This window comes from Vibrio sp. TMPB1044 (assembly GCF_030442075.1).
GTDB lineage: Bacteria > Pseudomonadota > Gammaproteobacteria > Enterobacterales > Vibrionaceae > Vibrio > Vibrio satsumensis.
In genome coordinates, this window is sequence record NZ_JAUJED010000011.1 from 1 (window position 1) to 115343 (window position 115343).

Consider the following 115343-nt stretch of genomic DNA (forward strand, 5'->3'; position numbering starts at 1 on the left):
ACACCCTGGAGGGGTTCCCGAGTGGCCAAAGGGAGCAGACTGTAAATCTGCCGGCACTGCCTTCGATGGTTCGAATCCGTCTCCCTCCACCATATTCTCCTTAATTGGAAAATCGAAAAGCCAACTCATTGAGTTGGCTTTTTTCGTTTCTGTGTATAATATTTCACTGTACCCGTTACCTTTCTCGCTCAACGCTCTGATAATCTATCATCCAAATTAAGAAACTTATCTCAACAACTGAATTAAAACCAAATATGCAGCTACAAACCCTAGGAAAAGGTCGCTTCGAAACTGAGTGGACCGAAGACAAGCAACTAATCGAACAAACCATTCGTGATTGTATTTGTACGAGCAGAATATTTCAGGAAAATGAGAAGTTATTAACTCAAGGAGAGCATGTAGAGAACCTATACCTTGTCGATTCAGGAAGGGTTTCTATGGGGATGACGGCTCGAAACGGTAAAACATTTTTGCTAGGTACCCTCGAGTGTGAGCAACAAGTTTTCGGAGAGATGGAGTTCTTTACCGGATACCGCTGCCAGATGGATATTATGCCAATCGAGCCTGTCAGCGTATCTATCATTGATGCACAAAAACTAAAGAAATATTTGTTAGAGCAACCTAAGCTCTCTCTTTATTTCGCCAGTGCTATCGCTATTGACTATCAAGACACCGTCGAGATCCTAACAAGGCGTCTTCTGTATCCGATCACTTACAATGTTGCCTACGACATTTATCATCAATATTTGAATGACTTACCCGTCGATGGCTTTCAAAAAAACTACCTTGAAGCAGAACGTTTTGCTACAACTGATAGAGTCTACCGCCGCGCAGTGAAAGAGCTTGAGAGCAAAGGTTTTATAGCGAAAGAAAAGAAAGGCTTAAGGATTCTTGATCTAGAAGGGCTTAGAAAGTTTGCGGAACAATAAAGGCCTGCGCAAATGCAGACCTTTTCGGGGTCACTTAAACCGATAACTATTTATGCAGTTTGAGTTTGATTGGCTTGCTTTGTACTTTGTAGATGCAATAAGCATCACCAACACAACAGCATAGATAGCAGGGATGGCATACATAACCGTTTGTAAGCCAACAATACTTTCCATCATAGAGCTAATCGCAGGGCTAAACATTGCACCAGCACTGCCACTAACCAATATATAAGAAACATTCTTACTTGATGCATTGCGAACAAATGACACACCATAAGCAATGAAAGCATTATAAAGTGCGGCGCAAGCAAACCCGTAACCATAAGTCAGGTAAGAGAGCCATTCTAGTTTGTTTGTCGTTACAATGACGCTCGTTATCACCATTGCCAGCGTAATAATCGTCAATAAGAAATACTGAATCTTCATGCGCGACACAATGACAGTCGAAACTAAAGCACCAACCAACGCTGCTGACCAATACTGAGTAATAATGTTACCCGCTTGTTCAAATGGAATATCAAACTTCTCTTTCACAAACATTGGAGCCCAAGTTAAGAAAGTATAAAGGGCAAGCATTCCTAAGAATAATCCGATACCACCACTGATAATGCCAAAGTTCCATTCAGACTTTGATTCAGTTTGTGTTGCGCCTTCACCACCACACTGGCTGAAGTTAGTCAGCAAAGCGATAAACATTGTTGCCAAAGCAACTACGCCAACACTCAAGTAACTGATGCTCCAATTCATAGCATTAGTAAGTGCGTAAGTGGTAATCAGAGGGAACACAACACCTGCAATGTTAAATGTCGCGTCTTGTACTACTAACATTGTGCTCTGAATTTTGTCTTTCCATAGTGAAACGACAATAGTACCAGCGATACACAGACCAACACCGCCACAAAAACCAATGATAGTCATGCATAGCATCACGATAGATAACGAAGGTGCTATGTAAAGGCCTAATGAGGACAGCGCGATAATGCCGTAGCACAGTACCGTCATGCGTTTAATACCGACTTTTTCAATTAAGAAGAAAGCCGCAATAGTTCCGGCAAGTGCTCCGCCATTTAATAAAGAAAATATTGATGCTACTTCATTTACATTCGCGTTAAATGCATTGGCTATTGGCTCGACCAACATACCAAATTGTGTCGCAAAGCCCGCCATAACAAAATTAGCGAGGAAACTGATAGCAGTGAGTGTCATTTTATTTTTCATTGTTCACTCCAAGGGCTCGTAGGTTAGATGTTTTAATTTGGGAGAGCTTAACGTTAAGCCCTCCACACAGGCTTAAGCTTTGATTGCCGTTTCTAAAGCAATTTCAATCATGTTGTTGAATGAAAGCTGACGCTCTTCTGCTGTCGTCTCCTCACCCGTGATACAATGATCAGACACCGTCAGGATCGCTAATGACTCAATACCAAATTGTTGTGCTAGCCCGTATAAGCCTGCAACTTCCATATCGATACCAAGCACTCCAAAACGCTCCAAGGCAGGGATAAGGTCTTCATCAGGATCGTAATAAAGGTCGCCAGTGAACACGTTGCCAACTTTTACGTCTATATTCTTCTCTTTTGCTGAAAGGTAAGCATTATGTAAAAGCTCAAACGTTGCCGATGTCGCCATGTGATAGCCACTGCTGCGCTTGGCATTAGTTGGAGAGTCTGTACCGGCGGCTTGTGCCAAAATCACATCACGCATCATCACATTTTTCTGCGTTGCCCCAACACTACCGATACGAATAATGCGCTTCACACCAAAGTCATTAATCAGTTCATGGCCGTAGAGAACCATTGATGGTACACCCATGCCATGCCCCATAACTGAGATACGCTGCCCTTTGTAATAGCCAGTGTATCCAAACATGTTGCGAATATCGGTCACGAGCTTTGCGTCTTCTAAGTAGGTTTCAGCAATGTATTTCGCTCGTAGTGGATCACCCGGCATAATTACCGTAGATGCGAAATCCTCAGCAGTGCCAGCAATATGTGCAGTCATAATGTTTCCTTATTTGTTTTGTTGGAGCAATCATAAGGAGCAATGGCACAAAGCATTGAGGACAAATGTCCGCTTTCAAAGTACTGCCTCTCAAATTTGAATCATCTCTAGCAAAACCATGGAACTCATTGTTCTAAGGGCCCGGACATTACTTACTGGCTATCCTAAAAACACAAAAAGCCCCTGCAGATTTCTCTGTAGGGGCTTTCAATTATTAGGTGTTATTCCGATTAACTACATCATATTGATGTTTAACTAAATCGTGGAATTAACCTTGAATACCAACAATTAACCATGGTGCATTTTGGGTCGTTAGATCACGCTCTAAATGCCAGATATCAGTAATGTCTTCTTCTATACCTTCAGCTGAATCACGGTAGCGACCACTAAACTGAAGGCTTAGCTGTGCTTTGCTACCGTCGTGGTCTGCACGAACGATTTCAGCATCAACGTACATTACGTCTGTGTGCTGATCACCATCTAGCTTGTTACGCTCAGCTTTCAGATCTTCAAATAGGCTTGGAGATACGTATTCTTCAATCGTGTTTAGCTCGTTGTGGTTCCATGCACCTTGCAGTGTACGGTAGTGCTCACGAGAGCCATTGATGAATGCCGCTTGATCAAAGCCCGGTGGGTAGTTATGTGGAACATCGCTTTGCGCACCAAAACCGAAACCACCAGCACCATTTTGTGAATGAGGTTGTGATTGAGGCTGTGCTTGCTCGAAGTTATGAACATTTGGCTGTTGCTTAGACTGTTCAAACTTATTCTGACCCATGCCGCCGAATGCCGGCTGTTGGCCACGTGTATTCTGCTGATTCATAGAGCCCTGCTTCGCGCCTAACATTCCACGTAGGAACTTAAACGCTAGGAACGCAATCAGACCCATGATCAGAATATCCATAAACTGGATACCTTCAAATGCGCCACCAAAGAATGCAGCTAAAAGACCACCAGCAAGTAAACCACCTAGCAAACCGCCCATAAGGCCTTTTTTGCTTGAGTTAGCTGCTGTGTTCTTACCCGTTTGATCTTGTCGGATCGAATTCGTGTTTTGTTGTTTTGGTGCTGGAGCCGTTTTAAAGCTTTTGCCAAATGACTTACCACCACCAAACTTTTTCGCTTCCGCGATTGGCGTCACCGCGACTGTTACCAACAGGATCGCGACTAGTGAGAAAAATCGTTTCATTATTATCCTTTATAGGGTTCTTTATCTTTCGACACCTTAATCATACTCGTTAACAAAGAACAATGAAATATTCACGGCGTTTACACATGTATCATAATATTGCGGCTATTAATTGATTACTAAACTAGCGAAGGGATTGACGGCACTCAGGGGCAGCATTAAAATATTGAACGATGTTCATTTAATAGAAACTACTCATGGCAAGACGAAACGATCATACTCGAGAACAATTAGTGCAACTAACCTTAAAGACGGTGACCGACTTCTTAGAAGAGCACTCCTATCACGAGTTAAGTTTACGAAAAATTGCCAATATGATTGGTTATGTACCAAGCACCTTGGTGAATGTATTTGGTAACTACAACTTACTACTTTTGCACGTTGTAGCTCAAACATTAGATGAACTGACGTCAGAGTCCGCTGCAGCGGTTGAACAATCGAGCAACCCCCAACAAGCTCTATTCAACCTTGCATACTGCTACCACGATTTTGCACAAAAACACCCTCACCGTTGGCAGCTTATCTTTGAGCACAACATGAACGGTGAAAACCTTCCTGAATGGCAATCAAACCGCATCGATAGAATGACAGGCATGCTAGAGCAGCTGCTAGTAGCGATTGGCCCTGAACATACTAAAAGCGAAGTCGTTAAAGCCAGCCGTGTATTATGGTCTGGAGTACATGGAATTACTCTACTTAGCGTTGATGATAAGTTTTTCGCCGCTGAGCCAATTGATGGTAAAGAGTTGATCAATAACCTAGTCTCAAACTACTTAACCAACTGGTAATCATCCAAGGAAAGACAATGAACAACAGCAGCCAATCTTCGCTGTTAATGCAAAAAAGGTTCCTACCCTACTTTATTACTCAATTTCTAGGAGCCTTTAATGACAACATATTCAAAAATGTCCTGTTACTGTTTGTTGCTTTCGCTAGCGTAGACACGCTGCCTATTTCCAGTAATTTATTCATAAATTTGGCCGCTGGCCTTTTTATTCTGCCCTTCTTCCTATTTTCTGCTTTGGCCGGAGTCTTGGCCGATAAATACGAAAAATCTTGGTTCATTCGCAAAGTTAAACTCCTTGAAGTGGTGATCATGTCACTGGGGGCGATCGGCTTCATCTACGAAAGTTACGGAATACTGCTACTGCTTCTGTTTCTAATGGGAACACAAAGTGCCTTCTTTGGCCCAGTTAAGTTCGCCCTGCTTCCACAACAACTAGAAACGAAAGAACTGGTATCTGGCAATGCGCTCGTCGAGACAGGTACATTCTTAGCGATCCTGATTGGAACTCTAGGTGCCGGTATTATTGCGTCTGAAGAAGAGGCGAAGCTCATTGCTGCGGTGTGTATTGTTTCGTTCGCTGTGCTTGGCTATCTATCGAGCTGCTTTATCCCACAAGCGCCAAGCAATGCACCAGACCTTACAGTGAAGTGGCAACCTATAAAGCTCACCCGCGCAACACTGGCGATTGCCAAAAAAGACCGCCCAACCTTTCAAGCTCTGATGTCGATCAGCTGGTTTTGGTTCCTTGGTGCGGCTTACCTAACTCAGTTTCCAAACTTCACCAAACTGCACCTAAACGGCACAGAAAGCTCAGTCGCATTTTTACTGGCACTGTTCTCGGTAGGCATTGCGATTGGCTCTTTGGCTTGCGATAAGTTGTCTAATCATCGAATTGAAATTGGTATCGTGCCAATGGGCAGCTTAGGTATCTCGATCTTTGGCCTTTTAATGGCGATATCCATTCCAGAGTCTTTGCCTAACTTTAACTCTTTCCATCAGTTCGTGATGTATTCAGAGCTGTGGCCGCTGTTTGCTTATCTTCTACTACTGGGGATCTCTGGCGGTATCTTTATTGTTCCTTTGTATTCACTGATGCAATTACGTGCAAAACCAAATGAGCGTGCCCAAGTGATTGCAGGGCTCAATATTTACAATTCACTGTTCATGGTGGGAAGCGCAGTTTTAGGTATTGTTTGCCTTAGTGTTCTAGAGCTTTCAATTCCACAGCTGTTTGTGTTGCTCGCGTTGGGAAACACTTTGGTTATGCTGTACCTGTTTCACCAGGTGCCTATATACGCTTTCCGTTTCTTTACATGGGTAGTCACTCACACCATGTATCGAGTGAAGCATAAGAACTTACATCACCTGCCAGAAAAAGGTGGCGCATTGATTATCTGCAACCATGTGAGTTATATGGATGCATTATTGCTGAGCGCCGTTTGCCCTCGCTTGATCCGCTTTGTGATGGAAGAAGATTACACCAAGTTGCCGCCTATTCGACGTTTCTTGAAAAGAGCTGGGGTGATTCCAATCTCCGCAACCAACCGTAGCTCTATTCGAAATGCTTTTAAAGAAGTAGAACGCGCCCTGCATGAAGGCCACATCGTGTGTATTTTTCCAGAAGGAAAGCTAACCTCTGATGGCGAAGTGGCTGAGTTCATGCGTGGTATGGAGCTGATCATCAAACGTTCTCCTGTCCCTGTGATTCCAATGGCTCTCAAAGGATTATGGGGCAGTTACTTTAGCCGTTACAAAGGCCGTGCCTGCAAAGGGTTACCCACTCGCTTCTGGACTAAACTAGAGATAGAAGCTGGCGAGCCTATTTCACCTAAAGAAGCCTCTTGTGAAACTCTTCGACAGTCGGTGTCCAATCTTCGCGGCACCTTACGCTAAATAACCTTTACCGTATTCATATCAACTGAACAAGCGTTAAGTTTTCCTTAACGTTTGTTCAATTCATTTAGACTTACTTATCATTTTATTGAACGTATAGTGGTCTCATTACAATAACGTCACTACAAAACAAGACTCTAAATACAATGAACCTAAAAAAGTCCGTTCCGTTTTATCTTGCTGCACTATTTTGCTTAACGCCCTGGGTCAGTTCCCCGACAGCCCTCGTTATCGGTTTCCTACTGGCTAGTTTAGGTTTAGTTCCTGAACACTTGGAAGTCGGTAAACTCACCAAGAAGTTACTGGCCTACTCGATTGTTGGCTTGGGGTTTGGCATTCAGTTTGAAAAAGCACTAGCGGTAACAGGCGATGGTATTGGACTCATTGTAACGACGATTATTGGTACATTAGTCATTGGTTGGTTCTTGGCTAAACGAATGGGGCTAGACCGCACAACAGGCTACCTTATATCTTCTGGTACCGCGATTTGTGGTGGTAGTGCGATAGCAGCTGTGGCACCCGCGATCAAAGCAGACGATGAACAGATTGGCTTGGCGTTAGCCACTGTATTTGTGTTGAACTCGGTAGCTCTATTCTTGTTCCCGATGATTGGCCATGCGCTTGAATTAAGCCAACAGACTTTCGGTACCTGGGCAGCAATCGCGATTCATGATACTTCTTCAGTTGTTGGTGCAGCATCAGCTTATGGTGAGGAAGCACTGACTACCGCGACAACATTGAAGCTCGCTCGTGCACTTTGGATCATTCCAATTGCTTTGGTTAGCGCTATGATCTTCAAAAGCGATCAAAAGAAGATTACCGTTCCCTACTTCATTTTCTTCTACTGTGCGGCTATCGCGGTAAGTGACTTATTGCCACAGTTTGAGATGGTGTATCAAGGGATCTTTGACGTGTCTAAGCGTGCGTTGGTTGTGTGTCTGTTCTTGATTGGCTGCGGCATCTCAGTAGAGAAACTGAAAGCGGCTGGGCCGAAGCCATTGATGTTTGGTATTTCGATGTGGGTGATGATTTCTACAGGTTCGTTAGCTTGGTTGACCCTCGCATAACTTCTAGGGAGTTAAATCTCTAACAACATCACGAAGCACAAAAAAAAGGTAAAGCTCATATGGCCTTTGCCTTTATCATTTGTCATCTATATTGACCAAACTACTATTCAAACAGGGGCTTATCACTCTTATTGCTCTCTCTTTTCATTAAAACAAGTACCACAACCAACACAAATGCGGTGAGTTCAGCCAACGAGCGAGTCAACCCTGACGAAGTGACCGCTTGGCCTATCTGCAGTAAAACCGCAATGATGAGGGCAATTTTCATAATAAGACCTTATTCTATAATCCGTTATTTGTATGGCTTATTATGATGGATGGTTATAAAGATAATAAATTCTGTTTTGAACTATCTAATTGCTAAATTAACTAACCTAGCGTAACTGCCCCTCTAACCACTTAATAAAGGTTCTTACCTTAGGACGTTTTTCCGTGCCTAACGGGCAGATTAAGTCATACCCTTTGTCAGTATCCATACTCGGATAAGGCGTTATGAGCTCACCAGTCTCAATGTACTGCTTAACAAAATGATAGCGCCCCATCGCGACACCGATATTGCTGAGGGCACTTCTTACGCCCATATCCCGGTGGCTCACGCAGTAAAATTGCTCAAACAAGTTCACATCCAAGCCATGGTGTTTAATCCAACGCTGCCATACATCTGATCCTAGTGCATGAATGAAATTAATCCGGTGCAGCGATTCTAAGCCATCATCAAAGATGTCGTGCTCAGCCGCGTAACTCGGTGTACACACCGGAATATACTTTTCACCAAACAGGCGCTGTCGATGCATGTCTTTGAGATCTTCAGCACCATAGTAAATGGCGACATCGAGATGATTTTGATGAAAATCCTGCTCTTCTTGCGAGAAGATGTTGAGATTAAACTTTGGGTATCGCTGTTTAAAATCAGCCAATCTTGGCAGTAACCAACTGTTGGCAAATGCAGGACTAGTACCGATATTGATCTGTCCATACAAGTCTGTGTTGGTAATGTCTTCGATCTCACCAAAAATAGAGCTTAACGACTTGGATAACGTTCGTTGAAAACGCTGGCCTTCTTCAGTCAGTTCCAGTTTACGAGTCCCTCGCACAAACAAGTTAAATCCGAGTTCACCTTCTAACACTTTGATTCGATGGCTAACGGCTCCCTGAGTCAGATGCAACTTTTTCGCCGCTAGCGTAAAGCTCATTTTCTCTGCAGCAACATTAAAAGTATGAAGATTTCTAAGTAAAGATTGATGGTTAGCCATACGAACTCATGCATTAAAAATTTTAATTCATACTACTACCCGTTTCGTTTGTTTGCATTAAGAAATAAGTTTTTAATAGCCGAAGTTACTTAAAACCCTGCCTCGTTCAATCTTTGACTCCATACATTGACGAGCAGAAACATTAAAAAAATTAATTACAAACTTAGGGGCACATATGAATATACTCGGGTATATGCAAAAAGTAGGTAAGGCATTAATGGTTCCCGTAGCCACACTGCCAGCTGCAGCAATCCTTATGGGGATCGGCTATTGGCTGGATCCTGTTGGCTGGGGTTCAGAAAGCATCTTAGCCGCATTCTTGATCAAATCTGGTGGTGCGATCATCGACAACATGGCGGTTCTGTTCGCGGTGGGTGTCGCATTTGGTTTGAGCCGAGATAAAAACGGCTCAGCCGCATTGTCTGGTTTTGTGATGTTCCTCGTCGTCACCACGCTACTTGCTCCAGGCTCTGTCGCTCAATTAATGGATGTTGAACTAAGTGAAGTGCCAGCAGCATTTGGCAAAATCAGCAACCAATTTGTGGGTATCATAGTAGGTATCATCTCAGCTGAGATCTACAACCGCTACTCAACCGTTGAACTTCCTCAGGCTTTGGCGTTTTTCAGTGGTAAGCGTTTGGTTCCTATCCTGACTTCAATCGCAGGTATGGCTCTCTCTTTTGCTCTACTATACATCTGGCCAGCTGTTTATGACGCTCTGATCGTTCTAGGTATAAAGCTAGAAAGCATGGGCGCAGTTGGTGCCGGTCTGTTTGGTTTCTTCAACCGTTTGTTCCTATCAGTTGGTATGCACCACGCACTGTACCCAGTGTTCTGGTTCGACGTTGTTGGTATTAACGACATTCCAAACTTCTTGGGCGGCGCGCAATCTATTGCTAACGGCACAGGTATCCCTGGTAAAACAGGCATGTACCAAGCGGGCTTCTTCCCTATCATGATGTTTGGCCTACCAGCAGCAGCATTGGCGATGTACCACTGTTCTGATGCGAAAAATAAGAACCAAGTATTCGCTATCATGCTTGCGGCGGCTATGGCTTCATTCTTCACAGGTATCACAGAGCCGCTTGAGTTCAGCTTCATGTTCCTTGCTCCGGTACTTTTCCTACTACACGCTGTGTTAACAGGTTTGTCGCTTTACATTGCGGCAAGCATGGAGTGGATGGCAGGCTTCGGATTCTCTGCTGGCTTCGTTGACCTAGTACTATCAAGCCAAAACCCACTAGCGGTTAACTGGTACATGCTACTGGTTCAAGGTGTAGTGTTCTTCGCACTTTATTACTGCATTTTCCGCTTCGCTATCATCAAGTTCAACCTACGCACTCCGGGTCGTGGTGAGGAAATGGAAGCAGAAAGCGAGACTGCATCTCCTGAAGCATTAGTTAACCTAACCAACAACTACATTGAAGCGATTGGTGGTGCTGACAATATCCTTGAAGTCGATAACTGTATTACTCGCCTACGCCTAACAGTAAAAGACTCATCAATCGCCGACAGTGACAAACTGAAGAAACTGGGAGCGGCAGGTGTGGTTCCGGTGGGTAAAGGTGGACTGCAAGTTATCATTGGCTTAGGAAAAGTGGATAAGGTCGCAGAACAAATGAAGAAGGCACTCGCTTAACACGGCACCTTTGATGACAAGATAAAACAATAAGAATTTGTGATGGCTTCACCACCATCACAACCCCCTGAAGCGCAATTACGACTAGTCACCGTGTATTGCGCTTCGTTTTATTTAGGGCGAACCTCTTGTAACCACTGTGCTAATCCCGCTCTCGATACCTTGATGCCTAGTTGTTCTTGCTCTGGCATGCGGTAGTACTCGATCGGGCATTTAAACCGCTCTAGGCTTCCTTGTAGTTGCTCTGCAAACCACTCTCTGGTTGGCATTTCATCACAGTCAACAATCGCAACGGGTCTAAAGCCAAATTCACTGTCTTCAACGGGTATGATAAAGGCTTGCTTAACCTCAGGCAGTTGACTGAGTGATCGCTCAATTTCTTCACAGTGAATATTCTCACCGCCAGAAATAAACTGATTGTCGGCTCTGCCAATAATCGACACTTGCTCTCCATTCCATTGACCAAGATCTTTACTATCAAACCAGCCATCATCATCCACCAATGGAGTTAAAGTGCCTTGATAGTAGTAACCAGAAGCGAGGGTATTGCCTCCAATATAGATACGTTGGTTTTCAATTTTCAATTGACGATGATTCAGCACAAAACCGGCAGTGCTGCTCGCATCAACAGGCTTTGCCGTCACCGTTGAGGCCGCTTCTGTCATGCCGTAGCCAAGCCATGTTTCGATACCCATTTGTTGAGCCTCAAGCCCTAGCGCTTCTGGAATATGGCTCCCACCTAACAGCACATGAGTTAAAGTAAGTGCTTGCTTACCCTTTAATAACCTATGCAGTTGCGTAGCAACTAACGAAGCATGGCTACAACCTTCAATGTCTGATTCAAGCTTACCAGAACCTATTTTTATACAGCCACCAGCAACGAGCCAACGATGAACAACTGCCAGACCAGATACATGGTACATAGGTAAACTCAGCAGCCACGTATCACTGCCTTTAAATTGGAAAACATCCAATAACCCGGCAGCAGAACATAGGTGCTGCTCAAGTGTATGAGCCACCGCTTTCGGGTTTCCGGTAGAGCCCGAAGTAAATACGATACTCGCGAGGTTTTGAGGATTGAAATAAGAAAGTTCTGACGTTGCTGCTGGTTTGTCATCAACATTCAAGTCACTCAAGCAAGGCAATGTAAGTAACTGAGTGTTTGGTTCAGCAATGTCTGATTGATTTAAACCACTACTTTCTAACAACCATAGATAACGCCTAGCCGACGGCCTATAAAGCGATTCAAGCTTTTGTACTAAGCGAAGTGATGGCTGAGGCATAGTGAACGCGCAAAGCACGCCTAGGTTCAGTGCCGCTAGATAAACGGGGAGTACTTCTGCTTGGCTCTTACCAACAATGGTCAACACGTCGCCTTCCAAGAGGCCTTGTTCTGATAGCTGTTGTTGGTAATCACTCACTAACGCCACAACTTGCAGCCAAGTATAAGCGCAGTTGGGAGTAACGAATGCTGTTTGATGTGGGTTCTGCTGCGCCCACTGTACCCAAAGCGGGTGATGATTAGATTGTGGGCGCATCATAAGATAACCAAGTTATAGGTTGAAAACGGTCTAAGCCAATCGAACGATCAGCCTAAGAAGACCAAATCAGTTGCTGCTGTTCAAGAGTAGCAACAGGAAGCTGGCAACCCGGCCATGAAACTTCTAACTGTTGCTGATACAAACCAATCGTATCAAGTCCCGGTACTTCATTAGGCAAGTACTGCTGTGCTAATCGCGCAATCTGAGTTAAGCCAAGGCTAGACTCAATACTTGAGCTTAGAACCGGCTTAATACCAAGCTGCTCCGCACGCTCAATGATTGCAACACAACGCTCTACTGAACCAATCAAGGTTGGCTTGATCACCACAGCCTTAACACCCGTTAAGTCGCTTAAATCAAATTCAGGGTTACGCACCGCTTCTTGCAGAGTTTCGTCCCAAGCAATCGCCACACCGTGGTCAATAGCAAAAGCTAAGCTGTCTTCTGGCTTTTGGCAAGGTTCTTCAATAAAGCTAATACGCTGACGCAGTGACGGCGAAATGTACTTAATGAACTGCTTCGCTTTTTCTGGCTTCCACGCACGGTTGGCATCAAGCCTTAGAGTCAAATCCGGAATCGATTCAAGAAATAAACTAACAAGCATGCCATCACGAATCGCTTCATACAGGCCGACTTTCACTTTCGCGACTTTCTCACCTTCCATCTCATTCAGCACCGGAATCAGTTCATCTGGATCTCCGGTACACAAAGGTGCCGCTTGGTAGTTACCTTCTGTGTTGAGTTCGCCTCGTAATTCCATCATCGCCATCGAAAAACCGAAGGCAACAGAAGGATATAGCTCATTAAAAGGCGTTTGAGGGTTGTTGTGACTCCAAAGCTCTAATTCATGTTGGAGCTGAATACCGGCTTGTTCGGCATCTTCTTGACTGAAGCCCGGCAGAGGTGCAACTTCGCCAAAACCAGTTTTACCGTCACACTCAAGTTGGATGATATAGCCAACACGTTCGTTCAATTTATTATCACGAAGAACCACTCCACTATCCATAGGTAATTGATAACGGTAGAGTTTAGCGTGACGCTGAGAATTCACTGAGTTCATAAAGTTTCCTAAAAAACGAGGAACATCAAAACAAAACGAGCCGCTATTAGCGACTCATTTTTAAGAGGAGAAAGACTATGGATTACGCGGGAACTTGTCGAAGTCCGGTCGACGTTTTTCGTTAAATGCGTTGCGGCCTTCTTGGCCTTCCTCTGTCATGTAGAACATCATGGTTGCGTTACCAGCCAACTCTTGTAGACCAGCTTGGCCGTCACAGTCTGCGTTCAGTGCAGCTTTCAGGCAACGCAGTGCCATTGGGCTATGTTGAAGAACTTCACGACACCAACGAACGGTTTCTTTTTCTAGGTCAGCGACAGGAACAACGGTGTTCACTAGGCCCATATCCAATGCTTCTTGAGCATCGTAGAAACGACATAGGAACCAGATTTCGCGCGCTTTCTTCTGGCCAACAATGCGAGCCATGTAAGAAGCACCCCAACCGCCATCGAATGAACCCACTTTAGGACCCGTCTGACCGAACTGGGCGTTTTCAGCTGCAATAGTAAGGTCTGCCATCATGTGAAGTACATGACCGCCGCCTACTGCCCAACCCGAGACCGCTGCGATAACTGGTTTTGGACAAGTACGAATTTGACGTTGGAAATCAAGTACGTTCAGGTGGTGTGTACCTAAGTCATCTTGATAGCCGCCGTAGTCACCACGAATACTTTGGTCACCACCAGAACAGAATGCCTTCTCACCAAGACCCGTCAAAATGATCACGCCTACTTTCTCGTCGTAACGAGCATCAGCCAGTGCATTAATCATCTCTTTTACGGTTTGTGGACGAAACGCATTGTGGACTTCAGGACGCGCAATCGTGATTTTCGCAATACCATCGTCAGACTTGTGGTACTGAATATCTTCATATTGACTGCTTTCATCGCTCCAGTTAACTGCCGCGTAAAGTTCTTCTTCTGTGATGCCTACTGTTTTAGCCATGGTGATTCCCATTGTTCTATTAGAGACCACGACTAACGAGTAGTCGTGACGGTGTTGCTCTGCTTTTGATAGTGCTTGATACGAGAGAACCGCTCAGTCAGATTAACGACGACTGGCGATACATTGGATTATCAGGTTAGAAAACAGCTCGGGTTGCTCAAAATGAACATTATGACCCGCGTAATCCACCTGACTATATTCAAAGCCACTATTCTCAGCTAGCTCCATGAATTTACGATCTTTTTTTCCACATACATAATGCAATAAATGCTCATGAGATTTCAATGTGGCACGTAAATCCGGTTGCTTAGCTAACGAAGTAGATAACAACATATTTGCTACGGATACACCAAGGTTACCACTACGCTTTATGACCAAAGTTTGTCTTTGCTCATGATTTAGTGAAGAAAAGACGCTTTGTTGATACCAATCGTCTAAAACATCTTCAATCGACTGCTGTGCAAAGCGAACAGCCCACTGCGTATCATGTACTAACCTTTGTGCTCTTTCTTCATCACATTCCAAGCCAAAGTTGCCACCTTCAATGATGACTTTCTCTAGATTGAGCGTCTCAAAGCAAGGGCTTGTCACCCCATACATTGCAAGCCTTCCGCCCATAGAGTACCCAATCACTACGATAGGGTAATCGGCAGGAAGATCGTTGAGCGCCAGTTGAGATGTGATGCACTGGACAATTTTCTTGCAGCAATGATCAAACCCTACTGGATCGATAAAGCGACTTTGTCCATGTCCGGGTAAATCTATGCAAAGGAGAGGAAAGTCCTCGAGGAATGGATGACATGCACTCCAATCATCCCCGCTTCCGAGTAAACCATGTAAAAAAACAAGCAAAGGTTTGTCAGAAGAATCTTGTACAGCTGGGTAATAATTGGAGTAAAGCATGTAAAGTCCTTAGGCTAATGCCTCGGTGAGCATTGAGCTGAATTGTCTCAGCAAAGTAGACGCTTGTTCGGGAGGTGTCTTAACTTCCACGATCAAGGTACCCTGACCCTGTTCGAAATGTTGTTCGATAATGGTTTGGTAGCCATTCAAGGTTTCTGGCGCAGCGTATCCAAGCTGGAATTGCGCAGCAGCGTATTCAAAACTGAAACCATGAGGCATTTGATAAAGTGACTGTTTCTGTTGCTCAGGTACCGGCAACAAATCAAAGATCGCACCACCATCATTGTTAGTCACAACAATAACCATCGGCGTTAAATTATGAGTCAGCAAAGCCAGTGAGTTGAGGTCGTAAAGCAGAGAAGTATCACCAATCAACATCAACAGAGGGTTCTGGTTAACTTTCACTACACCCGCAGCCGTTGCCACCAAGCCATCAATGCCCGATGCACCACGATTACTATAAACTTGATTCGCAGATATTGACGACAGCATATCCACCAGCCTTACCATCAAGCTGTTTCCCACAAACAACTCTCTGTCTTTAAGTCTAGACGACAAGTCAACTGCAACACTCAACTCTGTCAGTTGATCATTATTGGATATTTGTGCGAGTGCGAGTTGCTGAACGGTATTTGCAACCTTGATTAATGGCGTCGCCCAACCCGAATATTTGCCTAACAAAGTTGGCAGGTGTTGATCGGTGATCCATAACTCGATATTAGCAACAATATGAGTTTGCGGCAGATGGTTTTGGTTTATACGGTGCGCATCAGGTGAAACGACAACATATTGAGTGCTATCGAACAAAGCCGCTTGTGACTTAACCCATTGGTTTAATCGCTTAGAAACGATACGCTCGCCAAACTGAAGAATAAAATCACACTGGCTAAGCTTCGCTTTGGCTGCATCACTTTGCATCCATAAATCATAGTGTTGCCAATCACTGTTAACTCCTGATTGAGGGTCACAGAAGATAGGCCAGCCCAGAGCAGAAGCAAACTGCTTGGCTTTGGTTGCGGCTTCGTAGTCGATAGAGCCAATAACCACCGCACCTTTACGCGCTAGATAATCGCCCGGCGCTAATGGCTGTACAGTCAAATGATTGGGTAAACAAGTATTAGAATACGGGCTTGTTGACGAGATCCACCTTGCCACACTGTTAGTGTAATCAGCATACATGTCAGCACTGTTCTTTGAATAGAGCGGCTCTGGAAACGGGCAATTAATATGAATCGCACCGCCAACATTGCGTTGTTTCGCAAGCGCGCTATCAACCGATGTTAGGAGCCAATTCAAAGAAACCTGTGTGGTTGGGCTTGGTAGATTTAAAGCACTTGCAACATGGGAAGAAAAGATACCCTGTTGTTGAATCGCTTGATTAGCGCCGCAATCCACTAAATCGATTGGTCGATCAGAAGTCAGTAGGATCAGTTTCTCTCGTGTCAAACCAGATTCAGCCGTCGCAGGAAGCAAATTCGCAACAGCGGTTCCTGATGTCACAATCACCGCAACGGGTTTATCACTTGCTTTTGCTAAGCCTAAAGCTAAAAATCCAAGACCACGCTCATCAAAGTGCGTGTGTAAGGTTAACTTGGGGTTGGCTTCAGCTTCGAGAGTTAACGGCGTTGAGCGAGATCCCGGTGCAACACAAACATGTTCAACACCACTGCGGGCTAACTCTTCTAGTAACGTGTGACACCAAACTCTATTTAATACGGCTTGGTCGTGAATCATGACGCCACACCCAGTGGTGGGTGATCAGAAATTAGGCTGAGTAAAGTAGACATCTTCTTGTTCAATTCTTGCCACTCATGTTCGGCAACCGATCCCGGCACGATCCCCGCGCCAGCAAACAGCTGTACTTGATCATTTACAATCAAGGCGCTTCGAATCGCTACGCAGAATTCAGCTCGCTGATGGCTGATATAGCCCACAGAACCTGCATACCAACCTCGGGCAAACGGTTCGTGTTCAAGAATAAAATCCATCGCTTCTTTACGCGGCAAACCCGCTACAGCAGCAGTTGGCTGTAATGCAGCAAGTAACTGCACACCATTAACACCATTATTAAGCTGAGCATGGATATTGCGCTTCAAATGCTGCACCTTACGCAAGCGCACTAGACGGGCATCCTTTTCAACATGGACCGTTTGAGAATGAGGAGTGAGACGCTCAATGATGTCGTCGACCACATACTGGTTCTCGTTGAGGTTTTTGCTGTCTTGTGAAAGCCAGTTTGCTAGCTCCATATCTTCGGTCGCGTTCTCGCCACGACCAATGGTCCCAGCCAGTGCTTCTGTATCGAGCTCAGTGCCATGTCGGCTATATAAGCGCTCAGGCGTCGAACCAATAAAGCTGTGTTTTGAATCCAGTACCAACATAAAGTGGAAGCTGTGGTGATTTTGCAGATAACTCGCTTTAAGTAGTTGAGCCGCACATATAGGCGCATCAAGTTGCAGCGTGGTTTTACGCGCTAAAACCACTTTCTTATATTCTTCGTCACTGATGCCTTTGAGTACCTTCTCGACCAAACCGCCCCACTGTTCTCTTTCTGGAACGTGGTTAATCTGTTCAATATGAGCAGACAAGGGAGCCAGTATCGCCGCTTCCACAGAAAGCTTATTCAGAGCATTAATAGAAGAAACGCGATCAGGGGACAAGTTAACTGCCAGCGACCAAGTATTGTCAAAGCGGATCAATTCAACCTGAGGAAGGAAGAAAAACGACTCCATGCAACGACGGTTCTTTGCGGTGTGCCCGTCAAACGAGCGTCCACCCCAGATTCGTTGGTCTTCACCAAGAATCGCGTAAGCGGGTGCAGGATCTGAAAACGTATGTAACTGTCCGAGCGCAACCACCTCTTCACGAGTGTCGCGTGACTGCCAGTAGAACTTAGGAAAGAGCGGTTGAGCATGAAGCCATTCAATAAATGCAAACGATGGTTTTTGCGTTAGAACTTCAACACAACGAACTTCACTTGCTTGGGCATTTTGTACTCGCTCAATCAAAGCGGAGATAGTTTGTTGGAAATGTGACAAATCGACCTCGTTCACATCTAAATTATTATTATATTAGTTTGATACTTTATGGGCAGTACCCACTTAGATCAAGAATGTACTATATCTTTTCAACATTCCTGTGATTTTAAGCGATCCCGCCCCTTTATTCATCTTAGCCAATAACCAACAAAGCTATTAATTAAAATTTAGAAAAGAGTGACAACAAAAAGGCTAAACGTGACACTGAAATGCGACATTCATCAGATTTTTATTCTATCAAACGCCATTTTGCGGTACTTTAATAAAGTATTTAAATTAATTTCAGGAAATCGGCAATGCAAAATATCGGGATGTCGTCAAAACTCAACAGCGTATGCTACGAAATCAGGGGGCCTGTACTCAAACATGCTAAGCGCATGGAAGAAGAAGGGCATAAAATACTGAAGCTTAATATTGGTAACCCCGCCCCATTTGGTTTTGACGCCCCTGATGAAATCCTTGTTGACGTAATCCGTAACCTACCGACATCTCAAGGTTACTGCGACTCAAAAGGCATCTATTCAGCCCGTAAAGCGGTTGTTCAGCACTACCAGAAAAAAGGCCTACGTAATCTTGATGTAGAAGACGTTTACATTGGTAACGGCGCATCAGAGCTTATCGTTATGTCTATGCAGGCGCTACTGGATAATGGTGATGAAATCTTAGTTCCCGCTCCGGACTACCCACTATGGACAGCGTCTGTTGCGCTTTCTGGTGGAACACCGGTTCACTACATGTGTGATGAAGATGCTGATTGGTATCCAGATCTAGATGACATGCGTGCGAAGATCTCACCAAAGACGCGCGGCATCGTTCTTATCAACCCGAACAACCCAACGGGCGCGGTATACAGCCGTGATTTCCTGCTGCAAGTGGTTGAGATTGCTCGTGAGCACGGTTTGATCATCTTCGCCGATGAAATCTACGACAAAGTACTGTACGACGGTGCGGTACACACTTCAGTGGCAACGCTTGCTGAAGACGTACTAATGGTCACGTTCAACGGCCTATCTAAAGCTTATCGCGTATGTGGTTTCCGTGGTGGTTGGATGTTCTTAACAGGCCCTAAACACCTAGCAAAAGGCTACGTTGAAGGGCTAGAAATGCTGGCCTCAATGCGTTTGTGCGCCAACGTTCCGATGCAACACGCTATCCAAACCGCACTCGGTGGCTATCAGAGTATCAATGAGCTGATTCTTCCAGGCGGTCGACTGCTTGAGCAGCGTGACCGTGCATGGGAACTAATCAACAAGATCCCTGGCGTTTCTTGTGTGAAACCGAAAGGCGCAATGTACCTGTTCCCTAAGATCGACACCAAGATGTATAACATCAAAGACGACCAAAAATTTGTGCTCGATTTCCTTAAGCAAGAGAAGGTGCTGTTGGTTCAAGGTACGGGCTTCAACTGGCCGAAACCGGATCACTTCCGCATCGTGACTTTGCCACACATTGAAGACCTTGAAGTGGCGATTGGTCGCCTAGAGCGCTTCTTGCAAACTTACAACCAAGACGATCTCGTCGACGCTAAATAAACACAACGAGAGATGGCTACAATTTGCTGTTTTAAAAGACTTTAACTTGTATTCATTCACTTCTATGCTTAAAAGGCTCCTATTTAGGAGCCTTTTTTGTATCCGCTTTCTCGTGCAATTTGTGGCAAACACAAGGTACGAGTGGAGTATTGTTTAGAAAGGACGATTATGAAACAGAGCCATTTCTTTGCCCATCTCGCACGTATGAAGCTAATTCAACGCTGGCCTCTGATGCGATCTGTCTCAAGCGAGAACATCTCAGAACATAGCCTACAGGTTGCTTTCGTGGCCCATGCCTTGGCACTTATCAAAAACAAGAAGTTTGATGGCCAGCTCAACCCTGAACACATTGCTCTGCTCGGCATGTACCACGATACCAGTGAGGTACTGACTGGAGATCTGCCTACCCCCGTCAAATACTACAACCCAGACATCGCCCAAGAGTATAAGAAGATAGAAGCCGCCGCAGAGCAGAGACTGCTTTCGATGCTGCCAGATGAGTTCCGAGATGACTTCGCCCCATTTTTAATATCTGGAACAGCGAGTAAAGAAGAGCAAAGCATCGTCAAGCAGGCCGACACCATCTGTGCTTACCTGAAATGCTTGGAAGAGCTCAGTGCGGGCAATCATGAATACGAGCAAGCCAAGCGCCGACTGGAAGAGACACTCGAACAACGCAAAAGCCCAGAAATGGACTACTTTCTCACCACATTTGCGCCAAGCTTTGAATTATCACTAGACGAGATAAGCTAGCTGGGTATAAGTTGTTTTTAATTAGCTAAATAAAATCAATTTGATAGGTGCTATTTTGAATTCTCTACTCGAACCACCCTTTGTACTCGAACAAGAATGGCAGCATCGAAATGACGATGAACATAAAATAAGACGTGATGATCACCGTAGCCCATATCAACGTGACCGTGCGCGCGTGCTTCACTCTGCTGCTTTTCGTCGCTTACAAGCGAAAACCCAGATTCATGGCACCATGGTGAATGACTTTCATCGAACACGCCTTACTCACTCTCTTGAGGCCGCTCAGCTTGGCACAGGTATCGTTGCTCAACTGAAGAAAAAGCAACCCGAGTTTCGAGACCTATTACCCTCAGACAGTTTGATTGATTCACTGTGTTTGGCTCACGACATAGGTCATCCGCCATACGGACATGGCGGCGAAGTCGCACTCAACTACATGATGCGCGGCCACGGTGGCTTTGAAGGCAACGCTCAAACGTTTCGTATTGTCACACAGCTAGAGCCTTACACTGAACATCACGGAATGAACCTATCTCGACGCACTTTGTTAGGTCTGATTAAGTACCCTTCTCTGCTTAGTGAGGTTCAAGCTAAATTGCAGTCTGAGCCCGTTAAGCATCAGCGACAACTCCGAGCCAAAGATTGGATGCCAGCAAAAGGCATCTACGATCATGATGAAGAACTGTTTAACTGGGTACTGGAGCCGCTTTCAAGCAGCGACCAACAGCTTCTAAAACAGAAAAGAAAAACGCATACCGAGCCACTTGAACACAATAAGACCAAATATAAGTCGCTTGATTGTTCGATCATGGAGCTTGCTGATGACATCGCGTATGGCGTGCACGATTTAGAAGATGCGATTGTGCTTGGGTCTGTGACCAAAGCTCAGTGGGTCGAATCGGCTTACCCTCAATTGAAAGAGATGGCCGACCCTTGGATTTGTGAACATCTAGATTCAATTACAGAGATGCTGTTCTCTGGTGAACAGTATCGTCGAAAAGATGCGATTGGTGGAATCGTCAACGCACTGTTGACCAGTATCTCTATCAAGCGAGTAGATGCTAGCTTTGAGAGTGTGCTGTTGGCTTACAATGCGGTGCTTGAACCTAGCATGGACGGCACGCTCGATAAATTGAAACACTTTGTCAGCGAGTTCGTGATTCAAGTGCCTCAGGTTCAAGTCATCGAATACAAAGGCCAGCAGATCATCATGGATATGTTTGAAGCATTCAGTGCGGATCCTGAACGCTTGTTGCCACTGCCAATCAAGAAGCAATGGCTACAGCATCAAGATGAATCAAGAAAGATGCGCGTGATAGCGGATTACATTTCATCAATGACCGACGACCTTGCTCAGAAGATGCACCAACAGCTGTTTTCAGCACATACCGAGTTCTAGACTTACTCGCGGTACTTAGACTCAGCGAACTTAGACAAGTATTAGTGAGATTACGCTAAGTAGTTTCTCTCAAATACGCCCGGCGGCATTTGATTGATTTGAAACTGAATCATTTGGTCAAATGCCGTAAGCAACGGGCTAAAGTCGCCATCACGCTCTAACAAGCTAAGCAAATGATAGCCAGCTTCAACTGTTGAAAGGCTGTTTTCACTGGGTGCTTTGCGAATTCGATAATTACCCTTGAGATCTTTTGGTAAGTGGACCGTGTTCAACGCATGCAAGTTACTCGACACTTGCCACATCTTGAATGCTTTCTTCCACGTCCCATCCAATAAAATCACACGTAGCTTCTTGCTTGGGTATGTTGCCGACTCAACAGACACAGAGTTTTCACTTGGGTATAAAATCACATGTTGGTACTGTTCATCGGCCAGCAATGCGTTGAGTTGTTCATTGTCTGAAAAGTCTTCACCGACAAACGTCACGCTATTACTTAAAGATAACGAGAGAATACGTGCAGTTCCCATCGGACGATGCTCTTCTGATGGGTGCTGAAGAATGATAAGCTCAACATTCGATTCGAGTGGTGTAATCCACTGACAAATACAAGCTTTCAAAGCCTTGCTGCATTGGGGGCAATAACGAGACATGGATTTAATGTGTACCCTGTTTTAATTTTCACTTCACTTTTATGCGTCTTATTCCAACTTGAGCCAATACAAGCTTGGGTCGTTTGGGATAGCAATGCGATTGCCGAGGGGCAATGGTGGCGAATCCTAACAGGAAACTTTTCACATACCAACTACTCACACCTTCTGATGAATCTAGCAGGCTTGTGGATCATCAGCTATCTGTTTCAACCGAGTAAAAAACAGCTTGTTGCTGCTTTGCTTGTGATTAGTTTAGCGACTGGCGTCGCTCTGTTATTTTCGAGTATTCAGATCTATGTTGGCCTATCTGGCACTTTGCATGGGTTGTTTGGCTTATTCGCGCTCAAAGAGGCTTTAAACGGCAGGAAATCTAGTTGGCTATTAGTATTGGGATTAGTCACTAAAGTCGCTTGGGAGCAGCTGATTGGCCCTTCTAGTACGACTGGTGAACTGATTAACGCTCGTGTCGCGATTGAAGCCCACCTAGCAGGTGCACTGGCCGGGGGCTTCATAGCTATCGTTTTATACCTAACCAATAAAGAAACGGATCAAAGTTGAATTCTTTCGCGGTTCTTTTTAACTGTCGCTTCACCTATCCCTTTCACACTCGCCAAGTCATCAGCAGTTGTAAACGCACCGTTCTGCTCTCTATAGTCGACAATCTCTTGGGCTTTTTTGTCACCCACACCAACCAGTAGTGCTGATAGCTCCTCTGCTGTCGCTGTGTTGATGTTAACCGTAATCTCAATGCCATCGTAAAGCTCAGCCTTGGTTGGGCTATCTGCAAACACGGCAGGGCTTAAAAGCATCAGAAATGAAAGAAGTAATGTTGAGTATATCGTGCGCATAAATCGGTTCCTTTGTTCAAAAAAGGTAACTTATGCATTTGCCGCGCTAGATAACACAATCACCAGACAAAAATAAAGCGGGTCACCTAAGTGACCCGCTTTGTTATACATCTTGTTTTCATCAGTTCGTTTGTTAGCTCACAAATCTGATTTATCGAATAAAACTAATTTGCAAAAACAACAACCATCGCATGTTGACTCTCGGTAGTCAGTCACCAAACAGGCTTAACTGCCGAGCTAAGCTAACTCAAGCTAACCTGAGCTTACTGACCTTGACCCACTACGTAATATTCAACGTCTGCGTTTTTACGAAGTACGTTTAGTACGTTAGTTAGATCTTGTTGGTTGCCAACTCGCTCCAATTGTGCACCAATTTGAGTGCTGTAAGCTGGGTTAATTTCAGCCGTTACTTTAGAAAGCTCAACAACAACGATGTTACCGTCTTGGTCTTTAGATTGACCGAACACAGCTTGGCCTGCTTCTGGTTTCGCTAGAGCGAATACAGATGCTGCTAATGGAGAGTTACGGTCAATCGTTTCAAGCTCTGTGAACTCAAGGTTGTTGTCCGCTAGCACTGCTTCGTTACCAGCTTTAAGGTCGTTAACTAGAGAAACACCTAGCTCAACAGCTTGCTCTTCTGCTTTTACAGCAGATAGTGCAGCCACAACTTGATCTTTAACTTCTTCAAGAGGAAGAACTGTCTCGTCGCGAGTCTCTTCTACACGAACAACAATCACGTGCTCAGGAGCCACTTCGATGACTTCAGAGTTTAGACCGTCTTCTTTCACTTCAGGGCTCAAGATAGCTTGCATAACTGCAGGCGTCATCAGAACTTCTGGAGCGTCAATTTGAGAGATGAAATCTGTTGTTGTGATCTTCGCATTGATAGCTTCTGCAGAATCATCTAGAGAATCTGGGAATTCAAACGCTACTTTTTCTAGCTCAGTTTGTTGCTCGTAGAACTGGTCTACAGCGTGCTGGTCTAGAAGCTCTTGCTTAATCTCTGCCGCTACTTCAGTGTAAGGCTGAGCTTGAGACGCTTTTAGTTCGTCTAGCTTGATGATGTGGTAGCCGAAATCAGATTTAACTAGGCCAGTCGTGTCACCAATATTCTCAAGAGCGAAAGCCGCGTCTTCGAATGCTGGGTCCATCACATCGCGCTCAATCCAACCTAGGTCACCGCCAACGTCTGCACTACCGAAGTCGTCAGATTTCTCTTCCGCTAGCGTAGTAAAATCAGCGCCTGCATTTAGCTCGTCTAGGATTGACTGAGCTTTCGCTTCGTCATCGCCTTGAACTAGGATGTGGCTAACTTTACGTTGCTCTTCAGTTGAGTATTTGTCTAGGTGCTCTTGGTAGTATTTCTGTGCTTCTTCATCGCTTACTTCAAGCTGAGACTTAAGCGCTTCAGCAGAAAGCTCAATGTAAGACACCTTAGCTTGCTCTGGACGAGTATAAGCCGCAGGGTTCTCTTGGTAGTACTGTTCGATTTGCTCGTCAGTTAACTCGATGCCTTTTGCTAGGTCAGCAACAGACAGTGTCACCGTGCGAATGTCACGAGTTTGTGCGATAAGCTTGCTCTGAGTATCGATTTCGCCTTGAAGAACGAATTCACTGCCTTGAAGTGCAGTCACAAGCTGGTTGCGCATTAGGTCACGACGCATGTATTCAGCGAAGCTCTCTGCGCTAAAACCTGCACGACGTAGTGCCGATTGGTAAACTTCTTGGTCGAATTGACCAGCTGTTTGGAACTGAGGCATTTCTAGAATCATGGTACGGATTTGAGAATCACTGATTCGTAGGCCTAAAGACTCAGCTTGCTGCTCAAGCAGTACATCGTTGATCATGCGATCAAGTACTGATTTACGGAAAGACTCTACGTATGCAGGGTCTGCAAGCATTTGAGCGAAGTAATCGCCAAGTTGAGACTGCATGCGATTACGTTCGTTTTGGTAAGCCTGTTCGAACTCACCACGAGCAATTTCTGTGTTGCCAACTTTAGCTGCTGCGTTGTTACCGCCACCGGTGATGTAGCTGCCTACACCTGCGAATACGAATGACAGGATAATCAACCCAAGGATAATTTTTACCGCGATGCTATTCACGCCTTCGCGTAATCGATCCATCATAATTTAAGTGCTCTCCGGATATGAAGCATTGGCTTCAAAATAAAAATCTATTCACGCGATATTATCAGAAAAAGAAATGCGCATCAGTAGGATGCGCATAATTTAAATAAGTTCAATGTGCTTTGTACACATACTGTTTAAGAATGAAACATCATTTTTCAAACAGTAAACGCATTTTACAGCCTTCCCCTCGCAAAACCGAGGTTTCAGCCGTAGAAATTAGTTACATGCGTCTTTAAGTGCTTTACCCGCCTTGAAGCCAGGTACTTTAGCTTCTGCGATTTGGATCTCTTCACCAGTTTTTGGGTTACGACCTGTACGAGCAGCACGAGTACGAACACTGAAAGTACCAAAGCCAACAAGTGCAACTTGGTCGCCTGATTGTAGCGTTGTGCCAACTGCTTCGATGAATGCGTCTAGAGCGCGGCCAGCTGAAGCTTTAGAGATGTCTGCGTTTTCTGCGATTGATTCTACTAGTTGTGTTTTATTCACTGTTTTTCCCCTATGTGTCATCTGTGACTACTTCTTGATGACTGTACGTTCCATTTTGGTTTTAATTTAGCCGCAAGCCTTATTGCAAAAGGGCTGCCGCTTTGATCAATAACTTAGCGTCCAAAAAAAACGCTGACAAGCCTTTTCGGGCCTATCAGCGTAATTCTTTACTTATTTTTGCTATGCATCACTATTTTTTCACATCAAACTCGACCCCTGACGGATCTCGTTCTAGCGCTACTTTGAGTACTTCATCAATCCACTGAACCGGGATCACCTTCAAGTCAGCGATTACGTTGTCTGGAATCTCTTCCAAATCACGCTCGTTGTCTTTAGGAATAAGTACAGTTTTGATACCGCCACGGTGTGCTGCAAGCAGTTTTTCTTTCAAACCACCGATAGGTAAAACTTCACCACGAAGGGTAATTTCACCTGTCATACCGACCTCTGCTTTAACAGGGTTACCCGTCAAGCTAGACACTAATGCAGTACACATTGCGATACCCGCACTCGGGCCATCTTTCGGTGTAGCCCCTTCCGGTACGTGAACGTGAATATCGCGCTTTTCGTAGAAATCTGAGTTAATACCCAGTTTTTCTGCACGAGAACGAACCACGGTCATTGCCGCTTGAATCGATTCTTTCATCACATCGCCAAGTGAACCGGTTTGCGTTAGCTTACCTTTACCCGGCATTGCTTCAGTTTCGATAGTCAGTAGATCACCACCAACTTGAGTCCAAGCTAAACCAGTCACTTGACCAATACGGTTACTTTCATCCGCTTTACCGAAGTCATGACGTTGAACGCCTAAGTACTCTTTCAGGTTATCAATATTAACCGTTACAGACTTAAGGTCGCTGTCTAGCAAGATGTTCTTCACTGCTTTACGACAGATCTTAGAGATTTCACGCTCTAGGCTACGTACACCCGCTTCACGCGTGTAGTAACGAATGATGCCGATGATTGCAGAGTCTTCAATCTCAATTTCGTGAGGCTTAAGACCGTTGCGTTGAACTTGCTTGTCCAATAGGTGGCTCTTAGCGATGTTCAGCTTTTCATCTTCTGTGTAACCAGACAGGCGAATCACTTCCATACGGTCCAATAGTGGGCCAGGAATGTCCATCGAGTTAGATGTTGCAACAAACATCACATCAGATAGATCGTAATCGACTTCTAGATAGTGATCGTTAAATGCATTGTTCTGCTCAGGGTCGAGTACTTCTAGAAGTGCTGAAGATGGGTCGCCACGCATATCAGAAGACATCTTATCGATTTCATCTAATAGAAACAGTGGGTTCTTAACGCCAACTTTAGACATCTTCTGGATTAATTTACCCGGAAGTGAACCGATGTACGTACGACGGTGACCACGAATTTCAGCTTCATCACGAACGCCGCCTAGCGCCATACGTGTGTACTTACGACCCGTTGCCGCAGCAATCGAACGACCTAGCGAGGTTTTACCTACACCAGGAGGACCAACAAGACAAAGGATCGGGCCTTTTAGCTTGTTGATACGGTTTTGTACTGCCAAGTATTCAAGAATACGTTCTTTAACACGCTCTAAGCCGTAGTGATCTTCGTTTAAGATCTCTTCCGCTTTCGCTAGATTCTTTTTAACTTTTGAACGCTTAGCCCAAGGAACGCCCACCATCCAATCAATGTAGCTACGTACTACTGTTGCTTCAGCAGACATTGGCGACATCATTTTCAGTTTTTGCAGTTCTTGCTCGGTTTTTTCACGAGCTTCTTGAGGCATTTTTGACTCTTCGATCTTCTTCTTCAGAGTCTCGAATTCATCAGGTGCATCGTCCATCTCGCCAAGTTCTTTCTGAATCGCTTTCATTTGCTCATTCAGGTAGTACTCTCGCTGAGATTTTTCCATCTGCTTCTTAACGCGGCCACGGATGCGTTTTTCAACTTGCAGGATGTCAATTTCTGACTCCATTTGGCCCATCAAGAACTCCAGACGTTCAGTCACATCTAAGATTTCTAGAACGTGCTGCTTGTCTACCAGCTTAAGTGGCATGTGCGCAGCAATAGTATCAGCTAGGCGAGCCGCCTCATCAATACCGTTAAGAGATGTTAGAACCTCTGGTGGAATTTTTTTGTTTAGCTTAATAAAGCCTTCGAATTGATTAATCGCACTGCGAACAACCACTTCTTGTTCTTTTTCGTCAAGTTCTGAGGTAACAACGTATTCGGCATCCGCTAAGAAGAACTCACTTTCTTTGAATTGGTGAATTTTTGCACGCTGCTGACCTTCAACAAGTACTTTGACAGTACCATCAGGGAGCTTTAGTAACTGAAGAATGGTAGCGACTGTACCTACGTTAAATAGATCGTCGATTGAAGGCTCATCAGTGTCCGCTTCTTTCTGCGCTACAAGTAGTACTTGTTTGTTAGCTTCCATTGCCGATTCAAGGCATGTAATCGATTTTTCACGACCAACAAACAATGGAATAACCATGTGTGGGTAAACCACTACATCACGTAGAGGTAGCACGGGGATTTCGATACGCTCGGAACGTTCCAAGTTCATATATTTCTCTCTTCCGCTTTAACTTATAAAGCAGTATATGGGGCTTAAACGACTGGATTCAATGGAAGAATAAAAAAAAGGAGGTAATTGCTTACCTCCTTTTTCAATTTGAGCGACTTGTCTAAAAAAGACCTACTCTGCAACAGCTGCTTGGTTATCTGAGTTGCTGTAAATCAATAGTGGTTCTGACTCACCATTAATTACCGACTCATCAATCACAACCTTGCTTACATCAGTTGAAGATGGCAGTTCATACATAGTTTCTAGCAGAACACCCTCCAAAATAGAGCGTAGACCACGAGCACCGGTTTTACGATTCATTGCTTTCTTAGCAATTGCGCGTAGGGCGTCTTCACGGAATTCTAACTCTGTATCCTCAAGCTCAAATAATGCTGCGTACTGTTTTGTCAGTGCATTCTTTGGCTCACAAAGGATTTGGATTAGCGCTTCTTCATCAAGCTCTGTCAGTGTTGTTGTAACAGGTAGACGACCAATGAATTCTGGAATCAGGCCGTACTTCACTAGATCTTCAGGTTCTACTTGAGTGAACAATTCACCGATAGTTTTGGTTTCATCTTTTGAACGCACTTCTGCGCCGAAGCCGATACCTGAACCAGTTTCTACACGTTGCTCAATCACTTTATCTAGGCCGGCAAACGCACCACCACAGATAAATAGGATCTTAGATGTATCCACTTGCAAGAACTCTTGCTGCGGATGCTTACGACCACCTTGAGGTGGAACTGAAGCCACTGTACCTTCAACAAGTTTTAGTAGAGCTTGCTGTACACCTTCACCAGACACGTCACGCGTGATTGATGGGTTTTCAGCTTTACGAGAAATCTTGTCGATTTCATCGATGTAAACAATGCCACGTTCCGCTTTCGCTACGTCGTAATCACATTTCTGAAGCAACTTCTGGATGATGTTTTCAACATCTTCGCCCACGTAACCCGCTTCGGTTAGTGTTGTTGCGTCTGCCATTGTGAATGGAACGTCTAGGAAACGAGCCAGTGTTTCAGCCAATAGTGTTTTACCACTACCAGTAGGACCGATAAGAAGAATGTTACTCTTACCTAGCTCTACGCCTTCAGCTGTCGTATCACCATTACGTAAACGCTTGTAGTGGTTATAAACTGCAACTGCTAGCACTTTCTTCGCGTATTCTTGACCGATTACATAGTCGTCAAGATGCTCACGAATCTCACGCGGCGTTGGCAGCGATTCCGATTCTTTCTTAGGAAGAACATCTTTAATTTCTTCACGAATAATGTCGTTACAAAGATCGACACATTCATCACAAATGTAAACAGAAGGACCTGCGATTAACTTGCGAACTTCGTGTTGGCTTTTGCCACAGAAAGAGCAGTAAAGCAGTTTACCGCTACCACCCTCTTTGCTTTTATCTGTCATTCGCTAACCTCTTAGCCTTTACTCTCTATGCTTGAGTGTATATCAATTTGAATCACTTTGCGTTAAACAATTGCCCTGCAATTATTGACCGCGGTGATTAAGAACTGAATCCACCAAGCCGTATTCTACTGCTTGATCAGCAGACATGAAATTGTCACGATCTGTATCACGCTCAACAACTTCTAGAGGCTGACCCGTGTGCTCTGCCAATAGTTTGTTTAGCTTTTGCTTGATCGTTAGGATCTCTTGCGCATGAATTTGAATATCAGACGCTTGGCCTTGGAAGCCGCCAAGTGGCTGGTGAATCATTACACGTGAGTTTGGAAGCACGTGACGCTTACCTGGAGTACCACCCGCTAGTAAGAATGCACCCATAGAGCAAGCTTGACCCATACATACTGTGCTCACGTTTGGCTTGATGAACTGCATTGTGTCGTAGATAGACATGCCTGCTGTTACGCTACCGCCAGGTGAGTTGATGTAAAGATAGATATCTTTGTCTGGGTTTTCTGATTCCAAGAAAAGCAGTTGAGCCACGACAAGATTTGCCATGTGGTCTTCCACTTGACCTGTTAAGAAAATGATACGTTCTTTTAATAGACGAGAATAAATATCGTAAGAACGTTCACCACGGGAAGTCTGTTCAACCACCATAGGAACTAGTGCGTCCATAATCGATGGCATTGTGTTTTTTTCTTGGTAGCTCATATTCTTATGTCCCTAAAATAAATGGCCCGAATGATTAAATCATACGGACCATTGTTAGCAGAATTGTTGACCGTACGTCAACCTTCTACGTCAGATATTACTATATTAAGCAGGTTGCTGATTCATTAGCTCGTTGAAGCTAACTTCTTTATCAGAAACTTGAGCTTTAGCGATGATTGCATCAATAGCTTGCTCTTCTAGAGCAACATTGCGCATGTTGTTCATCATTTGCTCGTTTTGCTCGTAGTAAGCAATAACTTCTGTTGGATCTTCGTATGCTGTAGCCATCTCTTCGATGATAGCTTTAACTTTCTCATCGTCAGCTTTTAGCTCTTCAGTCTTGATTACTTCACCAAGAAGAAGACCTACAACTACGCGACGTTTAGCTTGCTCTTCGAACAGCTCACGTGGAAGTTGGTCAGCAGCTTCAGTGTTGCCACCGAAACGTTGAGCAGCTTGTTGACGTAGAACACCGATTTCTTGATCGATTAGAGCAGAAGGTACGTCGATGTTGTTTTCGTTAACTAGACCGTCGATAGCTTGCTCTTTGATGCGGTTCTTAACAGCTTGCTTAAGCTCACGCTCCATGTTCTTACGAACTTCAGCTTTAAGACCTTCAACACCGTCAGCAGCGCCGAACTTAGAAACGAATTCTTCGTTTAGTTCAGGAAGTTCACGAGCTTCAACTTTGTTCAGCTTGATAGAGAACTTAGCTGCTTTACCTTTTAGGTTTTCAGCGTGGTAATCTTCTGGGAAGTTTACGTCGATTTCGAATTCCATACCTGCTGTTTTACCAACGATACCGTCTTCGAAGCCAGGGATCATGCGACCAGCGCCCATCTCTAGTGGGAAGTTCTCAGCTTTGCCGCCTTCGAATTCTTCACCGTCGATAGAACCAACGAAGTCGATAGTTGCACGAGAACCAGCGTCAGCAGCAGCTTCAACTTCAGTCCAAGTTGCTTGTTGCTTACGTAGAGTTTCGATCATTTCTTCAACGTCAGCTTCTTTAACTTCTACTGCTGGTTTCTCAACAGTGATGTTTTCTAGACCTTTCAGCTCAACTTCTGGGTAAACTTCAAAAGTTGCGTTGAATACTAGATCAGCGCCTTCGTTGTTTTCAACTGGTGCGAAAGTAGGTGCGCCAGCTGGGTTGATTTTCTCTTTAACGATCGCTTCGATGAAGTGACGTTGCATTACTTCGCCCATCACGTCTTGACGTACTGCTTTGCCGTACATTTTAGCAACCATCTTCATTGGCACTTTGCCTTTACGGAAACCATCGAAACGACGGTTTTTCGCGATGTTGCGTAGTTCAGCTGTAACTGCATCTTCGATGTTAGCAGCAGGAACAGTAATATTAAGACGGCGCTCTAGGCCTTCTAGCGTTTCAACAGTAACTTGCATTATATAAACCTCAAAACTGGCTCAGTAATCTGAGCATATGAGCCGTAACTTAGCTTTAATTCAAAAGCCGACGTTGTTGGCTGCATCCTTGTGTAGTGCTCTATCCGAACACCTAATTTAAAATCGAGCATTGATATCTGAATTGATTATTCAACCAAACACCAGACTAATCAGCGATATCTTCGTTCTTCACACGTCGATTAAAACGTAATAAAGCTTGTTTTCAGAAACAAGAAAGGTATCTCCGATTAGCCTCAGGACAGAAATTTTAGACGCGACATTCTAGCGATCTGTTTAATCTCTGTCGAGCCGTTCACCTCTGCATGATGATGAATGCTCTAAATTCGTCCAACTAAGTGATACAAAAACGATCAAATCATCACTTAGCACAACAGAAATGGGGACAATAGCGACTTTTTCAAGGGAATCGAGGGCTTTTTTTGCTAAAAACCTTAAAAAGAGATCTTGCTCTTGTTTTACCCCTCAGAGTCGATAACTTTTTCAACAATCCCCGTTACAAACCCTTAACCTACCCCCACCTGTCCACTCTCTGCTTTCAGCAAAAACTACCGCTATTTGCTACCATAAACGAGAGAAGACAGGCTTGATTGTTTACCAAAGAAATTAGCGGAGAGCCTTCATGTTTCAAGCTTTTAGAATCCCCATATTATTAATGGTCACATACAGTTCACTGATGGTGTTTGGCGGTCATTGGGTATGGAGCACAAGTCATGAAAGTTTGTTAAATGATCACCAATCTAACTTAGACCGCTTTTCCGTCCACATTGCCAGCCAATTGGATAAGTTTGCCCATATCCCTGAGCTTCTTTCGAAGGATAAAGAGCTAGTTGATGCCCTACACTCACCAAGCAACACTGCTCAGATAGAGCTAACCAATCGCTACCTAGAGCACGTCAACACTGTGATTCAGGCGTCCGACACCTATTTATTGGATAGCATCGGTACCACTATCGCAGCCAGTAACTGGAACCTAAAACATTCTTTTGTCGGACGCAATTTTGCCTTCCGTCCTTATTACCAACAAGCTATTCAAGGACATGAAAAGCAGTACTTCGCTTTAGGTTCAACTTCAGGAAAGAGAGGCTACTATTACTCTTACCCGGTCTCTTATGCTGCTGAAATCATTGGCGTAATTGTGGTAAAAATGGATTTATCTTCGATTGAAGCAAGCTGGCAAGGTAAACAGAGTTTTTTTGTCGCGGATGATAAAGACCAGATTATTTTTATGTCTAGCAATCCTGAATGGCTATTCAAAAGTCTTCAGCCTCTCGATGATACACAACAAGCTCGCATTCGCGAAAATCAGCAATACCTCGATACCCACATTGAAAGCCTCCACTTCTCTGGAGATCTAGAGGGCGCAACCAGCAGCATTCGTTCATCTCACCCGTTAGTTAAAGAGAAGTTTTTCACCTCTTCACGCTTTCTACCTGATCCTGGATTAACGGTCAGGGTATTCTCTCCCACCCACTTGGTTTGGTGGGACTTGATCGCCTATATGGTGGTACTGAGCTTGGTCTTTGCAATCATTTATCTGGTCATTCAACTTAATCTGCACCGTCAACACCGACGCGCCCAGATCGATAGGTTGCAGTCAGAAGCTAACCAAAAGCTAGAATTTCAAGTACTCGAAAGAACCTCTGAGCTACACGTAGAGATCAAGCAACGTATCGAAACCGAGCGGGTACTCAGACACACCCAAGACGAGCTCATCCAAGCGGCAAAACTGGCGGTATTGGGCCAGATGTCAGCAAGTATTAGTCATGAATTGAATAATCCACTCGCTGCGATTCGTAGTTATGCTGACAATGGCCGACTGTTTCTAGCTAAAGAGAAAACAGATCGTGTCGATGACAACTTATCGCGTATTTCATCGCTCACCGACCGCATGGCGAAAATTAGTCACCAGCTTCGCTCCTTTGCTAAAAAGTCGACAGCGGAAGAGCTACACATATTACAGATCCTCCCCGTATTGCATTCATCTAGGGAGTTGATGAAGCCACAACTCAAGAGTGAACGAGTTAAGGTCAACGAACTCCCTGAGACCTTTGATGCTTGCGTGCTCGCCAACGCCATTCAACTAGAACAGGTGATCATTAACCTGCTGACCAACGCAATTCAGGCGATGGAACAACAAGACGACAAACTATTAGCTATTCTGTTAGAGATTAGGGAGTCCGACCATCAACAAGCCAAGACCTTGCTGATTCATGTCGATGATAACGGTCCCGGTTTCACCTCCCCTTCGAACGGAAACTTTTTTGAACCCTTCCATACCACCAAGAAAAATGGACTTGGATTAGGGCTATCGATTTCTCAGCAAATAATCAGCGGAATAAACGGCAAACTCGTTACCGGTAGAAGCCCTCAAGGTGGTGCTCGATTCAGCATAGAGTTGCCCCTTGTTGAACAAGAATAGCAAGCAAAAACTCAGCAATAACCAGAATACAAAGAAGTAAAGGAACCACTATGTGTCACGTCTATTTCATTGATGATGAATCCGATCTAAGAATGGCGATTGAACAGAGCTTCGAGCTCGCCGACATTGATGCCGAATTCTTTCCCGATGCGGAGTCTGCTCTGCTCGCGATTCAAGAAAACGGCTTACCTCACGTGATCATCACTGATATCTGTTTACCGGGTCTTTCCGGGCATGATTTGCTCAACACCGTGATGCACAAGGACAAAGAGATCCCCGTTATTATGATTACTGGTCACGGCGATATTTCAATGGCCGTTCAAGCAATCCAATACGGTGCTTACGACTTCATCGAAAAACCTTTCGCCAATGAGCGCCTAATCGAAACTACCAAACGAGCGATAGAAAAACGTCAACTCACCCTTGAGAACCTTGAATTAAAACGTTCACTTAAGGCCAGCCAAGCGCTCGGCCCAAGAATCATTGGTGACACGCAATCAATGACGGAGCTGCGGTCTATCATCACTCACGTTGCCGACACCAACGCAGATATTTTGTTATTTGGCGAAACAGGTACAGGCAAAGAGTTGGTCGCACGCTCTTTACATGAACAAAGCAGCAGACGAGAACAAAACTTCGTCGCAGTCAATTGCGGTGCGGTCCCCGAAAACCTGATTGAGAGTGAGCTGTATGGTCATGAGAAAGGTGCATTCACTGGCGCAGAAAGCAAACGAGTGGGTAAATTTGAATTTGCTCAAGGCGGAACTCTATTCTTAGATGAAATTGAGTCCATGCCGATGCAGGCACAAATTCGTTTGCTGCGTGTATTGCAGGAACGCGTCATCGAAAGGGTTGGGTCTAATGGTTTAGTCCCGCTAGACATTCGAGTAATTGCGGCAACTAAAATTGACCTAAAGAAAGCCGCTGAAGAAGGTACTTTCCGCCAAGATCTCTATTATCGACTCAATGTAGTGACCCTAGATTTACCGCCGTTAAGAAGCCGACAAGAAGATATCCCAGCACTCTTCCACCACTTCTTACTGGTCGCTGCAGCGCGTTATGGCAAGACAGCCCCGGCACTTCCACAAAAAGAACTGCACGCGCTTTTGGCTCATGATTGGCCCGGCAATGTACGTGAACTACGCAATAGCGCTGAACGCTTCATTTTACTCGGAAAGCTTGCTCAACTGGGGGATAGTGCGAACTCAGAGACCCATTCAGACGCCAGTACTAGCCTATCGGACCAAGTGTCAGAGTTCGAAAAAGCGGTGATCGAGCGCGCGCTGATTGAGAATGAAGGGAGTATAAAATTAACCATGTCTCAATTAAATGTCCCAAGAAAAACGCTTTACGACAAAATGCAACGTTATCAAATCGACAAAGATAATTTTAAGTAAACAATAGATTTTGAAGTGAAAAATTAAACTGCGAAATACAAGAATCAACAACGAAACAAAACGCAAAGCGCAACTTGATCTGAACGTATATCGAAACTGGCAGAGATAACATTCCTCTTCCATAATTCATATGTCGACTTTAAGGATAAGTTGCATATGAATGAAAAAACGACCATTCCTGTCATTGTAGATACAGTGCTAATTGATGACCATTATGAAGTAGAAAGAAGATCTGGGCGCGAGCGAAGAAAGAAAAAACTGCGCTGGAAAGGCTACGACAGACGCATAAGCGGCACATTACGGCGCGGGAAAAAGAAAGCGATAGATGAAAAAGTATAACTCTTCATCTATCGCTGTTATCCCTATTGATAATAAACCGTCCGTTAGATTAACCGTGTATCTAAACCGCTAACTACTTGGTTATGATCTCTGGACCCATCAATGTGGTCGGTAACCATGTCGATACCCAAGGCACGTAAGTGACGATAATCAGGAATAAGAACATCACGCCAACCCACGGCAATGCGGCTTTTACCACGTTCATCATCGACATCTTCGCGACACCTGCGGTCACAAACAAATTGAGCCCGACAGGCGGCGTTATCATCCCTATCTCCATGTTCACCACCATCATGATACCAAGATGAATTGGGTCGATACCGAGCGCAATTGCAATTGGGAAAACCAAAGGAGCTACGATGATCAGCAAGCCCGATGGCTCCATGAACTGCCCACCAATCAAGAGCAGAACGTTCACCACAATCAAGAAGGTGATCGGCCCTAAGCCAGCAGAAAGCATAGACTCAGTGATCATTTGAGGAATACGTTCTTCTGTCAGTACATGCTTGAGAATCAACGCGTTCGCAATAATAAACAGCAGCATGATAGTCAGCTTACCCGCATCATAGAGTGTGTCTTTGGTATCTTTGTGACAAAAGGTTTGGAACACTTTCACCAGCACAGGCTTGGTATTGTTCTTGTCAGCGAAAGGTCCCATATCTTTATAGATAAAGTTGGCAATAAAGAATGCGTAAACCGCTGCAACAGCCGCCGCTTCTGTTGGTGTAAAAATACCGCCGTAGATACCACCCAGAATGATGACAATCAGCAGTAGGCCCCAACTCGCATCCTTCGCTGCTGCAAACATCTCGCCCCAGCCCACAAAAGGCTGTGCTGGAATCTTCTTAATACGTGCCGCAATGTAGATAGCAATCATCAACATCACACCCGCCAGCAGACCAGGAATCACACCGCCTAGGAACATACGGCCTACCGATACATCCGTCGCCGCAGCGTAAACGACCATCACGATTGACGGTGGAATCAAAATACCCAAGGTACCTGCGTTACAGATAACCCCTGCCGCGAATTCTTTTGTGTAGCCGTTTTTGATCATACCTGCGATAACAATACTACCGATCGCTACTACCGTTGCAGGAGATGAACCAGAAAGGGCTGCGAACATCATACATGCCACAACCGACGCCATCGCCAAGCCGCCACGGAACCACCCCACCATCGCGATAGCGAAACGAATAATACGTTTAGCCACGCCGCCAGTAGACATGAAGCTAGAGGCCAAGATAAAGAAAGGAATCGCTAAGAGTGTGTAGTGGCCTGCAAATGCATTAAACAGCGTTTGTGCGACTGAAGCTAATGACGCATCTGAATGCATCAACAAGAATATTACGCTCGATAAACCTAGTGAAATTGCAATTGGTACACCGACCAACATGAAAGCAATTACCATTAAAAATAGAAATAACATTGCCATGATTAGTCTTCCTTACCGTTAGATTTGGTACTCGACTCATTCGCTTTGTTCTGCGGAGTCGAATTCAATACCGCTGTCGCATCTTCGTCAGAGCCCGCTAGCACGTCCGCTTTCAACGCATCCAACTCTTCTTCCGCTTCGTGTCCTGCAATCATGCGGTCAAGCTTGCCTGTTACTACTTGGTAAGCAACTTGAGCAAAACGGAACGTCAGCATTGCCATGCCAATCGGCAGCGCCATATAAGGAATAAAACGTGGCAGTTTCTCGTATCGCTCGCCTTCATTTAGCCAGTCAGCAAGAAACTGAAGCATCTCTGGCATTGGGATATCATCGGTCTCATACCATGCGCGATCGGTCGCGAATGGGTACCAATAATTCCAAGAGCCGATAAGAAGTAAGATTGAAAATACTAGGCAGCTCGTCACGGCGATTAGCGCATACACTTTGCGTAGCTTTTCTGGGGCAAGGTTGATGATCACATCAACACCAATGTGGAAGTGTTTTTTAACGCCATAAGATGCGCCCACTAACACCATCCAAGCAAACATGAACACCGTCAGCTCCAGTGCCCATAAGATGTTGTCATTGAATGCGTATCGAAATACCACATTGGCAAAAGTAAGTAGCGTCATTGCGCCAAGAAAAAATGCGATTAATGACTCTTCAATCACATCCGTAACTCTTCCGACTTTGGAAAAAAGAGAGGTTTCCAATGCTGATTCGCTAGAATTTGGTTGTTCCATTTGAGGCTTTTCCATAATTGACTCCGCTTATAATTGTTTTAGTAAGGAGTGACGAATACTCGCCACTCCCTTAGCGGTGTTATTGGTTTGAAGCTAACGCTGCATCGATAAGGTCTGAACCGATGTCTTTTTCAAACTTCTTCCATACTGGTTGAAGTGCAACTACCCATGCTTCACGCTGTTCAGGCGTAAGTGTACGAACCTCACCACCCGCTTCGATGATGTTGTTTTTGTTCGCTAGGTTAACTTTTGAAGATTCCGCATTACGCGTTTCCGAGACTTCTTGAACGATAGTGCCAAGCTGCGCGCGTACATCTTCAGGAAGGTCTTTCCAAAAGTCGTTTGACGTTACAACTAGATAATCCAAGATACCGTGATTGGTTTCTGTCACGCCATCTTGTACTTCAAAGAACTTCTTGCCGTAGATGTTTGACCATGTGTTCTCTTGACCATCGATAACCTTAGTTTGTAGGCCACCGTATACCTCTTTGAAAGACATCTTCTGAGGGTTAGCACCTAACTGCTCAAACTGAGCCACCAATACATCTGATGCTTGAACACGGAACTTCAAACCTTCTGCATCTTCAGGGCTTAGTAGTGGCTTGTTCGCCGACATCTGCTTCATGCCGTTGTGCCAAAACGCTAAACCTTGCAGACCACGGCGCTTCATCGCATTCTTCAGCTTTTCACCAGATTCTGAGTTTTGGAAACGGTCAACGGCGTCTACATCTTCAAATAGGAATGGAAGGTCAAAAATGCGGTATTTCTTGGTGAACTTCTCAAATTTAGACAGCGAAGGTGCCGCCATTTGAATATCACCATTTAACAGGGCTTCCAGTACCTTATTATCATCGTAAAGCGTCGAGTTAGGGAAAACTTGCATACAAGCTTTACCATTCATTTCAGTGTTTACTCGCTCTTCTAGTAGAGAAGCGGCAATGCCTTTCGGGTGCTTATCGGTATTGGTTACGTGACTGAATTTAATCACGATTTCACCAGGATCACAGTTTGCAGCGGCATTAAAACTTGTGAGCGCCAGAGCAGATACAGACAGCAGGGTAAGAGGCTTAAACATTATTATTCTCCTTAGTAAACAAAGCAGCCCTTCAATGGGAACTGCGTGCTTTCACTAAGGCAATTAACGCGCCATATTGATACAAAACATTAACAAGCCTTTAACCACAAGGCTTCATCATCGTTGCCAACATGAGTCGCCAGCGCTTTGCAAAATTTAATGGGTGGAAAATGACACATAGAATATTTATAAATGGGTGGGAGTTGACCAAAGCATCAATGATAAATGAGGTCTGACCAAAAGCCCCTTTCACGAAGATGCCTTGAAGTAATTTCGACCTATCCTGTAGAGTGCTGCACAACTTAGTCAGATTTACTGATCCACTATAAACCAAGAGTTGCTACCCATGAGTCAGATCTACCATCACCCAGTACAGATTTACTACGAAGATACCGATCACTCAGGTGTGGTTTATCACCCTAACTTCCTTAAATACTTTGAGCGTGCGCGCGAGCATGTGTTGGGCAGCGATAAACTGGCAACATTATGGAATGAACACGGATTGGGTTTTGCGGTGTATAAAGCCAACATGACTTTCCAAGATGGGGTTGAGTTCGCTGAGATTTGCGACATCCGAACCTCTTTTGAACTCGATGGCAAATACAAAACGCTATGGCGACAAGAAGTGTGGCGCAAAGGTGCCACGAAGCCTGCGGTGATTGGTGATATTGAAATGGTCTGCCTTGATAAAGACAAGCAACTTCAGCCTGTACCCGCTGAAGTATTAAAAGCGATGCTTGGCGAAACGAGCTAACTTCACCTCACCAAGCTAGCTTAAAAGAGATGAGATGATGAAAAGGTTCTCATCTCTATCTGCATCGGTAGCAAATTTCCGCCGAGCGTAACCGCAAAGCGATACTGCTCATCCAACCGCCCTAAACAACATTGCCAATCTGTAGAAATATCGGTTTGCTCAGTAACATCCAGCCCAACTCCACTGTATATGCTGATCTCACCATACAATCTAATTTCATCCTGCAAGTTTGGTTGAAAATCCGAAGGGTGATGTGACTGTGTTTGCTCCGTCAGATTGGAGAAATCGAACGAAAAGCTTCGCAACGATGTGGCTAGCCCTTTACCTGTCGCTTTGATATACGACTCCTTCAGCGCCCACAGATCGAAAAAGCGCTCTCTTTGTTCTTCTTTGCTGAGCTCAAGTAAATCCGTCAATTCCGTATCTGAAAAGTAGTGCTTCATGATCGAGTCGATATTGGTCGAACTTCTGGCATGTTCGATATCAACGCCTAATTGAAGTGACTTTCCTTCTCTCTGGCAAACTGCGATTAACAAATATTCTTTGCTATGACTGATATTGAAATTCAGGCCGGTTTCTATTTGTTGTTTCTCAATTAATCTTGGCTTCCCTTTCTCACCATATTCAAACCGCCACGCTTTAGGCGTTAAATCCGAATAACAAGACAGTACTCCTCTCAAGTAGTTGCGAACATACATGGCTTGAACTTGAGACGAGGGCACTCTATAGCGTTCAACTTTCTCAATTTCATCGGCCGTGAGTGTCTCTTTGAGGTGTGATTTGATATCGATATCGTCACACAAATCACTCAAAGAACATAACCATAAATCGACGATTGGGTTTTCCATTTTACTCACGTTCACTTCTTCAAACCACTCATCAAAAAACCATCAAAACGGACAAATTTAACTCACCTATAATTTGAGATAAACATAGAGAATTCGTACAGGAAACACCCTTCATATACGGGCTTAAAAATAACTTTTCAAATAATAACAAATTAAAACACGGATCACATTCCACCTTATGGAATAGGCACCTATTAAATGTTACTTACAAAAATCTGACATAGATCTCACAAAGTTAAAATATAGAGTATAAACACTAAAAAATCACATATACCCATTAATTATCAATAAGTTAATTTCATCAAAAATACAAAAAACAAAAGTTCAGAAAAATCATCTGGTCTGAACAGATCATAGTGGCCTCTGGGAGCATTGTATCGACCACTCACCTCGGGTAGCCTGCTCAACCATTAAACAAATTCACACGTTTTCTTTGCGGATACCGACTTGTCGTTTAGTCAGACTTTGAACAGGATTTTAATGGACATCGCCTCAACATTTGAATGCCACCGTCGCGCATGAAATACCTCCCCTACTCTCGTAAGTCAACGCACTTCGAAAAACTAATTTCTATCTGGTTGCCGCCACTCAGCAACCTGAATTTTCAGCTGCGCTTCCCTAAGTCTGTTTCAGATTTTCTTTCTATAGCTTTAAAAGCGCAGCCTCAAAACACGACATCACTTTCTGTGATTTCTAGTGGAGACTCATAATGAGCCAACCCGAGACAAATACACCGGAATCAGTCGACGATTCTCGATTGAATAAACGCCTTAAAGATATGCCTGTCGCTATCGTTGGTATGGCGAGCATGTTTGCAAACTCTCGTTACCTGAATAAATTTTGGGACCTTATCAGCGAAAAGATCGATGCGATTACTGAAGTACCAGATACGCACTGGCGTCCAGAAGATTACTACGATTCAGATCGTACTACGCCAGACAAGTCTTACTGTAAGCGCGGTGGTTTCATCCCTGAAGTGGACTTCAACCCAATGGAGTTCGGCCTTCCGCCAAATATCCTAGAACTGACTGATACGTCACAGCTGCTTTCTCTGATCGTGGCAAAAGAAGTACTTGAAGATGCCAAGCTGCCTGAAGGCTACGATCGCGATAAGATCGGTATCACGCTGGGTGTTGGTGGTGGTCAGAAGATCGCTCAAAGCCTTAACGCTCGTCTTCAATACCCTGTTTTGAAAAAAGTATTCAAGAGCAGTGGTATCAACGACGAAGACAGCGAAATGCTGATCAAAAAATTCCAAGACCAATACATCCACTGGGAAGAGAACTCATTCCCTGGTTCATTGGGTAACGTAATTTCAGGTCGTATTGCTAACCGCTTTGACCTTGGCGGCATCAACTGTGTAGTAGATGCTGCGTGTGCAGGCTCTCTAGCCGCAATGCGCATGGCTCTTAGTGAGCTGGTTGAAGGCCGCAGTGAAATGATGATCACGGGTGGTGTGTGTACTGATAACTCACCAACCATGTACATGAGCTTCTCTAAAACACCTGCATTTACCACCAATGAAACCATTCAACCTTTCGATATCGACTCAAAAGGCATGATGATTGGTGAAGGCATCGGTATGGTAGCTCTTAAGCGTCTTGAAGATGCAGAGCGCGACGGCGACAGAATCTACTCAGTGATTAAAGGTGTCGGTTCTTCTTCGGATGGTAAGTTCAAAAGCATTTACGCACCTCGCCCTGAAGGACAAGCAAAAGCACTAAAACGTGCTTACGATGATGCTGGTTTCGCACCGCACACACTTGGCCTTTTAGAAGCGCACGGGACAGGTACTGCAGCGGGTGATGTGGCTGAATTTGGTGGCTTAAACTCGGTATTCAGTGAGAACAATGAAGAGAAGCAACACATTGCGTTAGGCTCTGTGAAATCTCAAATTGGTCACACTAAATCAACCGCGGGTACTGCAGGTTTAATCAAAGCTGCATTAGCACTGCACCACAAAGTACTTCCGCCAACGATTAACGTATCGGCTCCGAATCCTAAGTTGGATATCGAGAACTCACCGTTCTACCTAAACACACAAACGCGTCCTTGGATGAAACGTGTCGACGGTACGCCACGCCGTGCAGGTATTAGCTCATTCGGTTTTGGTGGTACTAACTTCCACGTTGTATTGGAAGAGTACACCCCAGAACATGCTCGCGGTGACAAATACCGTCAGCGCCAAGTGCCGCAAACTCTGTTATTCAGCGCAGAATCTCGTCAAGCATTGGTCAATGAGCTAAAACAAGTTTCAACTCAAGTTGCCGATGCTGCGTTCAACCTGGAAGCGCTTGCTGAACAACATAGTTTGCGTGAAGTTGACGCTAAGCATGCTCGTATTGGTTTAGTCGTGACTGATCAAGCAGACCTTCAAGCGCAACTGACTCAAGCGGTTTCTATGCTTGAGAGCCAAGCCAAAGCACATTGGCAGATGCCAAACGGCACTAGCTACCGTGAGTCAGCACTGATTGCTGAAAACGGTGCAGGTAAAGTCGCGGCACTATTCGCAGGTCAAGGTTCGCAATACCTAAACATGGGTCGCGAGCTTGCTTGTCATTACCCTGAGATGCGCCAACAGCTTGCTCAAGCGGATCAGGTATTTGGTCAGCACAAGAAAACAGCTCTGTCGCAAATTCTGTTCCCAATTCCAACCTTCACACCTGAAGCAACTAAAGCTCAAGAAGCGGTACTAACCAACACGGCCAACGCGCAAAGTGCGATTGGTACTGTGTCTATGGGTCAGTTCGACATCATGACTCAGGCTGGCTTCAAAGCAGACATGGTCGCAGGCCACAGCTTTGGTGAGTTAAGTGCACTATGTGCATCGGGTGTTATCTCGCAAGACGATTACTACCAGTTAGCTTTCGCTCGTGGCGATGCGATGGCTGCGACACCTGAACAAGGTGACAGCGGTACTATGTTTGCAGTCATCCTAGACGCAGACAAACTTCCAGCCGTTGAAAGCTGCATCAGCCAATTCGAAGGCGTGAGCATTGCCAACTACAACGCTCCGACTCAACTGGTTATTGCAGGTCCAACCGCGACGGTTCAACAAGCAGCACAAGCGCTAACAGAACAAGGCTTCAAAGCAATTGCTCTGCCAGTTTCTGGCGCTTTCCACACACCGCTTGTTGCTCACGCTCAAAAACCATTTGCTGCTGCAATCGATAAAGCTTCATTCAGCGCTCCAACGCTGCCGCTTTACTCAAACGCAACGGGCAAACTGCACAGCAAAGACGCGAAAGCGATCAAGAAAGCATTCAAACAGCACATGCTGCAATCGGTTCGTTTCAGCGAGCAAATTGAAGCGATGTATGAAGCAGGCGCGCGCGTATTCGTTGAGTTCGGTCCTAAGAACATTCTTCAAAAGCTGGTTGAGAAAACATTGGCTGATAAGAACGAAGAGCTTTACGCAATCAGTATCAACCCAAGCCCTAAAGGCGACAGTGACCAACAGCTTCGTTTAGCTGCGGTTCAACTGTGCGTTGCAGGTATTTCATTAGACAACATTGACCCTTACCAAGCTGACATTGCTGAACCTGCGAAGGCATCACCAATGAACATCAAGCTGAATGCAACCAACTACATCAGCCCTGCTACTCGTAAGAAAATGGATCAATCATTGGCTTCGGGCAACGTCACCGAAAAGACTGAGATTGTTGAAGTGAAAGTTGAAGTCGAGAAAATCGTGGAAAAAGAAGTGATTAAAACAGAAATCGTTGAAGTACCTGTGGCTACTCCTCAAGCTTCAAATGTACAACAGTCAGCTGCCCCAGCACCAAGTGCACAAGTAGCAACAGCAGCTCCGCAATCACAAGTGGTTCAAACTGCCCCAGCGACTAGTCAGCCAACAGCTCAAGTAACGGTAGATGAGTCTTCATTGCAGTCGTTCTTCAATGCTCAACAACAAGCAGCAGAAGTACATCAGCAGTTCCTTGCGATTCCTCAGCAATACGGTGACACGTTCAACACCCTAATGTCTGAGCAAGCGAAAATGGCAACAGCAGGCGTAGCAATTCCTGAAAACCTACAGCGTTCTATGGAGATGTTCCACCAGCACCAAGCTGAAACGCTAAAAGCTCACGCTCATTACCTAGAAATGCAAGCGCACAGCAACAGCTCTGCACTTAATATGCTGACGCAAGGTTCAGTGCAAACCGCACAACCAACCTTCGTTGCATCAGTAAATGCTCAGCCAGCGATTCAAACTACTCCAACAGCTATCGTTGAACAGCCTGTAGCTCAAGTGCAAACGGCTCCTGTACAAACCGCGCCAGTTCAAGCTCAGTCTGTTCAAGTTACGCCAGTACAGAAAGCCGTGCCTGCACCGAAAGTCGCGGCTCAAGCGGCAGCGCCTGTTGCAGCTCAACCTGTGCCAGTTAAAGCACAACCAGCTCCTGTGGCTGCACCAGTAGCAGTACAATCAGCAGATGCTGAAAAAGTAATGCTAGAAGTGGTCGCCGAGAAAACGGGTTACCCAACGGAAATGCTTGATCTAGAAATGGACATGGAAGCAGACCTTGGTATCGACTCAATCAAGCGTGTAGAGATCCTTGGTACCGTTCAAGACGAAATGCCGAACCTACCTGAGCTGAACCCTGAAGATTTAGCTGAGTGTCGTACTCTTGGTGAAATCGTTACCTACATGAACAGCAAGATGCCAGCATCAGCGCCTGTGGCAGCACAGCCAAGCGCAGCTGCTCCTGTTCAAGCCGCTAACGGTCTTGATGCGAAAGTCGTTCAACAAACCATGCTAGAAGTGGTGGCTGAGAAGACAGGTTACCCAACGGAAATGCTTGATCTAGAAATGGATATGGAAGCTGACCTTGGTATCGATTCAATCAAGCGTGTTGAGATTCTTGGTACGGTTCAAGATGAACTGCCTACTCTTCCAGAGCTAAACCCTGAAGACTTAGCTGAGTGTCGCACTCTTGGCGAAATTGTTGACTACATGAACAGTAAACTTCCGACTTCTGCACCAGTTGCAGCACAAACGGAAGTAGTGGCGCCAGCAGCAGCTAACAACGGACTAGATGCGGCTGTCGTTCAAAAAACCATGTTAGAAGTAGTCGCAGAGAAAACGGGCTACCCGACTGAAATGCTAGACCTAACAATGGATATGGAAGCTGACCTTGGTATCGACTCAATCAAACGTGTTGAAATTCTAGGGACAGTTCAAGACCAGCTACCGACTCTTCCAGAACTAAACCCTGAAGATCTAGCAGAGTGTCGCACTCTCGGTGAAATTGTTGCTTACATGAATACTAAAAGCATGAACAGCAAACTTCCAGCTTCTACTCCTGTAGCATCTGCACCAGCGCAAGCAGTCTCAAACGGTTTAAACGCCGAGCAAGTTCAAGGCACAATGTTGAGCGTAGTAGCGGATAAAACGGGCTACCCAACAGAAATGCTCGACCTAGCAATGGACATGGAAGCAGACCTTGGCATCGACTCAATCAAACGTGTTGAGATCCTTGGTACGGTTCAAGACCAGCTATCAACATTGCCAGAGCTGAACCCTGAAGACTTGGCTGAGTGTCGTACTCTTGGCGAAATCGTTGACTACATGAATAGCAAGTTAGCTCCTAGTTCGGAAGTAGCGACAATGGCTCCTGCTGCAGAAGTAGAGGCAATTGTAAAAAGCACGAGCAATGACCTAAACCCTACTCATGTTCAATCAACAATGATGGAAGTGGTTGCCGATAAAACAGGCTACCCAGCAGAAATGCTCGACCTAGCGATGGACATGGAAGCAGACCTTGGTATCGACTCTATCAAACGCGTTGAAATTCTAGGTACGGTTCAAGACCAGCTACCAACGCTGCCAGAACTGAATCCTGAAGACTTAGCTGAGTGTCGTACGCTTGGTGAAATCGTTACCTACATGCAAAGCAAGCTATCCGCTTTAGCACCCGTAGCGACTGCTAAAGCTGAATCAGTAACGCCTATCGCAGAAACAGCGACAACGGAACTTCCTCCACACAATGAGGTAGCGCTAAAAAAGCTACCAGCGGCAGATAAACTCGTCGATTGTTTCTCAGAAGACGCTTGTGTTGTGATCACAGATGATGGTCACAACGCCGGCGTTCTAGCAGAAAAGTTGACCGCTAACGGCATTCAAGTTGCTGTAGTGCGTAGTGCTCTTTCTGCCGCGTCACCTTTAAACAGCGAAATCGCAAGCTACACACTCAACAGCGTCGATGATGCTGGTGTAACTGCGGTTATTAACGGCATAGAAGCAGACCTTAAAACGTCGAACAAAGTGATTGCTGGCTTCATTCACCTACAAGCTATCGTTGATGCTAAACAAAGCAACGAGCAAGCGGTAAACTTGAATGCAGACTCAAGAGCTTCACTGACGACAGCGTTCTTATTCGCCAAGCACCTAAATGGCCAACTGAATGCCGTTTCTGGTCGTAGCGTGTTCTTCACACTAAGCCGTATCGATGGTGGCTTTGGTTACCTAGATACTAAGCAATTAGCGAATGCAGAACTTAACCAAGCGGCTCTATCTGGTCTAACTAAGACACTGAGCCATGAATGGTCAAACGTATTCTGCCGTGCATTGGATGCTGACGCTTCTATTGATGCTCGTCACCTAGCTGAAGCTATCACAGGTGAACTGTTCGATATCGATACCGACACGGTTGAAATCGGCCTTAGCCATGCGGAAAACGGTGAATCTGGTCGTGCAACACTGATTGCGACAACACCAGGCGCTGCACAAACTAAAAACACAGGCGCTCAACTCACCAAGAGCGACAAAGTTCTGGTGACGGGTGGCGCTAAAGGCGTGACGTTTGAATGTGCACTGACGCTTGCTAAGCAATGTAAGTCTCACTTCATTCTTGCAGGTCGTAGTAAGCATATTACTTCAGCTGAGCTACCTCAGTGGGCACAAGGCAAGCAAGAGAAAGAGCTAAAACCAGCGGCTATCGCTCACCTACAAGCTACGGGTGATAAGCCAACGCCGAAAAAAGTTGATGCCTTGCTAAAACCGGTATTGAGCAGCCTTGAAATCAACGCAGCACTTGCCGCTTTCAACGAGATTGGCGCGAGCGCTGAATACCTAAGCCTAGATGTATCGAACCATGAGTCAGTAGCAAAAACGCTGGCAAATTTCGATGGCATCACTGGTCTTATCCACGGTGCAGGCGTACTGGCTGACAAACACATTCAAGACAAAACGCTTGATGAACTGAACATGGTTTACGGCACGAAAGTGGGCGGACTAGAAGCGGTTCTTAGCGGTCTTGATAGCAGCAAGCTAAAACTGATTGCGATGTTCTCTTCGGCGGCGGGTTTCTACGGAAACACAGGCCAAAGTGATTACTCGATGTCTAACGAGATCCTAAACAAAGCAGCTCTGCAGTTGTCTGCGCGTAACCCTCAAGCGAAAGTGATGAGCTTCAACTGGGGACCGTGGGACGGTGGCATGGTAAACGCAGCACTGAAACGTATGTTCACAGAGCGCGGTGTGTACGTAATTCCTCTTCAGGCGGGTGCAGAGCTATTTAGCTCTCAACTACTGAACGAAACTGGCATTCAATTGCTGGTTGGTACGAGCATGCAAGGTTCTGACAACAAGGAAGCTGCTGTAAAAAAGCTTAATGCGGAGTCTGTGCATCTTGCAAAGAGTCCGCTGAATACAAGCATCACTGTGACACGTCATCTTGATCCAAAGGCATTGCCTTTCATTCAAGATCACTGCATTGCCGGTAATCCTGTGTTACCGACAGTGTGTGCCATCCAATGGATGCGTGAAATCGCAGAGCAACTGTTAGGTGTGAACGTTAGCGTTCACAACTATAAACTGCTTAAGGGTGTGATTTTTGATACCGATGAAGTGCAAGAGCTAACGCTTGTCTTGTCTTCAGACGCTAAATCAAAAGATCAGCTAAAAGCAGTAATCAGTTGCCGAGGGCGACCACAGTATCAAGCTCAGTTGCAAGTTGCCTCTGTGCAAGTGTCTGAAGATGTTCAACAAGCGTCAACAAAGCGCTTTGAAGCCAACACTTCAGCACCTGTAACAGCGGCGCAAGCTCTATACAGTGACGGCACTCTGTTTCACGGACCAAGATTGCAAGGTATTACCTCAGTCGAACGCTTTGACGACTTAGGCTTATTGGCTCAATGCCAGTTGCCTCAGATTGAAAACAGCGACTGCGGAGCATTTATTCCTAAGCAAGGCTTTGGCGATAGCCAGCCATTTGCTGAAGATTATCTGTTGCAAGCCATGTTGGTATGGGCTCGATTGAAATACGGCGCGGCAAGCCTACCGTCTGCAATCGGTGATTTTATTTGTTACGCACCGATGCACAATGGTGACCAAGGTTGGCTAGAGCTGAGCGTGATAAAAAGCACGGCTCGTTCGCTGCAAGCTGATATCTCGCTTTACCACCAAGATGGTCGTTTAAGCGCAGTAATGAAAGGTGCCAAAGTCACCATCAGCAAGAGTTTAAATGACGCATTTTTGCCGAAGTCTAGCTCAGCAGTAGCGAGTAAGACTAAAACAGATAAGAAAACAGAAAAGGAGCAATTGTCATAGTGACTGTTCCTACTAATAAAGCGATGCCATTGCGCATCGCTCTTTTAGCTCAGCCAGCAAACGCGGCTGAGCTTTCTGCTGACTTATTCCCCTCGTTCCCAGGCATGATAACTGTTGTGGTTGATGGCAATTTTAATCAAGCACTTACTCAAGCGATTGAGGCAGTCAATCAAGGCAGTGCTGTTAAACTCTGTTTGGATTCTCACGATCTATCCTTAGTGATGTTGAGTGCACTGACCGCTGCTCAAAACAAGATTCACCCACACGCGAATTTAGCGGGCTTTGCCGAAACTCTCGATCTAGATAATGGAGATTGCGTTCAGCTTGCTCTAGAGATGTCACGCCGCCCCGCTTCAGATTTAAGCCATCAACAACAATACTCAGCCCTATCTGCTTCGCAGCAGTTTAATGAATTGTTGAATATGGTTAATGCGATATCGAGCCGTTCATTGCCGAGCCATTCATTACCTAACAATTACTGGTTCACTGAGCCGAACAAAGCACGTGTTGCTGCGTTAACTTTCAGTGACGATAGCCCAAAATCCACCAGCCTGATACTGGCTCAAGCGACCGGTTTGCAAGAACCAAAACCCTTACTATCGAGTGAGCGTTTGATGTTTGTGGTTTCTGGCAATGACCAAGCTGAATTGGTTTCTCAGTTGACCTCACTAAGAGCTGAGCTTAAATGCGTTAGCGATTCGGCGGACAGCGAACTTGCTATCGCCACCCTGATGCATTCAAACCTAAGCCACTTCCAAAACGTTCAGCACAATGCTGGCCTTAACTCGAACATAGTGATTCAGGCGGCTTCAATCGATGCTGCAATACAAGAGATCACAGCGCTAGAAAATACGTTGCCAAAAGTAATGGCTGACAATAACCAATACAAAACTCCTGCGGGCAGTTGTTTCTCACCGATGCCTCAAAGCAAAGGTGGCGTTGCATTTGTTTACCCAGGTGTTGGCACGATTTATCCCGGCATGTTGCGTGAGTTTCACCACCATTTCCCACAGTTATTTGCTCGTTTAGAACGTGAAGGTAACCTGAAAGAGATGCTGCAGGCTGATAAAACCTACGCTGAAGACTCGCAAGAAATGTCACTCAGTGAATTGGCAATTGCAGGTGTCGGCAGTAGTTATCTGTTAACACAACTGCTGTGTGATGAATTCAAAGTACAGCCAGACTTCGCTTTGGGTTACTCCAAGGGTGAAGCTTCAATGTGGGCCAGTTTGAATGTTTGGAAAAATCCGCATGCGTTGATTGAGATGACTCAAACTAGCCCTATTTTCACGACGGCTATTTCTGGTGAACTCACCGCAGTGCGTCAAGATTGGCAGCTGAACGGCGACGAAAGCATCCAATGGAATAGCTTTGTGGTTCGCAGTGATGCGCAAGCGATTGAGGCTCTGTTACCGGAGTTTCCACGTGCTTACCTTGCCATTATACAAGGTGACACCTGCGTACTGGCCGGTTGTGAAAGCACATGTCGTGCATTACTCAAGAAACTGGGTAAACGTGGTATTGCCGCGAATCGTGTTACCGCAATGCACACTACCCCAGCACTAAGTCAGCATAGCCAAGTGCGTGATTTTTACACGCAACCACTGTTCAACGAGTTGCCAAAGCATATCCGCTTTATCAGCGCAGCAGGCTTGCCAACTGGCGCACCAATCAATATCGATAGCGACAGCATCGCCCTTTCGATTGCCGACACCTTCTGTTCAACGCTGGATTTCACCGCGTTGATCCAGAGTGCGCGTCAACAAGGTGCTCGTCTGTTTGTCGAAGTAGGCGCCGATCGTCAAACCAGCACATTGATCGACAAGATCAACCGCAGCGACAGCGTATCAGACCAATACTACACAATCGCTTCCAATGCCAAGGGTGGCGACGATGTTGTCACGCTCATCAAGTGCATTGGTCAGCTCATTACTCATCAAATTCCACTGTCTGTCGAGCCACTAATTCAAGGGCTAGAACAACAGATCACCACCGCTAAGCAATTCAGTGGTGTGCCTCAAGGCAGCACAGTAGGTCATCAAGGAGAGCTAGTATGAGTTCTCAATATCAGGCTCAAGCTCAGAACAAACAGCAAGTGAAGTGCAATAAGATCGCCATTGTCGGTATTGCTAACCAATACCCTGAAGCCGATACGCCAAAAGACTTTTGGCAAAACTTGCTGAATAAAAAAGACTCTCGAACCACATTAAGCGCTGAAAAGTTAGGCGCTAAGCCTGAAAGCTATCAGGGTGTGCAAGGTGAATCAGACCGCTTTTACTGTGATAAAGGCGGCTACATCGAAAACTTCAATTTCGACAGCAATGGCTACCGCTTAACAGCTGAGTCATTCAAAGGTGTCGACCAGAGTTTTCTTTGGGCGTTAGATACCAGTCGTAAGGCTTTAGTCGACGCAGGCGTTAATTTAAATGCCGATGTTTTAGAGCGCACAGGCGTGATCATGGGCGCCCTTTCGTTCCCAACCACACGCTCGAACGACCTGTTTCTGCCGATGTACCACTCGGTAGTCGAAAAGGCACTACAAGCTAAATTGGCTAATGACCAGTTTTCACTGCTACCAACCAATGAAACAGCTCAAGACCTCAACCCGATCAACGGTGCTGCGGCACACAACGCCTCTAAGTTAGTGGCTGATGCGCTAGGCTTAGGCAACGTGCAACTTAGTCTAGATGCGGCATGTGCAAGTTCAGTGTATTCATTGAAGTTAGCGTGTGATTACTTGAACACGGGCAAAGCCGACATGATGTTGGCAGGTGCAGTATCCGGTGCTGACCCATTCTTCATCAACATGGGTTTTTCCATATTCCACGCTTACCCTGACCACGGTGTGTCGGTTCCGTTTGATAGCAACAGTAAAGGTTTATTTGCTGGCGAAGGCGCTGGTGTTTTAGTGCTAAAACGTTTAGCTGATGCAGAGCGTGATGGCGACAACATCTACGCAGTCGTCAGCGGCATTGGCTTGTCAAACGATGGCCGCGGCCAGTTCGTATTAAGCCCAAACAGCAAAGGACAAGTACAAGCCTTTGAACGCGCTTACGAGGCTTCAAACCTAACACCAGACAGCATTGAAGTGATTGAGTGTCACGCAACTGGCACACCATTAGGTGACAAGGTTGAGCTAACCTCAATGGAGCGTTTCTTTGCTGACAAATTAAATGGTTCTAACCCGCCATCGATTGGCTCTGCGAAGTCAAACCTCGGTCACTTACTGACTGCGGCAGGTATGCCAGGGATCATGAAGATGATCTTTGCGATGAAAGAAGGTGTACTTCCGCCAAGTATTAATTTGGACAAGCCACTATCGTCGCCAGAAGGTTTATTTGGTTCACAGACGCTACCAACACAAGTGCAACCTTGGCCAAGTAAAGCGGGTAACCAAGAGCGCTGTGCGGGTGTTTCTGTATTTGGTTTCGGTGGTTGTAATGCTCACTTACTGCTTGAAGCGTATTCTGACACCAGTCATGCAAATCAGACTCAAGAGTCAGCGTCTCCAAGCCTACAATCGCCTAATTTAAGCATTGCTGGCCTCGCGTCTCACTTCGGTTCTCTGCAAAGCATCAATGCGCTAAGCACTGCAATTGAAACCAACAACGATGCTTTCATTGCTTTGCCTAAGAAACGCTGGAAAGGCTTAGACCAACATCCAGAACTACTGAATCAGTTTGGTTTACACGGCATTCCAAATGGAGCCTACATCGATCAATTCGATCTCGATTTCCTTCGCTTCAAAGTGCCGCCTAATGAAGATGACCGTTTGATCTCTCAGCAGTTGCTACTGATGAAAGTTGCAGATGAAGCCATCAAAGATGCCAAGCTCGTAGCGGGCCAAAAGGTAGCTGTACTGGTCGCAATGGAAACAGAGCTTGAGATGCACCAATTCCGTGGGCGCGTAAACCTGCATAGCCAACTGGCTGACAGCTTTGCCAACATGGGTATAGAACTAACTCAAGACGAATACCAATCGCTAGAAACCATCGCGATGGACAGTGTGATGGACGCAGCCAAGCTGAACCAATACACCAGTTTCATCGGCAATATCATGGCTTCGCGTATCTCTTCATTGTGGGACTTTAACGGCCCTGCCTTTACGATTTCAGCCGCTGAACAGTCAGTTGCTCGATGTATCGACGTAGCACAAAACTTGATGTCGCAAGAATCCATGGATGCCGTGGTAATTGCAGCCGTTGACTTAAGTGGCAGCGCAGAACATGTGATTCTGAAGAACAGCGTGAGCCCGGTATCGCTTGATCCAAAATTCGACCAACCACAAGACGGCAGTTGGAATGTAGGTGAAGGCGCAGGTGCGATTGTTCTTGTTGAAGAAGGTCGAGTCGCTAGCAACCAAGACACGGCTTACGGCAGCATCAACGCATTGGCTTTTGGTTCAAGCAAGCATAACAACGTCGTTGCTGATGAGTTACTAACTCAAGTTGGCATGAGCTCAAACGATGTTTCTCTGCTTGAGCTTAACCATGCACCAGAGTCTTCATCTCATCAGTCTTCGTCTCTAAGTTTAGGGAATACAAAGACTACTCAAGCGAGTCAACGTGTGGGTCATTGCTCTGCAGCTTCTGGTATGGCAAGCCTGCTACACGGTCTGCTCAACCTGAACCTTGCACCTCTGAATCCGAATGTCAGTTCTAAGAGCGCGATTGTTGCCAACATCAGCGAAGGACAATGTTCACAGCTGCTACTAAGCCAATCGAGTGTTGAATCTCAATCACTTTCCGTTCGTTTAAACAATGAACTGGCGAGCGATGCTAAGCGCCAATTGGTTAAGCAAGTGACTCTTGGTGGTCGCGATATTTATCAACATATTGCCCATACCCCAGTGACCAACTTAGCAACGATTCAACAGAAAGCTTCTGGTAAAAAAGCAGCAAGAGTGGCGTCGATTCCAACGACAGCAAGCATTCAAGCAGCCTTTGCGCAAAAAGAGTTAGAGAAGAAAGCATCAGCGCAGAACGCGGTAGAGCCAGTAATCGAAACTCCTACATCAGTATCCCCTACTCTGGCGCCAACTCGCCACAGTCAGCTAACAGGTAACCACAGCAATATGACTCATGTCCTATCCGCTAAAAATGGCGCGTCTCAAATCGACGCTAATACGGATGCAGCATTACAGCCGTCTGTAACACCACACAACCAAGCTTTTGCTCAAAACCAACAAGCAACGCAGCAAGTACACAAAGCATTCCTGCACACTCGTGCCCAAGGCATGCAGATGGCTGATGCGCTATTAAAAGCACAGCTAAACGCAGTGACATCTGGTTTAGATAGCAATGCCCTTTCTCAACAAACGAATGGTCAACAAACGCCAGCTCAGCCTGCTCAAGCTCAATCAGCTCAAGTTCAGTCAACGCCAGTCAACGTACTTGCAACGCCAGCACCAGTGAAACCGATCCGTAAACCATGTATCTGGGATTACGATGATCTGGTTGAATACGCTGAAGGCGATATTGCGAATGTATTTGGCCCTGACTACGCGATCATCGATAGCTACTCGCGCCGCGTTCGTTTACCAACCACAGACTACCTATTGGTATCTCGTGTGACTAAGCTCAACGCGACCGTTAACGAGTACAAACCAAGCACCATGACCACAGAATACGACATCCCAGTTGATGCGCCGTATCTTGTAGATGGTCAGATCCCATGGGCTGTTGCAGTTGAATCTGGTCAGTGTGACCTAATGCTGATCAGCTACTTAGGTATCGATTTTGAAAACAAAGGTGAGCGTGTTTATCGCCTGCTTGATTGTACGCTGACCTTCCTTGGCGACTTGCCTCGTGGTGGCGATACGCTGCGTTACGATATCTCAATCAACAACTTTGCTCGCAATGGCGACACGCTGCTGTTCTTCTTCTCGTACGAATGTTTCGTTGGCGACAAGATGATCCTGAAAATGGATAACGGCTGTGCGGGCTTCTTCACTGATGAAGAGCTAGCAGATGGCAAAGGTGTGATTCACACTGAAGATGAAATCAAGGCTCGTAAGCTTGCAACTAAGCAACGCTTCGACCCTATGTTGCACTGCCCTAAAACCCAGTTTAACCACCAAGAACTGCGTCACCTGCTGACTGCCAACATTACAGAGTGTTTTGGCCCGACGCACCAATCTAATCGCCACCAGCCTTCTCTATGCTTCAGCTCAGAGAAGTTCATGATGATCGAAAAGGTTAGCCGTGTTGAACCGCAAGGCGGCACATGGGGACTTGGTCTGATTGAAGGTCACAAGCAGCTAGAGCCTGAGCACTGGTACTTCCCTTGTCACTTCAAAGATGACTCGGTAATGGCTGGCTCTTTGATGGCAGAAGGTTGTGGTCAACTGCTTCAGTTCTTCATGATGCACCTTGGCATGCACACACTTGTTCAAAATGGTCGTTTCCAACCGCTTGAAAATGCCCCTCAACAAGTACGTTGTCGTGGTCAAGTTCTACCGCAATCGGCAGAACTGACTTACCGCATGGAAGTGACTGAAATTGGTTTAAGCCCTCGCCCATACGCGAAAGCTAACATCGATATCTTACTGCACGGCAAAGTGATTGTTGATTTCCAAAACTTGGGTGTAATGATCAAAGAAGATGACGAATGTACTCGTTACCTGCCTTCTTTAGAAACAGCTGTCGCGACCCCTGTTATCGAAAACTTGGGCCATACGCCAGCAGTGAACCAACAAGCTTCAGCCAATGCGCCATTGATGGCTCAAATTGAAGACCTAGAAACTGCACCAAACAAAGGTGTCGTTCCTCTTCAACACGTTGAAGCGCCGGTAACGCCTGATTACCCGAACCGCACACCCGATACGGTTCCATTCACGCCTTATCACATGTTCGAATTCGCGACTGGTGATATCGAGAAATGTTTCGGGCCTGATTTCTCTATCTACCGTGGCATGATTCCACCACGTACTCCGTGTGGCGATCTGCAGTTAACTACTCGCGTTGTTGAGATCGACGGTAAACGTGGCGACTTCAAGAAGCCTTCATCGTGTATCGCAGAATACGAAGTGCCAGAAAACGCATGGTATTTCGATGAAAACAGCCACCATACCTTGATGCCTTACTCGGTATTAATGGAGATTTCGCTGCAGCCAAACGGCTTCATCTCTGGCTACATGGGCGCCACTCTGGGCTTCCCAGGTGAAGAACTGTTTTTCCGTAACCTAGACGGCAGCGGCAAAATGCTGCGTAACGTCGACTTGCGTGGCAAAACGATCACCAATGATTCTCGCCTGCTTTCAACCGTAATGATGGGCACTAACATCGTACAGAGCTTTAGCTTCGAACTGAGCACTGATGGCGTGCCGTTTTATGAAGGTACAGCGGTATTTGGTTACTTCAAAGGCGCTGCACTGAAAGACCAACTAGGTTTGGACAACGGTAAGGTGACTCACCCTTGGCACGTTGATAACAACCGTACGCCAGATGTAAACATTAACCTGCTAGACAAAACGACGCGTTACTTCAATGCACCCGTTTCGGCTACTGGTGAAGTACAAGAGCACTACAAATTGGCCGGCGGTCGTTTGAACTTTATCGATACAGTGCAGATCACTAGCGACGGTGGTAAAGACGGCCTTGGTTACCTATATGCAGAGCGTACGATTGACCCTAGCGATTGGTTCTTCCAATTCCACTTCCATCAAGATCCTGTAATGCCGGGCTCTCTAGGTGTCGAAGCGATCATCGAACTGATGCAAACCTACGCCCTAAACAAAGATCTTGGTGCTGGCTTCCGTAATCCGAAGTTTGGTCAAATCCAATCTGAAGTGAAATGGAAATACCGTGGTCAGATTAACCCTCTGAACAAACAGATGTCTCTGGATGTACATATCACTGCGGTTAAAGACGAAGACGGCAAACGCATCATCGTTGGCGACGCAAACCTGAGCAAAGATGGTCTGCGTATTTACGAAGTGAAAGACATCGCGATTTGTATCGAAGAAGCCCCTGCTAACGATAAAGCATAAGCCGCCATTAGAGACAAAGAATTAGGAAAGAATTTAGTATGACAACTCAAACTACAATTAATAACGAAAAGCTATCTCCGTGGCCTTGGCAGATTGAAGGGAGCACTACCCATTTCGATAACGCAGCAATGTCGACAATATTAAAAGACTTAAGCCTTGCTTGTTACGTAGTGAACCACCCAGAAAAAGGCTTAGGTGTAAGCCAACAAGCTGAGATTGCATCGGGCGATTCAGCAAGCTCTGCGAACAGCCAACCTGTCAGCGCCTTTGCTCCAGCTCTTGGTACACAAAGCCTAGGCGACGAAGATTTTCGTCGCTGTCATGGCGTGAAATACGCTTACTATGCTGGCGCAATGGCAAATGGCATTTCATCTGAAGAGTTGGTGATTGCTCTTGGTCAAGCTGGCATTCTTTGTTCATTTGGCGCGGCGGGCTTAATCCCGTCTCGCGTTGAGCAAGCGATCAACCGCATTCAAGCTGCACTACCAAACGGTCCTTACGCGTTTAACTTGATTCACAGCCCAAGCGAACCAGCGCTAGAGCGCGGCAGTGTTGAGCTGTTTTTGAAGCACAAAGTGAAAACGGTTGAGGCTTCTGCTTTCTTAGGTCTCACACCGCAAATCGTTCACTACCGTGCAGCGGGCCTTAGCCGCGATGCACAAGGTGAGATTCAGATTGGCAACAAGGTTATTGCTAAGGTAAGCCGTACTGAAGTCGCAAGTAAGTTCATGCAACCAGCTCCAACTAAAATGCTGCAAGCTTTAGTTGATGAAGGCCGAATTACAGCAGAACAGATGGAACTAGCACAGCTGGTTCCTATGGCTGATGACATTACCGCAGAGGCCGATTCTGGTGGTCACACCGATAATCGTCCGCTAGTAACCCTACTGCCAACGATTCTTGCACTGAAAGAGCAAATCCAAGCTCAGTACCAATTCAAAACACCGCTACGTGTCGGTTGTGGTGGTGGCGTAGGTACGCCTGACGCTGCTCTAGCGACGTTTAACATGGGCGCGGCATACATCGTTACTGGTTCTATCAACCAAGCGTGTGTTGAGGCTGGCGCGAGCGCACACACACGTAAGCTACTTTCGACAACCGAAATGGCTGACGTGACGATGGCTCCGGCGGCCGACATGTTCGAAATGGGCGTGAAACTACAAGTGGTTAAACGCGGCACTTTATTCCCAATGCGTGCAAACAAACTGTATGAGCTGTACACACGTTACGACTCAATTGAAGCGATTCCAGTAGAAGAGCGTCTGAAGTTAGAGAAGCAAGTATTCCGTTCAACACTGGATGATATTTGGGCTGGCACTGTGGCTCACTTTAACGAACGCGACCCGAAACAGATCGAACGTGCTGAAGGCAACCCGAAACGTAAAATGGCGTTGATTTTCCGCTGGTACTTGGGTCTTTCTAGCCGTTGGTCAAACACAGGCGAACAAGGCCGTGAAATGGATTATCAAGTATGGGCTGGCCCTGCACTTGGCGCATTCAACGCATGGGCAAAAGACAGCTACCTAGATGATTACCAACAACGTAATGCAGTAGACCTAGCCAAGCACCTGATGCACGGTGCGGCTTACTTAGCACGTGTTAACCTGCTGACTTCGCAAGGTATCAAGCTTGATCCAGAACTTGCACGCTGGAAGCCGACTCAGAGAATGGCGTAGGTAACTCATAACTTAGATTAGCTAGGCTCAACGAATAAAAAAAGCGACCACTTAGGTCGCTTTTTCTTTGGACGTTCTTATCTCAACTAGATAGACAATTAAGACTTCTGCATACGCTTTTTCAAACGCGCTAAATCAATCGCGCTTGAACGAACCGTTAATTTAATATGTTCGTAGTCGTACTCTTCTTTAACCACACTCATGTTTGAGCGAATCTCACCGATGATGCCTTGTCCAGAATAAGGGATAGTGATCTCTTCTTCGATCATGCCTTCTTCAGCAACACCAACGATGTACTTGTGTAGTTTAGTGATATCTAACGGATCACGAGTCGACGTTAGCATCGCATCTGGGAATTCTTCGATCAGCTCTAACTGCTGTTCTTCCGTCAATCTATCGCACTTATTCAGCACCAATAGTTTTTCGCTACCTTCAACGCCCACTTGTGCCAATACGTCGTGTACCACATCAAGTTGTGCGCGGAATGAAACGTCAGAAGCATCAACGACATAAAGCAGCAATGAAGCATCATGCGCTTCTGCTAGTGTAGAGTGGAACGAAGCAACCAAATCGTGTGGCAGTTTCTTGATGAAACCTACTGTATCTGAAACCAGAATACGCGGCTGAGTAATTGGTTGAAGCGCACGAACCGTGGTGTCTAGCGTTGCGAACAGTTTATCTTCACCCACCACTTCGGTTGCAGTCATTGCACGCATCATCGAAGACTTACCGGCATTGGTGTAGCCAACTAAAGCAACAGTGAAAAGCTCCGCGCGCCTTGTGCGTCGGGTCTTCATTTCATCTTGTACGCTTACTAGCTCACGCTTAAGCGCAGCAATTTGGTCACGTACGTTACGACGGTCTAGCTCTAGTGAAGTTTCACCAGCGCCCTGACCCATCTGGCGCTCTTTGTCACCCTCAGCCGTTTCACGAAGTCGTGGCACTAAATAGTTTAGACGAGCGATATCAACTTGCAGACGAGCAGTACGAGTACGAGCGTGGCGACTGAAGATCTCAATGATGATGCCTGTACGGTCAAAAACTTCGACACCTAGGTGAGATTCGACATTACGCAGTTGAGACGGGCTCAAATCACAGTCGAATACCACAACATCAGCAGCGCCGTATTGAAAGTCGCCCGTTGGAAGATCATCAAAATCTAGCTCGTCGATTTCTGAATCAAACAGACCAGATTCATCAAGGAAGTCTTCATCTTCTGCTTCTTCAATCGAACCTTGGTAGCCGGTTAGGTGTGCAATTTCCGCAAGCTTACCAGCACCCAACACGTTTTGTCGTTGAGTTGAACTGTGGTGCTGCGATTGAGTACCGACCACTTTAAACCCTAGGGTTGTTACTAAGCGAGCAAGTTCGGCAAGAGACTCTTTTGCTTCGTCACCTTTGAAGTCCGGTGTCGTAATAGAAATAAGTAAAGCGTTACTAGCTGAGGGTTTTGCTGTTAGTTTCATGTATTCTTCTGTTTATGCACCAAAGTGCAACCTAGTATTTGATCTAAAGTTGAGTTGATCCTACGCGTTTCTACGTCAGCTTTATATAGCCACATCACACTAAATATCAGCTTTGATGATAATTAACTGTCTACTCGATGATTATTCACAATAAAAAACGACCCATCAGGTCGCTTTTTATTGCCTACAACGGCATTTGTTACACCTACTTAAACTATCAACACTGTCAAACGAATTAATTACTCACTGCAATAGGGTCAGGAGATCCATCGGGATCATTATTCACGGCTCCATCCAAAGAGAATGAGCCTCCGGTGGCTAATAGTACTCCACAAAAGTGAGGAGCCGCCATTGAGGTACCATTGTAAGAAACTGTTCCTCCTCCCGCTTTGGTCGATAACACATCAACTCCCGGTTGAGCGTAATCTACATCAGAACCATAATTGGAAAAGTAAGCGAAGTTATCGCTAGTTTCACCAAATGCGGAGATAGTAAATATATTCGTGCCGTTGGTGCTAGCAGGCGTAAAACCACTGGCATCCTGGCCTGAATTACCCGCTGCAATTGAGAAAAATATCCCTTTTGCTGCCGCTGTTTTAATTGCACTATCCAAGGCCGCCGAATATCCCGAGCCTCCCAAGCTCATATTGGCACAGTCACCAGAGGCGCCATAGCGTGCAACATGATCAACACCTGCAATCACGCCCGACATTGAACCACTACCACTGTTATCTAACACTCGTACGGGAATGACCTGTACACCGGGGGCAACGCCAACGACATCAAAACCGTCATCATAAGCCCCAATGGTACCTGCTACATGCGTACCGTGCCCATTACCATCATTAGTATTATTTTTCTTACCGCGAGTAAAATTTGCCCCTCGGGATTTATTTACATTTAAATCTGGGTGGTCGCTGTCAATACCCGAGTCTATCACCCAAGCAACGACGGAGGCACCACTCATATCACCAGTACCACCGTTAACTCTGGTGATCCCCCAAGGGATCTGTTGTGGGTCTCGCTCAACACTATCTCCGCCTCGATTAGGTTTGCCCCCTCGAGGTAAAGCGTGCATGACGATATCAGGCTCAATATAATCAATCTCGGGGAACTTATTTTTAAGGCCTTTGAGAGCTTGCTCTGGGACCTTAAGAGAAAATCCTTTCAAGGCGTGGCTATATTGATGCCCCACCACACCGTGTCCTTTGGCAACTTCACGCGCGATATCACTCGCCCGAGACTCCGATGTACTCTCTTTAAGAACAACAATATAACTGTCTCTCAAATCATGATTAACAACAGCAGATACAGGAAAGGAAAGAAGAGCAAGTAACATTGCTCCTGCAAACATTTGGACTCTCATTACAGATATCCTTCTTCCAAAAATTAATACCTCATAAAGCATAGTCGTTACTGAGCTTTTTATCATCAACATAACAATTAGTCTGTCCTGATACAAAAACACCCCATCCAACGATGAGGTGTTTGGTAAAACTAACTTGCTAGCAACACTTAGAAATCAATTCTCGCTTCTGTCTGAGCATCAAAGAATACCGCCTTTGATAAGTCAAAATGCAGTGGTGCCATTTGACCAACCGATACCTCAAATTCCGGTGACAAACGACACGCGACTTCTTGGTCATTCACTTTGACCATTGCAATAGTATCTGGCCCTGTCGGTTCCAATACCTCCAGTTGTAAGTCTAGCTTCGTGGTTGCCGACACATCATCACCTTCTTGCTCAGTAATGTGTTCAGGACGCAACCCAATCACCAACTCTTTGCCATCTTGGTCGCGCATACTCTGTGGCAAACGAATGTGGTGTTCTTGATCTGCCGTGCCAACCACCTTGATAATCGGATTCTGTTCCTCATCCAAATCCACCATGGTTTTAATGAAGTTCATTGACGGTGACCCCATAAAGCCAGCCACAAACATGTTATTTGGCTTAGTGTAGATCTCTTGTGGTGTGCCAAGTTGCTGCAGTTCACCATCTTTCATTACTGCGATGCGATCCGCTAGTGTCATTGCTTCGATCTGATCATGGGTTACATAAACAATCGTGGTGTTGAGCTTCTGGTGCAGACGTTTAATCTGATGACGCATCTCAACACGTAGCTTGGCATCCAAGTTAGAAAGCGGCTCATCAAACAGATACAGCTTCGGACGACGAGCCAGAGCGCGGCCCATCGCGACACGTTGACGCTGGCCACCAGAAAGCTGCGATGGTTTACGATCAAGTAACTGTTCGATTTGCAGCATTTCAGCAACTCGATTGACTTCAGCATCGATCTCTTCCTGAGGCATCTTACGAATCTTCAAACCGAAAGCGATATTGCCGCGTACCGTCATGTTTGGATAAAGTGCGTATGATTGGAATACCATCGCGATGTCGCGGTCTTTAGGTTCAACCTGCGCCACGTCAACACCATCAATCACAATCTCACCTGAGCTAATATTCTCTAGCCCAGCGATGGTGTTCATTAGGGTGGATTTTCCACACCCCGAAGGGCCGACAAGTATCAAAAATTCCCCCGAATCGATACTGATGTCGATGCCCTTTAACGTTTCGTTGTCCGCGTTGCGATAGGTTTTACGGATCTGTTTTAAATCTAATGTTGCCATGGGTAATTATCCTTTTACTGATCCTGCCGTTAGGCCACGAACAAAATATTTTCCTGCGAAGACGTACACCAACAGTGTTGGTAGTGCGGCGATAATCGCGGCAGCCATGTCGACGTTATATTCTTTAACGCCAGTGCTGGTGTTGACTAGGTTGTTTAATGCCACGGTGATCGGCTGAGTTTCTGAACCTGAGTAAACCACCCCGAACAAGAAATCATTCCAGATTGCGGTGAACTGCCAGATCACCGTCACCATGATGATTGGCGTTGAGATCGGTAATAAGATCTTGAAGAAGATGGTAAAGAAACCTGCACCATCAAGTTTTGCCGCTTTGATCAATTCATCAGGAATCGAGATATAGAAGTTACGGAAAAACAGAGTGGTAAACGCCATGCCATAGATAACGTGCACAATCACCAAGCCAATCGTGGTGTTCGCTAACCCCATCTTGCCAAGCATGGTTGCCATTGGCAGCAGCACTACTTGGAATGGAATGAAGCAGCCAAAGAGCAACAAGCTAAAGAACAGGTTTGAGCCTCTAAATTGCCATTTCGTTACCACATAGCCATTGAATGCACCCAACAATGTTGAAATCGCTACCGCAGGAATCACCATTTGGAACGAGTTCCAGAAGTAGCCTTTAATGCCTTCGCACTTCACACCAGTACAAGCGGTGTCCCACGCTTTATACCAAGCATCAAACACCCACTCTTTTGGCAAGCTCATCAAGTTACCCGCCTTGATATCAGGCAGAGTTTTGAATGAAGTGAGCGCCATTACGAACAATGGCATTAGATACACTAAACAGAAGAGAAGCAGTGCTGAATAGATAAACATTCGAGCAAAATTGATGTTATTCATCATGACTTTTTCTCCCTAAGTTCAGAGTAAAGGTAAGGCACTAGAATCGCTAAAATACCGGCAAGCATCATCATGGCACTGGCAGCACCAAGACCAATTTGCCCACGTGTAAATGAGTGTGCGTACATGAATAGCGCAGGAAGATCCGATGAATAACCCGGGCCACCCGCTGTCATTGCGGTCACAAGGTCAAAGCTCTTAATCGCAATGTGTGACGTGATGATCACCGCGCTGAAAACCACAGGGCGCAAGCAAGGTAGAATGATTTTGAGATAGATGGTAGGTAAGCTTGCACCGTCAATTTGAGCTGCTTTGATGATTGATGAATCGATACCACGCAGACCCGCTAAGAACATCGCCATCACGAAGCCTGAAGACTGCCACAGTGCCGCGATAACTAAGGTATACACCGACATTTCCGAGTCGACTAACCAATCAAATTTGAAGTCAGTAAATCCCCAATCTTGCATCAACTTTTCAATGCCAAGACCCGGATTAAGAATCCATTTCCACGCCGTACCTGTCACGATAAATGACAACGCCATTGGGTAGAGATAGATAGTACGAATTGCCCCTTCTTGGCGGATATTCTGGTCAAGCAATACAGCTAAACCAACACCAAGCAAGATGGCAATAACCATGAATAGAAAGCCAAACACACCGAGGTTGGTGATTGAGGTGATCCAGCGATCGTTATCCATCAGCTTTTCATATTGGGTTAACCCAACGAAGTTAAAGCTCGGCAGAAATCGAGAGTTAGTGAACGACAACGCTGCCGTCCAAAAAATGTAGCCGTAGATACACACCACGGTCACTAACGCGGTCGGCGCCAGTACAATTTTAGGTAACCAATGTTGCAACCTGTCAGCAAAACTCGGTTTCGGTGCAGGCTGGCTCCTTGTCGGTTTTGGAGTCGACTCAGTCAAAACATGCTCCATAACTTATCCTTGTTGCACAATCGAGCCAATGGCTTACCTCTCGGCACCACATCAGCATCACGCATATCAGAATTGGGAGTGAAGAGCAGATAGGCTCCCTACGAGCCTACCCACCCTGGGGGTTTGGTGTTAAACCAATTGAGATTAGATAGCCGCTTTCACTGCTTTTGCTAACTTAGCTGCCGCTTGTTTCGGATCGGCATCTTTCTCATTGAAGAAGTTGGTCACTACGTCATAGATCGCGCCTTGAGCGTAGCTTGTTGTCGCTAGGCCGTGAGCCATACTCGGAACAAGATCGCCAGATTCAGCACTCGCTTTGAAGGTTGCCATTGAGTCCAACGCACATTGGTCAAACTTAGACATGTCCATATCTAGACGTACAGGGATAGAACCTTTGTTAAGGTTGAAGACTTCTTGGAAATCTTTAGTAAGAATGGTTTTCGCTAGATCTTGCTGCGCTTTTTGGTTCTCTTTATCGCTTAACTCAAAGAACGCAAAGCTATCGATGTTGAAGGTAAATTGACCGTCAGTACCCGGAGCTGGTGCACAGATGTAGTCTTTACCCGGCACTTTGCCTGCTGCAGTAAACTCACCTTTCGCCCAATCACCCATGATTTGCATTGCAGCTTCGCCATTGATAACCATTGAGGTTGCGACGTTCCAATCACGACCTGGAGAATTGCTGTCGATGTAGTCGCGCATCTTTTTGAATTTGGTGAACACTTCCACCATTTTGTCGCCAGATAAAACGTCCATATCAAGATCAACGAACGCTTTGTTGTAGTCTTCACTGCCTAGTACATCAAGTGCTACCGCTTCGAAGACTGTCGCGTCTTGCCAAGGTTGGCCACCGTGAGCCAGAGGAATAAAGCCAGCCGCTTTGATCTTGTCTGCCGCCACAAAGAATTCGTCTAATGTGGTTGGAACCGTAACGCCTGATTTTTCTAAAACCACAGGGTTAGCCCAAAGCCAGTTAACACGGTGAACGTTAACAGGAACTGCTACATACTCGCCGTCCCACTTCATCACTTTAGTGACCACTTCCGGCAGTAGTTCATCCCATTGTTCTTGTTTAGCAGTCGCATCGAGAGACGTTAGAAAACCTAAACCACCCCACTCTTGAATATCATGACCTTTAATCTGTGCCGCAGATGGAGGATTGCCCGATACTGCTCGAGTTTTCAAAACAGTCATCGCACTTTCACCGCCGCCACCAGCAACAGCAAAATCTTTCCAAGTATGGCCTTGTTCTTCAATCATCTCTTTCAGTACCGCTGCGGATTTCGCTTCGCCACCGGCAGTCCACCAGTGAAGCACTTCCACTTCACCAGCTTGAGAAAATGTTGAGGCAGCAAGAAGAGATAGAGTAAGTAGGGTTTTATTGATTTTCATTATTATCTTCCATGTTTTAGCGGACTCGACGTCCGGTTCAATAAAGAGTCTACTTATTCTGATTGATAAGATTGAAACAAAAGGTAAGCGGCATGTAACACAATTGTTACATTACACTTCTAGGCCTGTGGGGATATAGACTTTGGCTTCTAAGCCGCCTTGAGAGGAGTTGCGAATAATGAGATCTCCGCCGTGTCCGTGCAGGATATTTCGGCAGATCCCGAGGCCAAGTCCGTGTCCTTGGTCATCGGTTGCAAGCCTAAAGTAAGGTTCAAAGACCATCTCTAGTTTGTCTTCTGGAATGCCATTACCACGGTCTTGAATAGTCACGACCACCCAAAGTTCATCACCACTAACTTCCACTACGGCAGATGAACCATATTTGACTGCGTTGTCGATTAAGTTGGTCAGTACACGCTTAATCGCCAGTGGTTTCGCGACCAATGGCTCAATGACGACTGGCTCGAACTCTACCTTTGTCTGATATTGATTATGAGATTCAATCACAGAGAGCACCATTTCATTGAGGTCAATAATGGCATTATTCTCGTGTAGGTCGGTGTCTCTTACAGCTTGTAACGCACCTTTGACCATCATTTCTAGCTCGTCCAAGTCTTTATTGAACTTATCTTTCTTTACTTCACTCTCCAACAATTCAGCCCGCAATCTAAGACGTGTTATTGGTGTCTTTAAGTCATGAGAAATAGCTGAGAAGAGGTGTTCTCTATCGGCCACATAGCGACGGATGCGCTGCTGCATCCGATTAAAAGCCCGAGTCGCTGTGACCAGTTCAGTTGCCCCTTCTTCGTTAAGCGGAGGCTGCTGAATATCCATGCTCATCTCATTAGCAGCTCTTGCTAACTTTTTAAGCGGGCGTACTTGGCGGCGAATCATTAAGTAGGTCAACACCAATAGAATGAGTGTTGAAGAGAGCAAGAAGATCACCTGTTCACGGCCAAGAATAGTGTCGTCGAGTTTTACATATGGCGCTGGCAACAACGCAGCGATATATACCCATTCGTGGCTGGTTAATTCTATTTGAACAACCAGAATCGGCGGATTCAGCGGTTCTAACGTTAAAGTATGATGTGCCCACGATCGCGGGAGATCGCTTAAATAGATGTCGTTTTTAAGCAAGCGAAGGTGTTCAGGTCGAGAAAAATCAACCCGCACTGACGCCACTTTATTGAGTTTGCTACTCAAAACACTTTCTATCGCCTCAATTGAGGCGGTTTTTAGTCGGGTATCCGGGATCGGTTCGACAATCAAAGCCTCTTTATTGAAAGAAACAAAGAAACGCGTACCGCCCATATTGCGGATTTGATCCAACACGATATGACGATATTTAACGGGTAGAGATTGGAAAAAAGTCACCGTTGAAGCAAACATGTTCGCCATACTCGATGAGGCAGAACGAATCCCTTCCAGCTCTTTGTGTTTTGATTCGCTATACCATATAGACGTTGCGATGCCCTGAGCTATTACCACCGCCAACAAGGTTAATAATAAGGTTCGAGCAACCAAGGAATTTGGCTTTAAACTTCTCAACCACTTCATACGGACTTCTTACTCAGTGCTCATAATGCACAGGCACAGCCAGAATGTAGCCGTTGCCGCGCATGGTTTTGATGTAGTGAGGATATTTACCACTGTCACCCAATCGACTTCTGAGGCGACTAAGCTGCACATCAATACCACGTTCAAAAGGCAGCGCTTCACGGCCTCTGGTGGCGAAAGAGATGGTATCTCGGTCTAACACTTCATTAGGGCGAGTTAGGAATAGCATTAACAGTGAGAAATCACTGCCCGACAAGTCCATCTCTTCTGAGCTTTCATTGTGGGAAATTCGATGCGCTAACGTATCGAGCGTCCAGTCACCAAAAATGATCTGCTTTGGCAGTGCATCATTGGGTTTGTCCTCCACCACTTGAACACGGCGTAACAAGGCTTTGATACGCGCCATTAACTGGCGAGGGCTAAACGGCTTAGCGATGTAGTCATCAGCACCAATTTCTAAGCCGATGATCTGGTCGGTTTCATCCGATACCGCAGTCAGCATGATGATAGGCACATTCGATTGTTTGCGGACTCGCTGACACAAGGTAAAACCGTCGTCACCGGGTAGCATCACATCGAGCAGAATCAGGTCGGGATAACCTTGGCTTTGCAGGTGGGTTTCTAATTCAACACCGTCTCCAACAGAGGAGACATCGAAACCCGATTTAGTGAGGTACTCTTCCAGCAGCTCACGGATTTCTTGATCATCATCCACCACGAGAATTCGAGTATTTGTTGGCATCGCCCAAACCTATTAAATTTACAACTTATTCACATAGTGTATAGGCTGGCCGATTATTTGATTATTGACATGTTTGTAAAGTTAGACGAACAAACAGATAAAGATCACATCTTAGTGACCTCTACCTGTACTTAGCGACTCAAAGAATCATGAGGGGGTTAAGAAGAACAGCTGATTTCCATGGCTTTGCCCCACTCAGGCGGCAAGGCAGCAAGATGTTCGTAGTCAGGATGTTCCGCATAAGGGTCTGCCAGCACCACCATTAATGCGTCAATATCACTGCTATCACCGCGCTCAGCTTTATCTATCGCAAGCTGGGCTAGGTAGTTTCTGAGGATGTATTTCGGGTTTACTTGTCTCATCTTTTCACAGCGCTCGGCCACTGAACTCTCTTCCAATTCACAGCGTTGCAAGTAGTTATCCAACCATAGCTTTGCTGCATCTCGGTCGATAATCAAATCAATTACGTCTTGCGGCGGCAATGTATCTAGGTTCGACAGTGTTCTAAAGAACCTTGGGTAATCGACTTTGTTTTGCGACATCAGCTCGAACAACGATTCAAACAAGCGACTGTCACCTTCGTGTTTCGAAAGCAATCCTAACTTACGACGCATCAACTGGCTGAAGTAACCATTCATTTGCGGCTCGTACTGTTCTAACGCAGCCTCTAAATCGGCTTTATCCACCAGCGGCGAAAGAGAATGAGCCAGTGCCGATAAATTCCATAATCCAATTCTAGGCTGTTGATTAAAGGCATAACGACCTTGGTAGTCGGAGTGATTACAGATCAATCTTGGATCATATTCATCTAAGAAGGCGAACGGGCCATAATCGAAGGTTTGGCCGATGATCGACATGTTATCGGTGTTCATTACTCCGTGAGCAAAGCCATTCGCTTGCCACAATGCGACCATCTCTGCAGTGCGATCAACAATCTCATTAAACATGGCTGCGTAGGGTTTTTCTTCATCGAGACATTCAGGGAAATGCCACTCAATAACTTTATCAGCCAGTAACTTATGCTCAGCTAATTGATTGGTATAAAAAAGATGTTCAAAGTGGCCAAATCGAATGTGAGATTCTGCAGCACGCACCAGTAATGCGCCCCACTCTTGTTTCTCTCGGTAAACAGGCGTGTCACTTGTCATCATGGCTAATGCACGTGTGGTTGGGATATTAAGCCCTGCCATTGCTTCGCTACACAGATACTCACGCACAGTTGAACGAATAACCGCACGGCCATCGCCCATACGCGAATAGGGTGTTTTGCCCGCACCTTTAAGGTGTAAGTCGAACGTTTCACCGCTTTTAGCGACAACTTGCGCCAAAAGCAACCCTCTTCCATCACCTAAATCAGGGTTATAAGAGCCAAACTGATGGCCTGCGTATTTCATTGCTACTGGCGAGAATTGCTCAGGTTCAACATTGCCGGATAACGTCTCAAGCAATTCCTCTGAGGCATCCTCAAATAACGGAAAGCCGAGTTCATCCGCAAGGTTATGGTTCCATGCGAGCCATTGGACATTGTTTAGCGGTGTAGGTTGAATTGGGGTATAGAACAGTCGAGGTAATGCAGTAAATCGATTGTTAAATGAAATAGAATCCCAGACAGACATGAGAGGCACACTGTAGATAAAAGATGATTAAAGATTATCACAGTTTGATAACAACTTCAGATGAGGTTACGTGATGAACTTATGAGAGAAAATTGCTTAGCTGTTTACGAAGAGAAAAAGCTAAGTGGCTAGCCTGATGAGAAAAGCCACATTTATAAGATAAAGAGTTCTGACTTTGAAGACTTTTTAACAAGTGATTTCATAATAAAAACTGAAAATATAGAGCCATTAAGCTGACTACATTAGAGCAAGAATACCCACTAGAGAAAGGGTAGAGAAAATCCAAGTACGACTGATTACGCCAAAATTACTGTGTTGAATCATTTCTTGATGCTGCATATGTCTCTCCTCGAGAACGTGATGGTGTAACACCAATATATCGACTTTGTACCGATACCAGCAAGCACATTAATATTAACCTTTTATGACAGCATCAAGAATATTCTGTAATCATTCATCTCTCTGACAAAACAGAAAGTTATGCTCGACTGGTCGTCGAAAGCAGTGCGCCTGCACCGATAAAGACACCGCCAGTGACACGATTAAAAATCTTGGCTCTGCCTTTCGCAAACAGCCAGTTTGACGACTTCGCACCTAAATACGCGTACACCAATAGCCAAGACAACTCCATCACAGCAAAGGTTAAAGCAAACACAGCAAACTGGGGAAGCAGAGCAATCGATGGATCAATAAATTGAGGGAAAAGTGCGGTAAAAAATAGAATCGCTTTCGGGTTACTCGCGCCAACAATAAAACCACTTAAGTAGTGTTGCACCGCGCTTTCTTTAACAAGCTGAGAATCGGTTTGTTGACTGGATAGCTTGTCGTAATCTTGCTGGTTAGAACGTAAAGACTTCCAACCAAGGTAGATAAGATACGCAGCGCCTGTCCATTTAATGACATTAAACACCACTTCCGATGAAGCTATGATCACCCCTAAGCCGGTGAACGATAACGTTAAAATTCCGGTGATTGCCGTTAAGCTACCCAACGCGGTAAATATTGATAATTTAAAACCCGATTGCACACCTTTGGTCATGCACAATAAAGAACTTGGGCCTGGCGATGCCGTTAAAATCAGTACTGCCAACAAATAATAAATCCATGTATCAAAGCTCATCGCGAATTCTCCTTAACTCACTAAATCGGCTAAACATTAGTCACCAATATGTAATAGCTATGCATATTAGGCAACTAAATATTGGACATTATTTATTCTTCGTTGATTACTTAATCCCAAAATGACGGCAATAAAAAACGCCATGCATTGCTGCATGGCGTTTAAATTAAAACGTTTCAAATAGAACGTCTTACCAAGTACTAAGCTAAAAACTAGCCATCATTACTTAGTCTTTGTAGATAGAGAACTCATCAGCGCAAGCTACGAGCTGCTCGCGAGTGATCATGAATACACCATGGCCACCGTTAGAGAATTCAATCCAAGTGAATGGAATCTCTGGGTACTGATCCATCATATGAACCATTGAGTTACCTACTTCACAGATAAGAATACCGTCATCAGTTAGATAGTCTGGTGCGTTAGCTAAGATACGGCGAACCAATTTCAGGCCGTCAGTACCTGCTGCTAGGCCAAGTTCTGGCTCATGAGTAAACTCATCTGGCAGGCTGTTCATATCTTCTTCGTCCACGTAAGGTGGGTTCGATACGATCAGGTTGTATTTCTCTTTCGGCAGATCACGGAAAAGATCTGAACGGATTGGGAACACTTGCTGCTCCATGCCGTGATCTTGAACGTTCTGCTCAGCAACTTGCAGCGCATCAGTAGAGATATCAATTGCGTCTACTTCAGCGTCTGGGAATGCGTGAGCGCAAGCAATAGCAATACAACCACTACCCGTACACATATCCATGATGCGAGTTGGCTCTTCAGTTAACCAAGGTTGGAATTGAGCTTCGATCAGCTCACCAATTGGAGAACGAGGCACAAGAACACGCTCATCAACGAAGAACTCAAGACCACAGAACCAAGCTTTGTTCGTCAGGTAAGCCGTTGGTGTACGATCATTAATACGCTTGATTACGCGCTCAACAATACGCAGACGTTCGCTGCTCGTTAGACGAGAGTTCATTACATGCGAAGGAACATCAATCGGCAGATAAAGAGTAGGTAAGATAAGTTGTACTGCCTCATCCCACGCGTTATCAGTGCCGTGACCATAAAATAGGCCAGCTGCGTTAAAGCGGCTAACAGTCCAACGAATCACATCTTGAAGCGTGTGTAGTTCTGATACCGCTTCTTCTACAAAAATCTTATCCAAAATTGTCTCCGAAAAGCGCTACAATACTGCTAATTACGTTTCTAATTAGAATTCATAACCTGATGAGCAAAAAAGACACCGACTTCGATGACGATTTCGCCCTATTCAACGATGCAGTAAAGGGCGTTAAAAAGTTGCAACAGGATACCATAGTCCAGCAGCCAAAAAGAAATGCCAAGCAAAAAGAAATTACTCGAACGGCAAGACAAGCCAGTGATAGCGAGTTTTATTTCTCGGATGAGTTCATTCCACACCTTAGCGAAGAGGGTCCGACACGCTATGCGCGCGATGATGTCTCGAAATATGAGGTAAAGCGCCTACGTCGCGGTGTCTACGTTCCTGATGTGTATCTCGATATGCATGGTATGACTCAACAAGAAGCCAAACGTGAACTTGGCGCTATGATTGCGCACTGCGTAAAAGAGAGCGTGGCGTGTGCCTGTGTTCAACACGGTATCGGTAAACACATCCTTAAACAGAAAGTGCCGTTGTGGCTAGCACAACACCCAGACGTGATGGCTTTTCACCAAGCGCCATTAGAATTTGGCGGTAACGGTGCGTTGCTGGTACTGCTTTCGATTCCTGAGAAGTAATGCTGGTTTGCGAATCGCTTCCTCACCAAAAACTAAAAGGGCATCTCAAATCATTGAGGTGCCCTTTTCACTTTAGTCTTCCAATTAAAAGGTTGTCTTCACCTTCACTATGGATTGATGTTCCAAAGTAACTCACCTTTCTGTGTTTCAAGGTTAAAGTCGATGCAGGCTAGGCCTGACGTTGGGAACATCGGCGGAGCCATGCCCGTTGCAAACTCTGCTGTTAGGTAGCCCACTAGAGGTAAATGAGAAACAAATAAAATGGTCTCTAGTTTTTCTACTTCAGCCATTGCCAAGGTCAAATCAAACACATCGTCGGACATTCCATAAGGCGTAATATCATCACAGGTTTCTACTTTCGTACCAGAAAACGCCTGAGATATCTCTAACCACGTCTCTTGTGCCCTTAAATATGGACTCACCAGCACTTTATCGAATTGACTAATCCCCTGCTCATTTGCAGCTTGTGCCACTGCAAGAGAAGCCATTTTCCCGCGCTTGGTCAACGCTCGTTCTGCATCCGAATCCGCAAAATGTTCTGCTTCACCGTGGCGCATAATGAATATTTTCATGTTCAATCCTGTCTTCGTAACATGTCGAAAGTCGATATATCCCATATATCAGCGAAACGCTACTTAGGTTTGGCTCTCAATCCAGAGAAACCGCAGTCAATATAAATAATTATATCAAGTCACTTGCCAAAGAGTTCGACTTTCTTAACAATCTTGTTAAAAGAAAATAAATTACTGATAAAAATCGATAAAAGTGATTTAGAAATCGCCAAAAAGCACTTCATATCCCAAAATATGATTACAAGGTTTGCACGCCGAATCATCGGGTACATAATTTAAAAACCACCTTCTCTGGAGATGCTCCTGTGCACTTAAGCCCAAATGATGAACATCAATACCGTTACATAACCTTAAATAACGGGTTACGCGTACTGTTAGTTCAGGACCAAAATGCTCAAAAAGCAGCAGCCGCATTAGCCGTTAATGTGGGGCACTTTGATGACCCTACAGACCGAGAGGGTTTAGCTCATTACTTAGAGCATATGCTATTTTTGGGAACTGAAAAGTATCCAAAGGTCGGAGAGTTCCAAAGTTTTATCAGCCAACATGGTGGTAGTAACAATGCTTGGACGGGAACAGAGCACACCTGCTTCTTTTTTGATGTTGAATTGAATGCGTTTGAAACCGCACTCGATCGCTTCAGCCAATTTTTCACGGCTCCCCTGTTCAACGAAGAAGCATTAGATAAAGAACGCCAAGCCGTTGATTCCGAATATAAGATGAAACTCAACGACGATTCGCGACGCTTGTACCAAGTTACCAAAGAACTGGTGAACCACAATCACCCATTCTCGAAGTTTTCTGTCGGTAATATCGATACGTTGGGCGACAGAAACGGCGAGACGATTCGACAAGAGATCTTATCGTTCCACCAGCAACAATATTCTGCAGACCTGATGACGCTGACTCTGTCTGGCAATCAATCCTTAGATGAGATGCAAGGCTGGGTTGAGGATCGCTTTAGTTCTATTACCAATCACAACCTACAAGGCAAGAAGGTTGAAGTACCGATTGTCGGCGAGTTAAGCACGGGCGTTCAAGTCCGTGTTGAGCCGATTAAAGAAGTGCGAAAACTTATTTTAACCTTCCCGATGCCAAGCATGGACGAACACTACGGTGTTAAACCACTGTCATTCTTCGCACACCTATTGGGTTACGAAGGAGAAGGTAGCTTGATGATGCAACTCAAAGAGAAAGGTTGGATAACATCCCTCTCTGCGGGTGGCGGGGCGAGCGGCAGTAACTACCGTGATTTCACGGTCAGCTGCTCATTGACCATCGAAGGTTTAACCAAAACCGATAACATCATCCAAGCAATATTTCAGTACATCAAATTAGTAGAACAACAAGGCATAGAAGAGTGGCGTTACCTAGAAAAACGTGCCGTTCTAGAGTCAGCTTTCCGCTTTCAAGAGCCAGCAAAGCCGCTTGATGTCGTCAGCCACCTTGTTATCAACATGCAACACTACCAAGAACAAGATGTAGTGTATGGCGATTACAAAATGTCGCATTTCGATGACGAATTACAACGGTCTTTGCTTCCTTACTTAAACGTCGACAATATGCGTGCAACCATTGTTGCTCAAGGTTTCGAGTATGACAGAGAAGCAAAATGGTATTTTACGCCCTACTCAGTCACGCCTTTTAGCGCAGAACAAGTTCAATGCTTTACGTGCATTAACCCCGGTTGGCAGTTTGAGCTCCCAAGTAAGAACCCATTTATTTGCTACGATCTAGACCCAACTGAGCTCGAAGGTGATGCTAAATACCCACAACTTTTAGAAGAGCTCGACGGCTTTAAGCTATGGCACCTGCAAGACCATCAATTTCGAGTACCTAAAGGTGTGGTATATGTCGCAATCGACAGCCCGCACTCAGTCGCCAGCCCGAGAAATATCGTAAAAACACGCTTGTGTGTAGAGATGTTCCTAGACTCTCTGGAAAAAGATACCTATCAGGCTGAAATCGCCGGTATGGGTTACAACATGTATACCCATCAAGGCGGGGTAACTCTCACTCTGTCTGGATTTAGCGAGAAACAGCCACAACTACTCAATATGATTCTTGAACGCTTCCAAGCACGCGACTTTAGTCCAACACGCTTCGAAACGATTAAGCATCAATTACTCAGAAACTGGAATAACGCGTCGCAAGATCGCCCTATTTCACAGCTGTTTAATGCGATGACTGGGATACTTCAGCCAAATAATCCGCCCTATTCGGTGTTAATTGAAGCTCTGGAAACGATAGAAGTCGATGAGCTCTCTTCTTTCGTTCAAGCAATCTTAGCGGAACTGCATGTTGAGATGTTTGTGTATGGCGACTGGAAGAAAGCCGATGCACACAAAATGGCAGAAACGCTAAAAGATGCACTGCGCGTTCAAGATCAGGCTTACGAAGAGTCGCTGCGTCCGCTAATTATGCTGGGTGAAAACGGCAGCTTCCAACGTGAGGTGGTGTGCAACCAAGATGATTCGGCAATCGTTGTTTATTACCAGTGCCCGGATATCTCGCCTAAAAACATTGCGCTGTATTCACTGGCAAACCACTTAATGTCAGCCACTTTCTTCCATGAGATACGAACCAAGCAGCAGCTAGGTTACATGGTCGGCACAGGCAACATGCCGCTCAATAGACACCCAGGTATTGTGTTGTATGTACAATCACCTAATGCTGCTCCAGCAGACTTATTAACCTCGATAGACGAGTTTCTCAACGCCTTTTATATGGTGTTGTTAGAGCTTAACGACTACCAATGGCACAGCAGTAAACGCGGCCTCTGGAATCAGATTTCGACACCAGATACGACTTTGCGAGGACGTGCTCAACGCTTATGGGTTGCAATAGGCAATAAGGACCTGGAATTCAATCAGAGAGAGCGTGTGTTGGAAGATCTTAAAGGTCTAACCCGCTCTGACATGATGCGCTTTGTGGTGAGTCAATTAAAACCACGCACCGCAAATCGTCTGATTATGCATGCGCACGGTAATGCCCATGATGAGGAAGAAAAGTTGTCGGCAGGTGTGGAAATTGGCTCTATTGATGAGTTTCAGTTGCGCCCGAAAGACTGTGAACTAGGCTAGCCAGAGTATTATAGAAATCATAAGGTTGATGTAAAAGCATCAACCTTTTTTATTAGGTGAAGCACACTACTCTCTCCCGTCATTCCCGAGAATGAGGGACGACTGAATCGGGAATCTCCTTCCTTTCGCATGTTCCCATAAAAAATAAAGCCCGCATCAATTGCTTGAAGCGGGCTTTATAGTCAACGTACTAGAGAGTTACTTGTAAAAAGACTCATCCAGACCAGCACGTGTTAGTAGGCCATCACATGGCGCAAAACGATCACCGTACTTCTTAGCGAAATCGTTCATCATCTCAACCAATGATTTGATGCCGATTTGATCCATGTAACGGAACGGGCCACCAAGGAATGGAGGGAAACCGATACCAAAAATCGCACCAATATCGCCATCACGAGGGCTGCGGATAATGCCGTCATCTAGACAACGAACCGCTTCGTTCAACATAGGCAATACACAACGCATCGCAATGTCATTATCACTTAGCTTAGGCTCAGGTTGTAGCTTAAGCAGCTTATAAACTGACTTATCGACTTCTTTCTTCTTACCTTTGTAAGTGTAGAAACCTTTACCGCTCTTACGGCCTTTACGGTTGTCATTCAACAGAATATCGAACACATCAGGGCCTTGGAAGCGGTCACCTAGCTCATTAACCAGAATCGGAATAATCTTCGCGCCGATATCCACGCCAACCTCATCTAACAAGGTAATTGGGCCAACCGGGAAACCGAAGTCCAATAACGTGCTGTCGAGCTTTTCAATCGGCTCATTTGCCAATAGCAGATGTGCAGCTTCATTCATGTACGGGGCAAGAATGCGGTTAACATAAAAACCTGCCGTGTCTTTGACAACAATCGGCGTTTTTCCTTGCTTCTTCGCCAATGCTACTACCGTCGAGATAGTCTCTTCTGAAGTTGTTTCATGAGGGATAACCTCAACTAGCGGCATTTTCTCTGCAGGGCTAAAGTAGTGAAGGCCGACTACATTTTCTGGTCGCTGCGCCTTCTCCGCAATCTTATGAATTGGTAATGAAGACGTATTGGTCGCGAAGATAGTCTCTGGCTTGGCATTGGCTTCGATGTCCGCAACCATTGATTGCTTAAGGTCGAGATCTTCAAATACCGCTTCAATCACCACATCGGTATGGTTAAAACTGGTAAAGTCGATGCCACCAGACAGTTGAAGCATCTTACTTTCAAGGCCCGCTCGGCTCAGAATACGACGCTTACGCTGCTTATCGAACAACTTGAAGTTGTAGTTAAGTGCGTTCAGCACACCTTCATTTGATACGTCTTTGATGCGAACCGGTACTTTTGCTTTAGCCACACTCACATGGCTAATACCAGCCCCCATTAGACCGCCGCCTAACACACCAACACGCTTCACCGCTTTTGGTTCTGCATCTGCACCGTGTTCTTTCTTCATTTCCGTAGTTGCAAAGAAGATTGAACGAAGGGCTTTTGATTCAGAGGTCATTACTAACTCAGAGAAACGCTTCGCTTCGTACTGAAGACCTTTATCAAAGCCGTTCTCAAGGCCGTACCGAATCACATCAAGAATCGCATCAGCTGCAGGGTAATTACCACGCGTTTTCTGATTCGTCTTCTTGGAAGCTTGCTCAAAAATCACCTTGCGACCAAGACCCGTACGTGAAATAAGTTTTTCTTTGGTAGAAGCTTGGCTTTTAGACGCCAGACGCTTACCTTTTTTGCTACCCGTATTCTTTTCAACAAAACTTTTCGCTACTTTAAGCAAGATAGTTTCAGGCACACAAGCATCCACGACACCGAGCGATTTTGCTTTCTTAGCGCGCAGTTGTTTCCCCGTAAGAATAAGGTCGAGAGATGACAACAAACCGATAAGGCGAGGCAGACGCTGTGTACCACCAGAGCCCGGCAATAAGCCTAACTGTACTTCTGGCAGACCAAGACGAGTCTTATCTGAATCGGTACATACGCGGTAATCACATGCCAGTGCGAGCTCTAATCCACCACCTAAACATGGGCCGTGAATCGCTGCGACCACTGGGTACGGTAGTTCAGACAAAGTTTGGAACATCTCCTGCCCTTGGCGAGCCAGAGATTGCGCTTCATCAGCCGTTTTACAAGCATCAAGCATTCTTACATCAGCGCCAGCAATAAAGTTATCTGGCTTAAGTGAATGAACGATTAAACCCTTAACTCGACTCTGTTTTTCTTTGAGTTGCTCGAAGATGGCTTTCATTTCTTCCGCAAAAGCCGCTTGCAGTGTGTTCATTTTCTCGTTTGGCACATCGATCGCTAACCAAGCTATATCTTGCTCGTCGATATTAAGAGTAAATGCTGTCGCTTTCTTTTTGGTTGATTCAGTCGCAGACGTTGCATCTGGTTGAGCGACTGTTTCTTTTTCTGTTGTTGCATCAAGAGTCGTAGACATTATTCTACCTCCAAGATCATTGCTGCACCTAAACCGCCAGCCGCACAAGCTGTGTTCAGTGCCAAGCCGCCACCGCGACGTTTCAGTTCACGTAATGTTTGAGTCATCATGCGCGCACCAGTCGCTGCAAACGGGTGTCCGTAAGCAATTGAGCTACCCAGCACGTTGAACTTCTCCATATCAATCTCACCAATCGCTTTATCACGGCCAAGATTTTTCTGAGCAAATTCATCACTTGCAAACATTTTAACGTTAGCCAACACTTGGGCTGCAAATGCTTCGTGCATCTCAATCAGTGTTAGATCTGATAACTCTAGACCTGTGTTTTTCAAGACTTGCGAGGTCGCGTACGTTGGACCCATCAGCATATCCGTTTCAACACCAATCGCTGAGAACGCATAGCCACGAATATAACCAAGCACTTCTAAGCCTAGCTCTTTGGCTTTGCCTTCACGCATCAACATGACTGCTGCGCCGCCATCTGTAAGAGGCGTCGCATTGGCTGCCGTTACACTGCCGTACTTTCTATCGAATGCAGGGCGCAGTTTAGCGTAGCCTTCAACTGTCGAGTCGTGGCGAATATTATTATCTTCCGCTAGGTATTTTTTGTAAGGTGCCGGAAATGCCGTCATGACTTCATCTTTAATCTTGCCTTCTTTCCATGCTTGAGAAGCCAAAGAGTGAGAACGGTGGGCAAGTGCATCTTGAGCTTCGCGAGTAATACCATGTGTCTTAGCCATCTGCTCGGCAGTTTGTCCCATAGATAAGCCGGTCGAATATTCGGCAACGGCAGGCGGTACTGGCATCAAGTCTTTTACTGAAAGTGTTTTGAGAATTTTCAGTTTTTGACCCATGGTTTTGGTTTTGCTCAACGCTAACAAATTAGCAGCAAGTTTTTTGGAAACTCCAATCGGCAATACAGAAGAAGAGTCCGCACCGCCCGCAATACCGACATCAATCGTGCCAGCCATAATGCTTTCGGTCACGTTGACTGCGGCTTGAAAGCTGGTCGCACATGCTCGGGTGACGCTGTAGGCATCGGTATTGATGTCCATGCCTGTGCCTAACACGATTTCACGCGCGATGTTCGGCGCTTCTGGCATTTGCACTACTTGGCCGAACACGACTTGTTCGATAAGCGCAGGATCAACATCAGTTCTTGCAAGCATTTCGCTCACAACCATTTTGCCTAGGTCAACCGCAGGCACTTGGCTAAATTCTGTGCTCTGACGAGCGAATGGGGTTCGTAATCCAGCGACAACGGCAACACGTTCTCCAGAACGCGTTTTGACTTCCTGTTTGCCCATGGTTTCTCCTTAAAGTTAAGAGGTCTGACCTGAAGCATTGTAAAGAAGTTGTTAATTAAATCAAACGAGCGTTTAAATAAACGTGATACGAGTATCTCACTGTTTGAAAATATAACTGCAAATTCAGGCGAACCTTTTAGGGTGAAAGGTTGTCCTAAGAGACTAAACTATTGTAAGCAAAGACTGTTATCGCTTTGTAGGGAATGGTTTTCTTTAGGTAAAAAAAAACCACACAAGACTGTGTGGTCGGAATGTATATAAAGCAATTAACTTAACGCCAATTGAAATAATCAGTTTCCTGATTAGGAGAAAGTAAAGTCAGCCTTCAAAAGGAAGTGTCGCCTTGCTCAACATGCTAGCCACGAATGACTAACTAGACGACAAGGTGTACTATAACTTGTTCGAAGTCTTAGATTTTGAAGTAGATCAATTTTAATGTGATTTTACGATTTCCAGCCGATCGTTAGCTCTAAAAGCGAAACAGAATATAAAAACAAAGCACAACGTATAGAGGACAGCTATACGCAGAGCAATTATGGAGGCTCGTGTGTCAATAATAAAAATGTTTGGAAAGAAAACAGCCAAGCGTCCGGTCAACTCTGATATGGACAAACAAAGAAAATACGAAGCACTCGTACGTGCCTATCATCGTGACCTCTTTCGCTACGCCTATTGGTTATGCAAAGACAAAAGCATTGCCGAAGACTTAGTTCAAGAAACTTGCCTTCGCGCATGGAAGTCACTCGATAGTCTACAAGATGAAAAAGCCGCGAAGTCTTGGCTGATTACCATCTTGCGCCGCGAGAATGCTCGACGTTTTGAACGCAAACAGTTTGATCTGGTTGATATCGACGACCATGGTAATGATGCTAGTGTCAGTGATGACCCACACCATCAACACCAGTGGTTGCAAGCGCAGATCATGAAACTTGAAATCGATTACCGTGAGCCCCTCTTCTTGCAAGTGATTGGTGGTTTTAGTGGTGATGAGATTGCCGATATTCTCGATCTCAACAAAAACACGGTGATGACACGTTTATTCAGAGCTCGAAATCAGTTGAAAGAGCTATTGGATACAGAAGAGGCAGAGAGGGGGCAACATAATGGATGATTTGGAATTTCGTCGTCGTGTATTGTCGGAACCTAAACAACGTACACAAGATATTGTTGATGCGGCCGCGAATAGTGAAGCCAATAGTAACTTCTTAGACGATGTACTAGCGCTTGATAAACAGATCCACTCTGCAATGAATGTGGATGTGCCAGACGATCTTGCTGATCGTATTCTGTTCAATCAGACCTCAAGCGAAGAAAGCAAAGTAGTCAGGCCTACGTTTGCGAGACGAGCAATGGCATTGGCCGCCTCGGTGGCGTTTGTTGCTGGTTTATTAGTTGGCCAAGTGAATTGGGGCAATGCATTTGTTTCACCCGCGCAAGCAAGCTTGGTTGATACAGCGATGAAGCATGTTGTTGATGAAAAGAGTTTTGTTAGTAACATCGATGAACAGGTCACATCGCAGCAAATCAACGCAAAAATGAATCCATTTGCTTTTCAGTTTGATGATAGTTTCCCTTACCACGTCTATTACCTAAACCACTGTGGCTTTGGTAAATCCAACGCGGTACATATGGTCTTCCAAGGCGCAAAAGGCAAAGTAACACTGTTTTTAACCGGTATTCCAACAGACAAACCTATCGACTTTGATGAAAAAGGCATGTCCGGTTCGGTAACACCCGTAGATGGCAGCAGCTTAATCCTTGTTGGTGAAAATGGTGAGGATGTTTCTAAAATCGCCGAAAAACTGACAAAAATGATTAAACCGATGAGCTAGTTCGCTCTTAAAGCCCCGTCATAAAAGGCCCAGCAAGTATATCACTGATATTGCTGGGCTTTATTTATAAATAACCCACCAAACCATTCACAAAACCAATAACTCTAGAGTTAAAACTCTAAAAAACAGCATTTCGCACCATTTTCGTGCCAGATAGGCGTCATTTCCATAATTTTCCACTCAAAATTCCCAATGGTCGGATTTGTATATCGTATACTTGCGAATAGGATCAGCCACCATTGAGCAATTGCTCAAATTAATCGCCCTGTAGAGGCGGATATATAAAGGAATAAATGAATGACTACCAACAACACGCGTCTGTTTAAAAAGTCTCTTTTAGCAGTAACAATCACACTGGCGTCTTCGCAAGCGATGGCAGCAGGTTTCCAACTTAACGCACAATCAGCTACCGGCCTTGGTCGTGCTTTCGCTGGTGATGCTGTAATCGCAGATAACGCATCAGTAATGGCTCGTAACCCTGCAGCAATGGCACTGTTTGACAAAACTGAGCTATCTCTTGGTTTTGAAACAATTACTACTGATATTAAAGTTAAAAACGCTACTTACACTTCAGTAAATGGCATTGGCGCAGCAGGCCCAACGACTGGTACACAGTCTTCAGACTACAATGATGCTGGCGGCACATCTGTTGCGCCAAACATCCACCTTATCGTTCCTGTAAACGAAAAGTTTGCTTGGGGTGTTAACGCATACTCAAACTTTGGTACGTCTACAGACTTTGGTAGTGATTTCGTAGCATCTGAATACGGCGGCGAGACAGATATCATGAGCCTTAACTTTGGCTTAGCTGGTTCTTACCGTTTAAATGAACAGTGGAGCTTTGGTGCAGGTCTGGATCTGATCTACGGTAAAGGCACACTAAAACGCTCATTTAGTGACACTACTTATACAGGACCAGTGATCCCACCAGGCTTTCCAGGAAGCGATGTAACCGGAGCACTAAATAGCTTAAATGGTTCAAGTATCGTTGATATCGATGAAGCAGATGGTTGGGGTGTTGGCTTCAACATCGGTACGGTTTATGAGCTAGATGAAAATAACCGTTTCGGCCTGTCTTACCGTTACAGCCCAGAAATCACAGCTAAAGATGACAAAGGACAAGAAATCGTTCTTCCTCTACCAGATATGGCTGAATTCTCTGGTTTCCACAAGCTAGAAGATACTAAGTTCGCAGTACACTACTCTCTACAGTGGGTAGGTTGGAAAGCATTCGATAAAATTGAATTTGGTGGCGCGGCAAGTGCTCTTCCTGACTCAGCATACGAATGGAAAAATGCAGGACACATCTCAGTTGGTACTACGTACTACCTAAACAACAACTGGGATCTACGTGCTGGTTACATGTACGACATCGCTGCGCAAGATGACCTAAAATCAGTATCAGTACCTGATTCTGACCGTCAATGGTTCTCTGCAGGTTTTACTTACCACATCGATACAGCATCTAACGTAGACTTTGGCTTTACTTACCTACTAGGTGAAGACGTAGACAACGTAAACGAGAGCTTAGGTGTTACATCTATCAGCGCAACTACTCGTGCAGATGCAATCCTGCTAGGCCTACAATACAGCCGCAGCTTCTAATATAAGCTAGTTATAAATCCCAAAGGGTCGCATTATGCGACCCTTTTTTATTACCTAAGCTACTGACCTGCATCCATTTAAGCTTACAGCTGTAGCCTGCACACGTCATATATAGCTACAAGTGTACGCTCAAACCTCGCAACACAGTCGAAACAATCAGACTATTTACCTAATAATCAGTCACATTTGATCATTTAATCCCTAAAACACTGTTTTATTCGAATTTCATTTTTAAAGTAATGACTCTAAAAGTAGAATCACGCCACTAAATACTTATGATTCAGCGAACATAATAATGAAAATGAATAAGACTCTTCTATCTGCTGCAGTGGCAGTTGGACTACTTTCAACTTCAACTGTGACTCAAGCGGCAGGTTTTCAACTAGCAGAATACTCAGCAACAGGCCTTGGCCGCGCATACGCTGGTGAAGCAGCAATGGCTGATGGTGCAGACGCTCAATGGCGTAACCCTGCAATGCTGACTTACCTAGAAGGCACTCAAGTTTCTGTTGGTGCTATCTATGTTGACCCAAATATTGATATCGATGGAACTTCGACTTCAGTTGGTGGTGCTTCAACGACTCCATCAAATTCAAGTGATTTCGCTCACAGCGCAGTGATCCCAAACTTCTATGTTTCTCATAAGTACAACGACAAGTTTGCATTAGGCTTTGCTGCGGGTACTAACTACGGTATGGAAACAGACCTAGGTAAAGACTTTGGTGGTGCAAACCACGGTAACGAAGCAAGCGTTACGACAATGGAGCTAAACCTAAACGCGGCATACCAAGTACTTGAAAGCGTATCTATTGGTGGTGGTATTCGTTACATCATGGCTGAAGGTAGCTTTGGTGCGGTATCTACAGCTAACTCTCTAGTTCCTATGCCTCAAGGTACAGCTTTAAAATACATGGAAGGTGATGACACAGCGTGGGGCTGGCAAGTTGGCACCGCTTGGCAGATCAATGAAAACAACCGCCTTGGTTTTACCTACAAGTCAGAAGTAGATCTAACGCTTGAAGGTCACGCAAATGGTGTCGCTTTTGATGCTGTTGCTGGCGCTTTGGGTACTCCAGTCAAGTCAAAATACAACGGTTCAATGCAACTTGCATTGCCAGCTACCGCCGAGCTTGCAAGCTTCCATCAACTATCAGATAAGGTCGCTGTACATGCGAGCGTTAACTGGACTAACTGGAGCAGCTTTAAAGAACTAGTAGCTGACATCCCTGAATTCGGTCCTGCTCGAACTCAAGATATCAAGCAAGAGAACTGGGAAGACAACTACCGCTTTGCGATCGGTACAACTTATCAAATGACACCTAAACTGGCTCTACGTTCTGGTATCGCCTACGACACTTCAGCGGTAAGCGAAGAACACCGTACTGCGACTATTCCAGAAACAGACCGCACTTGGTTAAGTATTGGTGCTGGCTACCAATGGTCTGAGCAACTAACACTAGACGCCGGTTTCACTTACATCCTAGCGAAAGACGCAAAAATGGTTGAAGATGACGCAAGTTCTGCTCCATTTGGTGGTGACTTCGAAGGTGAAGTAACTGGTAGCATTTGGTTAGTGGGTATCCAAGCTAACTACCGCTTCTAATCTATTTGACTTAATCTAAAGTCATAAGCATTAAAAAGGCTCGATGTTGTTATCAACATCGAGCCTTTCTTTTATCGATAGTCTAAATCTTATTTCTAGTAATCTTCTAGATAACCATCGATGAAGTCTTCTTCTTCAAGGTCGACCTCTTCAGGTTCAATCTCGGCTTTGAAATCACGACGTTGAATGTAAACATCACGCGTCAATGCATATGGATCAGGAGAATTATCCAACAGCGCTTCTTGTGACACCAACTGAGCACGTGTTTCCATACCTTCGAAAGCCCACTTGCCTAAGCTTGCCCAAAAGTTCAAGAACGATAGAGGCACATACAAACCATCGACGGTTTCAGTCACTTCACGCGTCGTTACCGGGCCGTAACCTGGCACCATAAAGTACGGTCCATTCCCTACTCCGTAATGACCAATCGCATCAGAGAACGACTTGTCGTCGTACTTGGTGATCCCTGCTTCGCTGGCAATATCGATTAAGCCTAACAGACCAAAAGTTGAGTTAATCCAAAAACGATTGAAATGGTCGAGTGCTTTTTCACCATTTCCCATAAGGAGGTTGTTCACCATGCTTGATGGTTCGTCTAAGTTGGCTAGAAAATTGGAAATACCAGATCGCACTGGTACAGGAGTGAAGTCAACATAAGCGAGGGAAACAGGGCGAACCAAATAAGGATCTAGATATTCGTAGTTGATATCCCACATCGCTCGGTTGAAGCCTTCAAAAGGATCATTGGGGTGGGATTCTTCTACGTATTCTGAGGTTTCGAAATTATCATCGACACGACTCTCTTCCGGAGCACTAGAACAGCCCACCGTTAAACTTGCGATAAAAAGTAAACTCGAGAGTCTTAAAATACTGGCAGACATATCACCTTTTCCATAAGGAATTCAAATAATAAAAAAGGCCAGCAATCGCTGGCCTCAATTGGTTGCGTAAGTCTATACCGTTTATTGCAAAATCGGAATAGCTAACGCCTATGCAAAATGATGATTAATATTGCTTATTGATATCGATAGTTACTGGAGCACCCAGTTCAACCACTTCGCTCTCACCGTACCAATCACCATCGCGAGTTGAAACGTTACCATCTGTATCAAGCCTAGCTCTAACCATCAGAGTTTCAAGACTAGACAACTTCTGTCCTTCCATCATGCTGTTGCCATCATCAAGCACAACTGTACGAGGAAAAGTCCCTAGTGGGTAACGAGCTGCTGCGATAGGCATTGGCGAGCCATCAGCTCTGTGTACTGACACGATCAACACTGAGTTAGGATCAGCATTAACATCACCAGACAGATCAAGTGTTACAGCAACGCTCTTACCTTGGTCGACACCCATAGCGTCACCCATTTTCTTCTGAGCACTTTCAATACTGCGCGACAACATTTCGTAACGGCTGTCTTGTGGGCCAATCATCTGCTGCATGATGCTCCAGTACTTCACCGCACCTGGGTAGTCTTGACGTTCAAATGCATCAAATGCTAGCAGTGAGAACACACGAAGGTCGACGTAATCGTTTTGAATCAAACGGCTCAAAATCAAACGTGCTTGGTTCTGATCAGCTTCATCAGGTGAAAGCATCAATGCTTGTGCGAAGCCTAACTGAACATCTTCGTTTTTAGGTTCAAGCTTGTAAGCTCTTTCCATTGAATCTTTTGCTGTTTCAGCATCACGGTTAGCTAGCGCAATACGACCTAGTAGTAACCAACCTGTAGAATCTTTTGGCTGGTAGTGCAGACGAGTACGAAGTGCCAGAGTCAGATCTTCTAGTTCATCGTCTGTTAGCGCGCCACCTTCCGAAGACATTAGCTTTTTAGATAACTCAGGAAGGTTCGAACTCACTTCTTGCCAGTGTTGAACTTTATCCAACGCACCGAACTTGAAGTACATACCGTACGTCACAGCCACAACAAGGATAATCGACGGTACAACCACACCAAGCGTTGAGATTTTAGTCTTCTTCATCTCTTGCTTAGCAGGAACATCATCAAGCAGGGATTGTTTCAAATCAGCGATCAGCTCCTGCTGGTTATCAACAAGACCTTCTTCTGCTTCTACTTCTAGCTCATCTAGACGATCTTTGTAGAATGCTTTGTTCAACTCATCGCGCAGCACATCATCGTTGTTTGCCTTTTTATTAATGAAGGGCAGAACAATTAAGAAAATTGCCGCTAGCGAAAGGATAATGGTAGAAATCCAAAATAGAGTCATTACTTCTTGTCTCCGTCGTTCTCTTCATCGAGTAACGCTTTTAAGCGAGCTTCTTTGTCTGCATCCCAGCCTTTATCTGACTCAACTGCTTTCGACTTTGATTTTCTGCTTCGTAAAATGATCAAACCGAAACCAAACACAACTACCGCAAAAGGACCAACCCAAAGGATTGACGTTGCTAGTGTCAGTGGAGGGTTGTAAGTAACAAAGTTACCGTAGCGAGCAATCATGTAATCAATGATATCTTGCTTCGACTTACCGTCTTTTGTCATCTCGTACACTTTCTGGCGTAAGTCGACTGCTAGCTCAGCATTCGAATCACCAATGGTGTTGTTCTGACATTTAGGGCAACGCAACGTATTACTCAGCTCTTTGAACTGCTGTTCTTGATCAACGGTATCAAATTCATGAAACTCGATAGGCGCAGCAGACACAGTCGCTGAAATGGCAAACGTAGCGAACAGAGTGATCAGTACCTTTTTAATCATTTCGCTTCCTCCAACAAGTCTTGATACATCGGCTCAAGCGTCGATGCCCAGTTAGTTGGATTCACGTCACCCACATGGCGGTAACGAACCACACCGTTAGCATCAATTAAGAAAGTCTCAGGAGCACCATATACGCCAAGATCTAGACCCAGCATACCGTCGCCATCAAATAAGCTGATTAAGTACGGGTTACCTAGTTCTTTTAGCCAACCGACAGCTTTGTTGCGATCATCTTTGTAGTTCATACCAATGATCTTAACGCCTTGAGCAGCTAATTTATTCAGGTAAGAGTGCTCTGCATAACAGGTAGGACACCAGGTAGCCCACACATTAAGCAGCAGAGGCTCGCCCTTGAAGATCGCTTGATCATGAAACTTGCCTGGTTGTTCTAAGTCTTCTAGACCAAACTCAGGCACAGGCTTACCAATCAATACTGACTCAAGTTTAGTCGGGTCATCACCCGACTGATTACGAACTAATTGAGTTGCAAAGACTCCAGCTAGAATCATAAAAGCAATCAATGGAATGAATAAAATCTTCTTGTTCATTCGAATTAAGCCTCCTGCTCTTCAGCCGACTTTTTGGTTGGCTTACGGAAACGGTAACGACGGTCACTGATAGCAATAGCACCACCAATCGACATGATCAAAGAACCTGCCCAGATCCAACGTACAAATGGTTTGTAGTAGATACGTACAGCCCAAGATTTGTTGTCGTCTAAACGCTCACCCATTGCGATATAAAGGTCGCGCGTTACGCCACGATCAATCGCTGCTTCTGTCATCATAGACTTAGCTGTGGTGTAGAAACGTTTTTCAGCGTGAAGCGTGTTGATGTATTTGCCTTCTTTGGTAATTTCAAAGTCAGCAATATAACCATCATAGTTAGGGCCATCTTTGTCACGAACTCCTGTAAACAGGAAGCTGTATTCTTCAAGCTGGTAGCTTTCACCTGGCGCCAAACGTACATCGCGTTCGATGCTGTAGTTTTGCACCATCGCGATACCAATCACTGTCACGGCTAAACCAATGTGACCACACATCATTGCCCAGTGGCTACGAGGCAGCTTAGTTAGACCTTTCAGGAATGTATGACGGTGAGTCGCACGCTCATGCAGCTCAAAGCCATGCATGAAGATGATCCAAAACGCCATTACCCAACCAGCAAAAGCAGTACCGCTGAAGCGGTCAGCCAGTAGAGCAACCATTAGCGCACTCAAGCCAAGTGAGAATGCACCTGAAATCAGCATTGGTTTAACGAGCTTAGACAGGTTGTCACGTTTCCAACGGATCAGTGGACCGATACCAAGTAGGAACGAGAACGGAATCATTAACCAGAAGAACAACATATCAAAGAATGGAGCACCGATTGATACTGAGCCCAAGCCTAACTGTTTGTGAACTAATGGTAGTAGCGTACCTACTAACACAACGACAAGCGCTGCAATCAATAATATGTTGTTACCAAGCAGTGCGTTTTCACGAGAAACCAAATCAAAATTACCGCGAACACGAACTGATGCGCCTTTAACCGCAAACAACAGTAGTGAACCACCAATAACGAAGACTAGGAAACCTAGAATAAACATACCACGAGCAGGATCCGACGCGAATGCGTGAACCGATACCAAGATGCCCGAACGAACTAAGAATGTACCTAGTAAGCTTAGCGAGAATGCAGAGATAGCCAGCAATACTGTCCAAGCTTTAAATGTGCCACGCTTTTCGGTTACCGCTAGTGAGTGCATCAGTGCAGTACCAGCCAACCAAGGCATGAATGAAGCGTTTTCTACTGGATCCCAGAACCACCAGCCACCCCAGCCAAGTTCGTAGTAAGCCCACCATGAACCTAATGCGATACCTACTGTTAGGAATAACCAAGCTGCGATTGTCCAAGGACGCGACCAACGAGCCCATGCCGTATCAAGACGACCACTCATTAGAGAAGCGATTGCGAAAGAGAACGCAACAGAGAAACCTACATAGCCCATGTAAAGCATTGGCGGGTGAATAATCAAACCCGGGTCTTGCAGTAGTGGGTTCAAGTCACGGCCATCTACAGGGAAGAAAGGCAATGTACGTAGGAACGGGTTAGAGGTTACGATAATGAACAGCAAGAAGCCGACAGTAATCAAACCCATGATAGCCAGTACGCGAGCCACAGACTCTTGAGGCATACCACGGCTGAACGTCGCTACTGCAACCGTCCAACCTGCTTGGATAAGAACCCAAAGCAGTAATGAACCTTCGTGAGCGCCCCAAACCGCCGTGATTCGGTAGTACCAAGGCAGTTGGCTATTCGAATTGCTTGCTACGTATTGAATCGTAAAATCATTGGTGTAGAACGCGTAACACAGGATAAAAAACGAAATCGCTAGGAATCCGAACATTCCCCACGACAACGGTCGTGCACTGTTCATCAATAATGTGTTATTTCGAGCGGCTCCATACAATGGGAGCACGCTTAGCAGCAATGCAAGTCCCAAAGACAGGATCATCGCAAAATGGCCGATCTCGGCTATCATTGAGCATTTCCTTCTTTTTGTTCAGTTGTGTATTGCAAAGGCTCATGAGTCTTCTTCATTGCTTCTGCAACTTCAGAAGGCATGTACTCTTCATCGTGCTTTGCCAACACCTCGAACGCTTCAATTGTCGTCGCATCTTTAAGGACACCCTGAGCAACAATACCTTGGCCTTCACGGAAAAGATCAGGAAGGATGCCATCATATAAAATCGTTACTTTAGGGCCTACATCCGCCAAATCGAAGCTTACACGTAGTGATTCGTTGTCACGGCTTACAGAGCCGACTACAACCATGCCACCAATGCGTAGGCGTTGACCAACTTCAGGTTTTTTACCATCTTTGCCGTTGACCAGTTCAGTTGGTGTGTAGAACAGATCCATGTTCTGGTTAAGTGCATAAACCATCAATCCAATAGTCGCACTGATACCAAAAAAGATTGCTAAGACAATGCCCAGCCTCTTTTTACGTCTTGGGTTCATAGAGTGTTCTCCATATTTTTTGCTGCATCGATACGAGCTTGACGATCAACCTTGGCTTGTACTTCATTTAGTAATTGCTTACCACGACGAACACTTACCACCAGTAAAATGATCATCGCGAGGAATGTGATTCCAAATGCACTCCATACATAAGAGGCGTAGCCTCCCATGGCAAAGAAATCACTCAAAGATTCAAAATACATAATTACCTACCCTACTACGCTTTTTCAGCCGCAAGCTTGCGAACCCATGGACGGTGACTCTCTTTACTGATGATTTCGTTTCTAAAACGAACCATAGTCACAGCACCAAAGAAAAAGGCGAAGCCGAAAATATTAAGAAGAAGCGGCCATAACATGTCACTTGAAATAGAAGGCTTATCGAACTTAGTGATCGTCGCGCCCTGGTGAAGTGTGTTCCACCACTCTACTGAAAAGTGAATGATAGGTAGGTTGATGACACCAACAATAGCCAAAATGCCTGCCGCTTTGGCTGCAGTTTTTTGGTCGTCAAACGCGTGGTGTAGTGCAATCACACCTAAATATAGGAATAGAAGAATCAGCTCTGAGGTCAAACGCGCATCCCAAACCCACCAAGCGCCCCACATTGGTTTACCCCAAACAGCACCAGTTAGCAGCGCGATGAAGGTAAATACCGCACCGATAGGTGCCATAGCCAACGCGGCCATGTCTGATAGTCTTACCTGCCATACCAAGCCGATAAACGCTGCAATCGCCATCGACATATACACGCCCATGGACCAAATCGCAGAAGGTACGTGGATGTAAATGATTCGGAAGCTATCACCTTGTTGGTAATCAGAAGGTGCAAATGCTAGTCCCCACACAGTACCGGCAGATAGACACAATAGCGCTAGGATAGAGAACCATGGCAGAAGTTTACCAGCAAGCTGATAGGAAGTTTCTGCTTTGGCATAGGGATGGAGCCATTTCCACATGTTGTAATCTCACTCTTACTTCATATTGCTTACAGCTATCACAGCTATAATTATTATAATTTATTTGGCTTACTGCCTCTTCCAGTGACTCTATGAGTTTGAAAGTTCCAATTAGTTCACTCTGAACAATCAAAGTGATGGTGAGTGCTTAGTTAATACTCTAATAGCTAGTTAACACTCACTCTTAGTGCTGCACTGATAGCAAATGGGGTGAGCGTCATTGCGCCCATTAGCATTGCCCCTAACACGGCTAGTTGTCCGTTATACGCAACACCTAGTGCTGCCGCATCAATCGCTGATGTAGCAAATATAAGAATTGGGATATACAGCGGCAAAATAAGCAGACTCAACAGCACGCCGCCTTTTTGTAATCCAACCGTCAAAGCCACACCAATAGCACCAATAAAACTTAATGCAGGCGTACCAACCAACAAGGTCAAGACCACCGATAACCAAGTATCGAAATTCAAGGACAGCAGCACCGCTAACAACGGACTGATCAATATTAATGGTAACCCTGTCAATAACCAGTGCGCTATGACCTTGGACAATACTACCAACTGCAACGGGATGGGCATCAGCATCATCTGCTCAAGGGCACCGTCTTGAAAATCATCTCGGAATAGTCGTTCCAAAGAGAGCAATGCAGAAAGTAAAGCAGCAACCCAAACAATACCCGCAGCGATGCGCGCAAGCAGGTTCGGCTCAGGCCCAATACTCAGTGGAAAAAGGGTGATGACAATAATAAAAAACCACAGAGGGTTAAAGATATCGGCTTGGCGACGAAATGCGATCAGCAGCTCACGTCGAATGATCGTTGTCATTGAAGAGATCATATTACTCACCCAACTTTATTTTTCTTAGTTTCGGGCTATCAGCAAACATATCTTGGTGTGTGGTTAGTAACACAATGCCACCGTTATCTGCATGCTCAGAAAAAAGAGACTCTAAAACTTTAACGCCCTGCTTATCGATTGCAGTCAACGGTTCATCTAGAATCCACAACATTTGTTTACTCAACCAAAGACGAGCCAACGCCACACGGCGCTGTTGACCAGCTGAAAGTTGCCCCGCGGGCACGTCTTCCCTACCAGCAAGACCAACCTGGGCCAACGCATGGTAAAGCTCTTCCTTGCTCGTTCCACCACTGTGAATCGATTGATAGAAACTCAAGTTCTCATAGGCACTGAGCTCGCGCTTCACGCCAGTTTGATGACCAAGAAAAAGTAAATTTTGATGATACACATCTCGACTCGTTTCAATGGACTCACCATCCCAACAAATAGTGCCTTCATCACGATCGCCTAGCCCGGTGATAATCCTAAGGAGTGTCGTTTTCCCAGTACCGTTACGACCTTCAACTTGAACCAACTCGCCAGGTTTCAATTGAAAAGACAACGATTCAAACAGAACCCTGTCGTCACGAATAGCAGTTAAATTTGAGACTTCTAGCATAGGTAAATTTAGTCGAGTAATGAGAGGGCTATAGTAGCACACCAACATGGTGACAAAACAGGACTAGGCGTTTTCGATAAGACAAAGTCCGTAAGAAACTGTTACCACCGCATCACAATTTACACATTTTCACCAACAAACTAGATATTGCCGTAGATACAAGTACTTATAAACATCGTTCTATATAGATATAGCAAGCATAAAAAAAGAAGCCGAAGCTTCTTTTAAGAGGTGTACGTGATAAACATCAATTGCTCAATACGCAGTAAGCACTCAATTTAACGACGTCGAGGCAGATCTCTGCGATCGCGAGAGGCATCGGGTTGATCATCGTACGATGAAGGGTTGCTTCTCAACGAAGGGATTTTTTCCTTACCCGCGAGCTTATTCTGTAGAGACATCATTAGCTCAGCTTCCGCTTTAGGTAATTCACACTCTTCGATCAGTTCGTTTATCCCGGCACCAAGCTGAACCATTTTTGTTGCACGCGTATATAAGCGTCCATCGGTGTCAGCATGTTCCAACTCAACAATACGTTCATTCAAGTGCTTTATCAGATCTTGCTGTTCCGTCACTTTCTGGCCAAGGCCAACCACAACAGAGCGAACTTCAAGTAATTGCTTACTCGATTTTTGAAGCTCTTTATCCAAGTTACGAACTTGCAGACGTGATTGATCGAGCTGCTTTTGAATTGCACGTTTTACTTTGCTAATCAAAATCACGATGAATAACGTAAAAACCCCAACACCTGATATCAGAACGACAGGGCTTAAAGGAAGCGCTTCAAACATTACAGGTGAGCCATCTCATCCCATTCGTCTTCGCTTAGTAGTTTGTTTAAATCTACTAGAATAAGCAGCTTGCCATCACGGTTACTTACACCTTGGATAAACTTAGCACTTTCATCAGTACCAACACTTGGCGTTGTGTCGATTTCAGAAGAACGCAGGTAAACCACTTCAGCAACGCTATCGACTAGAATGCCAATTACTTGACGCTCAGATTCAATAACGATAATACGAGTGTTATCTGTGATTTCACCTTGCATCAAGCCAAAGCGAGAACGAGTGTCGATAACAGTAACAACGTTACCACGTAGGTTAATAATACCTAGAACGTAATCTGGAGCACCCGGTACTGGAGCAATTTCGCTGTAACGCAGTACTTCACGCACTTGCATTACGTTGATGCCGTAAGTTTCTTCTTCTAGCTGGAAAGTCACCCATTGAAGTACTTCATCATTGGTTTGCTCTTTTCTTACTTCAACTTCACTCATATGAGACATAGATAATCCTCTTGCCGTCGTTACCGACCACTATTATTAACTTGATGCGTTTACTAGCTTAATGCTTTTACATCTAGCCCTGCGTTTAGCATGGCGATTAATGCTTCAACATGGATCAAAGCACACATTTTTTCTTTTACCATACCAGCGAGCCATGGGCGTTTCCCTGCCATTTCTCGCCAACGTACTTTATCTGTATTAAGTAGCTCGGTGCCTTTTAGCTCGGTGCCCGCAAGGCCCCACAAGCTCTCCCCAAGCATGACTATATATTGATATTTTTCTTTGTACTCGTCACCTGATAGTTTCTCAGACATCACCCATTTTGCGGTGTCGACCACATCTAGCTGACTATCACGGTTGGTTTGTAAACCCAAATACCAAGCTGGCTTACCAATGATATGACTTAACTCTTCAAGGCGATGGATACCGCCAAGCTCATCAAGTGGTACCGCAAAGGTCACGCCGTTTACATCAAAATACAAAACTTGAAAGTCTTCTGTGCGAACCGTATTTTCCCAAGAGGTAAACTGGTTAGCACCTCCGGCTTGAGTTTCAAGTCCAATAACTGTCTCGACCTCAGGAGCATCAAATTCAGACTCAACAGCCTTAACTTCTACTTGTTCCGTCTCCTGCGGTTCAGCTTGTAACTCTTCAATTTGCTGCGTTTCAACAGGTGGCTCTGCAGCAATTGATAAATCGGGTTCTGGAAGATTCCAATCTTGAATCTCTGGCTCTTCAAACACTTGAACAGACTCAACCACGGCCTCAAACATTTGCATGCCTGCTTGCTGGGCGATTTTCTGGGTGTTCAGATCCATCAATTCATCAAGATTCAGCTCATCAACAACATTGGTCGCCTCTAAACGACTTAGTAGCTTCTGAACATCCTCAAGGTTAGGAACCTCAAACTCAGCCGCGCGTATTTCTGCGTAGCTTGAGTGGTGGCTCGAAAATTGGCGCTCTGGCTCTGGCTCTGGCTCTGGCTCTGGCTCTGGCTCTGGCTCTGGCTCTGGCTCTGGCTCTGGCTCTGGCTCTTCAGGTTGTGATTCGTCGGTAGACTCGTCAACAAAAAAATCGTCAGATTCAAAGCTTTCATCGCCTAACAGCGCAGTAAAGTAATCATCCAGTGCTTGTTCACTCGAGAGACTTGGCTGTGCCAATGTTGATTCTTTATTCGCGCTCATTTATCGCCAACCTTTCGAGATAAATAAGCAACTGTTTATAAGCAAATACACCACGGCTACCTGATGCAAAATGAGATGCTGGCAAGCGTTTTAGACTTGCATCTCGAAACTTAGTATCTATCGGCACAGCAGATGTCCAAACTTGGTTAGGATAATCATCTTTGAGCTGCGTTAATGTTTGCAGTGAGGCTTTGGTTCGCTTGTCGTACATGGTCGGGACAATCGTCACCTTAAACGGTGTTTTGCGAGATTTCTGCATGATGGTCAAAGTGCGAATCATGCGCTCTAAGCCCTTCATCGCCAAAAATTCCGTCTGTACCGGAATCAAAATACGATCACTGGCAGCCAATGCATTCACCATCATCACACCCAGAATTGGCGGACAATCGATTAACACATAGTCGTAGTCATCTTTCAAAGCGGCCAAAGCGCGCTTCAAGATCAACCCCATGCCGCTTCGATTTCCCATTACGCGGTCTAATGTAGCCAAAGACATGTGGGCAGGAATAATATCGATACCTTCAACTTCTGTTTGTAAAAGCAAAGGTCTTACTGTCTGCGCATTAAACTCACGCAACTGAAACAGATCAAACAGGCTCGATTCCACCGTATCTGAGTCGTAACCCAGATAGGTGGTCAGTGATGCATGTGGGTCAGTATCAACCAACAGAACACGGTGCCCCTTCAAAGCAAGTAAACCTGCTAGAGTCACGGTCGTGGTCGTTTTACCAACACCACCTTTTTGGTTTGCAACACTCCAAACAATCATTTCGATTTACCTAAGCTAACCCAACTTCAACCAAGATCCTTTCCGCGATGCGGTCTAGAGGTAGGTCTTCAGTAGAAATGCCAGCTTTTGCTACAGCTTGAGGCATACCATATACAACACAACTATCTTCGTCTTGTGCCCAAATCGTCGAGCCCGCAGTTTTCAACATACGCGAACCTTCTCGACCATCTGCGCCCATACCGGTCAGTATCATAGACAACACTTTGTCGCCGTAGATCTTCGCTGCAGAGCCAAATGTGACATCCACACAAGGCTTGTAGTTCATTCGGTCGCCGCCATCGATAATTCTTAGACGTGCAGACCCTGCACGGCCATCTACCATCATCTGTTTACCACCCGGAGCAAGATACGCCACTCCGGGTTTCAACACATCACCGTCTTGCGCTTCACGAACTTCAATCTTACACAAGGTGTTCAATCGACTAGCAAAAGCAGCGGTGAATGTGGCTGGCATATGCTGAACTAACACAATGGGATGTGGATAGTTAGCAGGGATGCGCGTCAAAATCTTCTGTAGCGCAACAGGACCGCCAGTCGATGTGCCAATGGCAGTTAATTGATACTTTTTGCCCGAGGCTCTGAACTTCGCAGCGGTTGCTGCAGCAGGTCTAGCGGCTGGAGCAGCATTAGAAACCGGTTGACGCAATGGCGTAGATGTTGAAGTCGTTGCTGTCGCTCTCGGTGCAATAGGAGCACGACGCATAAACGCACGCTTTGCAGCAATCTGAATCACACGCTGTTGAAGCAATGCAACCGCATCGTCGCGGTTACGTGCGATGTCTTCAAACTTCTTAGGTAAGAAATCTAGAGCACCTGCATCTAGCGCATCTAACGTTGCTCTCGCTCCATCATGCGTTAACGATGAAAACATCAAAATAGGCGTTGGAGACGCGGCCATGATTTCACGAACAGCTGTGATGCCGTCCATGACAGGCATTTCAATGTCCATCGTGATTACGTCAGGTCTTAGCTGTTTCGCTTTCTCAACGGCTTCTTTACCGTTTACTGCTACATCAATGACTTCTAGGCGAGCCTCTGAGTTGATGATCTCGCTAACGCGACGACGAAAAAAACTCGAATCATCAACGACTAATACTTTAATCGCCATATTTATCCTTAAATTAAATTCTTGACGCAGCTGCGTACTGCTTCAACAAGTCCGGCACATCTAGAATCAATGCAATGTGTCCGTCACTTGTAATTGTCGCGCCTGCCATTCCTGGCGTGCCTTGCAGAAGCTTATCAAGTGGCTTGATCACGACTTCTTCTTGACCGATAAGCGTATCGACAACAAAACCAACTCGTTGGCTACCCAGCTGTACGATAACAACATGGCCGTGCCCTTTACGCAGTTCAACAATACCCGCTTTAGGAGCAAGCCAGTTTTGCAAGTAGAACAACGGAATAGACTTATCGCGAACGATGATCGTTAGCTGACCATCAACCACGTTTGTGCGGCTTAAGTCTAGGTGGAAGATCTCGTTAACCGATGCCAATGGCAATGCAAATGGGTGACCCGCAACACCGACCATCAAGGTTGGTAGAATCGCTAGGGTTAGTGGAACCTTGATGGTGATCTTGGTGCCTTGTCCCATTTCTGAATCAATATCAATAGAGCCGTTCAGTGTGTTGATCGCCGTTTTCACAACGTCCATACCTACACCACGACCAGAGATATCCGAGATCTGCTCTTTGCTTGAGAAGCCAGGAGCAAAAATCAGGTTGAAACACTCTTTATTTGATAAGCGAGACGCTGCATCTTCATCCATCAGGCCACGTTTGACCGCAATAGCACGAAGCTTATCAGGGTCCATACCGCCACCGTCATCAACGATAGCCAGCTCAATATGATCACCTTCTTGAGAGGCAGACAAAATCACTTTACCCGTTTGTGATTTACCCGCAGCAACACGGTCGTTCGGCATTTCGATACCATGGTCGACAGAGTTTCTCACCAAGTGAATCAGGGGATCTGCAAGCGCTTCTACTAAGTTTTTATCAAGGTCCGTTTCTTCGCCACGCATTTCAAGAACGATGTCTTTCTTCAAGCTACGCGCAAGATCACGGACAACTCGTGGGAAGCGACCAAATACTTTCTTGATCGGCTGCATACGAGTCTTCATTACCGCACCTTGTAGGTCTGCAGTAACAACATCTAAGTTAGAGACAGCTTTCGACATTTCTTCGTCGTTGCTGTTGAGGCCTAGGCTGACAAGTCGGTTACGCACCAATACCAGTTCACCCACCATGTTCATGATGGTATCCAGTGTTGATGTATCAACGCGAACTGTCGCTTCAGCTTGCTGCTTCTTAGCCGGCGCTTTAACTTCAGCTTTTGCTGGAGCGCTCGGTTTCGGCTCGGCTTTAACGGCAACTGGTGCTGCTGGTTGCGGTTTAGGCGTTGCTTGCGGTGCAACTGCCTTAACTTCTGCAGGCTTAGTCGCTGCATCCAGTTCTTCAATCGAAGGTCCATTGCCTGATCCGTGTAACTGGTCCAGTAACTTCTCGAACTCTTCGTCAGTCATCAGATCATCGCCTTCAGACATCGCCGAAACAGGTGCTGCAGAAGGCGCTGGCGGTGGAGGAGGCGTTGAACTCGCAGCCGTCGGGCTGTTACCCGCACCATGCAGTTCATCTAGTAACTTTTCAAATTCATCGTCAGTAATATCACCGCTGTCAGCAACTGGCTGAGGTGTAACAGGTGCTGGCGGCGGTGTTGGTACAGAAGATGCTGTTGGCGAACCACCTTTACCGTGAAGTTCATCAAGCAGGCGCTCAAACTCATCTTCAGAGATATCATCCACTGAAGAGGCACTGATGCTTGAACTTTCGACAACCGGTTCAGGGGCTGCAACGATAGGCTCTGGGATAACAGGTGTTGACGCTTCTGCTGGTGTAACTTCATCAACTAATTCTGGCTTACAGAGGCGGTGAAGTTCATCCAATAAAGCTTGGTCTGCTGGCACTAAAGGTTCCTGATCTTGCACGGCTTGAAACTGTGTATTAACAGTATCTAACGCCTGCAGCATAGTATCCATCAAACCCGATGTTACGCTGCGTTGGCCGTTTCGTAGAATGTCGAACACATTCTCGGCACCATGACAAGTATCCACCAGCTCAGTTAATGCTAGGAAACCAGCACCACCTTTTACTGTATGGAAACCACGGAAAATAGCATTTAATAGGTCTTTGTCGTCAGGATTATTCTCAAGCTCTACCAGTTGCTCTGATAGAAGTTCAAGGATCTCTCCTGCTTCGACTAAAAAGTCCTGAAGAATATCTTCGTCTAAATCGTAGCTCATACGTTACCTTTAAAATCCAAGACTGGATAACAAATCGTCGACTTCATCCTGAGATGCAACAGCGTCTTCGCGCTCTTCTGGGTTCATAATTGGACCCTCAGGCGCAATCGATGCTTTCCTCTCTGACTCTGGAGTTGGCTCTATTTGATTCGCACCGAATACCGTGAGAATCTCGACCAAACGTCCTTCTACCTCATTCACCAAGGTAATAACTTTGCTAATTATCTGCCCAGTTAAATCTTGGAAATCCTGAGCCATCAAGATTTCAGTCAATTGTCCGCGTAGTTCAGTGCTGTCGCCTTCTACTTGGACAAGCAATCCATCAATGCGGTGACATAAAGCTTTAAATTGTGCCAGCTCAATGCGGCCATGCATCAGTTCATTCCATTGAGGCCTTACTTGAAGTAAACACTCGTGTAGGTTGTCTGCAATTGGCATACAGCGATCGACAGCGTCCATCGTCTTATTTGCCGCCACTTCCGTTTTATCAATGACATACTGAAGGCGATCCCTTGCGTCAGGGATTTCGTCATTTGCGATAACGCTGATGCGCTCATCGAAATTAAATTTAGTCAAAGAATCATGGAGGTCGCGAGTCAGACTTCCTATTTCTTGAAGCATTGGATTGTCTTGAAGACTAAAATTATCTTCATAAATGCTTCTAACAAGAGAATCAGCATTCTGCTGCTCATCGTTCTCAAGCAGCTCTACTAATTTTTTTGCTTGTTCTAATGAAATCATCCTGAATTCGGCCTTACTCCGCATACTTTGTGCGCTTAGGCTATCGAGATAAACAGAGAACTTATCAGCTAATGTTTACCTAGAAATGCCTAAATTTATTGATGCTTATAAGCGATCAAAAATCTTATCAAGTTTCTCTTTCAGCGTTGCAGCAGTGAAAGGCTTCACAATGTAACCATTAACACCCGCTTGCGCTGCTTCGATGATCTGCTCACGCTTCGCTTCTGCCGTGATCATAAGCACGGGAAGGTGCTTAAGTTCTGCGTCTGCGCGAATGTGTTTAAGCAGGTCAATCCCTTGCATGCCCGGCATGTTCCAGTCAGTTACCACGAAATCAAATTCGCCTTTTTTCAGCATAGGTAACGCGGTCAAGCCATCGTCTGCTTCTTGAGTGTTGTTGAAACCTAAGTCGCGAAGTAGGTTTTTAACAATTCGGCGCATCGTTGAAAAGTCATCAACAATGAGAATTTTCATGTTTTTGTTCAAATTAGCCTCCACTGAATAGGATCAGTGTTGTTAGTCGTTCTGTGTCCAAGCACTTAACTTAGTGCGTAAACGCTGCATAGATTGGCTCAGTATTTGGCTGACACGAGATTCGCTGACACCTAACACTTCCCCAATCTCTTTTAAATTGAGTTCTTCGTCGTAATAAAGCGAAAGCACAAGGCCTTCCCTTTCCGGAAGTTGTTTTATCGAATCGATCAAAGCTTGGCGGAATGACTCATCAGCAACCCCTTGAAAAGGCGTATTATCTTGAGAGTCTTCATTCGGAGATATTACATCATCTGAGACGCCTAAATCTTCGATTCCAACCAGTCTTGAACAATTAATGTCAGTTAAAGCACTGTGATACTGCTCTAAACTGAGTCCCATGTGTTTTGCCACTTCGGCATCACTCGGGTCACGGTTGAGGATACCCTCTAACTCCGCGATTGCACTGCTGATTTCTCGATTGTTTTTATGAACCGATCTCGGTACCCAGTCCCCACGGCGAATGTCATCTAACATTGCCCCGCGAATTCGAATACCGGCATACGTCTCAAAGCTTGCGCCTTTGGTACCATCATAGTTTTGTTGCGCTTCAATCAAGCCGATCATGCCAGCTTGAATTAAGTCATCAACTAATACATTAGGCGGTAATCGCCCCAACAAGTGATGAGCGATACGTTTAACCAACACAGAATACTTCTCAAAAAAAGCCTGTTGGCTATTGTGATTAGCATGTTGGTCGTAAGTAAGCGCTTTATTCACCAAATGGTTCCTCTATAAATTCAGTACGATTCAGCAGCCTTTCCACAAAGAACTCCAAGTGCCCACTTGGTGTTTTTGGTATTGGCCAGGTCAATGCTTTATTAGCCAAAGAGCTGATTGCCAATGCCGCTGGAGAGCGAGGATACGCATCGACTACGATTTTCTGTCTCTTGACTGATTGACGTACTTTATCATCTAAAGGAATACATGCTACGAGTTCGAGGCTCACATTCAAGAAGCGCTCTGTGACCAAAGTCAACTTTGCAAATAATTCTCGGCCTTCACGGTAGCTTCTGACCATATTTGCAACAACTTTGAACCGCTGAACTTGGTGTTCTCTGCTCAAGAGCTTAATCAAAGCATATGCATCCGTGATCGAGGTAGGTTCATCACATACCACGACAACCACGTCTTGCGCCGCTCTTGAGAAGCTGATTACCATGTCCGAAATACCGGCTGCGGTATCAACTAACAAGATGTCCATCTCGTCTTCAAGCGAACCGAATGCGCGAATCAAACCTGCATGCTGTGCGTGTGAAAGTTCAGTCATGCTTTGTGTGCCCGATGTCGCAGGAATAATTTTAATTCCGTGCGGCCCTTCGACAATCGCATCCTTAAGTTCACATTCGCCTGCCAACACATGCCCAAGGTTTCGTTTAGAACGAATACCCAGCATGATATCGACGTTAGCGAGGCCTAAGTCGGCATCTAGCACCATAACTTTTTTGCCTTGGCGCGCCATGCAAATAGCCATACCTAACGTCACATTAGATTTACCAACCCCTCCCTTACCACCGGTTACAGCGATAACTTTTGTGAGTGAAGGCTTGGTTAAGCGACGGAGGCCGCTAGCTTGATCATGTATCATATTTTCATTCATATTTATCCGCCGCCTAGAGCCCTTCAGAATCGCTATTCCAGTAATGAGGTTCATTCTCTGTAGATTTTTCTAATAACTCATTGGCCTTAGCAATCATGTACTTTGGCTGAGCTATAACGATATCTTCAGGAACTCGTTGACCATTTGCAATGTAAGCAACTGGTAATGCATTTTGTATTACGACACTGATGAATTCACCTAGACTTAGGGATTCATCCAGCTTAGTCATGATGCATCCCGACAACGGGATTCTTCTAAAGTGTTCAATTGTTTCTTGCAGCACTTTGCGTTGCGCGGTTGCAGGCAACACAAGGTAGCTATTGATAACGGAACCACTCTCTTGCATCAATGTGTCTAACTGCTCAGATAGGCGAACATCTCGTTGTCCCATGCCTGCAGTATCGACCAGAATTAGGCGACGATTACGTAACTGATATATTACATCGGCCAATTCACTAGAATCTTTAGCAACTCTTACAGGACAACCCATAATTCGACCATAGATCGATAACTGCTCATGTGCACCTATACGATATGTGTCAGTTGTCACTAGTGCTACGTTATCTGCGCCATATTCCATGGCTGCGCGTGCAGCTAGCTTAGCAACCGTCGTTGTTTTACCTACGCCAGTCGGGCCCAATAAGGCCACAATACCGCCGCGTTTTAAAATATCTTTTTGTGTAACGGAGATTTGGTCAGCAACCAAGGCTAACAACGCCTTCCACGCACGTGCAGGTTTGGTATCTTCAGGAATGTAACACGCCATTTGATCGGCAAGCTCTGCAGATACACCCATACGTTCAAGGCGTTTGATAAGCATGGCTCTAAGCGGTTCACGACGCTCAACTTCTTGCCACATTAATCCAGATACTTGATGCTCTAACAGACGACGAATTGAGGTCATCTCCTCGCGCATCGTTTCCATTTCAGTATCTGAACCTTTGGAATGCGTATTCTCACGACCACGATCATAACGGGTAGGATCCAAACGAGGTGCTGGACGCTCTACTCTGCGGTCTTCGGCAATCAATTGGGATAAACCTGTTTCACGAGCAAATGCAGAATCTAGGTTCCCGTGAGACTGTTGGTTACCGCGAGACTGCAAATTACTTTGAGTCTGATGACTATGAGGCTTATGACCCGTGCTTGATTGGCGATTGAGCAATGCAGACAATGAATCTTCATTTTCAGCACGATGTTGTGGCTCATCATCGGCGCCATGACTGTATTGCTTTAGCATATTCGCAAAGCGCTTGGTCATTGAGCGTCCACCTTCAGCATTCGACTGTAGGCTAACCTTATCATCGTCTAATTGTCGTCGCCCTGCAGGAGCTGCGGGCGCGGCCATTTGCGTATATTGGCTTTGTGCAGGCTGCTGAGGTTTATTTGGTCTCTGGCTCGCTGTCGACGGGCTGGATTCACCATCAATAGCGGCAACAATTTCCACGCCACCTGCGACCTTTTTATTAGACATGATCACCGCTTCCGAACCAAGTTCTTCTTTAACTTGGAGCAAGGCCGTTCGCATATCTTTTGCAAAAAATCGTTTAATTTTCAATTCGATCGTCCGTTCTAATTAGGCGGCTTAATTACCAACAGCTTGTACTATACGTATCTGCTTTTCGTCCGGTATTTCTTGGTAAGACAAGACTCTCAAGCTTGGAATCGTGTTTTTCACGAACTTAGCCAGAGTCGAACGTAACACACCAGAGGTCAGTAGCACCGCGGGCTCACCTTTCAGCTCTTGCTCTTGTGTCGCGTGACTGAGGGATGTCTGTAAACGTTCGGCTAAACCAGGTTCAATACCAGCAGATTCTCCGCCGGATGCCTGCATGGTTTGATGCAAGATTTGTTCCAGCTCAGGAATCAAGGTTATCACTGGCAATTCCGGTTCTATACCATTGATTTCCTGAACAATTAACCGTTTCAATGAGATACGAACCGCCGCCGTAAGTATGTCAGGTTCTTGACTTTTACCAGAATACTCCGACAAAGTTTGGACTATGGTTCGAATATCACGAATTGGAATGGCTTCATTCAATAGGTTCTGTAGCACTTTTACGACTACACCCAACTGCAATTGATCCGGTACAAAACCTTCCACCAGCTTAGGTGTTGAGCGGCTGAGCATCTCAAGCAAGTTCTGAACTTCTTCGTGACCAATAAGCTGTGATGCGTTATTGGTTAGCAGTTGGCTAAGGTGTGTCGCCAGTACAGTAGAAGAATCGACAACGGTATAACCTAGAGCTTGTGCATGTTCACGCTGCTCTTCACGTATCCATACAGCTTCAAGGCCAAAGGCAGGGTCAATCGTCGGCTCACCATCGATCATACCGTAGACTTGACCTGGGTTAATCGCGAGTTCCATGTCTGGTTTTATCTCAGCCTCACCTACCGCGACACCCATCAAGGTGATTCGGTAGCTGTTTGGTGTCAGTTCTAGATTATCGCGAATGTGCACCGCTGGGATCAAGAAACCAAAATCTTGAGACAGCTTCTTACGCACACCTTTAACGCGTTCAAGCAGTTCGCCTCCTTGGTCTCTATCCACCAAAGGAATCAAACGGTAACCTACTTCTAAGCCAATAATATCAACAGGTTGAACATCATCCCAAGAAAGCTCTTTCTGAGAGCCTACTTCTCCATTCGCTTCAACGGTCGCCGGAAGGTTAGGTTCTTCCGCCTTCTTCTTGTTCTTTTTATCGATGTAATACGCCCCTGCACCCGCAACAACTGCAAGGCTCAAGAACGAGAAATGTGGCATACCTGGAACAATACCCATGATGCCAAGGATTGCAGCGGTGATCATCAAGGCTTTTGGATTGTCGAACATCTGGAAGACGAGCTGCTGCCCCATGTCTTCATCAGTGTTTTGGCGCGTTACCATCATCGCGGCTGCAATAGACAGTAATAGAGATGGAATTTGTGCAACCAGACCATCACCGATAGTCAGTAGTGTGTAGATTTCAATTGCTTCACCAAAACCAAGGTCAAACTGAGCCATACCAATGCTCAAGCCACCAATGATATTGATGAATAAGATTAAGATACCAGCGATCGCATCGCCTTTAACAAACTTAGACGCACCGTCCATCGAACCGTAGAAGTCGGCTTCTTTGGTTACTTCAAAACGTCTCAGACGAGCCTGATCTTGGTCGATCAAACCAGCGTTCAAGTCGGCATCGATTGCCATCTGTTTACCCGGTAAGGCGTCCAAAGTGAAACGCGCGCTTACTTCCGAGATACGTCCTGCACCTTTGGTTACAACCATGAAGTTAATGATCATCAGAATCAAGAACACCACTAGACCTACGGCATAGTTACCACCGATAACCACGTTACCAAAGGCTTCAATCACGTTACCAGCCGCGTCGCCACCTTCATGACCATGAAGCAAGACCACACGTGTTGAAGCAACGTTCAAGGCTAATCGAAGTAGAGTCGCAATCAGAAGTACGGTCGGGAATGCAGCAAAGTCTAAAGGTCTGCGGGTATAAACCGAAACCAATAGCACAACCATAGACAGTGCAATGTTAAAGGTGAAGAACATATCCAACAAGAAAGCTGGAATGGGCAACACCACCATAGCAAGCGTTGCAAGTACCATAACAGGTGCACCAACCGCAGGCATGGCACGGTTCGGGATTTTAGGTAGCTTGTCCGCAAAAGGCAGGGAGAATTTCATAAATCTAGACAGTTTCGCTATGTTGTAGCTCTCTGAACAAGTGGATTAGATCTTAGTCAGGGCTGTTTTGCTATGGGCTTATAATGTTCAGGCTTACTACAGCAAACACTGTACCAACATCTCACGTCAAATTATCGCCATCACCTCAATAAAAGGAAGATTGGCTAGCTCACTATTATCAGGGTTCATCACGCAGAGCTCAAGCAATTGATCTAATGACGTAAATCAGGTGGGATCGGCATATTAGAATCTTGCAGTTTTGGTCTCTCACCACCTCGTTTTCGGTACTGCTTAAGCTGGAAAACATATGCAAGCACCTGCGCGACAGCCGTAAACAGACCGTCAGGAATTTGTTGTTCTAGTTCAGTGGTGTGATAAAGCGCCCTCGCCAATGGAGGTGCCGGAACAATATAGATATCGTTTTCGCGCGCAATTTCTCGGATCTTCATCGCCATGTGGTCAACACCTTTGGCAACCACAATCGGCGCTTTATCTTGATTCTGCTTATAACGCAGTGCCACGGAAAAGTGCTCTGGGTTGGTCACAATCACATCCGCTTGAGGGACGTCTGCCATCATACGACGCTGAGCCGCTTCCCTTTGTAGCATACGAATTCGGCCTTTTACTTCCGGCTTACCTTCGGTATCTTTGAATTCGTCTTTAACTTCTTGTTTAGTCATTTTCAGCTGATCAGCGTGTTGCCAGATCTGAAATGGGATATCAATGGCAACCACGATCAGCAAAGAGCAACTGATTAAAAGAATGAAGTTAAGCAAGATATCCAAAGCATGAAAGATATTCTGCGGATACACATCCATACTCAGCTGCATTAAATCATGCTGAGAGGCCTGAATAAGGTAAATAGCCATGCCTGATACAAGTGCCACTTTCAAAATAGATTTCAGCAGTTCAACCCAGCTTTGTAGGCCAAACATACGCTTGATACCACTGAGTGGATTGAGCTTAGACGCCTTTGGCATTGCAGCTTGCATCGAAAAGTTAATCCCGCCAACACCTGCCGCACCAATAACAGCCGCAACAAACAAAGTTATCAAGATTAAGAACAGTGGAAACAGTAAGTTCACCAGTGCGCCACCAGCGATTTCAAGGAGCTTGTTGGTGTCAAAGATCTCGTCGCGGCTCAGAGAAAACAGACGTTGCATGGCCTCGAACAAAGCCTTCGCCATCGATTCGCCAAACCACATTAATGCAATCGCACCGACTATCAGTACCGACGCTGAAGCTAGCTCTTTTGACCTTGCAACCTGCCCTTTCTCTTTGGCCTGTTGCAAGCGTTTGGGCGTGGCGTCTTCTGTGCGTTCTTGACCGTCTGACTCTGCCATTTCAGTCTCCTAGCAATCTAACCGGATTAGACGACATATCTGTTGTTCGCCTTGCATCCAGAATAGCTCATAGTGACTATACAAGCCGCCAAGGATGTACCAACAAAGTAACAGACCCACGAGTAGCGCAAATGCAAAACCCAAAGAAAAGATATTTAACTGAGGTGCAGCACGCGTCATTACACCAAAAGAAAGGTTAATCGTTAACAGTGCGATAATGCCCGACAAGGACATCGCCAATGCCGTTTTGAACATGATACCAAGCCACAACGCGAGCTCTCGAAAATCAACCGAAGTCAAAGAGCCACTGCCAATCGGCAAAGTCTTAAAGCTGAACACCACCAACTGCAGCATTTTCAAGTGACCGTCGGTTGCCAAGAAGAACATAGTGGCAAGTAGCATGAAGAGCTGACCCAATACTGGCGTGTTCTGTCCATTTGCTGGGTCGACCATAGAAGCGAAGCCCAAGCTAGATTGCATACCAAGGATTTGACCGAGCATAACAAAGGTTTGAATCATGAACTGGGTGACGAAGCCCATAGCAACACCAATAACGATCTGTTCAAATACTGTCAAGAACCCCTGAAAAGACAGCAATTCAATATCTTTAGGAACAGCAGGAATCGCGGGCATTACGGCAAAGGTGATCGCCAAGCCTAAATACAGACGAATACGCGGCGACACAAAGCGCGCCCCTGTTACCGTCATCACCATCAGCATGGCTGAGATGCGAGTGTATGGCCAAAAATAATTGGCTAACCACTCTAGTACAAGGCTCGTCGGGTATTCCATATCGATTTAATACAGAACTTGCGGCAAGCGTTCGATGAGTTCAAAAAAGAACTCCATCATCATCTGAGTCATCCAGTGTGCAAATAGCATCAACGCCAACAAAGTCACAATCAAACGCGGCAAGAAACTCAGTGTTTGTTCGTTGATAGAGGTCGCAGCTTGGAAAACAGCGACGACTAAACCGATCAGCAGGCTCGGGATGATAATGGCGCAAACCATAATGAGTACCATCCAAAGGGCATCTCGGAACAACTCTACGAATATTTCAGGATTCATTATTCCCCCAGCTACAAGGCAAAACTGCCAGCGAGAGTGGAGAGTATCAAGTTCCAACCATCAACAAGAACAAACAGCATCAACTTAAACGGCAGCGATACAATCATTGGTGACAACATCATCATACCCATAGCCATTAATACCGATGCCACTACCAAGTCGATGATTAGGAACGGCAAGAACAACATAAAGCCTATCTGGAAAGCCGTTTTCAACTCTGACGTGATAAATGCAGGAATCAGAACCGCCATTGAAACATCTTCAGGGTTGTTCACTTCCGCACCAGAGATCTCAACAAAGGTTTCTAGATCTTTGATTCGAGTCTGTTTAAGCATAAAGGACTTAATCGGTTCTTGGGCAACATCGAATGCCTGTCGTGCCGATATCTGTTCATTAAGATAAGGCTGAACTGCTTGTTCGTTAACTTGGTTAATCACTGGCGACATGATGAAGAAGGTCAAGAATATCGCGATACCAATAATCACTTGGTTAGACGGTGTTTGTTGTAGACCCATTGCCTGACGCAAGATAGACATCACCACCACAATACGGGTGAACGAGGTCATCAAAATCACCATCGCCGGCAAGAAGCCAAGCATGGTCATTAGAGCCAAGATCTGTAGGTTTATCGAGTAGTCTTCACCACCATTAGCATTGGTTGTCATGGTAAAGGCAGGTATGCCACCACCATTGCCGGTTAAGCTACCCGTTGTCATGGTTTGCGATTTGGCTTGGTCTTGTTCCATCGTGCTGATGGTTACCGACTCTGAGCCAGCGGTATTCGCAGGAATGACGGTGCCGTCTTCAGCCTGTGCAAATACCGACATACTGAATACGAGTGAGCAGAGGAGAGTGAGCTGAACCAACAACATTTTAACCATTCGGAAAGCTCCGTTTTGGCAAACGTAAGATGAGTTCAAAAGTCCGTTACTTGTTTGCATCTTTTTTTATTAGCTGGGAAAGCTGACTTGAAAATGTACTTTTTTCCAGCATCTCCTGAGTAAGAGGTTTATCCAGCTTAGAAATTAGCTGGATAGATTGCGTGGTAATCCCGACTAAGAACTGATCATCACCAGCTTGAACAATAGCGATGCGTTCTTTAGTACCTACAGGAATTTGCCTAACAATCGCCAAGCCTTGCTGATTCGACATTGCAGGCACTTGCATTCGCTTGAGTAGCCAAGCAATAAATAAGATGAAGGCTATAACGAAAATTAGCGACCCAAAAGTGGTCGCTAAATCGAGAGATGGCGGCGTTGCAGCAAAGGCAATAGAAGGAGAAGATAACAAAGCTCCCCCCGTAATTAGCCTAGCCAATCTTGGAGACAGAAAGCTCATTAACGCAGCTTCTTAATTCGTTCTGTCTGGCTAATAACGTCAGTCAAACGAATACCAAACTTGTCGTTCACCACAACCACTTCACCATGAGCAATCAAGGTACCGTTTACCATCACATCCAGTGACTCACCAGCAATTCTATCTAGCTCAACAACCGAACCTTGGTTCAACTGAAGTAAATTACGGATACTGATCTGAGAGCGGCCAACTTCCATTGAGATAGTCACGGGGATATCCATGATGGTATCCAGTTTACGACGCTCATCTTCAGAAATCGGAGACGATGAATCGGTTAGCTCATCAAGTGGTGCCGCAAGCACGTCATCAACATCAATTGACGGTGCTGAAGGATCTTCACCAAGTGCCGCAGCCCACTCGTCTGCTAGCTTTTGATCTTCACTAGGTTCCATTACCAATTCCTATACTTTTATCTATTTTGCTATTCGTCATCGTCGCTATTTTCCAGCTCAGACATTAAGTCCTTGCCTAGAAAAGCGAGATCAGTTTTAACCACATGTGGTCTTTGAATTTTTTCAGAAATCTGTACTGCGAGCTTCTCACCGGAACGGCCCATTTTCACACGATACGTTGGCAGCTCTTCAACGAACATAGTCGCATGCTCAGGCATGTTCATTGGAATGACGTCACCGGGTCGCAGCTCCATCAAGTCACGCAGAGAAATATCTTGCTCTAGCAAGTTCACACGGAAGTTAACCGGCACATCCATAATTTCATCACGCAGCGCGGTACTCCAACGAACATCGGTTTCCATTTTGTCTGATTGAACACCGGCATCCAGCAGTTCACGAATCGGCTCTACCATGGAGTAAGGCATCACGACGTGGAAGTCACCACCACCGCCATCCACTTCAATGTGGAATGAGCTTACAACAATCACTTCTGTTGGGCTCACAATGTTCGCCATACTTGGGTTCACTTCAGAATCCAAGTATTCAAACTCAACCCCCATCACTGGAGACCAAGCTTCTTTGTAATCTTCAAAAACAATTTTCAACAGTAACTGAATAATTCGTCTTTCGGTTGGCGTGAATTCACGGCCTTCAATCTTGGCGTGGAAACGTCCATCACCACCAAAAAAGTTCTCTACGAGAATAAAAACAAGACGAGCTTCCATGGTGATAAGCGCCGTGCCTTTCAGCGGGCGGAAACGAACCATGTTTAAACTAGTGGGTACATACAATGTGTTTTGGTACTCACCAAACTTCATCATCTGCACGCCGTTGATCGACACTTCAGCTGTTTTACGTAACATATTAAACAAGCTAATCCGCATATGACGTGCGAAACGCTCGTTAATAAGTTCAAGGGTCGGCATTCGACCACGGACGATTCGATCTTGAGATGAGAAGTCGAAATTGACCGCACTATCATTGTCGGTTTCTAAGACATCTTCTACGTCTTCAACATCATCAACGCCATGTAATAGCGCATCAATTTCGTCTTGGCTTAATAAATCGGTCACAAATTACCTATTGAATTACGAAGTCAGTGAATAACACTTTTTCAATCACAGGCTGGCCAACAGCTTGAGCCAGGCTTGCTTTAATATCTTCAGTCGCCTTATTTCGCAGTTCAACTCGCCCAGTTGGAGAGCGCAATTGATCAACCGTTGCTGAAGCGAACGTTGCTAATAAAGTACTCTCTACAAGAGGAGAGTGGTAACGAGCCAAGTCTTCATTCTTGCTGCCACGCACCATTAACTGTGCTTTTATCTGAACTAGGCGGTCTTTTTTATCACCTGTCACATTGAACAAGAAGGGCTGAGGGATATTAACATACATAACAGGCTCGGCTGCGACCACAGCAGTAGTCGGCTGAGACTGAGATTCTGAGGCACTATCATCAGAGCCTAAAAAAAAGAACAGTGCGCCACCTACGCCAAGTAGTAAAACGACTACCGCTATAATGATGATGAGAAGCTTACTCTTCCCTTTAGGTGCATCTTGTTCTTCTGCCATATTTTGCTCTAACTTCCTGTTCTTTCGATTAACTGACGGTACTTTCTATTAACTGGTTCTGTCTATTAACTAAGTGTACTTAGCCTGATATTAGGCATAATAACTAATTCCATCACGCTTTGATGCGACATTCAATTCAAGATTGCTGCCACTATCAAGGTTTTCATCACCTTGACCATCATTTGTGCGGTTAGCGCCGGATTGTTGTTCACCATTGTTGTATCTATCTTGCCCCTGGCCAGAGTTCTGTTGTTGAACTGACGAATCGGCAAGCTGCATCCCTTGTTGAGCGAGCATCTCTCTCAGACGAGGTAAGGTTTGCTCAATCACATCTCTCGCCTGCTGATTGCTCACAGTAAAGTGCACATTCGCGACGTCATTATTCATGGTCATTCGAATTTTCATCTGCCCCAATTCAGGTGGGTCGAGTCGGATGTCCAAGTTCTTAAGGTTTTTAGACATCATCATTTGGACTTTTTCAGCTACCTGCTCATTGGCTAGTTCTTTGGTGAGCTGTAAAGGAGCCTGTTGAGCAGCTTGAATTTCAGCTCGCGTAGGTGCCGAACCAACCGTTGCTGTACCTTGTGCGCCGGCCGCAGCAGCGATCTGCTGAGCAAAGGCCGAATCTTTAGAATCTTCTTTAGCACCCGCTTTTCCAAGACCAGACAGTGCAGCTGCACCGGCTCCAGTTTTAAGTAACATGTCCGTTGAGCCGGCTTTGGTCGCTGCAGGTACTGCATTCATCGCCACCCCTTGCGCAGTTAAAGCAGGGTCTAACGCAGCTTGTTGTTGAGGTGAAGCAAGGTTAGCTTGTTGAGCCGCTGCCTGTTGGACCACGTGCGCATTATTGGCATGCAACATTGCTGCCTTGTCTGAGACAGCATTGGCTGCAGCTTGAGACGAGGCCTGTGATGTCGCTTGCTGAGCAGCGGTCGCGACAGCTGCTGTCGATGCTACTGCCGCTAAGGCTTTAGCTTCATTCGAATTTGCATTATCCCAATCAATCGCGGTTGGGTTATCTGAGGTGCCAGTTGCGTTCGGGGCTTGGCTTAGTAAAGCACTAGCTTGTTGTTGAACGTTGGCGAGCTGTTGATTCAACACTTCTATATTAGAGGTTGCTTTAGCTAAGGCAGCTTGCTCGTCGACCGTCAACTTAGCACCACTTTGTTGTTTTTGAAGCAAACCATCCACTACAGACTGCTCTGATTCAATTTGTCCATTCAATTGGTTTAGCGCTTTAGTATGAGCATCAACCTGTTTCGCTAGCTCAAGTTCAGCTGGTGAGAGTGCTTGGCTTTGATCGGTAGTAACCGCGCTAGCCGCATTTTTTTGGTTCAGCTCTCGACTCATACTTGCTTCAATTTGTTCTGGGGTAACGCCTTTATCCATCAGCTGTCGAATTTCATCATCTGATAACTGAGACACTCCCTTACCTCCGGTAAGCACAGCGATTTCAGAATCGACCTCAAGGCTCTTCTCTTGATTTGCTGCACTAGCTTGTTGTGTCGTATTACCCGCAATTGAAATTCCTGCAACAGAAGCACCCGCGACATTACCTTGGACTTGATCTATCTGACCTTGCTGAGGCAAGCCTTTGCCGTTTGGCGCTTGATTTAGAGCTTTGTTTGCCTCATCCAACTGACCAAGCAATTTATTGCCTTCACTCATCGCTACGCTGGCTTGCGACGCCTGCGTAGAACCATCTACAGCTGATAAATCCTGAGCTTGAGAAGCCTGTTCTTTAGAATCGTTAGTCGTAGCCTGCGCGTCTTTACCAGCCGCCTTATCTGCGACATTGTTATCAGAGACAGTGTTATCAGCGATGGTGCTATCAGTGCTTGAATTAGCTTTGAGCTGAGCCTCCGCTCCAGACACAGCCTCTGCAGATGTTATATCTGTGGCTTTGTCGTCCTCGACTTCTGAAGCCACTTGTTTACTTTGTGCTTCGCTCACTTCGTCAGTCGCCTTTGATTTCGCTGAATCACTTTTCTTCGCTTCAGCTGACGCTTCACCTTCAGTAGCGGCCTGCTTTTCGTCAGATTTCGACGCGTTTTCAGTGTCTTTTACTGCGGCTTTACTGGCACTTTCTTCAAAGCCGAGCGCTTCTTTAAAAGACTCAAAGAAACCTTTAGCGTCGCCGGTCTCTTCTACCTTTGAAGAGGTAGAACCGGTGTCCAACAACGATGACGTTTTGTTGGTCGCTGAATTTGAGGAAAGACTAACATTCATATATACAAGCTCTATCTACTAGCTTTGCTGCGATGAATCATGCAACAAAAAGAAAGTCGGGTGCTTTTCATGCCTTTGGTGGACACGACGCGCAATTTTATATAAAACGGAGCAAGAAACATGCCTATAAGTTCTGTTCTCTCAACCTAAAGAGCAGTGGCTACCTTATTCATGGCTTAGGATCACATCTTCTTTCGGCTGTATAACAAAGTCGAGAACTCATCCATTTGCTTTTGTTCTCTTTGATCTTGCAGTTTTGCTTTCTCTTTCTGCTTTTTTTCCATCAACCACT

93 protein-coding genes, 1 tRNA gene and 1 pseudogene (1 of these 95 running past the window's edge) are annotated in these 115343 nt (G+C 45.5%); 25 read left to right on the forward strand and 70 right to left on the reverse strand.

The window, feature by feature from the left end:
• Window positions 1-7: 7 nt before the first annotated feature.
• Both QQ041_RS06110 and QQ041_RS06115 read left to right on the forward strand, forming a co-directional pair.
• Window positions 8-92: transfer RNA gene (locus tag QQ041_RS06110), tRNA-Tyr, on the forward strand.
• A 162-nt stretch (window positions 93-254) separates the two neighbouring features.
• Complete coding sequence (locus QQ041_RS06115; protein WP_123305447.1) at window positions 255-929, forward strand: Crp/Fnr family transcriptional regulator; 675 nt, start codon at window positions 255-257, stop codon at window positions 927-929.
• A gap of 30 nt (window positions 930-959) precedes the next feature.
• Here the strand turns inward: QQ041_RS06115 and tsgA are convergent, their stop codons facing one another.
• From tsgA to QQ041_RS06130, 3 genes are all read right to left on the reverse strand, one after another.
• Window positions 960-2147: an MFS transporter TsgA gene (gene tsgA, locus QQ041_RS06120; RefSeq protein WP_285953321.1), complete on the reverse strand. Its 1188-nt coding sequence runs from the start codon at window positions 2145-2147 to the stop codon at window positions 960-962.
• 72 nt (window positions 2148-2219) lie between these two features.
• Complete coding sequence (deoD, locus tag QQ041_RS06125; RefSeq protein WP_285953322.1) at window positions 2220-2927, reverse strand: purine-nucleoside phosphorylase; 708 nt, start codon at window positions 2925-2927, stop codon at window positions 2220-2222.
• 268 nt (window positions 2928-3195) lie between these two features.
• The gene (locus QQ041_RS06130; protein ID WP_048668476.1) at window positions 3196-4116 is read right to left on the reverse strand and encodes a TIM44-like domain-containing protein; all 921 of its coding nucleotides are present in this window, start codon (window positions 4114-4116) and stop codon (window positions 3196-3198) included.
• A gap of 197 nt (window positions 4117-4313) precedes the next feature.
• On the opposite strand from QQ041_RS06130, the gene QQ041_RS06135 reads away from it, so the two are divergent.
• The 3 genes from QQ041_RS06135 to QQ041_RS06145 all read left to right on the forward strand — a co-directional run bounded on the left by QQ041_RS06135 (window position 4314) and on the right by QQ041_RS06145 (window position 7863).
• The gene (locus tag QQ041_RS06135) at window positions 4314-4904 is read left to right on the forward strand and encodes a TetR/AcrR family transcriptional regulator (protein WP_146491729.1); all 591 of its coding nucleotides are present in this window, start codon (window positions 4314-4316) and stop codon (window positions 4902-4904) included.
• Window positions 4905-4921: 17 nt separating this feature from the next.
• Entirely contained in the window at window positions 4922-6796 is a 1875-nt protein-coding gene (locus QQ041_RS06140; RefSeq protein ID WP_285953323.1) for an MFS transporter, read from the forward strand.
• Window positions 6797-6942: 146 nt separating this feature from the next.
• Complete coding sequence (locus QQ041_RS06145) at window positions 6943-7863, forward strand: YeiH family protein (RefSeq protein ID WP_285953324.1); 921 nt, start codon at window positions 6943-6945, stop codon at window positions 7861-7863.
• 103 nt (window positions 7864-7966) lie between these two features.
• Here the strand turns inward: QQ041_RS06145 and QQ041_RS06150 are convergent, their stop codons facing one another.
• Window positions 7967-8131: a hypothetical protein gene (locus tag QQ041_RS06150; protein ID WP_186728075.1), complete on the reverse strand. Its 165-nt coding sequence runs from the start codon at window positions 8129-8131 to the stop codon at window positions 7967-7969.
• 106 nt (window positions 8132-8237) lie between these two features.
• Window positions 8238-9116 carry a LysR substrate-binding domain-containing protein gene (locus QQ041_RS06155; RefSeq protein WP_146491726.1) on the reverse strand — a complete coding sequence of 293 codons (879 nt, stop codon included), beginning with the start codon at window positions 9114-9116 and terminating at the stop codon, window positions 8238-8240.
• Between the two features lie 193 nt (window positions 9117-9309).
• Between QQ041_RS06155 and nagE the strand changes: the two genes are divergently transcribed.
• Window positions 9310-10755 carry an N-acetylglucosamine-specific PTS transporter subunit IIBC gene (gene nagE, locus QQ041_RS06160; protein ID WP_186728077.1) on the forward strand — a complete coding sequence of 482 codons (1446 nt, stop codon included), beginning with the start codon at window positions 9310-9312 and terminating at the stop codon, window positions 10753-10755.
• Window positions 10756-10865: 110 nt separating this feature from the next.
• On the opposite strand, the gene menE is transcribed toward nagE, so the two are convergent.
• The 6 genes from menE to QQ041_RS06190 form a co-directional block, all read right to left on the reverse strand.
• On the reverse strand, window positions 10866-12296 hold the full coding sequence (gene menE, locus QQ041_RS06165) for an o-succinylbenzoate--CoA ligase (protein ID WP_285953325.1): 1431 nt from the start codon (window positions 12294-12296) through the stop codon (window positions 10866-10868).
• Between the two features lie 52 nt (window positions 12297-12348).
• Complete coding sequence (gene menC / locus QQ041_RS06170; protein WP_146491724.1) at window positions 12349-13356, reverse strand: o-succinylbenzoate synthase; 1008 nt, start codon at window positions 13354-13356, stop codon at window positions 12349-12351.
• A gap of 75 nt (window positions 13357-13431) precedes the next feature.
• Window positions 13432-14298 (reverse strand): 1,4-dihydroxy-2-naphthoyl-CoA synthase, encoded by an 867-nt coding sequence (gene menB, locus QQ041_RS06175; protein ID WP_285953326.1) that lies wholly within the window; start codon window positions 14296-14298, stop codon window positions 13432-13434.
• Window positions 14299-14400: 102 nt separating this feature from the next.
• On the reverse strand, window positions 14401-15201 hold the full coding sequence (gene menH / locus QQ041_RS06180) for a 2-succinyl-6-hydroxy-2,4-cyclohexadiene-1-carboxylate synthase (protein WP_146491723.1): 801 nt from the start codon (window positions 15199-15201) through the stop codon (window positions 14401-14403).
• 9 nt (window positions 15202-15210) lie between these two features.
• Complete coding sequence (gene menD, locus QQ041_RS06185) at window positions 15211-16935, reverse strand: 2-succinyl-5-enolpyruvyl-6-hydroxy-3-cyclohexene-1-carboxylic-acid synthase (protein WP_285953327.1); 1725 nt, start codon at window positions 16933-16935, stop codon at window positions 15211-15213.
• Window positions 16932-18239 carry an isochorismate synthase MenF gene (locus QQ041_RS06190; RefSeq protein WP_146491721.1) on the reverse strand — a complete coding sequence of 436 codons (1308 nt, stop codon included), beginning with the start codon at window positions 18237-18239 and terminating at the stop codon, window positions 16932-16934. The genes menD and QQ041_RS06190 overlap by 4 nt, the downstream gene beginning before the upstream one ends.
• Before the next feature lie 296 nt (window positions 18240-18535).
• On the opposite strand from QQ041_RS06190, the gene QQ041_RS06195 reads away from it, so the two are divergent.
• From QQ041_RS06195 to QQ041_RS06205, 3 genes are all read left to right on the forward strand, one after another.
• A complete protein-coding gene (locus tag QQ041_RS06195; protein WP_285953328.1) occupies window positions 18536-19771 on the forward strand; it encodes a pyridoxal phosphate-dependent aminotransferase in 1236 nt (411 codons plus the stop codon).
• A 168-nt stretch (window positions 19772-19939) separates the two neighbouring features.
• Window positions 19940-20524: a 5'-deoxynucleotidase gene (gene yfbR, locus QQ041_RS06200; protein WP_285953329.1), complete on the forward strand. Its 585-nt coding sequence runs from the start codon at window positions 19940-19942 to the stop codon at window positions 20522-20524.
• Between the two features lie 55 nt (window positions 20525-20579).
• Window positions 20580-21923, forward strand: coding sequence for an anti-phage deoxyguanosine triphosphatase (locus tag QQ041_RS06205; RefSeq protein WP_285953330.1), 1344 nt, complete (start codon window positions 20580-20582; stop codon window positions 21921-21923).
• A 50-nt stretch (window positions 21924-21973) separates the two neighbouring features.
• Here the strand turns inward: QQ041_RS06205 and QQ041_RS06210 are convergent, their stop codons facing one another.
• Window positions 21974-22573, reverse strand: a complete 600-nt coding sequence (locus tag QQ041_RS06210; protein ID WP_285953331.1) for a tRNA-uridine aminocarboxypropyltransferase — start codon at window positions 22571-22573, stop codon at window positions 21974-21976.
• 9 nt (window positions 22574-22582) lie between these two features.
• Here QQ041_RS06210 and rrtA point away from each other — a divergent pair, with 9 nt between their 5' ends.
• Entirely contained in the window at window positions 22583-23131 is a 549-nt protein-coding gene (gene rrtA, locus QQ041_RS06215) for a rhombosortase (protein ID WP_146491717.1), read from the forward strand.
• On the opposite strand, the gene QQ041_RS06220 is transcribed toward rrtA, so the two are convergent.
• From QQ041_RS06220 to QQ041_RS24145, 8 genes and pseudogenes are all read right to left on the reverse strand, one after another.
• Window positions 23122-23421, reverse strand: a complete 300-nt coding sequence (locus QQ041_RS06220) for a ComEA family DNA-binding protein (protein ID WP_061019605.1) — start codon at window positions 23419-23421, stop codon at window positions 23122-23124. The two genes, rrtA and QQ041_RS06220, sit on opposite strands and share 10 nt — an antisense overlap.
• A gap of 263 nt (window positions 23422-23684) precedes the next feature.
• A complete protein-coding gene (gene ppiD / locus QQ041_RS06225) occupies window positions 23685-25550 on the reverse strand; it encodes a peptidylprolyl isomerase (RefSeq protein WP_285953332.1) in 1866 nt (621 codons plus the stop codon).
• A 219-nt stretch (window positions 25551-25769) separates the two neighbouring features.
• A complete protein-coding gene (locus tag QQ041_RS06230) occupies window positions 25770-26063 on the reverse strand; it encodes an HU family DNA-binding protein (protein ID WP_012604504.1) in 294 nt (97 codons plus the stop codon).
• A 169-nt stretch (window positions 26064-26232) separates the two neighbouring features.
• Window positions 26233-28584 carry an endopeptidase La gene (gene lon, locus QQ041_RS06235; protein WP_146491714.1) on the reverse strand — a complete coding sequence of 784 codons (2352 nt, stop codon included), beginning with the start codon at window positions 28582-28584 and terminating at the stop codon, window positions 26233-26235.
• Window positions 28585-28716: 132 nt separating this feature from the next.
• Window positions 28717-29997, reverse strand: coding sequence for an ATP-dependent protease ATP-binding subunit ClpX (clpX, locus tag QQ041_RS06240; RefSeq protein ID WP_009847283.1), 1281 nt, complete (start codon window positions 29995-29997; stop codon window positions 28717-28719).
• A gap of 81 nt (window positions 29998-30078) precedes the next feature.
• Complete coding sequence (gene clpP / locus QQ041_RS06245; protein ID WP_004736080.1) at window positions 30079-30705, reverse strand: ATP-dependent Clp endopeptidase proteolytic subunit ClpP; 627 nt, start codon at window positions 30703-30705, stop codon at window positions 30079-30081.
• Window positions 30706-30810: 105 nt separating this feature from the next.
• Entirely contained in the window at window positions 30811-32109 is a 1299-nt protein-coding gene (tig, locus tag QQ041_RS06250) for a trigger factor (protein WP_017106221.1), read from the reverse strand.
• Window positions 32110-32403: 294 nt separating this feature from the next.
• A pseudogene (locus tag QQ041_RS24145) lies at window positions 32404-32586 on the reverse strand (hypothetical protein); the annotation flags it as partial.
• A 163-nt stretch (window positions 32587-32749) separates the two neighbouring features.
• Between QQ041_RS24145 and QQ041_RS06255 the strand changes: the two are divergent.
• The 3 genes from QQ041_RS06255 (at window position 32750) to QQ041_RS06265 (ending at window position 36285) form a co-directional block, all read left to right on the forward strand.
• Window positions 32750-34549 (forward strand): ATP-binding protein, encoded by a 1800-nt coding sequence (locus tag QQ041_RS06255; RefSeq protein WP_285953333.1) that lies wholly within the window; start codon window positions 32750-32752, stop codon window positions 34547-34549.
• 50 nt (window positions 34550-34599) lie between these two features.
• Window positions 34600-35946 (forward strand): sigma-54 dependent transcriptional regulator, encoded by a 1347-nt coding sequence (locus tag QQ041_RS06260; RefSeq protein WP_146491712.1) that lies wholly within the window; start codon window positions 34600-34602, stop codon window positions 35944-35946.
• A 156-nt stretch (window positions 35947-36102) separates the two neighbouring features.
• Window positions 36103-36285 carry a hypothetical protein gene (locus tag QQ041_RS06265; protein WP_146491711.1) on the forward strand — a complete coding sequence of 61 codons (183 nt, stop codon included), beginning with the start codon at window positions 36103-36105 and terminating at the stop codon, window positions 36283-36285.
• Window positions 36286-36358: 73 nt separating this feature from the next.
• On the opposite strand, the gene QQ041_RS06270 is transcribed toward QQ041_RS06265, so the two are convergent.
• From QQ041_RS06270 to QQ041_RS06280, 3 genes are all read right to left on the reverse strand, one after another.
• Window positions 36359-37720 (reverse strand): TRAP transporter large permease, encoded by a 1362-nt coding sequence (locus QQ041_RS06270; protein WP_285953334.1) that lies wholly within the window; start codon window positions 37718-37720, stop codon window positions 36359-36361.
• Between the two features lie 2 nt (window positions 37721-37722).
• A complete protein-coding gene (locus QQ041_RS06275; protein ID WP_285953335.1) occupies window positions 37723-38478 on the reverse strand; it encodes a TRAP transporter small permease in 756 nt (251 codons plus the stop codon).
• Between the two features lie 64 nt (window positions 38479-38542).
• Window positions 38543-39538, reverse strand: a complete 996-nt coding sequence (locus QQ041_RS06280; RefSeq protein ID WP_285953336.1) for a DctP family TRAP transporter solute-binding subunit — start codon at window positions 39536-39538, stop codon at window positions 38543-38545.
• Between the two features lie 346 nt (window positions 39539-39884).
• Between QQ041_RS06280 and QQ041_RS06285 the strand changes: the two genes are divergently transcribed.
• Window positions 39885-40292 (forward strand): thioesterase family protein, encoded by a 408-nt coding sequence (locus QQ041_RS06285; protein ID WP_285953337.1) that lies wholly within the window; start codon window positions 39885-39887, stop codon window positions 40290-40292.
• A gap of 20 nt (window positions 40293-40312) precedes the next feature.
• Here the strand turns inward: QQ041_RS06285 and QQ041_RS06290 are convergent, their stop codons facing one another.
• Window positions 40313-41140 (reverse strand): 4'-phosphopantetheinyl transferase superfamily protein, encoded by an 828-nt coding sequence (locus tag QQ041_RS06290; protein ID WP_285953338.1) that lies wholly within the window; start codon window positions 41138-41140, stop codon window positions 40313-40315.
• Window positions 41141-41658: 518 nt separating this feature from the next.
• Between QQ041_RS06290 and QQ041_RS24150 the strand changes: the two genes are divergently transcribed.
• From QQ041_RS24150 to pfaD, 5 genes are read left to right on the forward strand one after another with little or no spacing between them, the layout of a single operon-like run.
• Window positions 41659-41850, forward strand: coding sequence for a hypothetical protein (locus QQ041_RS24150; protein ID WP_353057833.1), 192 nt, complete (start codon window positions 41659-41661; stop codon window positions 41848-41850).
• Entirely contained in the window at window positions 41850-49691 is a 7842-nt protein-coding gene (locus tag QQ041_RS06295; protein WP_285953339.1) for a type I polyketide synthase, read from the forward strand. The genes QQ041_RS24150 and QQ041_RS06295 overlap by 1 nt, the downstream gene beginning before the upstream one ends.
• Complete coding sequence (locus QQ041_RS06300; RefSeq protein ID WP_285953340.1) at window positions 49691-51748, forward strand: PfaB family protein; 2058 nt, start codon at window positions 49691-49693, stop codon at window positions 51746-51748. Before QQ041_RS06295 ends, QQ041_RS06300 begins: the two co-directional genes overlap by 1 nt.
• Window positions 51745-57681 carry a beta-ketoacyl synthase N-terminal-like domain-containing protein gene (locus tag QQ041_RS06305; RefSeq protein WP_285953341.1) on the forward strand — a complete coding sequence of 1979 codons (5937 nt, stop codon included), beginning with the start codon at window positions 51745-51747 and terminating at the stop codon, window positions 57679-57681. Before QQ041_RS06300 ends, QQ041_RS06305 begins: the two co-directional genes overlap by 4 nt.
• Before the next feature lie 38 nt (window positions 57682-57719).
• The gene (pfaD, locus tag QQ041_RS06310; RefSeq protein ID WP_239717624.1) at window positions 57720-59357 is read left to right on the forward strand and encodes an eicosapentaenoate synthase subunit PfaD; all 1638 of its coding nucleotides are present in this window, start codon (window positions 57720-57722) and stop codon (window positions 59355-59357) included.
• 98 nt (window positions 59358-59455) lie between these two features.
• Here pfaD and hflX read toward each other — a convergent pair whose 3' ends face one another.
• The 11 genes from hflX to prmB all read right to left on the reverse strand — a co-directional run bounded on the left by hflX (window position 59456) and on the right by prmB (window position 72836).
• Window positions 59456-60823, reverse strand: a complete 1368-nt coding sequence (gene hflX, locus QQ041_RS06315; RefSeq protein WP_146491702.1) for a GTPase HflX — start codon at window positions 60821-60823, stop codon at window positions 59456-59458.
• Between the two features lie 235 nt (window positions 60824-61058).
• Window positions 61059-62198 carry a S8 family serine peptidase gene (locus QQ041_RS06320; protein WP_081090157.1) on the reverse strand — a complete coding sequence of 380 codons (1140 nt, stop codon included), beginning with the start codon at window positions 62196-62198 and terminating at the stop codon, window positions 61059-61061.
• A 140-nt stretch (window positions 62199-62338) separates the two neighbouring features.
• Window positions 62339-63451 (reverse strand): ABC transporter ATP-binding protein, encoded by a 1113-nt coding sequence (locus QQ041_RS06325; protein ID WP_060983551.1) that lies wholly within the window; start codon window positions 63449-63451, stop codon window positions 62339-62341.
• A 6-nt stretch (window positions 63452-63457) separates the two neighbouring features.
• Window positions 63458-64315, reverse strand: a complete 858-nt coding sequence (locus QQ041_RS06330; protein WP_285953342.1) for a carbohydrate ABC transporter permease — start codon at window positions 64313-64315, stop codon at window positions 63458-63460.
• On the reverse strand, window positions 64312-65250 hold the full coding sequence (locus QQ041_RS06335; protein WP_285953343.1) for a carbohydrate ABC transporter permease: 939 nt from the start codon (window positions 65248-65250) through the stop codon (window positions 64312-64314). Before QQ041_RS06335 ends, QQ041_RS06330 begins: the two co-directional genes overlap by 4 nt.
• Before the next feature lie 144 nt (window positions 65251-65394).
• The gene (locus QQ041_RS06340) at window positions 65395-66642 is read right to left on the reverse strand and encodes an ABC transporter substrate-binding protein (protein ID WP_004736057.1); all 1248 of its coding nucleotides are present in this window, start codon (window positions 66640-66642) and stop codon (window positions 65395-65397) included.
• 111 nt (window positions 66643-66753) lie between these two features.
• Window positions 66754-68199 carry an ATP-binding protein gene (locus QQ041_RS06345; RefSeq protein WP_285953344.1) on the reverse strand — a complete coding sequence of 482 codons (1446 nt, stop codon included), beginning with the start codon at window positions 68197-68199 and terminating at the stop codon, window positions 66754-66756.
• A gap of 13 nt (window positions 68200-68212) precedes the next feature.
• Window positions 68213-68941, reverse strand: a complete 729-nt coding sequence (locus tag QQ041_RS06350) for a response regulator (protein WP_285953345.1) — start codon at window positions 68939-68941, stop codon at window positions 68213-68215.
• A gap of 158 nt (window positions 68942-69099) precedes the next feature.
• Window positions 69100-70557 carry a protein adenylyltransferase SelO gene (locus tag QQ041_RS06355; protein WP_285953346.1) on the reverse strand — a complete coding sequence of 486 codons (1458 nt, stop codon included), beginning with the start codon at window positions 70555-70557 and terminating at the stop codon, window positions 69100-69102.
• 478 nt (window positions 70558-71035) lie between these two features.
• The gene (locus QQ041_RS06360) at window positions 71036-71677 is read right to left on the reverse strand and encodes a LysE family translocator (RefSeq protein WP_285953347.1); all 642 of its coding nucleotides are present in this window, start codon (window positions 71675-71677) and stop codon (window positions 71036-71038) included.
• Between the two features lie 226 nt (window positions 71678-71903).
• On the reverse strand, window positions 71904-72836 hold the full coding sequence (gene prmB / locus QQ041_RS06365) for a 50S ribosomal protein L3 N(5)-glutamine methyltransferase (RefSeq protein ID WP_017060640.1): 933 nt from the start codon (window positions 72834-72836) through the stop codon (window positions 71904-71906).
• 62 nt (window positions 72837-72898) lie between these two features.
• On the opposite strand from prmB, the gene smrB reads away from it, so the two are divergent.
• Entirely contained in the window at window positions 72899-73429 is a 531-nt protein-coding gene (gene smrB, locus QQ041_RS06370) for an endonuclease SmrB (protein WP_048661493.1), read from the forward strand.
• A 107-nt stretch (window positions 73430-73536) separates the two neighbouring features.
• Here the strand turns inward: smrB and sixA are convergent, their stop codons facing one another.
• Window positions 73537-74001: a phosphohistidine phosphatase SixA gene (gene sixA, locus QQ041_RS06375; protein WP_017633129.1), complete on the reverse strand. Its 465-nt coding sequence runs from the start codon at window positions 73999-74001 to the stop codon at window positions 73537-73539.
• A 305-nt stretch (window positions 74002-74306) separates the two neighbouring features.
• On the opposite strand from sixA, the gene QQ041_RS06380 reads away from it, so the two are divergent.
• Window positions 74307-77084, forward strand: coding sequence for an insulinase family protein (locus QQ041_RS06380; protein ID WP_285953348.1), 2778 nt, complete (start codon window positions 74307-74309; stop codon window positions 77082-77084).
• 198 nt (window positions 77085-77282) lie between these two features.
• On the opposite strand, the gene fadJ is transcribed toward QQ041_RS06380, so the two are convergent.
• Together fadJ and fadI are read right to left on the reverse strand one after the other, a co-directional pair.
• Window positions 77283-79499, reverse strand: coding sequence for a fatty acid oxidation complex subunit alpha FadJ (gene fadJ, locus QQ041_RS06385; protein ID WP_285953349.1), 2217 nt, complete (start codon window positions 79497-79499; stop codon window positions 77283-77285).
• On the reverse strand, window positions 79499-80806 hold the full coding sequence (gene fadI / locus QQ041_RS06390; protein WP_048607862.1) for an acetyl-CoA C-acyltransferase FadI: 1308 nt from the start codon (window positions 80804-80806) through the stop codon (window positions 79499-79501). The genes fadJ and fadI overlap by 1 nt, the downstream gene beginning before the upstream one ends.
• Window positions 80807-81368: 562 nt before the next feature.
• On the opposite strand from fadI, the gene QQ041_RS06395 reads away from it, so the two are divergent.
• The 4 genes from QQ041_RS06395 (at window position 81369) to QQ041_RS06410 (ending at window position 85846) form a co-directional block, all read left to right on the forward strand.
• Complete coding sequence (locus tag QQ041_RS06395) at window positions 81369-81917, forward strand: sigma-70 family RNA polymerase sigma factor (RefSeq protein ID WP_017060646.1); 549 nt, start codon at window positions 81369-81371, stop codon at window positions 81915-81917.
• Window positions 81910-82638 (forward strand): DUF3379 domain-containing protein, encoded by a 729-nt coding sequence (locus QQ041_RS06400; RefSeq protein ID WP_285953350.1) that lies wholly within the window; start codon window positions 81910-81912, stop codon window positions 82636-82638. Before QQ041_RS06395 ends, QQ041_RS06400 begins: the two co-directional genes overlap by 8 nt.
• 297 nt (window positions 82639-82935) lie before the next feature.
• A complete protein-coding gene (locus QQ041_RS06405) occupies window positions 82936-84243 on the forward strand; it encodes an outer membrane protein transport protein (protein WP_285953351.1) in 1308 nt (435 codons plus the stop codon).
• 295 nt (window positions 84244-84538) lie between these two features.
• A complete protein-coding gene (locus QQ041_RS06410) occupies window positions 84539-85846 on the forward strand; it encodes an outer membrane protein transport protein (RefSeq protein WP_285953352.1) in 1308 nt (435 codons plus the stop codon).
• Window positions 85847-85941: 95 nt separating this feature from the next.
• Here QQ041_RS06410 and QQ041_RS06415 read toward each other — a convergent pair whose 3' ends face one another.
• From QQ041_RS06415 to fliJ, 32 genes are all read right to left on the reverse strand, one after another.
• Window positions 85942-86727 carry a VacJ family lipoprotein gene (locus QQ041_RS06415; RefSeq protein WP_285953353.1) on the reverse strand — a complete coding sequence of 262 codons (786 nt, stop codon included), beginning with the start codon at window positions 86725-86727 and terminating at the stop codon, window positions 85942-85944.
• A gap of 124 nt (window positions 86728-86851) precedes the next feature.
• The gene (ccmI, locus tag QQ041_RS06420) at window positions 86852-88072 is read right to left on the reverse strand and encodes a c-type cytochrome biogenesis protein CcmI (protein ID WP_285953354.1); all 1221 of its coding nucleotides are present in this window, start codon (window positions 88070-88072) and stop codon (window positions 86852-86854) included.
• The gene (locus QQ041_RS06425) at window positions 88072-88560 is read right to left on the reverse strand and encodes a cytochrome c-type biogenesis protein (protein ID WP_086712359.1); all 489 of its coding nucleotides are present in this window, start codon (window positions 88558-88560) and stop codon (window positions 88072-88074) included. Before QQ041_RS06425 ends, ccmI begins: the two co-directional genes overlap by 1 nt.
• The gene (locus QQ041_RS06430; protein WP_285953355.1) at window positions 88557-89108 is read right to left on the reverse strand and encodes a DsbE family thiol:disulfide interchange protein; all 552 of its coding nucleotides are present in this window, start codon (window positions 89106-89108) and stop codon (window positions 88557-88559) included. The genes QQ041_RS06425 and QQ041_RS06430 overlap by 4 nt, the downstream gene beginning before the upstream one ends.
• Before the next feature lie 5 nt (window positions 89109-89113).
• Window positions 89114-91084, reverse strand: a complete 1971-nt coding sequence (locus QQ041_RS06435; RefSeq protein ID WP_017060654.1) for a heme lyase CcmF/NrfE family subunit — start codon at window positions 91082-91084, stop codon at window positions 89114-89116.
• Entirely contained in the window at window positions 91081-91563 is a 483-nt protein-coding gene (ccmE, locus tag QQ041_RS06440) for a cytochrome c maturation protein CcmE (RefSeq protein WP_285953356.1), read from the reverse strand. Before ccmE ends, QQ041_RS06435 begins: the two co-directional genes overlap by 4 nt.
• Entirely contained in the window at window positions 91560-91766 is a 207-nt protein-coding gene (ccmD, locus tag QQ041_RS06445) for a heme exporter protein CcmD (RefSeq protein ID WP_060983676.1), read from the reverse strand. The genes ccmE and ccmD overlap by 4 nt, the downstream gene beginning before the upstream one ends.
• A gap of 14 nt (window positions 91767-91780) precedes the next feature.
• Window positions 91781-92521 (reverse strand): heme ABC transporter permease, encoded by a 741-nt coding sequence (locus tag QQ041_RS06450; RefSeq protein WP_060983677.1) that lies wholly within the window; start codon window positions 92519-92521, stop codon window positions 91781-91783.
• Window positions 92522-92688: 167 nt separating this feature from the next.
• Window positions 92689-93357, reverse strand: coding sequence for a heme exporter protein CcmB (gene ccmB / locus QQ041_RS06455; protein ID WP_060983678.1), 669 nt, complete (start codon window positions 93355-93357; stop codon window positions 92689-92691).
• Window position 93358: 1 nt separating this feature from the next.
• A complete protein-coding gene (gene ccmA / locus QQ041_RS06460) occupies window positions 93359-93976 on the reverse strand; it encodes a cytochrome c biogenesis heme-transporting ATPase CcmA (RefSeq protein WP_060983699.1) in 618 nt (205 codons plus the stop codon).
• Window positions 93977-94254: 278 nt separating this feature from the next.
• Window positions 94255-94767 (reverse strand): DUF2802 domain-containing protein, encoded by a 513-nt coding sequence (locus tag QQ041_RS06465; RefSeq protein ID WP_285953357.1) that lies wholly within the window; start codon window positions 94765-94767, stop codon window positions 94255-94257.
• On the reverse strand, window positions 94767-95261 hold the full coding sequence (locus QQ041_RS06470; RefSeq protein ID WP_017064109.1) for a chemotaxis protein CheW: 495 nt from the start codon (window positions 95259-95261) through the stop codon (window positions 94767-94769). Before QQ041_RS06470 ends, QQ041_RS06465 begins: the two co-directional genes overlap by 1 nt.
• Before the next feature lie 53 nt (window positions 95262-95314).
• Window positions 95315-96445, reverse strand: coding sequence for a chemotaxis protein CheW (locus QQ041_RS06475; RefSeq protein ID WP_285953358.1), 1131 nt, complete (start codon window positions 96443-96445; stop codon window positions 95315-95317).
• On the reverse strand, window positions 96432-97214 hold the full coding sequence (locus QQ041_RS06480; protein ID WP_017064111.1) for a ParA family protein: 783 nt from the start codon (window positions 97212-97214) through the stop codon (window positions 96432-96434). Before QQ041_RS06480 ends, QQ041_RS06475 begins: the two co-directional genes overlap by 14 nt.
• 10 nt (window positions 97215-97224) lie before the next feature.
• On the reverse strand, window positions 97225-98343 hold the full coding sequence (locus tag QQ041_RS06485; protein ID WP_285953359.1) for a chemotaxis response regulator protein-glutamate methylesterase: 1119 nt from the start codon (window positions 98341-98343) through the stop codon (window positions 97225-97227).
• 13 nt (window positions 98344-98356) lie between these two features.
• Entirely contained in the window at window positions 98357-100537 is a 2181-nt protein-coding gene (locus QQ041_RS06490; protein ID WP_285953360.1) for a chemotaxis protein CheA, read from the reverse strand.
• 9 nt (window positions 100538-100546) lie between these two features.
• Window positions 100547-101278, reverse strand: a complete 732-nt coding sequence (locus QQ041_RS06495) for a protein phosphatase CheZ (protein ID WP_285953372.1) — start codon at window positions 101276-101278, stop codon at window positions 100547-100549.
• A 105-nt stretch (window positions 101279-101383) separates the two neighbouring features.
• Entirely contained in the window at window positions 101384-101752 is a 369-nt protein-coding gene (cheY, locus tag QQ041_RS06500; protein WP_016767062.1) for a chemotaxis response regulator CheY, read from the reverse strand.
• A 42-nt stretch (window positions 101753-101794) separates the two neighbouring features.
• Window positions 101795-102529: an RNA polymerase sigma factor FliA gene (locus QQ041_RS06505; protein WP_017060667.1), complete on the reverse strand. Its 735-nt coding sequence runs from the start codon at window positions 102527-102529 to the stop codon at window positions 101795-101797.
• Complete coding sequence (locus QQ041_RS06510; protein ID WP_048661509.1) at window positions 102522-103409, reverse strand: MinD/ParA family protein; 888 nt, start codon at window positions 103407-103409, stop codon at window positions 102522-102524. The genes QQ041_RS06505 and QQ041_RS06510 overlap by 8 nt, the downstream gene beginning before the upstream one ends.
• Window positions 103410-103422: 13 nt before the next feature.
• Window positions 103423-104967 carry a flagellar biosynthesis protein FlhF gene (gene flhF / locus QQ041_RS06515; RefSeq protein WP_285953361.1) on the reverse strand — a complete coding sequence of 515 codons (1545 nt, stop codon included), beginning with the start codon at window positions 104965-104967 and terminating at the stop codon, window positions 103423-103425.
• Between the two features lie 27 nt (window positions 104968-104994).
• Window positions 104995-107094, reverse strand: a complete 2100-nt coding sequence (gene flhA, locus QQ041_RS06520) for a flagellar biosynthesis protein FlhA (protein ID WP_285953362.1) — start codon at window positions 107092-107094, stop codon at window positions 104995-104997.
• Window positions 107095-107306: 212 nt separating this feature from the next.
• Window positions 107307-108437, reverse strand: a complete 1131-nt coding sequence (gene flhB, locus QQ041_RS06525; protein WP_017064116.1) for a flagellar biosynthesis protein FlhB — start codon at window positions 108435-108437, stop codon at window positions 107307-107309.
• A 9-nt stretch (window positions 108438-108446) separates the two neighbouring features.
• Window positions 108447-109229 carry a flagellar biosynthetic protein FliR gene (fliR, locus tag QQ041_RS06530; RefSeq protein WP_065675585.1) on the reverse strand — a complete coding sequence of 261 codons (783 nt, stop codon included), beginning with the start codon at window positions 109227-109229 and terminating at the stop codon, window positions 108447-108449.
• A 6-nt stretch (window positions 109230-109235) separates the two neighbouring features.
• Window positions 109236-109505: a flagellar biosynthesis protein FliQ gene (gene fliQ, locus QQ041_RS06535; RefSeq protein WP_029235191.1), complete on the reverse strand. Its 270-nt coding sequence runs from the start codon at window positions 109503-109505 to the stop codon at window positions 109236-109238.
• Window positions 109506-109516: 11 nt separating this feature from the next.
• Entirely contained in the window at window positions 109517-110446 is a 930-nt protein-coding gene (fliP, locus tag QQ041_RS06540; protein ID WP_285953363.1) for a flagellar type III secretion system pore protein FliP, read from the reverse strand.
• Window positions 110433-110843: a flagellar biosynthetic protein FliO gene (gene fliO / locus QQ041_RS06545; protein WP_285953364.1), complete on the reverse strand. Its 411-nt coding sequence runs from the start codon at window positions 110841-110843 to the stop codon at window positions 110433-110435. The genes fliP and fliO overlap by 14 nt, the downstream gene beginning before the upstream one ends.
• Window positions 110843-111253: a flagellar motor switch protein FliN gene (gene fliN, locus QQ041_RS06550; protein ID WP_004739851.1), complete on the reverse strand. Its 411-nt coding sequence runs from the start codon at window positions 111251-111253 to the stop codon at window positions 110843-110845. The genes fliO and fliN overlap by 1 nt, the downstream gene beginning before the upstream one ends.
• Window positions 111254-111282: 29 nt before the next feature.
• On the reverse strand, window positions 111283-112326 hold the full coding sequence (gene fliM / locus QQ041_RS06555; protein WP_060983689.1) for a flagellar motor switch protein FliM: 1044 nt from the start codon (window positions 112324-112326) through the stop codon (window positions 111283-111285).
• A gap of 7 nt (window positions 112327-112333) precedes the next feature.
• Window positions 112334-112822, reverse strand: coding sequence for a flagellar basal body-associated protein FliL (fliL, locus tag QQ041_RS06560; protein ID WP_285953365.1), 489 nt, complete (start codon window positions 112820-112822; stop codon window positions 112334-112336).
• Between the two features lie 90 nt (window positions 112823-112912).
• Complete coding sequence (locus QQ041_RS06565) at window positions 112913-115051, reverse strand: flagellar hook-length control protein FliK (RefSeq protein ID WP_285953366.1); 2139 nt, start codon at window positions 115049-115051, stop codon at window positions 112913-112915.
• A 182-nt stretch (window positions 115052-115233) separates the two neighbouring features.
• Window positions 115234-115343, reverse strand: the final stretch of a protein-coding gene (gene fliJ, locus QQ041_RS06570; protein ID WP_017631772.1) for a flagellar export protein FliJ. It continues 328 nt past the right edge of the window; the window shows 110 of its 438 coding nt (coding positions 329-438); the start codon falls outside the window, past its right edge; its stop codon occupies window positions 115234-115236.

Coding starts and splice junctions, on each gene's coding strand:
- QQ041_RS06115 (WP_123305447.1), top strand. CDS start 255: ATGCAGCTACAAACCCTAGGAAAAGGTCGCTTCGAAACTGAGTGGACC.
- tsgA (WP_285953321.1), bottom strand. CDS start 2,147: ATGAAAAATAAAATGACACTCACTGCTATCAGTTTCCTCGCTAATTTT.
- deoD (WP_285953322.1), bottom strand. CDS start 2,927: ATGACTGCACATATTGCTGGCACTGCTGAGGATTTCGCATCTACGGTA.
- QQ041_RS06130 (WP_048668476.1), bottom strand. CDS start 4,116: ATGAAACGATTTTTCTCACTAGTCGCGATCCTGTTGGTAACAGTCGCG.
- QQ041_RS06135 (WP_146491729.1), top strand. CDS start 4,314: ATGGCAAGACGAAACGATCATACTCGAGAACAATTAGTGCAACTAACC.
- QQ041_RS06140 (WP_285953323.1), top strand. CDS start 4,922: ATGAACAACAGCAGCCAATCTTCGCTGTTAATGCAAAAAAGGTTCCTA.
- QQ041_RS06145 (WP_285953324.1), top strand. CDS start 6,943: ATGAACCTAAAAAAGTCCGTTCCGTTTTATCTTGCTGCACTATTTTGC.
- QQ041_RS06150 (WP_186728075.1), bottom strand. CDS start 8,131: ATGAAAATTGCCCTCATCATTGCGGTTTTACTGCAGATAGGCCAAGCG.
- QQ041_RS06155 (WP_146491726.1), bottom strand. CDS start 9,116: ATGGCTAACCATCAATCTTTACTTAGAAATCTTCATACTTTTAATGTT.
- nagE (WP_186728077.1), top strand. CDS start 9,310: ATGCAAAAAGTAGGTAAGGCATTAATGGTTCCCGTAGCCACACTGCCA.
- menE (WP_285953325.1), bottom strand. CDS start 12,296: ATGATGCGCCCACAATCTAATCATCACCCGCTTTGGGTACAGTGGGCG.
- menC (WP_146491724.1), bottom strand. CDS start 13,356: ATGAACTCAGTGAATTCTCAGCGTCACGCTAAACTCTACCGTTATCAA.
- menB (WP_285953326.1), bottom strand. CDS start 14,298: ATGGCTAAAACAGTAGGCATCACAGAAGAAGAACTTTACGCGGCAGTT.
- menH (WP_146491723.1), bottom strand. CDS start 15,201: ATGCTTTACTCCAATTATTACCCAGCTGTACAAGATTCTTCTGACAAA.
- menD (WP_285953327.1), bottom strand. CDS start 16,935: ATGATTCACGACCAAGCCGTATTAAATAGAGTTTGGTGTCACACGTTA.
- QQ041_RS06195 (WP_285953328.1), top strand. CDS start 18,536: ATGCAAAATATCGGGATGTCGTCAAAACTCAACAGCGTATGCTACGAA.
- yfbR (WP_285953329.1), top strand. CDS start 19,940: ATGAAACAGAGCCATTTCTTTGCCCATCTCGCACGTATGAAGCTAATT.
- QQ041_RS06210 (WP_285953331.1), bottom strand. CDS start 22,573: ATGTCTCGTTATTGCCCCCAATGCAGCAAGGCTTTGAAAGCTTGTATT.
- QQ041_RS06220 (WP_061019605.1), bottom strand. CDS start 23,421: ATGCGCACGATATACTCAACATTACTTCTTTCATTTCTGATGCTTTTA.
- ppiD (WP_285953332.1), bottom strand. CDS start 25,550: ATGATGGATCGATTACGCGAAGGCGTGAATAGCATCGCGGTAAAAATT.
- QQ041_RS06230 (WP_012604504.1), bottom strand. CDS start 26,063: ATGACACATAGGGGAAAAACAGTGAATAAAACACAACTAGTAGAATCA.
- lon (WP_146491714.1), bottom strand. CDS start 28,584: ATGAACTTGGAACGTTCCGAGCGTATCGAAATCCCCGTGCTACCTCTA.
- clpX (WP_009847283.1), bottom strand. CDS start 29,997: ATGACAGATAAAAGCAAAGAGGGTGGTAGCGGTAAACTGCTTTACTGC.
- clpP (WP_004736080.1), bottom strand. CDS start 30,705: ATGAGCTACCAAGAAAAAAACACAATGCCATCGATTATGGACGCACTA.
- tig (WP_017106221.1), bottom strand. CDS start 32,109: ATGCAAGTTACTGTTGAAACGCTAGAAGGCCTAGAGCGCCGTCTTAAT.
- QQ041_RS06255 (WP_285953333.1), top strand. CDS start 32,750: ATGTTTCAAGCTTTTAGAATCCCCATATTATTAATGGTCACATACAGT.
- QQ041_RS06260 (WP_146491712.1), top strand. CDS start 34,600: ATGTGTCACGTCTATTTCATTGATGATGAATCCGATCTAAGAATGGCG.
- QQ041_RS06265 (WP_146491711.1), top strand. CDS start 36,103: ATGAATGAAAAAACGACCATTCCTGTCATTGTAGATACAGTGCTAATT.
- QQ041_RS06270 (WP_285953334.1), bottom strand. CDS start 37,720: ATGGCAATGTTATTTCTATTTTTAATGGTAATTGCTTTCATGTTGGTC.
- QQ041_RS06275 (WP_285953335.1), bottom strand. CDS start 38,478: ATGGAAAAGCCTCAAATGGAACAACCAAATTCTAGCGAATCAGCATTG.
- QQ041_RS06280 (WP_285953336.1), bottom strand. CDS start 39,538: ATGTTTAAGCCTCTTACCCTGCTGTCTGTATCTGCTCTGGCGCTCACA.
- QQ041_RS06285 (WP_285953337.1), top strand. CDS start 39,885: ATGAGTCAGATCTACCATCACCCAGTACAGATTTACTACGAAGATACC.
- QQ041_RS06290 (WP_285953338.1), bottom strand. CDS start 41,140: ATGGAAAACCCAATCGTCGATTTATGGTTATGTTCTTTGAGTGATTTG.
- QQ041_RS24150 (WP_353057833.1), top strand. CDS start 41,659: ATGAAATACCTCCCCTACTCTCGTAAGTCAACGCACTTCGAAAAACTA.
- QQ041_RS06295 (WP_285953339.1), top strand. CDS start 41,850: ATGAGCCAACCCGAGACAAATACACCGGAATCAGTCGACGATTCTCGA.
- QQ041_RS06305 (WP_285953341.1), top strand. CDS start 51,745: ATGAGTTCTCAATATCAGGCTCAAGCTCAGAACAAACAGCAAGTGAAG.
- pfaD (WP_239717624.1), top strand. CDS start 57,720: ATGACAACTCAAACTACAATTAATAACGAAAAGCTATCTCCGTGGCCT.
- hflX (WP_146491702.1), bottom strand. CDS start 60,823: ATGAAACTAACAGCAAAACCCTCAGCTAGTAACGCTTTACTTATTTCT.
- QQ041_RS06325 (WP_060983551.1), bottom strand. CDS start 63,451: ATGGCAACATTAGATTTAAAACAGATCCGTAAAACCTATCGCAACGCG.
- QQ041_RS06330 (WP_285953342.1), bottom strand. CDS start 64,315: ATGATGAATAACATCAATTTTGCTCGAATGTTTATCTATTCAGCACTG.
- QQ041_RS06335 (WP_285953343.1), bottom strand. CDS start 65,250: ATGGAGCATGTTTTGACTGAGTCGACTCCAAAACCGACAAGGAGCCAG.
- QQ041_RS06340 (WP_004736057.1), bottom strand. CDS start 66,642: ATGAAAATCAATAAAACCCTACTTACTCTATCTCTTCTTGCTGCCTCA.
- QQ041_RS06345 (WP_285953344.1), bottom strand. CDS start 68,199: ATGAAGTGGTTGAGAAGTTTAAAGCCAAATTCCTTGGTTGCTCGAACC.
- QQ041_RS06350 (WP_285953345.1), bottom strand. CDS start 68,941: ATGCCAACAAATACTCGAATTCTCGTGGTGGATGATGATCAAGAAATC.
- QQ041_RS06355 (WP_285953346.1), bottom strand. CDS start 70,557: ATGTCTGTCTGGGATTCTATTTCATTTAACAATCGATTTACTGCATTA.
- QQ041_RS06360 (WP_285953347.1), bottom strand. CDS start 71,677: ATGAGCTTTGATACATGGATTTATTATTTGTTGGCAGTACTGATTTTA.
- smrB (WP_048661493.1), top strand. CDS start 72,899: ATGAGCAAAAAAGACACCGACTTCGATGACGATTTCGCCCTATTCAAC.
- sixA (WP_017633129.1), bottom strand. CDS start 74,001: ATGAAAATATTCATTATGCGCCACGGTGAAGCAGAACATTTTGCGGAT.
- fadJ (WP_285953349.1), bottom strand. CDS start 79,499: ATGTCTACGACTCTTGATGCAACAACAGAAAAAGAAACAGTCGCTCAA.
- fadI (WP_048607862.1), bottom strand. CDS start 80,806: ATGGGCAAACAGGAAGTCAAAACGCGTTCTGGAGAACGTGTTGCCGTT.
- QQ041_RS06395 (WP_017060646.1), top strand. CDS start 81,369: ATGTTTGGAAAGAAAACAGCCAAGCGTCCGGTCAACTCTGATATGGAC.
- QQ041_RS06400 (WP_285953350.1), top strand. CDS start 81,910: ATGGATGATTTGGAATTTCGTCGTCGTGTATTGTCGGAACCTAAACAA.
- QQ041_RS06405 (WP_285953351.1), top strand. CDS start 82,936: ATGACTACCAACAACACGCGTCTGTTTAAAAAGTCTCTTTTAGCAGTA.
- QQ041_RS06410 (WP_285953352.1), top strand. CDS start 84,539: ATGAAAATGAATAAGACTCTTCTATCTGCTGCAGTGGCAGTTGGACTA.
- QQ041_RS06415 (WP_285953353.1), bottom strand. CDS start 86,727: ATGTCTGCCAGTATTTTAAGACTCTCGAGTTTACTTTTTATCGCAAGT.
- ccmI (WP_285953354.1), bottom strand. CDS start 88,072: ATGACTCTATTTTGGATTTCTACCATTATCCTTTCGCTAGCGGCAATT.
- QQ041_RS06425 (WP_086712359.1), bottom strand. CDS start 88,560: ATGATTAAAAAGGTACTGATCACTCTGTTCGCTACGTTTGCCATTTCA.
- QQ041_RS06430 (WP_285953355.1), bottom strand. CDS start 89,108: ATGAACAAGAAGATTTTATTCATTCCATTGATTGCTTTTATGATTCTA.
- QQ041_RS06435 (WP_017060654.1), bottom strand. CDS start 91,084: ATGATAGCCGAGATCGGCCATTTTGCGATGATCCTGTCTTTGGGACTT.
- ccmE (WP_285953356.1), bottom strand. CDS start 91,563: ATGAACCCAAGACGTAAAAAGAGGCTGGGCATTGTCTTAGCAATCTTT.
- ccmD (WP_060983676.1), bottom strand. CDS start 91,766: ATGTATTTTGAATCTTTGAGTGATTTCTTTGCCATGGGAGGCTACGCC.
- QQ041_RS06450 (WP_060983677.1), bottom strand. CDS start 92,521: ATGTGGAAATGGCTCCATCCCTATGCCAAAGCAGAAACTTCCTATCAG.
- ccmB (WP_060983678.1), bottom strand. CDS start 93,357: ATGATCTCTTCAATGACAACGATCATTCGACGTGAGCTGCTGATCGCA.
- ccmA (WP_060983699.1), bottom strand. CDS start 93,976: ATGCTAGAAGTCTCAAATTTAACTGCTATTCGTGACGACAGGGTTCTG.
- QQ041_RS06465 (WP_285953357.1), bottom strand. CDS start 94,767: ATGTTTGAAGCGCTTCCTTTAAGCCCTGTCGTTCTGATATCAGGTGTT.
- QQ041_RS06470 (WP_017064109.1), bottom strand. CDS start 95,261: ATGTCTCATATGAGTGAAGTTGAAGTAAGAAAAGAGCAAACCAATGAT.
- QQ041_RS06475 (WP_285953358.1), bottom strand. CDS start 96,445: ATGAGCGCGAATAAAGAATCAACATTGGCACAGCCAAGTCTCTCGAGT.
- QQ041_RS06480 (WP_017064111.1), bottom strand. CDS start 97,214: ATGATTGTTTGGAGTGTTGCAAACCAAAAAGGTGGTGTTGGTAAAACG.
- QQ041_RS06485 (WP_285953359.1), bottom strand. CDS start 98,343: ATGGCGATTAAAGTATTAGTCGTTGATGATTCGAGTTTTTTTCGTCGT.
- QQ041_RS06490 (WP_285953360.1), bottom strand. CDS start 100,537: ATGAGCTACGATTTAGACGAAGATATTCTTCAGGACTTTTTAGTCGAA.
- QQ041_RS06495 (WP_285953372.1), bottom strand. CDS start 101,278: ATGATTTCATTAGAACAAGCAAAAAAATTAGTAGAGCTGCTTGAGAAC.
- cheY (WP_016767062.1), bottom strand. CDS start 101,752: ATGAAAATTCTCATTGTTGATGACTTTTCAACGATGCGCCGAATTGTT.
- QQ041_RS06510 (WP_048661509.1), bottom strand. CDS start 103,409: ATGAATGAAAATATGATACATGATCAAGCTAGCGGCCTCCGTCGCTTA.
- flhA (WP_285953362.1), bottom strand. CDS start 107,094: ATGAAATTCTCCCTGCCTTTTGCGGACAAGCTACCTAAAATCCCGAAC.
- flhB (WP_017064116.1), bottom strand. CDS start 108,437: ATGGCAGAGTCAGACGGTCAAGAACGCACAGAAGACGCCACGCCCAAA.
- fliR (WP_065675585.1), bottom strand. CDS start 109,229: ATGGAATACCCGACGAGCCTTGTACTAGAGTGGTTAGCCAATTATTTT.
- fliQ (WP_029235191.1), bottom strand. CDS start 109,505: ATGAATCCTGAAATATTCGTAGAGTTGTTCCGAGATGCCCTTTGGATG.
- fliP (WP_285953363.1), bottom strand. CDS start 110,446: ATGCAAACAAGTAACGGACTTTTGAACTCATCTTACGTTTGCCAAAAC.
- fliO (WP_285953364.1), bottom strand. CDS start 110,843: ATGAGCTTTCTGTCTCCAAGATTGGCTAGGCTAATTACGGGGGGAGCT.
- fliN (WP_004739851.1), bottom strand. CDS start 111,253: ATGGAACCTAGTGAAGATCAAAAGCTAGCAGACGAGTGGGCTGCGGCA.
- fliL (WP_285953365.1), bottom strand. CDS start 112,822: ATGGCAGAAGAACAAGATGCACCTAAAGGGAAGAGTAAGCTTCTCATC.
- QQ041_RS06565 (WP_285953366.1), bottom strand. CDS start 115,051: ATGAATGTTAGTCTTTCCTCAAATTCAGCGACCAACAAAACGTCATCG.